The 81,238-nt window shown below is 43.5% G+C and carries 60 protein-coding genes and 1 pseudogene; 33 read left to right on the forward strand and 28 right to left on the reverse strand.

What is annotated here, in order from left to right:
- Nucleotides 1-40 precede the first annotated feature (40 nt).
- Together malQ and malT are read left to right on the forward strand one after the other, a co-directional pair.
- Nucleotides 41-2,056, forward strand: coding sequence for a 4-alpha-glucanotransferase (gene malQ / locus ACEYKX_RS01075; protein WP_373766894.1), 2,016 nt, complete (start codon nucleotides 41-43; stop codon nucleotides 2,054-2,056).
- A gap of 148 nt (nucleotides 2,057-2,204) precedes the next feature.
- The gene (malT, locus tag ACEYKX_RS01080; protein ID WP_373766895.1) at nucleotides 2,205-4,922 is read left to right on the forward strand and encodes an HTH-type transcriptional regulator MalT; all 2,718 of its coding nucleotides are present in this window, start codon (nucleotides 2,205-2,207) and stop codon (nucleotides 4,920-4,922) included.
- Nucleotides 4,923-5,108: 186 nt separating this feature from the next.
- Here the strand turns inward: malT and glgP are convergent, their stop codons facing one another.
- Both glgP and leuA read right to left on the reverse strand, forming a co-directional pair.
- On the reverse strand, nucleotides 5,109-7,508 hold the full coding sequence (gene glgP / locus ACEYKX_RS01085; RefSeq protein WP_373766896.1) for a glycogen/starch/alpha-glucan family phosphorylase: 2,400 nt from the start codon (nucleotides 7,506-7,508) through the stop codon (nucleotides 5,109-5,111).
- Nucleotides 7,509-7,731: 223 nt separating this feature from the next.
- Nucleotides 7,732-9,279 carry a 2-isopropylmalate synthase gene (gene leuA / locus ACEYKX_RS01090; protein ID WP_373766897.1) on the reverse strand — a complete coding sequence of 516 codons (1,548 nt, stop codon included), beginning with the start codon at nucleotides 9,277-9,279 and terminating at the stop codon, nucleotides 7,732-7,734.
- A 538-nt stretch (nucleotides 9,280-9,817) separates the two neighbouring features.
- On the opposite strand from leuA, the gene ACEYKX_RS01095 reads away from it, so the two are divergent.
- The 5 genes from ACEYKX_RS01095 to ACEYKX_RS01115 all read left to right on the forward strand — a co-directional run bounded on the left by ACEYKX_RS01095 (nucleotide 9,818) and on the right by ACEYKX_RS01115 (nucleotide 14,892).
- On the forward strand, nucleotides 9,818-10,636 hold the full coding sequence (locus ACEYKX_RS01095) for a Cof-type HAD-IIB family hydrolase (RefSeq protein ID WP_373766898.1): 819 nt from the start codon (nucleotides 9,818-9,820) through the stop codon (nucleotides 10,634-10,636).
- Between the two features lie 95 nt (nucleotides 10,637-10,731).
- Nucleotides 10,732-11,901 carry an efflux RND transporter periplasmic adaptor subunit gene (locus ACEYKX_RS01100; protein ID WP_373766899.1) on the forward strand — a complete coding sequence of 390 codons (1,170 nt, stop codon included), beginning with the start codon at nucleotides 10,732-10,734 and terminating at the stop codon, nucleotides 11,899-11,901.
- Between the two features lie 105 nt (nucleotides 11,902-12,006).
- Entirely contained in the window at nucleotides 12,007-12,894 is an 888-nt protein-coding gene (locus ACEYKX_RS01105) for a hypothetical protein (RefSeq protein WP_373766900.1), read from the forward strand.
- A gap of 112 nt (nucleotides 12,895-13,006) precedes the next feature.
- A complete protein-coding gene (gene pepB / locus ACEYKX_RS01110; RefSeq protein ID WP_373766969.1) occupies nucleotides 13,007-14,290 on the forward strand; it encodes an aminopeptidase PepB in 1,284 nt (427 codons plus the stop codon).
- 167 nt (nucleotides 14,291-14,457) lie between these two features.
- Entirely contained in the window at nucleotides 14,458-14,892 is a 435-nt protein-coding gene (locus tag ACEYKX_RS01115; RefSeq protein WP_373766901.1) for a LexA family protein, read from the forward strand.
- A gap of 16 nt (nucleotides 14,893-14,908) precedes the next feature.
- On the opposite strand, the gene ACEYKX_RS01120 is transcribed toward ACEYKX_RS01115, so the two are convergent.
- Together ACEYKX_RS01120 and nfo are read right to left on the reverse strand one after the other, a co-directional pair.
- Complete coding sequence (locus ACEYKX_RS01120; protein WP_373766902.1) at nucleotides 14,909-15,445, reverse strand: NlpC/P60 family protein; 537 nt, start codon at nucleotides 15,443-15,445, stop codon at nucleotides 14,909-14,911.
- A 122-nt stretch (nucleotides 15,446-15,567) separates the two neighbouring features.
- Nucleotides 15,568-16,413, reverse strand: coding sequence for a deoxyribonuclease IV (nfo, locus tag ACEYKX_RS01125; RefSeq protein WP_373766903.1), 846 nt, complete (start codon nucleotides 16,411-16,413; stop codon nucleotides 15,568-15,570).
- A gap of 56 nt (nucleotides 16,414-16,469) precedes the next feature.
- Between nfo and ACEYKX_RS01130 the strand changes: the two genes are divergently transcribed.
- The gene (locus ACEYKX_RS01130; protein WP_373766904.1) at nucleotides 16,470-17,030 is read left to right on the forward strand and encodes a molecular chaperone; all 561 of its coding nucleotides are present in this window, start codon (nucleotides 16,470-16,472) and stop codon (nucleotides 17,028-17,030) included.
- Between the two features lie 22 nt (nucleotides 17,031-17,052).
- Here ACEYKX_RS01130 and rlmD read toward each other — a convergent pair whose 3' ends face one another.
- On the reverse strand, nucleotides 17,053-18,369 hold the full coding sequence (gene rlmD / locus ACEYKX_RS01135; RefSeq protein ID WP_373766905.1) for a 23S rRNA (uracil(1939)-C(5))-methyltransferase RlmD: 1,317 nt from the start codon (nucleotides 18,367-18,369) through the stop codon (nucleotides 17,053-17,055).
- Between the two features lie 75 nt (nucleotides 18,370-18,444).
- Between rlmD and ACEYKX_RS01140 the strand changes: the two genes are divergently transcribed.
- The 3 genes from ACEYKX_RS01140 to rapA all read left to right on the forward strand — a co-directional run bounded on the left by ACEYKX_RS01140 (nucleotide 18,445) and on the right by rapA (nucleotide 23,311).
- On the forward strand, nucleotides 18,445-19,770 hold the full coding sequence (locus ACEYKX_RS01140; protein WP_373766906.1) for an anti-phage deoxyguanosine triphosphatase: 1,326 nt from the start codon (nucleotides 18,445-18,447) through the stop codon (nucleotides 19,768-19,770).
- Nucleotides 19,771-19,847: 77 nt separating this feature from the next.
- Nucleotides 19,848-20,207, forward strand: a complete 360-nt coding sequence (locus ACEYKX_RS01145; protein WP_373766907.1) for a hypothetical protein — start codon at nucleotides 19,848-19,850, stop codon at nucleotides 20,205-20,207.
- Nucleotides 20,208-20,395: 188 nt separating this feature from the next.
- Nucleotides 20,396-23,311, forward strand: coding sequence for an RNA polymerase-associated protein RapA (rapA, locus tag ACEYKX_RS01150; protein ID WP_373766908.1), 2,916 nt, complete (start codon nucleotides 20,396-20,398; stop codon nucleotides 23,309-23,311).
- A 68-nt stretch (nucleotides 23,312-23,379) separates the two neighbouring features.
- Here the strand turns inward: rapA and ACEYKX_RS01155 are convergent, their stop codons facing one another.
- Entirely contained in the window at nucleotides 23,380-24,459 is a 1,080-nt protein-coding gene (locus ACEYKX_RS01155) for a calcium:proton antiporter (protein ID WP_373766909.1), read from the reverse strand.
- A gap of 26 nt (nucleotides 24,460-24,485) precedes the next feature.
- Nucleotides 24,486-25,787 carry a serine dehydratase subunit alpha family protein gene (locus ACEYKX_RS01160; protein ID WP_373766910.1) on the reverse strand — a complete coding sequence of 434 codons (1,302 nt, stop codon included), beginning with the start codon at nucleotides 25,785-25,787 and terminating at the stop codon, nucleotides 24,486-24,488.
- A 269-nt stretch (nucleotides 25,788-26,056) separates the two neighbouring features.
- Between ACEYKX_RS01160 and carA the strand changes: the two genes are divergently transcribed.
- The 6 genes from carA to carB all read left to right on the forward strand — a co-directional run bounded on the left by carA (nucleotide 26,057) and on the right by carB (nucleotide 33,190).
- Entirely contained in the window at nucleotides 26,057-27,181 is a 1,125-nt protein-coding gene (gene carA / locus ACEYKX_RS01165) for a glutamine-hydrolyzing carbamoyl-phosphate synthase small subunit (protein ID WP_373766911.1), read from the forward strand.
- Between the two features lie 4 nt (nucleotides 27,182-27,185).
- Nucleotides 27,186-28,028 (forward strand): PhzF family phenazine biosynthesis protein, encoded by an 843-nt coding sequence (locus tag ACEYKX_RS01170; RefSeq protein WP_373766912.1) that lies wholly within the window; start codon nucleotides 27,186-27,188, stop codon nucleotides 28,026-28,028.
- A 91-nt stretch (nucleotides 28,029-28,119) separates the two neighbouring features.
- Nucleotides 28,120-28,929 carry a hypothetical protein gene (locus tag ACEYKX_RS01175; RefSeq protein ID WP_373766913.1) on the forward strand — a complete coding sequence of 270 codons (810 nt, stop codon included), beginning with the start codon at nucleotides 28,120-28,122 and terminating at the stop codon, nucleotides 28,927-28,929.
- A gap of 21 nt (nucleotides 28,930-28,950) precedes the next feature.
- Nucleotides 28,951-29,406: a hypothetical protein gene (locus tag ACEYKX_RS01180; RefSeq protein WP_373766914.1), complete on the forward strand. Its 456-nt coding sequence runs from the start codon at nucleotides 28,951-28,953 to the stop codon at nucleotides 29,404-29,406.
- 120 nt (nucleotides 29,407-29,526) lie between these two features.
- A complete protein-coding gene (locus ACEYKX_RS01185; RefSeq protein ID WP_373766915.1) occupies nucleotides 29,527-29,886 on the forward strand; it encodes an endonuclease domain-containing protein in 360 nt (119 codons plus the stop codon).
- Between the two features lie 94 nt (nucleotides 29,887-29,980).
- On the forward strand, nucleotides 29,981-33,190 hold the full coding sequence (gene carB / locus ACEYKX_RS01190; protein WP_373766916.1) for a carbamoyl-phosphate synthase large subunit: 3,210 nt from the start codon (nucleotides 29,981-29,983) through the stop codon (nucleotides 33,188-33,190).
- Nucleotides 33,191-33,307: 117 nt separating this feature from the next.
- On the opposite strand, the gene ACEYKX_RS01195 is transcribed toward carB, so the two are convergent.
- The 4 genes from ACEYKX_RS01195 to ACEYKX_RS01210 all read right to left on the reverse strand — a co-directional run bounded on the left by ACEYKX_RS01195 (nucleotide 33,308) and on the right by ACEYKX_RS01210 (nucleotide 38,871).
- Nucleotides 33,308-33,760 carry a pyridoxamine 5'-phosphate oxidase family protein gene (locus ACEYKX_RS01195; protein ID WP_373766917.1) on the reverse strand — a complete coding sequence of 151 codons (453 nt, stop codon included), beginning with the start codon at nucleotides 33,758-33,760 and terminating at the stop codon, nucleotides 33,308-33,310.
- A gap of 158 nt (nucleotides 33,761-33,918) precedes the next feature.
- A complete protein-coding gene (locus ACEYKX_RS01200; RefSeq protein ID WP_373766918.1) occupies nucleotides 33,919-34,845 on the reverse strand; it encodes a LysR family transcriptional regulator in 927 nt (308 codons plus the stop codon).
- Between the two features lie 59 nt (nucleotides 34,846-34,904).
- Nucleotides 34,905-36,611: an ABC transporter ATP-binding protein/permease gene (locus ACEYKX_RS01205; RefSeq protein ID WP_373766919.1), complete on the reverse strand. Its 1,707-nt coding sequence runs from the start codon at nucleotides 36,609-36,611 to the stop codon at nucleotides 34,905-34,907.
- Between the two features lie 67 nt (nucleotides 36,612-36,678).
- Nucleotides 36,679-38,871 (reverse strand): TonB-dependent siderophore receptor, encoded by a 2,193-nt coding sequence (locus ACEYKX_RS01210; protein ID WP_373766920.1) that lies wholly within the window; start codon nucleotides 38,869-38,871, stop codon nucleotides 36,679-36,681.
- 469 nt (nucleotides 38,872-39,340) lie between these two features.
- Between ACEYKX_RS01210 and metE the strand changes: the two are divergent.
- The 7 genes and pseudogenes from metE to ACEYKX_RS01245 all read left to right on the forward strand — a co-directional run bounded on the left by metE (nucleotide 39,341) and on the right by ACEYKX_RS01245 (nucleotide 51,887).
- Nucleotides 39,341-41,611: pseudogene (metE, locus tag ACEYKX_RS01215) on the forward strand (5-methyltetrahydropteroyltriglutamate--homocysteine S-methyltransferase).
- Nucleotides 41,612-41,730: 119 nt separating this feature from the next.
- The gene (locus tag ACEYKX_RS01220) at nucleotides 41,731-43,926 is read left to right on the forward strand and encodes an N-6 DNA methylase (RefSeq protein ID WP_373766922.1); all 2,196 of its coding nucleotides are present in this window, start codon (nucleotides 41,731-41,733) and stop codon (nucleotides 43,924-43,926) included.
- A gap of 9 nt (nucleotides 43,927-43,935) precedes the next feature.
- A complete protein-coding gene (locus tag ACEYKX_RS01225; protein ID WP_373766923.1) occupies nucleotides 43,936-44,955 on the forward strand; it encodes a DNA-binding protein in 1,020 nt (339 codons plus the stop codon).
- Nucleotide 44,956: 1 nt separating this feature from the next.
- Nucleotides 44,957-45,409 (forward strand): type II toxin-antitoxin system death-on-curing family toxin, encoded by a 453-nt coding sequence (locus ACEYKX_RS01230; protein WP_373780363.1) that lies wholly within the window; start codon nucleotides 44,957-44,959, stop codon nucleotides 45,407-45,409.
- 35 nt (nucleotides 45,410-45,444) lie between these two features.
- Nucleotides 45,445-46,887 (forward strand): restriction endonuclease subunit S, encoded by a 1,443-nt coding sequence (locus ACEYKX_RS01235; protein WP_373780364.1) that lies wholly within the window; start codon nucleotides 45,445-45,447, stop codon nucleotides 46,885-46,887.
- Between the two features lie 50 nt (nucleotides 46,888-46,937).
- Nucleotides 46,938-48,824 (forward strand): RNA-binding domain-containing protein, encoded by a 1,887-nt coding sequence (locus ACEYKX_RS01240; protein ID WP_373780365.1) that lies wholly within the window; start codon nucleotides 46,938-46,940, stop codon nucleotides 48,822-48,824.
- A gap of 3 nt (nucleotides 48,825-48,827) precedes the next feature.
- Nucleotides 48,828-51,887, forward strand: coding sequence for a type I restriction endonuclease subunit R (locus ACEYKX_RS01245; protein WP_373766927.1), 3,060 nt, complete (start codon nucleotides 48,828-48,830; stop codon nucleotides 51,885-51,887).
- Between the two features lie 198 nt (nucleotides 51,888-52,085).
- Here ACEYKX_RS01245 and holA read toward each other — a convergent pair whose 3' ends face one another.
- From holA to ACEYKX_RS01285, 8 genes are all read right to left on the reverse strand, one after another.
- Entirely contained in the window at nucleotides 52,086-53,114 is a 1,029-nt protein-coding gene (gene holA / locus ACEYKX_RS01250; protein WP_373766928.1) for a DNA polymerase III subunit delta, read from the reverse strand.
- Nucleotides 53,115-53,117: 3 nt separating this feature from the next.
- On the reverse strand, nucleotides 53,118-53,621 hold the full coding sequence (lptE, locus tag ACEYKX_RS01255) for an LPS assembly lipoprotein LptE (RefSeq protein ID WP_373766929.1): 504 nt from the start codon (nucleotides 53,619-53,621) through the stop codon (nucleotides 53,118-53,120).
- A gap of 101 nt (nucleotides 53,622-53,722) precedes the next feature.
- Entirely contained in the window at nucleotides 53,723-56,308 is a 2,586-nt protein-coding gene (gene leuS, locus ACEYKX_RS01260; protein WP_373766970.1) for a leucine--tRNA ligase, read from the reverse strand.
- Between the two features lie 179 nt (nucleotides 56,309-56,487).
- Nucleotides 56,488-57,177: a tellurite resistance TerB family protein gene (locus ACEYKX_RS01265; RefSeq protein WP_373766930.1), complete on the reverse strand. Its 690-nt coding sequence runs from the start codon at nucleotides 57,175-57,177 to the stop codon at nucleotides 56,488-56,490.
- A 60-nt stretch (nucleotides 57,178-57,237) separates the two neighbouring features.
- On the reverse strand, nucleotides 57,238-58,086 hold the full coding sequence (locus tag ACEYKX_RS01270) for a PhnE/PtxC family ABC transporter permease (RefSeq protein ID WP_373766931.1): 849 nt from the start codon (nucleotides 58,084-58,086) through the stop codon (nucleotides 57,238-57,240).
- A complete protein-coding gene (locus ACEYKX_RS01275) occupies nucleotides 58,083-58,868 on the reverse strand; it encodes a PhnE/PtxC family ABC transporter permease (protein ID WP_373766932.1) in 786 nt (261 codons plus the stop codon). Before ACEYKX_RS01275 ends, ACEYKX_RS01270 begins: the two co-directional genes overlap by 4 nt.
- Nucleotides 58,858-59,610: a phosphonate ABC transporter ATP-binding protein gene (locus tag ACEYKX_RS01280; RefSeq protein ID WP_373766933.1), complete on the reverse strand. Its 753-nt coding sequence runs from the start codon at nucleotides 59,608-59,610 to the stop codon at nucleotides 58,858-58,860. Before ACEYKX_RS01280 ends, ACEYKX_RS01275 begins: the two co-directional genes overlap by 11 nt.
- 265 nt (nucleotides 59,611-59,875) lie before the next feature.
- Entirely contained in the window at nucleotides 59,876-60,751 is an 876-nt protein-coding gene (locus ACEYKX_RS01285; RefSeq protein ID WP_373766934.1) for a putative selenate ABC transporter substrate-binding protein, read from the reverse strand.
- 191 nt (nucleotides 60,752-60,942) lie between these two features.
- On the opposite strand from ACEYKX_RS01285, the gene rluA reads away from it, so the two are divergent.
- Together rluA and ACEYKX_RS01295 are read left to right on the forward strand one after the other, a co-directional pair.
- Complete coding sequence (gene rluA / locus ACEYKX_RS01290; RefSeq protein ID WP_373766935.1) at nucleotides 60,943-61,611, forward strand: bifunctional tRNA pseudouridine(32) synthase/23S rRNA pseudouridine(746) synthase RluA; 669 nt, start codon at nucleotides 60,943-60,945, stop codon at nucleotides 61,609-61,611.
- A gap of 12 nt (nucleotides 61,612-61,623) precedes the next feature.
- Nucleotides 61,624-63,015, forward strand: coding sequence for an MATE family efflux transporter (locus tag ACEYKX_RS01295; RefSeq protein ID WP_373766936.1), 1,392 nt, complete (start codon nucleotides 61,624-61,626; stop codon nucleotides 63,013-63,015).
- A gap of 70 nt (nucleotides 63,016-63,085) precedes the next feature.
- On the opposite strand, the gene greB is transcribed toward ACEYKX_RS01295, so the two are convergent.
- The 9 genes from greB to nhaB form a co-directional block, all read right to left on the reverse strand.
- Nucleotides 63,086-63,565, reverse strand: coding sequence for a transcription elongation factor GreB (gene greB, locus ACEYKX_RS01300; protein ID WP_373766937.1), 480 nt, complete (start codon nucleotides 63,563-63,565; stop codon nucleotides 63,086-63,088).
- Nucleotides 63,565-64,500 carry a KpsF/GutQ family sugar-phosphate isomerase gene (locus ACEYKX_RS01305; RefSeq protein WP_373766938.1) on the reverse strand — a complete coding sequence of 312 codons (936 nt, stop codon included), beginning with the start codon at nucleotides 64,498-64,500 and terminating at the stop codon, nucleotides 63,565-63,567. The genes greB and ACEYKX_RS01305 overlap by 1 nt, the downstream gene beginning before the upstream one ends.
- Before the next feature lie 103 nt (nucleotides 64,501-64,603).
- Entirely contained in the window at nucleotides 64,604-66,259 is a 1,656-nt protein-coding gene (locus ACEYKX_RS01310; RefSeq protein WP_373766939.1) for a fructose-specific PTS transporter subunit EIIC, read from the reverse strand.
- Nucleotides 66,260-66,418: 159 nt separating this feature from the next.
- Nucleotides 66,419-67,363, reverse strand: coding sequence for a 1-phosphofructokinase (gene fruK, locus ACEYKX_RS01315; RefSeq protein ID WP_373766940.1), 945 nt, complete (start codon nucleotides 67,361-67,363; stop codon nucleotides 66,419-66,421).
- 15 nt (nucleotides 67,364-67,378) lie between these two features.
- The gene (gene fruB / locus ACEYKX_RS01320; protein WP_373766941.1) at nucleotides 67,379-68,935 is read right to left on the reverse strand and encodes a fused PTS fructose transporter subunit IIA/HPr protein; all 1,557 of its coding nucleotides are present in this window, start codon (nucleotides 68,933-68,935) and stop codon (nucleotides 67,379-67,381) included.
- 167 nt (nucleotides 68,936-69,102) lie between these two features.
- Nucleotides 69,103-69,522, reverse strand: coding sequence for a nucleoside-diphosphate kinase (gene ndk, locus ACEYKX_RS01325; protein ID WP_373766942.1), 420 nt, complete (start codon nucleotides 69,520-69,522; stop codon nucleotides 69,103-69,105).
- A 93-nt stretch (nucleotides 69,523-69,615) separates the two neighbouring features.
- Nucleotides 69,616-71,670 carry a methionine--tRNA ligase gene (gene metG, locus ACEYKX_RS01330; protein WP_373766943.1) on the reverse strand — a complete coding sequence of 685 codons (2,055 nt, stop codon included), beginning with the start codon at nucleotides 71,668-71,670 and terminating at the stop codon, nucleotides 69,616-69,618.
- A 140-nt stretch (nucleotides 71,671-71,810) separates the two neighbouring features.
- Nucleotides 71,811-72,347, reverse strand: coding sequence for a disulfide bond formation protein DsbB (gene dsbB / locus ACEYKX_RS01335; protein WP_373766944.1), 537 nt, complete (start codon nucleotides 72,345-72,347; stop codon nucleotides 71,811-71,813).
- A gap of 14 nt (nucleotides 72,348-72,361) precedes the next feature.
- Nucleotides 72,362-73,903 (reverse strand): sodium/proton antiporter NhaB, encoded by a 1,542-nt coding sequence (gene nhaB, locus ACEYKX_RS01340; RefSeq protein WP_373766945.1) that lies wholly within the window; start codon nucleotides 73,901-73,903, stop codon nucleotides 72,362-72,364.
- A 168-nt stretch (nucleotides 73,904-74,071) separates the two neighbouring features.
- Here nhaB and fadR point away from each other — a divergent pair, with 168 nt between their 5' ends.
- The 7 genes from fadR to ACEYKX_RS01375 all read left to right on the forward strand — a co-directional run bounded on the left by fadR (nucleotide 74,072) and on the right by ACEYKX_RS01375 (nucleotide 81,201).
- On the forward strand, nucleotides 74,072-74,794 hold the full coding sequence (gene fadR, locus ACEYKX_RS01345; protein WP_373766946.1) for a fatty acid metabolism transcriptional regulator FadR: 723 nt from the start codon (nucleotides 74,072-74,074) through the stop codon (nucleotides 74,792-74,794).
- A gap of 384 nt (nucleotides 74,795-75,178) precedes the next feature.
- A complete protein-coding gene (gene mraZ, locus ACEYKX_RS01350) occupies nucleotides 75,179-75,637 on the forward strand; it encodes a division/cell wall cluster transcriptional repressor MraZ (RefSeq protein WP_373766947.1) in 459 nt (152 codons plus the stop codon).
- A 13-nt stretch (nucleotides 75,638-75,650) separates the two neighbouring features.
- Nucleotides 75,651-76,589: a 16S rRNA (cytosine(1402)-N(4))-methyltransferase RsmH gene (gene rsmH, locus ACEYKX_RS01355; protein ID WP_373766948.1), complete on the forward strand. Its 939-nt coding sequence runs from the start codon at nucleotides 75,651-75,653 to the stop codon at nucleotides 76,587-76,589.
- On the forward strand, nucleotides 76,586-76,900 hold the full coding sequence (gene ftsL / locus ACEYKX_RS01360; protein WP_373766971.1) for a cell division protein FtsL: 315 nt from the start codon (nucleotides 76,586-76,588) through the stop codon (nucleotides 76,898-76,900). Before rsmH ends, ftsL begins: the two co-directional genes overlap by 4 nt.
- 1 nt (nucleotide 76,901) lies before the next feature.
- Complete coding sequence (locus ACEYKX_RS01365; RefSeq protein WP_373766949.1) at nucleotides 76,902-78,947, forward strand: penicillin-binding transpeptidase domain-containing protein; 2,046 nt, start codon at nucleotides 76,902-76,904, stop codon at nucleotides 78,945-78,947.
- Nucleotides 78,948-78,998: 51 nt separating this feature from the next.
- Complete coding sequence (gene murE, locus ACEYKX_RS01370; RefSeq protein WP_373766950.1) at nucleotides 78,999-80,489, forward strand: UDP-N-acetylmuramoyl-L-alanyl-D-glutamate--2,6-diaminopimelate ligase; 1,491 nt, start codon at nucleotides 78,999-79,001, stop codon at nucleotides 80,487-80,489.
- Between the two features lie 58 nt (nucleotides 80,490-80,547).
- A complete protein-coding gene (locus tag ACEYKX_RS01375; protein ID WP_373766951.1) occupies nucleotides 80,548-81,201 on the forward strand; it encodes a DNA alkylation repair protein in 654 nt (217 codons plus the stop codon).
- Nucleotides 81,202-81,238: the final 37 nt, after the last annotated feature.

Raw genomic sequence — 81,238 nt, forward strand, 5'->3', positions numbered from 1 at the left:
AGGAAATATCCAATTAACGACAAATTAGAGAACAATAACAATGAAACAAAACCACCCATTTTTAAATCGTTACTTCGTGGACGAACACGGTTGCCGTGTTTACGCCCAACCGTCCGTTTACGGCAAAGTGGCCAAATTACTCGGTTTGCAAAAAAGTCGCAAAATCCTACCGCTTGTTAAAGTGGTCAGGCAAGGCGAGAAAGTCTTTATTCCGCTTTTTGTGGCGGATAAAACCCGAACCGTTCACGCAAACTGGACATTAACCCTTGAAAGCGGTGAGATTTTAACGGGAAAATGCAAACGTAATAGCATTGATCTGCCTCGTGATTTACCCCTTGGTTATCATCAATTAAGTCTAAACGGCACAACCGCAGAATGTCGCATTATCATTACCCCTGAGCGGGCATACCAACCGAAAGAACTGGCAGAGCATAAAAAATTATGGGGGGCGATTTTACAGCTTTATACCCTACGTTCAGAGCAAAACTGGGGGATTGGCGATTTCGGCGATTTAGCGGAATTTTTAACGAAATTAGCGGAAAAAGGCGGTGATTTTGTCGGTTTAAATCCAATTCATTCGTTATTTCCTGCCAATCCTGAAGGCGCAAGCCCTTACAGCCCGTCTTCTCGTTTATGGCAAAACATTGCTTATATCAATGTTGGGGCGATTGACGCTTTCCAACAAAGCCGTGAAGCACAAGCGTGGTTTAACTCGGCGGATATTCAACGCCAATTAAACGAAGCTCGCCAAAAAGATTATGTCGATTATTCGCAGGTGATACAGTTAAAACTGCAAGGTTTGCATTTGGCATTCGATCAATTTAAACAACAAGATCAAACTGAGTTCGAGCAATTTATCGCCGAAAACGGCGAAGCCTTAAAAGTTCAAGGTACTTTTGACGCTTTACACCAATGGCTGTCTTCTCAATTTAGTGAGCAATGGGGCTGGAACTGCTGGGATGAAAAATATCAAGATTATCACACCGCTGCGGTACAACAATTCCAACAAGAACAGAGTGATTTAGTCCGTTTCTATATGTGGTTGCAATTTGTGGCACAAAAACAGCTCAAAGCCTGTAACGAATTGGCAAAACAGCTAGGTATGCCGATCGGTTTCTACCGTGACTTAGCCGTTGGTGTGGCGGATAACGGAGCGGAAACTTGGGCGGATAAAGATCTGTTTGTGTTAGGGGCATCTGTGGGCGCACCACCGGATATTATGGCACCGCAAGGGCAAAACTGGGGATTATCGCCAATGCACCCTGAAGTGTTGCAAGAACGTGGCTATCAGCCGTTTGTCGATTTATTGCGTGCCAATATGAAAGATTGTGGTGCATTGCGTATCGACCACATTCTCGGCTTTGCCCGTTTATGGTGGGTGTCGAAAGGCGACTCGGCGAAAAACGGCGCTTATGTGAAATATCCGTTGGAAGATTTACTTTCAATCTTAGCTCTTGAAAGCCAACGTCACCAATGTTTAATTATTGCCGAGGCGTTAGGAACAGTGCCGAAAGGCATGTTAGAAACCCTTGAGAACAAAGGCATTTTAGCCTATAACATTTTCTATTTTGAGTACGATCATCAAGGTAGCAAACCGTTGGCGAACTACCCGTATCAAGCAATGACCACCCTCAGTACCCACGATTTACCAACGGTAAAAGGGTATTGGCAAAGCTATGATTTTGATTTAGGGCAACAATTCGGGGTGTACCCGAATCCGCAAGTATTGGATATGCTAAAACGTACTCGCCTACGCAATAAAGCAGAAATCCGTAAAGCGGTAGAAAATAGCGGACAAGTGTTAGATGCCGACAGCGATAATGTCAGCCAACGTTTCAATCATCAATTACAAAGTTATGTGGCGGATACGAACAGTGTACTATTCGGCTCCCAACCGGAAGATTGGTTGAATATGTTAGAACCGGTGAATATTCCCGGTACCAGTACCGAATATCCGAACTGGCGTCGCAAGCTGAGTACGACAATAGACAATATCTTCGCCGATCCGGCCATTCAAGCGTTATTAGGCGCTATTCAAGCGAAGCGGAAACCGTAACTACTATTCTTTTATTCTTCCCTCCCTTGGTGACAAGGGAGGGATTTTTTTATGATATTCCTCAAGTATTCCTCCGTACGGCATTTTATTTATCCCCTTTTCCCGCCCAAATTTGTTAAAATCGCTCACCTATGGATACGGAGGCAAAATGCAAGTTGTTACAAAACTGATTCCAACCAAACTGATTTCGAGTAAGTCGGCGCAAACATCCAAATTGACGAACCAAAGTGTTGAACGAAGCGAATTGCTGGAGCGTTTATCACTGGCAAAGTCTTATCCGCTGACATTAATTACCGCACCGGCAGGTTACGGCAAAACAACATTGGTTTCGCAATGGAAAGAGCGTTTGCTTGCCGGACACGAACAAGTCGCTTGGTTTGCACTGGATGAAGGCGATAACAATGCGGAACAGTTCGCCCGTTATTTTTCCTCGGCGTTGGCAAAGGCTACCGGTATTTCATTGAAAGAACTCAGCTATAAAAATAATTTGATTGATTATTTGGGGCAATTATTGGTATTGCTGGATGACATCGATCGTCATTTTTATTTGATCATCGATGATTACCATCTGATTGAAAACAATGAAATTCATGATGCCTTGCGTTTTTGGCTGAAACATCAACCTCATTGTATGAGTTTGGTGCTGCTTTCCCGTTTAACGCCGCCGCTCAGTATTACCAATTTACGTATTCATGAAAGATTATTGGAAATCGACGTCCATCAACTTGCCTTTACACCGGATGAAACACGTCGGTTTTTTGAACAAAAACTCAATAAAACGTTAAGCGATGAAGTTGTGTTTGCACTGTGTGATCGGGTTGAAGGTTGGGCGACGGCATTACAGTTGATGATATTTGCGATTAAACAGAATGAAGAGTTGTTACTCTTTCCGGAAAAATTATTGGCGAAGCTGAATCAACAACATATTGCCGATTATTTAAACGAAGAGGTGTTTCATTATGTTGATCCGTCGGTGAAACAGTTTATGCAACGTTGTGCCATTCTACGTTCGATGAATGAAAAATTGGTGGTGGCGATTTCCCAAGATGAAAATGGGGTGAAGAAGCTGGACGAACTGGAAAAAATGGGATTGTTCGTTACCCGGATCGTGCATGACGATGGGGAAACCTGGTGGAAATTCCACCCGATTTTGGCATCCTATTTGGCGCAAAGCTGTCGGTTGGAGTTACCGAATGAATGGCAACAATTACACCAAACCGCATCGATGATGTGGTTAAAACTGGGCTACGGTTCGGAAGCGTTATATCACGCTCGGATGTTGGATAATCCGCAAACGCTCTCGTATATTTTGCAGGAACACGGCTGGGATTTATTTCATCAAGGACAATTAAAATTATTGGAAGAAAGTTTAAGCGGTTTGCCGGCAGAGCAGATTTGGCAAGATGAAAATTTAGTGCTACTCAAAGCGTGGTTGGCGCAGAGCCAGCACCGTCATCAAGAAGTCAGCGGCATTTTGCAAAAATTTCAGCCGAAGTCACCGCTTGCAGAGAGTTTGCAAGGACACTTTGATGCATTAAGAGCACAAGCGGCAATCAATGCCGGCGATGAAGAGCGGGCGTATTTACTGGCAACGCAAGCCTTGGCGAATTTATCTTCCGAATTCGGTTATGCTCAAATTGTCGCCACATCCGTGATCGGTGAAGCGCAACATTGTCGTGGTTATTTGAAAGAGGGTTTGTCGTTGATGCAACAAGTCGAAAAAATGGCGACAACCCAACACACTTACCACTATTGGCTTTGGTCAAAATTACAGCAGGCAGAAATTTTATCCGCCCAAGGTTTTTGGCAATCCGCCTATGATTTATTGAAAGAAACCACGCAGCAAACCAAAGCGTTTCACCAAATTCCGATGAATGAATTTTTATTACGCCTGAGAGGGCAAATTCTGTGGGAATGGCATCATTTGGACCAAGCGGAAGCGATGGCAAATGCCGGTATTGATGTGTTGGAAAAACGGGAAGAGCAAATTTATTGCGTGGCATTATTGGCAAAAATTTCATTGACGAAAGGGGATTTGGCGAATGCGTCGCGTTTGATTGAGCAATGTCAGGAGCTGTTGTCACGCAGTTCGCCCCATCAGGATTGGATCACTGCATTGGATGAAGTGCTGTTAATATATTGGCAGATGAGCGGAGACAGTACGCATTTAGAAGGCTGGTTGGCTCAAGCGCACTTCCCGCATCAAGAACATAATCACTTTACGCAACGGCAGTGGCGTAATATCGCCCGTTGTTACATCTTGCAGGAAGACTATGAGCAAGCCTTGCGGATTCTGAACAGTTTATTGAAAACGACGGCGACCTTTAATTTAGTCAGTGACAGTCAGAGAGCATTGATTTTGCGCAATCGGCTTTATTCTTTACAGGGAAAGAAAGATCTTGCCCAGCGTGATTTGATTCAAGCATTGAATTTAAGCCAGCAGACGAATTTTATTAGTGCATTTGTCATCGAAGGGGATTTGATGGCGCAGCAAATCCGACAATTATTGCAGTTAAACGTGTTGGAAGATTTGTCCACCCACAAGGCGCAATTTATTTTACGCAGTATTAATCAGCATAATCGACATAAAACGGCGCATTTTGATGAGCAATTTGTCAAAAACCTGTTGGAAAACCCGCATGTGCCGGAGTTATTGAAAATCAGCCCGTTGACACAACGTGAATGGCAAGTGTTAGGGTTGATTTATTCCGGTTACAGTAATGAACAAATTTCACAAGAACTGGTGGTGGCGATGACCACGATTAAAACGCATATCCGCAATCTGTATCAGAAAATCGGTGTGGCGAATCGGAGCGAAGCTATCGAATATACGCGTGAACTGCTGAGAATGATGGGATACAATTAATGAAGAAATCGGGGAGCGGATAACCGCTCCCCGATTTTAGATAGCTGACAAACCTTGATATTTTTGAAATAGCGGGGTTGCCAAAACGCCAAATAATAAAGTGATTGTAGGGGCAAATTACATTTGCCCTTATATTCCTTAGATTGTTTGGGGCAAATATGATTTGCCCCTACAATGAAAACAACATTATTTTTTCCAAATACGTGTTTGATAATCACGAATAGAGCGGTCTGAACTGAACACACCTAAACGGGCGGTATTCAGAATTGCCGATGTTGTCCAAGCGGTCTGATCTTGGTAACGTTTTGCAATTTCTTTCTGTGCTTGACGGTAGGCGGCAAAATCGGCTAACGCACAGAAATAATCATGGTGAATCATATCGTACACCAATGGTTCGAAGCGATCTTTATCCCCGTCGGAGAAGGTTCCGTCGGCTAAGGCATCTATGGCTTGTTTTAAGATCGGATCCTGCTCGTAATAGCTTTTCGGCGTATAGCCTTTCGCTCGTAATTCCCGAACCGATTCAACCGTGTGTCCGAAAATCACCACGTTTTCTTTACCGGCATATTCGGCAATTTCAACGTTTGCCCCGTCTAGCGTACCTAATGTGATGGCACCGTTTAATGCTAATTTCATGTTCCCCGTACCGGACGCTTCTTTACCGGCAAGTGAAATTTGCTCGGAGACATCCGCCGCCGGAATGATTTTTTCGGCAAGGCTCACGCGGTAGTCCGGTAAAAAGACAACCTGCAATTTGCCTTGCATGTCAGGATCATGATTCACCACACGGGCAACCGCATTGATGGCTTGAATAATTTGTTTCGCCATGAAATACCCCGGTGCGGCTTTACCTGCAAAAATAAAGACGCGCGGCACCGCATCTTGTTGCGGATTGGCTTTTAACTCTTGATAGGTGGCAATGATATTCAGCAAATTTAAATGTTGACGTTTATATTCGTGGAAACGTTTGATCTGTACATCAAATATGGCATTGCAGTTCACGTTTAAGCCGAGGCTTTGCTCGATTTCTTTCGCTAAGAGCTGTTTGTTATGTTGTTTGATTGTACGATAATCGGCTTGAAATTGCGGATCTTCGGCAAATTTTTCAATTTGTGACAGTAAATCCAGATCTTTCGTCCAGTCACCTTTTACGTATTGATCCAATAGCATTGCCAATGACGGATTCGCCTGACGGATCCAACGACGAGGCGTGATACCGTTGGTGACGTTATGGAAACGCCCTTTAAATAAACGCGCATAGGCCGGGAAGAGATCGCTGATAACCAAGTCGGAATGAATTTGTGCTACGCCGTTAACGGCAAATGAACCGACCACACAAAGATTAGCCATTCGGACTCGGAAATTCATCAAGACGGCGGTTTCGTGCCATACGTCGGCAAATTCTTCTTCACTGAATTCCGCCTGTACTTGGTGGTAAAGTTCGTTATTGATGCGTTCGATGATCATCAAGTGGCGCGGCAGCAGTTTGGCAACCAAATGCTGATCCCATTGTTCCAACGCTTCAGGTAACAAGGTATGATTTGTATAGGCAAAGGTTTTGGAACATACCGCCCATGCGTCTTCCCAGGTAAAATCATGCAAGTCGATTAATACCCGCATTAATTCAGGAATGGCGATTGCCGGATGGGTATCATTCAGTTGAATCACTTCAAATTCGGCAAGTTGCGCCAAACTTCTGCCTTGTGCCAAATGGTTGCGCAGAATATCGGCAACGGAACAGGCACAATGGAAATATTGCTGCATTAAGCGGAGCATTTTACCTTCTTGGTGATTATCGTTCGGGTATAAGACTTTAGTCAGCTTCGACGCATCGATCACCTTTGATTCGGCACTTAAAAATTCGCCGTCATTAAATTGCGCAAGATTGAAGGCGGTTTCACTGTAACCTTGCCATAAGCGTAACGGCTGCTGTACGCCTTTATAGCCGACAACCGGCAAATCAAAGGCTTCACCGGTTACCGTCCATGCCGGTTTCCATTCATATTTGTCATCATGCAGATGACACACTTCACCGCCGAATCCGACGGTTTGTCGGAAATCCGGACGATGGTGCTGTTGTAAGTAAAAATCACGGTTCCATGCGTCGCCGGTTTCAAGTTGTTCACCCATGTCGCCGACATGTTGTTTAAACAAACCGTATTGATAATGCAAGCCGTAGCCGACAGCCGGTTGTTTCAAACTTGCCATCGAATCCAAATAGCATGCCGCCAAACGGCCTAAACCTCCATTGCCGAGAGACGGGTCGCGTTCTTCTTCTAAAATATCGACTAAATTTTTACCGTACTGTGCCAAAATCAAATCGACGGAATGATAGACGCCGAGGCTCATTAAATTATTGCCCAGCAGGCGACCGATGAGAAATTCCATCGAGAGATAATTGACTTTACGGGTTTCTGCAAGCGGTGCGTTCGTCGGAAAATTTTGCAATACCGCTTGTTGGCTGACCGTGGCGATGAATTGATACCATTGGGTATCGGACAGATCTTCCGGTTTCAGGAAGCGTTCTGCACAGTAATGTTGCAGCGATTGTTCGAACATCGCTTGAAATTGTTGGGTTGTAGACATTTGGGTTCTCCGTTTAAAAAAGAGTGATAATGGCGTTATTATTCCTAAAACGAAAAGTAGGAAATCATCCTTAAAATAATCAATTCAGGTATGAAAGGAAGGGAGAGGAAAAATGAGGCGGGGGAGGATAGTATCTTGTGCGATTCGGTAAAGGTACGAAGAACGGTTGAATTTAAAACGATATTCCCCTCCTCCGTACACGGAGGAGGGAGACGGTTTGTGATTATTTTTTCGCTTTTAATCCGGCAACTTTTTGTGAACGGTAGATGGCATTAATGGCATGGATTAATGCACGGGCGGAGGATTCGACGATATCGGTGGCAAGACCGACACCGTGGAATTTACGTCCTTCAAATTCGACGACAATATCCACCTGCCCCAATGCTTCGGCACCTTCACCTTTCGCGGTTAAGTTATAGTGCGACATTTTTAATTCCATGCCGACAATATCCATAATCGCATTATAAGTGGCATCTACCGGTCCGTTACCGCCTTGAGACACGGCACTTAAACGTTCACCGTCCAGTTCGACTTGGACGAATGCCGAAGCAGGCAAACCGCTGATAAGTTGGGTGGTGATCACGTCCAATTTCAAGCGTTCTTCATCTTCTTGTTGCATGTCGATAAACGCAAGAGCTTCCAAATCGTAGTCAAACACTTGACCTTTTTTATCGGCAAGGCGTAAGAAGGCTTCGTAAAGTTTATCCAAGTCGTAATCGCTTTCTTTATACCCCATGTCGTCCATATGATTTTTCACCGCGGCACGACCGGAACGGGCAGTCAGGTTTAATTTCTCTTTTTTCAAGCCGATGGTTTCCGGTGACATAATTTCGTAGGTGTTTTTATGTTTGACCATGCCGTCTTGGTGAATGCCCGACGAGTGAGCGAAGGCATTTGAGCCGACAATCGCTTTATTCGGTTGGATCGGCATATTGCAAAGCTGGCTGACCATTTGACTGACTCGGTGGATTTCTTGCGTATTGATGCGGGTATCCAAACCGTTGAACATGTCTTGGCGGGTTTTAATTGCCATGACCACTTCTTCCAAGGCGGTGTTACCGGCACGTTCACCAATACCGTTGACGGTACACTCGATTTGGCGGGCGCCGTTTAATACGGCGGTTAACGAGTTGGCGGTCGCCATGCCCAAGTCATTATGGCAGTGTACGGAAATGACGGCTTTATCGATATTCGGTACGCGATTCATCACATTGGCGATAATCTCGCCGTATTGGGTCGGCAAACAGTAACCGACGGTATCCGGAATGTTAATTGTCGTTGCGCCCGCATTGATTGCCGCTTCAACGATACGGCAGATATTATCAACACCGGTACGTCCGGCATCTTCACACGAAAACTCTACATCATCCGTATAACGACGGGCGCGTTTTACCGCATTGATCGCCATCTCAACGACATCGTCAAAAGTACGGCGCAATTTGGCTTCAACGTGCAACGCGGATGTGGCAATGAACGTATGAATACGGAAAGCTTCCGCCACTTTTAAGGCTTCCGCCGCCACGTCAATGTCTTTATCCACCGCTCGGGAAAGCGCACAAACACGACTGTTTTTAATATGGCGGGCAATGGTTTGAACGGATTCAAAATCACCCGATGAAGATACCGGAAACCCGACTTCCATCACATCGACACCCAAACGCTCTAACGCTAAGGCGATTTGTAATTTTTCTTTGACGGTTAAGCTTGCTTTTAATGCTTGTTCGCCGTCGCGTAACGTCGTATCAAAAATAATAATATTATTGTTGTTCATAAAAATCCCCTCAATGTCGGTGTTGATATATTATCGTGTTTTTGAATCAAAAAAAAACCCGCAGTTGATGTGCGGGTAAGTGTGGATAGTGAACTTTTTCTCTCACCGAGCCTTATCCTCGCACGGAATGCGTGAGAAGCAGGAGGAGGTTAAGAGAAAAGAGTTTTACCATTGTTGTGTGTTTATGTTTGCATAGTTATTCAAAAATTAGGCGATATATTAACTTCAAACGGAGCGATGTCAATAGCATTTTATACTTTGCGCAAACGATTACCTGTTGTTTTTTTCATTTGTTTTTAGCATTTTATTCTGAATTTTCGGTTTGTTTTGGCGGATAAACGGAAATATACTCCTTTTTTCCATATAAACATCATGCATTTTAGTAAAAAGTCCGTTTTTGTATGTTTGAGCCGTTTAATTGTTTTTTAATCGATTTTTTGACCGAAAATAAGGGAAGCCGGCGATTTTCTTTGATGTTCTTGATTAAATTTGTTAGCCTTTTGTCACTTATCATGCATAGCCCTTCTAAGGAATTTTTATGTCCCAACCCTTTCGCGCCATCATTTCCGACTTGGATGGCACTCTGTTAAACGCACATCACCGTATCGGTCATTTTACTGTTGAAACGCTCAGTAAACTCGCTGAAAAAGGCGTGGATATTTTTTTTGCGACAGGACGGAATTTGCCCGACGTGAAGCACATCATTAGTAAAGTCAAGGTGAAAGAAGCTATGCTCGTTACCTCAAACGGTGCGCGGGGAAATAATTTGGCGGGTGATGTGTTAGCCAGTCACTATATTCCTCACGATATTGCTTTTGAGCTGATGAATGACATTCCTTTTGATCCGAAACGGGTATGTTTAAATACGTATCAAGGCGATGAGTGGTTTATTAATGTCGACATTGAAAATTTAAGAAAATACCATCAAGACTCCGGTTTTATGTACCAAGTCGTTGATTTCAGAAAACATCACGGCAAGCAAACGGAAAAAGTGTTTTTCATCGGAAAAAGTGCGGAGGACGTATCGCCGATAGAGCAGTTGGTTAAACAGCGTTTCGGTGACGCATTGCAAGTGACCTATTCGGGACCGCAATGTTTGGAAATCATGAACCAAGGCGTGTGTAAAGCCAATACACTGAAGCAGCTTATTCAATTACGGGGATATAATTTAAGTGATTGCATTGCGTTCGGTGACGGTATGAATGATATTGAAATGCTGTCACAGGCGGGAAAAGGGTGCATGATGGAAAATGCTGATCCGCGTTTAAAACAGGCATTGCCGACGCTTGAAACCATCGGTCATCATAAAGACGAGTCGGTGGCGAGCTATATTCGCGCCACCTTTGGTATTATTTGATGCGTGAATGCTGACAAGCGGTCGGTTATCGGAACGAATTTGCAAAATATCAGTCTGAACCTACCGCTTGTCACCCGTCAAAACATGAGAACAACATGAAAAACATAAAAACGTTAGTGGTATTAGCCGTCTTGCTTGGCGGCGGATTTATCGGATACCGTTATTTTTTTGCGGCTAACGATAGCCAACAAATTCATTACATCACTGAATCGGTCAAATTAGGGAATTTGGATAAAAGCGTATTGGCAACGGGATCGGTACGTGCGAACCAGCGAACCGAAGTCGGTGCGCAAGTGTCGGGTAAAATTTTAAAGTTATATGTGGAATTGGGGCAGTCGGTCAAAAAAGGCGATAAAATTGCCGACATTGATTCGGAAACGCAACAAAATAATTTGGATACGGCGCAGGCGGAGTTGTCTGCATATAAAACGCAGTTGAATGCAAAGCAAGTTGCGTTGAATGTAGCGGAGTCCAATTATCAGCGCTTAAGTAAATTATACGCGCAAAAAAGCGCTTCGCTGAATGATTTTGAAACGGCGAAAAATGAGTTGGCAACGGCAAAAGCCAATTTAGACGATGCCAAAGCGCAGATTAAAGTGGCCGAAATTGCCGTACGAACCGCAGAGACGAATTTAGGTTATACCCAAATCGTTTCACCGATTGACGGCATTATTATTTCCGTCCCGGTTTCTGAAGGGCAAACGGTCAACTCCAATCAAACCTCTCCGGTTATCGTCCAAGTGGCAGATATGTCAAAGGCATTGATCAAATTGGAAGTGGCGGAAGGCGATATCGCTCAAGTGAAAACGGCACAAGCCGTCAGTTTTACGACATTGGCGGAACCGCAGCGCACTTATCGGGCTAAAGTGGATTCGATTGATCCGGCATTAACGACTCTCACGGATAACAGTTATACCGAAGCATCAGGCAATAGCGAAGCGGTATATTATTATGCGAATGTCGTTGTGGACAACTCGGACGGTAGCTTACGTATCGGTATGACAACGCAAGGGCGAATCGTCATTGCCGAAAAGAATGATGTGTTGTTGGTTCCGACAACGGCGTTAAAACGTCGCGGGCAAGAGACCTACGTGCAAGTGTTGGAAAACGGTAAGGCGGTTGAAAAGGTCGTGCAAACCGGTTTGGCGGACAGCTTAAATACCGAGATTTTATCGGGCTTGAAAGAAGGTGAGAATGTGATCACCGCTCAACGCGCATCGACCGAGCAAGTCGGCAACACCAATATGAGAATGCCACGGTTTTAACCGTGGGTGTTGTCTGTTATCGGGCAAATTGCCGAATTTCATTACCTGCATGCGTTCTTTTGTGGTAGGCAATCGACCTCGATTAACAACGATAGGAGATGAACAATGCGTAATATCGTTACCGATAAGGTTTTTGACGACTATCACTTGGGGTTTGAGGTACAGTCGCCCGAAAAAGTGTTTATTTCATGGGATACGACTTATGAGGAAATGACGGCGTTCCCCTTCGTTTTAGATGATTTCTCGCTCAATACGAAGTATGAGGGGGATTATCGCTGTTTCTCTTTCACATATCCCGTGCGGGTGGGGAATGTATTGATTCCCCGTTTGCGGATCAGACAGGATTGCGATTGTCGTACCGATATTGCCGTCCAAAGCTATTGGAGTGATTTTAGTACGGATACGGCATCTGTTTTTACCGTGCTCAAACAACGCCTGCAAACCGATTTAAAGCAGGATGATCCCAACATAATGCACCACTCGGATACCCAACTTTGGTTTAAAGCCAAGCATGAAATACATTTCGGATTATGTTATTTTGAAAATCATTCCGTGCTGTTTGAAATCATCAACGCCCGCGAATATCCCGAATTGTTGGTAGACAGCGAATATGAGAACAATATGCGGATAGACGGATTTTTACTGATTGAAGAAAAAATGTGGTGTTCGGGCAGTTATAAAAAAGATGAAAGCATACAACGCCGACCGCCTCTTTTGACCGAGCGTTTCGGCGCAAAACCGGTGTGCTGGCGTGATGATAAAAACGGCGTTTTCGGTATGGCGGATGAGCAATTTGCAAGAATTTATCCGCTGAACGCGTTTAAAGATAACGAAGAAATAGCAATCGAACGGGTGTTTCCCGCCAAAGGCGGTGGCGGAGATTTTGTAATGGGGTTTGGTATGGAATGCTATGCCTTTGACGGGATCGACAAAGATTTTGAAACCTTAATCGGTAGAAGAATCAGAATTCTGTCCGGTATATATAATTGCTGAAATGCAAACCGAAGATGATACTTTGCCGTGTGCAGGGCATTTTTGCAAAATTTTGCTAAAATCAGACCGCTTGTAACTTACTATAAAAAAGGAAAACAGCATGACAACAACAATGAATATTACGCTTTCTCCGCAACCTGCGGCGGAAATATGGGGAAAAAATGCGCTGCTTTCGGCAAATGATGCCGGAATGGTGATCCATCTACAAAAAGATCAATTAAATACGATTCAAAAAGCAGCCCGAAAGATCAAAAATCAAGGTATTTTAAATGTGACGCCTGTCGGTAGCGGTTGGGGATTAGAGGAATGCTGGGCGTTTCATCAAGGGTTTACCAGCGTCAAAAATGCCGGCAATGTCGTGTTTCCGAATTTGGCGGGGGAGCAGGCGGAATTTGATGCGCGGGTAGCCTGTTCAACCTTTACCCGAGATGTGATTAATGCACCGTCCGATCAATTGACACCGGAGGTATTGGCGCATAAAGCGGCGGAATTTATTTTGCACCAAGCGGATAAATATGCCGGTAAAGGTAAAGTTGCTTTTGAAATTATTGCACGTGAGGCGTTGAATGAACGCGGTTATCACGGAATTTGGACGGTCGGTAAAGGCTCGGCGCATTTACCGGCGATGCTGCAATTGGATTTTAATCCGACGGGCAATCCGGATGCACCGGTATTGGCTTGTTTGGTCGGTAAGGGGATTACATTCGATACGGGCGGCTACAGCATCAAACCGTCTGACGGGATGTCGACCATGCGGACGGATATGGGCGGAGCCGCGTTGGTAACGGGCGCACTGGGTTTGGCAATTGCGCGTGGGCTGAACCAACGTGTAAAACTGTATTTATGCTGCGCGGAAAATATGATCAGCAGTCGTGCATTTAAGCTGGGGGATATTATCACGTATCGCAACGGCGTGACGGCGGAAGTGAATAATACCGATGCGGAAGGGCGTTTGGTTTTGGCGGACGGTTTAATTGAAGCCGATAAGCAACACCCCGCCTTTATTATTGATTGTGCAACCTTGACCGGGGCGGCAAAAGTGGCAGTGGGCAACGACTACCATTCGGTACTTTCTATGGATGATGAATTAGTTGCCGATCTGTTGGCTGCCGCGAAAGCGGAAAAAGAACCTTTTTGGCGGTTACCGTTTGAAGAATTCCATCGTTCGCAAATTTCTTCCGCTTTTGCCGATATCAGCAATACCGGTTCGGTTCCCATCGGAGCGGGAGCCAGTACGGCAACGGCATTTTTATCTTACTTTGTTAAAGCATATCAAAAGCATTGGTTACATATCGATTGCTCGGCAACTTATCGTAAAACCGCAAGTGACTTGTGGGCGGTGGGAGCAACGGGTATCGGCGTAAAAACCTTAGCAAATTTGTTATTGGCTAAATAATATTCGAATTGTATCGATACGCTAAAGAAAGCATACGGATTTCTCCGTATGCTTTTTTGCTTTTGGTAAGATCTTTTTAAGAAAAAATAAGATCTTTATTATTGACACTGTGTGTTTAACCAGTAAAATAACCTGTATAAACACACAGTTTTTTATTGGAGGCCGTTATGGCACATTTAAGAAGTTTAACCCGTGAATTCTCTTATCAGCCGATGCCGCTTTATCGTGATTTTAACAGTGAGCGTTCGATCAAATTGGATCTGAATTCGCTTTGTATCCGACGCCCGACCGAAACTTTTTTTATTCATGTCAAAAACCCGAATTTAATCGCTTGGGGAATTGAAATGAACGATGTGCTGATTGTCGATGCAAGTGAATTTCCGTTGGTTAATGATTTATTTGTACTTGAGAAAGACGGGGAGTATAAGTTTTACCAATTTTTTAATGAAATCGGGGAGGAAAAAATCTTATTTTCCTTGGATGTACGCGAACCGAATTTACGGATTAAACACTGGGAAGATATTCGGATTGCCGGGGTGATTACCAATGTCGTTCATCAAATGCGACACCGTACATCCCAACCGGTGAGATATACGGCTTAGCGGAATGCATTTCGTATTAAAGTACGCGGCGGGATTGCGTATAATTTCTTGCCCAGTAGCTTTCGGACATTGAGCTGGTCGTTACGCCGCGACTGGAACTGGAATGAACGAATTTACCGCCTCCGATATATACACCGACGTGCTTATTCTTGCGGAAGAAAACAAGATCACCGGCTTTTAGAGCCGATTTTGAAATGGATTTGCCGACATGTTTTTGCTCTGCCGTGGTGCGGGGAAGATCAATATTAAAAGCACTGTTCATCGTAGCTTTAACAAACGCGGAGCAGTCTATACCGGCTTTGGTGGTACCGCCCAAACGGTAACGTGTTCCTGCCCAATAACGGTAAGCGGCTAACACTTTTTGGTTGGCGTTTGTCTGCTTGCTTTTGGTAATGGATTTTTCAGCCGATTTTTTGACTTTATTAATGAGTTGGCTTGGTGTTGCCGGTTTTGTACTTAAACTCGCCGAAGCCGTGGAAGAATAGCTGCCGAAAACGGCGACCATTACAGTCAGAAAGAGTGGTGTTGTTAAAGATAACAGTGATTTTTGCATAATTGACCCGTCTCGCCAGAACAGAAAAAGCGAAGTGCTCCTAGTAGGTAATCCCTAAAACGATAAAAAAATAAATAGGCTCTGTATTGCTACAGAGCCATCCCATATGCGACAAGTATACTTTAATTTTGTTCCAATGCACGTAAAAATTTTATTTCGTCAGCCCAAATTTCGGGTTGAATGGTTTCCAGAATAAGCGGAATATCATCAAACCGGTTGTTTTTCATAATAAATTCGAACACAGCAGTACCCATCGTTCCTTCTCTTAATGTGTGGTGTCTGTCGACACGACTACCTAATGCCGTTTTGGAACCGTTAAGGTGCATTCCGCGTAAATAGTGAAAACCGACGATGCGATCAAATTCGGTAAAGGTTTGCTCGCAAGATTCAGTTGAGCCGATATCATAGCCGGCGGAAAATAGGTGGCAGGTATCCAAGCAAACACCGACACGGTGTTTATTATCGGCTTGTTCAATAATTTCCCTTAAATGTTCAAAACGCCAGCCGAGATTCGAACCTTGCCCCGCCGTATTTTCAATTACGGCGATGACGTTGGGAACGGCATCAATTGCGAGATTGATCGATTCGGCAATACGGGCCAAACAGTCGCTTTCCGTGATTTTATTTAAATGACTGCCGGGATGGAAATTTAATAATTTTAAGCCGAGTTGATCGCAGCGTCGCATTTCATCAATAAAAGCCGCACGGGATTTGGTTAAATTTTCCGCATCAGGATTGCCGAGATTAATTAAATAACTGTCATGCGGCAGAATATGATTGGCTGAAAAACCGTGTACTTGACAGAATCGTTTAAACTTTTCGATAGTGTCGGCTTTTAACGGTGGAGCTTGCCATTGGCGCTGGTTTTTCGTGAATAAGGCGAAAGCGTTCGCACCGATTTCCACCGAACGTAAAACGGCATTTTCAACTCCACCGGAAACACTCACGTGTGCACCAATATATTTCATCTTATCTTCCTCTCGTTATTCGTGTAACATGGTTTTTATTTTTCAGGTTATCTTATATGAGCGAAACAACCATCAACGATTTTTCATTATTGTGCCGATTGTTCGGCAATTTGTTTTACCGTAATCCGACGGATCCGGTTCTGGCGGGGATTTTTTCTTGGTTACAGCAGGGAAACCTGCGCCAAAATTGGGCGCTGTCCATTGATAGCCAAAGCGAGCAGGCTTTAAGCATTGTGGAAAGCAAGGCGAATCCCGCGGAACTTGAAGCGCATTATAAAACGCTTTTTGCCGAAAACGGTGCTATTGCTACAACAATTTCCGCCTATGGATTATCCGTGAATGAGTTCGTTTGCTTTCGTCAACAGCGAGGTATGCCGCCGGTAGACAATGCCGATCATGTGGCGTTGTTGTTACTCAGTGCGTCTTGGATTGAAGATCATTTAAACTCTACCGACGCACAAAAAGCCCTTTTCGAAGCATTTTTATTGCCTTGTTTTGGGAAATTCCTCGGTAAAGTCGAAGCCTTTGACAGTGGTTTTTACAAAGCCTTGGCGCAGTTAACCCGCGACGCATTGGCGGCAATGGCGGACGAGTTGGAAGAAGAAACCGAGGAGTAACGTGAATTTGTTTCCGAATCGGCTACTTTGTAAATAGTGAAATAGATTCCAAATGCCCCGTGTGCGGAAACATGTCAATCATGGCGCATTTTTCCAAACAATATCCCGCTTGTATTAATTTTTCGGCATCACGCACTAAGGTTGCCGGGTTACACGACACATAGAGAATTTTGTCGGGGGACAAGCGACAAAGGTGATCGAGAGCGAAATGGGCGCCGTTTCGAGCGGGATCCAGCAATACTTTATTGAAATGCTCGGTCGTCCAAGGTTGATCGGCAAACGATTCATCAAGATTCGCCCGATAAAATTCAGCGTTGGAAATCGCGTTAAGCTCGGCATTACGCCGCGCTTGTTCAACCATAGGTTCAACCCCTTCAATCCCGACAATGCGTTGAACTAACGGCGCAAGCGGCAGAGTAAAATTTCCCATCCCGCAAAACAGATCCAGAATACGGTCTTGTTTGTCGGGTTCAAGCCATGTGATTGCCGTGTCGACCATCCGTTGATTCAATTCGTCGTTAACTTGAATAAAATCCCGAATGGAAAAATGCAAGGTGAGCCCGTGCAATCGGTAATAAGGTTGTTCTCCCAGCCATTGTTCTATTTGTTGTTTATCCGTCATGACAAACAGCATTAACTGTTCGGCTTGTGCAAAATTAAGTAGAAGATCGCGATCTTGCGGATGTACTTGTCCGATATGGCGGAGCAATAACGCAATGCCGTTATCGGCACGAACCAATTCGAGATGACCGAGGTTTTTCTTTTGCTTCCAGGCGCTCAAGCAATTTTGTAACTTAGGCAACAGATCCGAAAGCGCGGGTTCCAACACGTCACATTGCGTTAGAGAGATAATCTCTTGCGAATCCGCTTGGCGAAAGCCGATAACAAATTTGTTCTTTTGTAACGCCATGCTGAGCTTCGCCCGACGACGATAGCCTTTATCATTACCGACAATCATCGGTTGAAATGCAATTGGCGCGGGTTGTAATTTTTGTAAGCGTTGAAACAGGGCTTTTTGCTTGGTTTCACGCTGTAAGGTTAGCGGAATGTGTTGCATTTGACAGCCGCCGCATTGCCCGTAAATCGCACAGCTTGGTATTTGACGATTTGCAGATTGTCGATGGAATCGGACCGCTTGCGCGCGTCCGTATTGGCGTTTTTCTTCCTGCACGCGGGCATCAACTTCTTCCGTCGGTAACGCGTTTTCAATAAACCAGGTTTTGCCGTTGAGTTTTGCGACGCCCAACCCTTGATAATCCAAATCTTGAATGCGTACATGATGTAATGTGGTGGTTTTTGCGGTTTTTTTTACGTTGTTATCGGAATAGAAAAGCGCCATGTTGGATAATGTTTAAACAGAAATCATATTCGGGTATTATAGCGGAAAAGATAAACAGACCCTAGGGCAGGCGCTATGATTTTACCTATTTGGACCGAACGTTATTTAACCGATAAACAACGCGAACAGGATCACCGTTCGCCCTTTCAGCGTGATCGCGGGCGTATTTTACATTCGGAAGCGTTCCGATGCTTGCAGGCAAAAACCCAAATTCATGCAGTGGGGGAAGATGATTTTTATCGTACCCGTTTGACGCACTCGTTGGAGGTCGCACAAATCGGCAGTAGCTTACGGGCTAAGCTGGAAGAAGACAAAGAAGGATTTCAAGCGGTCTGTTCCGCTCAACATTTTGCAAATTTTGCCGATGATTTGAGTCGCTTATTACCTTCCCGCAGTTTGACCGAATCACTCTGTTTTGCCCATGATATCGGTCATCCGCCGTTCGGTCACGGCGGAGAGATGGCGCTAAATTATAAAATGCAGAAACACGGCGGATTTGAAGGAAACGCGCAATCGTTCCGTATCGTAACGCAATTGGAACCGTACACCGAACATGCGGGGATGAATTTAACCCGTCGTACGCTGTTGGGGATTATCAAATATCCGTCCATGATTGATGAAACTTTGCCGGCACAACCAAAACCGATTCCGGCGGGACGTTTTATTAATTTGCATGATCTTAAAACCAGTAAAGGTATTTTCCGCGATGACGAACATTTTTTTGATTGGGTGCTTGCCCCGTTGTCTGAGGAAGATCGCAGGTTATTCAGACGTGTAGAAGTCAATCCGGATCCGCAATTGCCGAATACGCCGCTGTATAAATCGTTGGACTGTAGCATCATGGAATTGGCGGATGACATTGCTTACGGTGTACACGATTTGGAAGATGCCATTGTCGGCGGTATGGTCACACCGCAATCATGGAAAAAGGCGGAGGCAGAATTGGAAACATGTTCATCGCCGTGGATCCAAAAAATGTTGCCGGAAATCAGCCAAAAGTTGTTCTCCTATCACCGCTATGAGCGAAAAGACGTGATCGGCGCATTGGTCAACTATTTTGTGACCAATGTAAAATGGTATGAAACGGCGGATTTTCACGAACCGCTGTTACGTTTTAATGCCGTGTTACCCGAAGAAGTCCGGGCGGTGTTGGATGTGTTGAAAGAGTTTGTATACCGCTATGTCATTTGCGATGTCGTTACGCAACGGGTGGAGTATAAAGGGCAACGGATTTTAATGGATCTGTTTGATATGCTGAGCTGTGATCCGGCACGATTATTGCCGAAAGTGGTTGCCGAACGTTGGTTAAACGCGGAAGAAATCAAACAGCCGAGAGTGATTTGTGATTATTTGGCAAGCATGTCGGACGGTCAGGCGTTTAAACTTTATCAAAGCTTGTAAGCCTTGTGCAGGGAATGAACTAAACGGAAGCGGATAAGTCTTATCGTCAGATATTATGTCATCTGTAAGGAAATCACATGAAAACCTTCACAAAAGTGAGCTTGCTTGTTTTAAGTTTTATGTCGACCCCGGCATTTGCCGATGCGATTCCGATCGAAATTTATGATCCGATTGACGCCGAGATCGTGAAAGCCGACCGCAAAGGCAGAGGGGAATTTGAAGCGGAATTTCGTTTGAGAGGCGATGATGTCAGACCATTAGCGGAAAGTGTCATTGATCATGCCTATGACGAAGGCTTTCGTTTGGAGGAGTCCGAGATTGATCGGGAAGATGCTGATCTCAAATTCCGTCGCGGCGATCAGCGTTTGGATGTGCAAATCGAGTTAAAAGATCGTTATCGTATTGAATATAAAGCCGATTTGGATTTAGACCGATAACGGGATCCGCTTACGATATTCGCTCGTAAGCGGTTTTTTATGTCCCTTCCATTGTGCGGAATACGGCGCTGATGCCAGTTCGTAGTTTAAATGCCGTATAATTTTGCAAAACTTCTCAGTAATCCTACCGCTTGTTAAGACAAAATCAGGTAAAATATCCCCCTTCGCAAAAACAGAAAGAGGTTGTGATGAGCTTTGTCGTCGGTCAGCGTTGGATCAGTGAATCAGAAAATAATTTAGGTTTGGGGATTGTTGAAGCGGTAGATAATCGTACCGTTCGTCTTGCCTTTCCCGCGGCTCAAGAACAGCGTGTCTATGCGGTATCGGTCGCGCCGTTAACCCGAGTGCAGTTCCAAAAAGGGGATCGTGTCTCCAGTCAAGAAGGTTGGCAACTTGAGATTGAGGAAGTCGTCGAAAATCAAGGGGTGGCGATCTATTTAGGAAAACGCACGGATACGTTGGAAGAAGCGGTCTTGCCCGAGATGCAATTGGAACATAAAGTCAGTTTCAGTAAACCGCAAGATCGTTTGTTTTCGGCACAAATTGACCGCAGCGATCGCTTTGCCTTGCGTTATCGAGCCTTAAAACATCAACAGGCACAGTATCAGTCGCCGCTGCGTGGATTACGCGGTATTCGTGCCAGCCTAATTCCCCATCAACTCCATATTGCGAAAGAAGTTGGACAACGTCTGGCACCGAGAGTATTATTGGCGGATGAAGTCGGATTGGGTAAAACCATTGAGGCCGGGATGATTTTGCAGCAACAACTGTTCGCAGGTCGGGCTGAACGCGTATTAATTCTTGTACCGGAAAGTCTGCAACATCAATGGTTGGTCGAAATGTTGCGCCGTTTCAGCCTCAACTTTTCGTTATTTGATGAAGAGCGGTGCGCCGATTTTTCAAAACAGGACGATAACGGCGAAGATATCAGCGAAAATCCGTTTGAAACGGAATCTCTAGTCATCGCATCGATTGATTGGTTGGCAAACAACCCTCAACGGGCGCAGCAGGTTGTTGAAAGTGAATGGGATATGCTGATTGTCGATGAAGCGCACCATTTGGAATGGCATGAGCAGCAGCCTAGTGAGGCTTATCGTTTTGTCGCGAGATTGGCTAAAACGATTCCGTCAGTATTATTGTTAACGGCAACACCGGAGCAGCTCGGACAGGAAAGCCACTTTGCCCGTTTGGCATTGTTAGACAGTGACCGCTTCTATGATTATCAAGACTTTGTGGCGGAGCAGGCGCAATACCGACCGGTTGCCGATGCCGTCAACACATTATTAAGCGATAAACCGTTAAGTATTCAAGAACAGAACAGTATTAGCGAGTTATTGGCGGAAGAAGATGTGGAACCGATGCTGCGCATTATTAATGTCGATACGTTCAACCAAGAACAGCGTTCGGAGGTACGTCAAGAGTTAATCGACGAATTGATTGACCGGCACGGTACCAGCCGTGTGCTCTTTCGTAACACCCGACAAGGTGTCAAAGGTTTTCCGCACCGTATTTTTAACCAAATTACCTTAGAAATGCCGAAGCAGTATATCAATGCACTCAATGTATTAGGTATGGCGGGCGAAGCTAAAATTGAGGAGCTGCTTTATCCGGAACAGTTATTTCAACGAATGAACCCGGATGCCAAGTGGTTTGAGTTTGATCCGCGAATCGAATGGCTTATCACTTTCTTGAAAAATCACCGTGATGAAAAAATGTTGGTGATTTGTAAACAAGCAACAATTACCATTCAGTTGGAACAAATTTTACGCGAAAGAGAAGGTATTCGTTCAGCCGTATTTCATGAAAAGATGTCGATTGTCGAGCGAGATAAAGCGTCGGCATATTTTGCCCAACAAGAAGACGGCGCGCAGGTGCTGATCAGTTCAGGTATCGGTTCGGAAGGTCGTAACTTCCAGTTTGCCCGTCATTTGGTTCTGTTTAACCTGCCGGCTAATCCGGATTTGTTGGAACAAAGTATCGGGCGTTTGGATCGTATCGGACAAAAATACGATATTCAAATTTATGTGCCGTGTTTTGAGCATTCCGCACAGATGATGTTAACCGAGTGGTATCACCGAGGATTAAATGCGTTTGAAGAAACCTGCCCGATGGGCGCCAACCTCTTTCGGGAATTGGAGGCAAGACTATATGAGTTTTTACTCAAGCCGTTACGTTCGGATGATTTTGAACGCTTTATTGAACAAACTTTTAAACGTCAACAGCAGCTTAAAACCGAATTGGAACAAGGGCGGGATCGTTTACTGGAACTGAATTCAAACGGCGGAGAATCCGCCCAGCAGCTCGCCGACGCGATTGCTCGACAAGATGAGGACGCGAAGTTAATCAATTTTACGCTCAATTTATTTGATGTGATTGGCTTGGAACAGGAAGATTTGGGCGAAAAGAGTATTGTCATTACCCCGACCGGACATATGTTGGTACCGGATTTCCCGGGACTGTCGGAAGACGGAAACACGGTCACTTTTGATCGCGAATTGGCACTTATGCGCGAGGACGTACTATTTTTAACTTGGGATCATCCGATGATTCGGCATGGTATTGATCTGATTACGTCAGGTGATATCGGTAAAAGTGCCGTTTCATTACTGATTAACAAGAATCTACCGGCCGGTACATTATTGTTGGAGGCGATCTATATCGTAGAAGCACAAGCACCGAAGTCTCTTCAGTTAACCCGCTTTTTACCGCCGACACCGGTACGCATTTTGTTGGATACTAAAGGTAATGATTTGGCGACTCAAGTGTCCTTCAGTGGTTTGGAAAAGCAATTGAAGCCGGTCAATAAGCAGATGGCGAATAAAATTGTCAAAATGGCACGGACGGATATCGAAGCATTGATTGCGATGGCAGAACGTAAAATTGCTCCGCAGGCTGAGGTATTAATTACGCAAGCGAAGCAGAATGCCGATCACACCTTAAGTGCCGAATTGCATCGTTTAACCTCATTACAAGCGGTGAATAAAAATATTCGTGCCGATGAAGTCCTTGCACTTGAACGGCTACGCACAGAATCATTAAAACAGCTTGAACAAGCTAATTGGCGTTTGGACAGTTTGAGGGTTATTGTCAGCAACAAAGAGTAATGAATCGCGGTAATACGTTACTAACCATTATGTTGTCATGATCAGTAACGTTTTCTTTTTTAGTACGTTTAAGGCACAATCACGGTAAATACATACGCCGCCATATTTACTAACAATACAACGCCGTAAAGCATGTTGGATTTACCGTGATTCAGTGAAACCATTACCACAAAGGCGGAAAGTGCCAATAACACCATCGACTTCCAATCCAATCCCAGTACCATGTTGATGTCAAACATCAGGCACACGAGAACGACGGACGGAATAGTCAATCCAATACTTGCCAAAGCGGAACCGAGAGCCAAATTGACACTGGTTTGTAAGCGGTTGCGACTGGCTGCAGTTAACGCAGCCAAACCTTCCGGCATTAAAACGACAGCGGCAATAATCACCCCGACTAACGCTAACGGCGCTCCGGCGGCGACAACCATGGTCTCAATCGCAGGAGAAAGTCCTTTAGCAAGCATCACGACAATACCTAAGCATACGATCAACAGCAGTAAACTCATCAGGGCAACTTTGGTCGACGGCGGTTCGGCATGATGATTCGGGTTGTCATCATCGGCTAAAAAATAATCGCGATGGCGAACGGTTTGCATCATAATAAATGAAAAATAAAGGACTAAAGAGGCTAACGCTACAAAAATCAGTTGTGAGTCGGTATACGTTCCGCCTTCTGAGCTTGTGGTAAAATTAGGTAAAATCATGGTGAGAACTAGGATAGAAACTAATGTCACTAACGCAGTGCTGACCGATTTTTTATGGAAAAATTGAACGTGGTGTTTCAGCCCGCCAATCAACAAACAGCCGCCTAAAATACCGTTTAAGATCAACATAATGGCGGCAAAAACCGTATCTCTTGCCAAATAAGCGGCATTGTCGCCGCCGGCAATCATTAAAGAGATGATCAAGGCAACTTCGATAATCGTAATCGCCAACGCTAAAATGATCGTGCCGAACGGTTCGCCGACTTTGTGTGCGACAACTTCGGCGTGGTGAACGGCAGAAAGTACGCTGCCGATTAACAATGCTCCTCCAGTGAGCTGAAGCCAAATATTGTCCTTCATCCCAATAAAATAGATTGCCCACGCTGCAAGCGGTAAGATGACCGACCAAACGGGTAATCGGGCGTGAGAGTTTGTTGCCATATTTAATCTCCTTTTTTTATAATAATTTAACAGTCTTGTTCTTTGGCTCTCATAATCTCAATAATTTGTCTGTCCATGTAGACCATGCTTTTTGTCGCAATGGCGCATAAATTATTGATTGATTTGTCAACGCAATGTTCCACAATGCCTTCATTGCCGGTGACTCTGCTGTTATCCAATGCCATTAACACTGCTTTATAGGCGGCGGAAACACCGGTGGACACTTTCATGGCGCAGCTGTTTGAGGCGCCGTCACACAGCACCCCGCTGATATCGCCGATCATACTGCAAATCGCCATACTGATGGCATTAAAATCCCCTTTAAGTAAATAAGCCATACCGGCGGCACTACCCATCGCCGCCGTGGTGACGGCACAGAGGGCGGAAAGTTTTGGTAATTTGCTGTGAATATAAATTGCAATGGTATGGGATAAAAATAAGGCTCGGATCAACTGTTCATCCGTAGCACGAACAAAGCGGGCAACCACCACGGAAGGCATGGTCGCCGTAATACCTTGATTGCCCGATCCCGAGTTACTCATCGCCGGTAGTAATGCACCGCCCATTCTGGCATCGGAAGCGGCAGTGGTTTCAATCACAATTCGACTTAACAGGTCATCCGATAATAAACCGAGTGAGATCTGCTTTTTCAAGGTTTTTCCGATGTGTAAACCGTATTGATGCGTCAGCCCCTCTTCAGACAATGCGGAATTCAGCGTTGCTGCCTCAGCAATAAAGGCTAACTTATCTAAAGGCGCTTGCATGGCAAAGTGATAAATTTGCTGTGCGGAAAGCGTATTGAAAAATTGACCATCGTCCGTGACATCGGCATTAACCGTTTCCTGTTTAAATAGAACCTCACCGTTTTTTTCAACCAGCACGACATTGGTGTGCGAATCCTGAATGCAGACTTTCACCCAACCGCATTCGCCCAACACAAGCGCTTCGGAATACAACGGACAGTCGACATTGGCAATATCGACACTGACTTGATGCTTTTCCAGCATAGCTTTGGCTTTTCGTACGTCGGACGGTTGAATTTTTTTCAGCACTTCCAGTCCGGCAGCAGGATCACCGGCTATCGCCCCGACGGCAGCGGCGATCGGCAAGCCGACCATACCCGTGCCGGGAACGGTAACGCCCATACCGTTTTTCATCAAATTGGGCGAAACCTTGGCTTGAATGCTCAGTAAAGGAGAATTAAGATAGGAAGCCGCGATTGCCGATGCTAATGCTAACGAAATCGGCTCCGTACAACCCAACGCCGGTGCGACGTCTCGCTTTACAATGGCAATCAGTTGATCGCCGAATTCTAATGTATCATTCATACTATTCTCTATTTTTGTAAAATTTTGTCTATTTTAACCGCTTGTCGCGTGTGACAAAATAAATTTTAAAATTGCTTGCCTTAATTTGAATAAAAATGCAGAATTACTGCATAATTTCTCAGTTTTTTGCATTATTACCTTATGCTGTCAAAGTTTAGCTTGAATGCAAACGTTTGCTTTAGTACACTTAGCCGCCTATTCCTGACTAAAGAAGATTAGGCGGCTTTCAAAGTGAAAGCGAACAATTTCAACGATTAGGAGTATATATCATGTTTGAACCTGCCATTTTAGTTCTTGCCGACGGTTCTGTTTTTCATGGAAAATCTATTGGTTATCACGGACATACCATTGGCGAAGTGGTATTCAATACCGCAATGACGGGCTACCAAGAAATTCTCACCGATCCTTCATACACGAATCAAATTGTCACATTAACTTATCCGCACATCGGCAATACCGGCACAAATAACGAAGACGAAGAAGCCGATAAAGTGTATGCCGCAGGTTTAATTATTCGTGATCTTCCCCTTATTCATAGCAATTTCCGTGCGAACTCTTCGCTTTCTGATTATCTTGTTAAACATAAAATCGTCGCAATCGCCGACATTGACACACGCCGTTTAACCCGTATTTTGCGTGATAAAGGCGCACAAGCAGGCTGTATTTATGTCGGTGATGATGCGGCTAAAGCCCTTGAACTTGCCAACAGTTTCGGCTCAATGGCTGGGCAAGATTTAGCCAAAGAAGTGACCTGTAAAGAGCTGTATCAATGGACGGAAGGCGAATGGCAACTCGGCAAAGGTTATGTGCAACAAACTAATCCTGAATTTCACGTTGTCGCTTACGATTTTGGCGTAAAACGTAATATTTTAAGAATGCTTGCTGAGCGTGGTTGTCGTATTACCGTTGTGCCGGCAACGACTTCCGCAGAAGCCGTATTAGCCTTAAATCCGGACGGTATTTTCTTATCTAACGGCCCGGGCGACCCAGAGCCTTGTACCTATGCGATTACCGCTATTCAAAAATTATTGGCAACCAAAAAACCGATTTTCGGTATCTGTTTAGGACATCAATTACTCGGATTAGCCGCTGGTGGCAAAACGAAGAAAATGGCATTCGGACACCACGGTGCAAACCACCCTGTACAAGATTTAGATACACAAAACGTACTGATCACCAGCCAAAACCACGGTTTTGAAGTTGATGAAGCCAGCTTGCCGGCTAACGTTCGTGTCACCCACCGCTCACTCTTTGACGGCACAGTACAAGGCATTGAACTCACCGATCAATCGGCATTCTCGTTCCAAGGACACCCAGAAGCCAGCCCAGGTCCACACGATGTGGCATACCTGTTTGACCGCTTTATTAATGAATTGAGAAAAGCGAAAGGGTAAACAAATGTTTCGCACATACCCTTTCAAACTCGTCAATGTCTTTGCCGAACAACACTTTGGTGGAAATCCGTTAGCCGTATTTCCCCAAGCTGATGGGCTGAGCGATGAAGAAATGCAACAGATCGCCAAACAGTTCAATTTGAGCGAAACGGTCTTTGCTTTTAGCTCACAAACGGCAGAGGCGGATTTACGTATTTTCACACCTGCTTATGAACTGCCATTAGCAGGGCACCCGACCTTAGGTTGTGCTTATGTGTTACAGCAACAACGCCATTTGCCCGAACGCTTTACGCTCAACACAAAATCGAAAGCGGTAAGATTATTCGGAAAAAATACGAAGATGGAGCTTGCGATTGACGGCTACGCTATACAGCCAAGCAAAGCCACACATCAGCAACTATCCAAAGCGACAGGGTTAAGTGAAACAGCGATTGCCGATACAGCCTACTGGCTCAATAGCGGATCGCCACAACTTTTGTTACAAGCCTTTGATCGTAAAGCGATTGAGCAGGTTCGTATTGATTACGCTGAATTAGCAACCATTTGCCAAGCGGATCAAGAGCATACAGTGATCTATTTGTGGTGTGAAGAAGGCGAACAAATCTATGCCCGTTTCTTCTATGCCGACAATGGTGTCATTTTAGAAGACAGTGGAACAGGTTCTGCCTGTGCAAATTTGGGGGCTTATTTCCTTTCACAAGGCAAATTTCCCCTTGCTCGCCACATTCACCAAGGCGACCAAATGGGCAGACCAAACCGTCTAACGCTAAGATTGGATGATAACCAAACAATCTATGTCGGCGGACAAGTGATTGAAGTCGGAGAAGGGGTATTTAAATTACCGTAACAAGCGGTGAGATCTTGCGGAAAATTTGTAAAATTTTGTGAAAAAGTGACCGCTTGTAAAAAATAAATACTAGATAATAGTAGGTAAATATATGAATAAAGATATAGAAAATTTTTCTCCAGAGGTTTGCCAAGAACTGAAATTTTATGTTTATCGCTTAGTTGATCCAAGAAACGGGGAAACCTTTTACGTAGGAAAAGGTAAAAACAATCGAGTTTTCCAACATGTAAAAACAGAGGTCAAATACGATCAAGAGCTTGATGGCGATGAAGAACAGGATGATATTTCTTTGAAGTATTCTCGAATCAGAGAAATTCGCCGTGCAGGGTTGCGTGTTATTCATATAATTCATCGCCATAACATGACACATGCAATTGCTCATGAAGTCGAAGGTGCTCTTATTGATGCTTATCCAGGATTATCAAATATTCAGGGCGGGCATGGTAATAATGAATGTGGTGCAATGAACGCATTTCAAATTGAAGAAAAATATAACGCTCCTTTTGCTGAAATTGATGAAAATGATAGATGTCTCATTATTAGTATTAATCGTTCGATTTCACAAGGCTCTATCTATGATGCGGTACGGCTAGCGTGGAGACTCGATGTAGAAAGAGCAAAGCAGGCTAAATATGTACTTGCTGTAGAAAAAGGGCTTATTATTGGTGTACTCATTCCCAAAGAATGGCGCGCTGCCACAAAAGAAAACTTTCCAGAATTACCTCATGATCGAGCTGAACGCTATGGATTCACTGGCGAATTAATAGCAGAAGATAACCAGCTCTATCAAAATATTATTAAAAAGTATTTACGTAAACGTTTACCAGATAAGTATCGTAAACGCGGAGCGAGCAATCCGATAAAATACGCCTATAAAAAAGAAAATATAAAATCTGAATAATCGTACAAGCGGTAAGATTTGATGAAAAATTTGCAAAATGAAACAATAGTGTTATATACGGGAATAAATCTAGATATGCTGGAAACAGAAGGCGGTTCTGGTTATTGGGATATTAATAAAAGTCGAATTAAAAACATTGATTATTTGCTCGCAGTAAAAAATCATAATCCAGTGTATGCAACAGATACGCATAAAGTACCAAAAGGGACAGCATTTTTAATTGCCAAAGTATCAGGAATGTTTACAGAACAATGTGATAAATATAAAGGTAAAAAAGTTATTACACTTTCAGAATATGCAGAGATTTGTATTCCAAATGCTTGGCTGAGTTTGACTGAAACAGGTGGTTTACCTGCTCGACGATATTTTGATACACAAAAGGTCTTAGATACGTTGGAGATTAATTTGAATACACTTGAGTGGAAGCCTTTTATACCTAAAATGCCTTGTAAACCACATTCAAGAAGATATTTATAAAAAGACAAGCGGTGAGATCTGATAAAAAATTTGCAAAATTTTGTGAAGAAGTGACCGCTTGTATTCAAGTCCCCTCCCCCGCTTGCGGGGGAGGGTTAGGGTGGGGGGGAGCTAACTAAAATGAGAGAGCGAGAGCCACAGCAACTAAAAATATATTCAAAACAATTAAAAGCTGAGATGACCGATGCAGAAAAACTGCTATGGTCCAAAATTCGAAGAAAGCAACTTAATGGCGTGAAATTTTGTCGGCAGAAAATTGTAGGAAATTATATTGTTGATTTTCTCTCTTTCGACAAGAAATTGATCATTGAGCTTGATGGCGGACAACACGCTGATCAAGTTGAATATGATAAAAAGAGAACCGCATTTTTAGAACAGCAAGGATTTACCATTATTCGTTTTTGGAATTCGGAAGTATTACGAGAAACTGATAGCGTATTAGAACAATTATGGACATTAACAAAGTCCGATGAACGTTAGTCCCCCCACCCTAGCCCTCCCCCGCAAGCGGGGGAGGGGATTAAATAGTGGCGGATATTAAAAGACAACCAAATTCAACAACAGAGAAAAAACTATGCCAAAACGTACAGATATAAACACGATTTTAATTATTGGTGCTGGTCCGATTGTCATTGGGCAAGCGTGTGAATTTGACTACTCAGGGGCGCAGGCGTGTAAGGCGTTGCGTGAAGAAGGCTATAAAGTGGTGTTGGTGAACTCAAACCCAGCGACCATTATGACCGATCCGAATATGGCGGACGTGACCTATATTGAACCGATTGAGTGGCGAACGGTGGCGAAAATCATCGAAAAAGAGCGTCCTGATGCGATTTTGCCGACAATGGGCGGTCAAACGGCATTAAACTGTGCTTTAGATTTATCTCGTAATGGAGTGTTAAAACAGTTCAATGTTGAGCTGATCGGGGCGAGTGAAGATGCGATTGATAAGGCGGAAGACCGTGGTCGTTTCAAACAAGCGATGGAGAAAATCGGTTTGTCTTGCCCGAAATCTTTTATTGCTCACACCCTTGAAGAAGCCTTGAAAGCACAGGAAGCGGTCGGTTTCCCAACATTAATTCGTCCATCATTTACAATGGGCGGTTCAGGTGGCGGTATTGCTTATAACCGTGATGAATTTTTAGCGATTTGCGAACGGGGATTTGAAGCGTCACCAACCCACGAGTTGTTGATTGAACAATCTGTACTCGGTTGGAAAGAGTATGAAATGGAAGTGGTGCGTGATAAGGCGGACAACTGCATTATCGTCTGTTCGATTGAGAACTTTGACCCGATGGGCGTGCATACGGGCGACAGCATTACCGTTGCGCCTGCACAAACTTTGACCGACAAAGAATATCAAATTATGCGTAACGCTTCTTTAGCCGTGTTACGTGAAATCGGCGTGGATACGGGCGGCTCAAACGTGCAATTTGCGATCAACCCTGAAAACGGCGAAATGATCGTAATTGAAATGAACCCTCGTGTGAGCCGTTCTTCTGCCCTTGCGTCTAAAGCGACGGGCTTCCCAATTGCGAAAGTGGCGGCAAAATTAGCAGTAGGTTATACCTTAAATGAACTGCGTAACGATATTACGGGCGGTTTAATTCCAGCGTCTTTCGAGCCAACCCTTGACTATGTCGTGACCAAAATTCCACGCTTTGCCTTTGAAAAATTTGCGAATGCAGACGACCGTTTAACCACACAAATGAAGTCTGTCGGCGAAGTGATGGCAATGGGAAGAACTTTCCAAGAGAGCTTACAAAAAGCGTTGCGTGGCTTAGAAACGGGGATTTGTGGTTTTAACTTGCTATCGGAAGAACCTGAAAAAATCCGTCGTGAACTGGCAAACCCAGGTCCGAACCGTATTCTTTATGTTGCCGATGCCTTTGGTGCAGGTTTTAGCTTAGATGAAGTTCATCACTATTCAAAAATCGATCCGTGGTTCTTAATTCAAATTCAAGATCTGGTGCAAGAAGAGCTTTCTCTTGAGAAAAAACAGTTAAGCGATTTGGAGCGTGAAGAATTGCGTCGTTTAAAACGCAAAGGTTTCTCGGATAAACGTATCGCCCAGCTCACCAAAGTCAGCGAAAAAGCGGTGCGTGACTATCGTCATACCCTTGGTATTCTGCCAGTTTACAAACGTGTCGATACCTGTGCGGCGGAGTTTGCTTCTGATACGGCTTACCTCTATTCTACTTACGAAGAAGAGTGCGAAGCGAACCCGTCTGATCGTAAAAAAGTGATGATTTTAGGCGGTGGTCCAAACCGTATCGGACAAGGGATCGAGTTCGATTACTGCTGTGTTCACGCTTCCCTTGCCTTGCGTGAAGCCGGCTATGAAACCATTATGGTGAACTGCAACCCTGAAACCGTTTCGACGGATTTTGATACTTCTGACCGCTTGTACTTCGAGCCATTAACGCTGGAAGATGTGTTGGAAGTGGTGCGTGTAGAACAGCCGTGGGGCGTGATTGTTCACTATGGCGGTCAAACACCGTTAAAACTGGCAAATGCTTTACACGAAAACGGCGTGAACATTATCGGCACATCAGCAGACAGCATTGATGCAGCGGAAGACCGTGAACGCTTCCAAAAAATCCTACACGATTTGAACCTAAAACAACCAGCTAACCGCACGGCTCGCAATGCACAAGAAGCGGTGGCGTTGGCAAATGAAGTGGGTTATCCGTTGGTGGTTCGCCCGTCTTATGTACTTGGCGGACGAGCAATGCAAATCGTCTATAATGATGAAGAATTGAACAAATATATGCGTGAAGCGGTGTCTGTGTCTAACGACAGCCCGATCTTGCTCGACCACTTCTTGAACAATGCGATTGAAGTCGATGTGGACTGTATCTGTGACGGCGAAAACGTGGTGATCGGCGGTATTATGCAACACGTTGAACAAGCCGGGATCCACAGTGGCGACTCGGCGTGTTCTCTACCTGCTTACTCGTTAAGCGGTGAGATCCTCGATGAAATTCGCAGACAGACCAAAGAAATGGCGTTTGCCCTTGGGGTGAAAGGCTTAATGAATGTGCAGTTTGCTGTGCAAAATGATGTGGTATATGTTCTTGAAGTAAACCCTCGTGCCAGCCGTACCGTGCCGTTTGTGAGCAAAGCGACAGGTCAGCCGTTAGCCAAAATTGCGGCTCGTGTAATGGCTGGAGAAAGCCTAGCGGAACTTAATGCCCTTGAAGAAGTGATCCCACAAAAATACTTCGTGAAAGAAGCGGTTTTCCCATTTATCAAATTCCCGGGCGTAGATACGATTTTAGGCCCTGAAATGCGTTCGACAGGTGAAGTCATGGGCGTGGGCGAAACCTTTGCCGAAGCCTTCTTTAAAGCACAATTAGGTGCAGGTGAGCGTATTCCAAGAACCGGAAAAGTGTTCTTATCGGTGGATAACAACGACAAACCACGCTTATTGGATGTCGCAAAACGCTTACAAGAGCAAGGCTACGGCTTATGTGCAACCTTAGGCACGGCAAAATTCTTACGCGAAAACGGTATTGCGACCCAAATCGTGAATAAAGTGCGTGAAGGCAGACCGCATATCGTGGATGCGATTAAAAACAACGAAATTGCGATGGTCATCAACACCGTAAACGGTGAGCCTGAAGTCATTGCCGACAGCCACTCAATCCGTCGCACAGCTCTGCAACAACGTGTACCGGTGTATACCACGATTGCGGGTGCTGATGCGATTTCTGAAGCGGTAAAACATATTAATGAATTTGATGTGTATTCGGTGCAGGAGTTGCATCAAGGGCTGAGCTACTAAACAAATAGCGCAACGTCAAAAAATGGCACAATATGTGCCATTTTTGTTGACATAGCAGACAAAATAACTACTGGGGGAAGTTTGTAGTGTAAGTCGCTCATAAAGAGGTGTCAGTAATCAATCGATACCATCAAAAGCGCCTTTCTCAGGCTCGCCCAATCGCCATTCGACGGTACCGAACATGCCTAAAGAGTGGTCGATCATTCTCACATAATCCAGTGATACTTCCCAAACAGGTAATTGATCGATTAATTCGTGTTGATACTCTTTTTTATAGAGATCTTTGGCAATCGTTGCTTTTTCTCCCTCAAGCAGGCGAACTATTCCGGTAAATTGAATACCTTGAAGAGAAGGATTGAAACGTGTCGGACAAAAAATCGTGCCGGCAACATAAGGATTTTTTAACATGACTTGGGCATGGTGAGTTTCACTACTGCTGATATAAATTAAACGGTGGTTCTCTTCATCAAAAACATAGTAAAACGCATTTGCCCAAGGGCGATCATGTTGAGAGCAACAAATCGTGCATAAATATTTTTTTTGAATAAAAGACGTGATCCGTTTTTGCATAGTCGCATCCTTATTATAAATGAAGTTGAGGTAAGCCTAAAATGCAATCCATGACAGAGAAAATATACCGCTAACCCATCAAAGATACAATAGTTTTCTTAAATTTCTGTGTGTTTTGTCAATGATTGAGTGAGACTGCCTTCAAGCCTATTTTCATACTATTCCAATACCAATAAATCCGGTAGTGTTGCAAAACTTTCCGATTTAACGGTATGGTGAAAATCATCGATATAAGCTTTATTCAAATCAGTCTCTCGAATAGCGCTGTAAAGGTTGCTGTATAAGCCGTGTTGTGTAATTTTTCGGGCAACGACATAGCCTCGTTCAAGGTAAGGTTTTACCGCCCAATAAGGCAGAGCAGCCACTCCCCGCTTACTGGCAACCAATTGAATAATGGCAATGGTCAGTTCACTTGTTCGGCGGGCAGGATTAATCCCGGCCGGATGTAACACTTTGCGCAATAAATCCAACATATCGTCAGGGACCGGATAATGAATCAAGGTTTCTTCACGAAAATCTTCGGGTTCCCAAATGTCTTTTTGCGCCAACGGATGATCTTTCGAACAAATGGCGACCATTTCATAGGAAAAGAGCGGTTTATACACGATACCGGCGGTTTCTTCCGCTTCGGAAACTACCGCCCAGTCCGCACGACGACTCAATAATAACCCGACGGTATCGGTATGAAAGCCCGACACGATATCCAATTCAACCAGTCCCCAACGTTGTCGAAAGGTATCCATTGCCGGCATTAACCAATCAAAGCAAGTATGGCATTCGACCGCAATACGCAATTCCCCCGCTTCGCCTTGTTTAATCCGCACTAAGTCCAATTCAGCTTCAATAACTTTAGGCAAAATATCATTGGCTAACTGAATTAAACGTTCGCCGGCGGCAGTAAAATGAATCGGCTGCGTTTTGCGCTCAAACAGGGTTAATTCATATTGATCTTCAAGCAGTTTGATTTGATGGGAAAGCGCCGATTGGGTTAAATGCACCCGTTTGGCGGCCAAAGAGACGCTGCCGCTTTCTTTCAATGCTTGCAATGTTTTCAAGTGACGAAGTTCAAGGAAGATTGGTTTCATGATGAGAGATATTCATTAAACAGAACGGTAAGATGAATATTATCTGTGATCCTGCTTGATTACAAGTTTTGCAAAATGTTCTCAACATCCGACCGCTTGTTATGGTGTACTGGTATGCTGATTTGATGTGGAAACAGGGATTTCACTTTCAATTGATGGCTGATGGCAATACATAGGCTCTCTTTTAATTCGCGTTGTAATAATGCCATTAATAACATAGCGGAGTCCTCATCCAGCTGATTTGTCGCTTCATCTAAAAAAAGTATATCAGGGCGATGTAATAAGGCTCTTGCAATGCCGATTCGTTGTTGTTCACCGCCTGAAAGCCGTTTTTGCCATTCTTGTACTTCATTGAGCGAAGCTGCTAAATGCGGTAAGCCAGCTTGTTTTAAAAGGCATTGCAATCTGACATCATCATTAAGCGGTTCATCGGGGTAGCTTAACACGGCTCGTAAGCTGTCTTCCGCTAAATAAGGCTTTTGTGGTAAAAATAAGAAAGAACGAGCTTGAAGACGAATATCGCCTTGATAATACTGCCATAAACCCGCTAAGGTTCTGAGTAGTGTAGATTTACCAATACCGCTTTTTCCTTCTAGTAAAACCCAATCGCAAGCGGTCAGTTTGAGTGAAAAATTTGCAAACAGCGGTTTGCCTTGTGGTGTTTGAACGGTGAGATGATCTACTTCAAGGCGACAATCAGCATCTGAAATAATGTGTGATGTGCTTTGTTGCTCCAATTGGGTTAAACGTTCCTGAAAATCGGCTAAACGTTTAATTACTGCCGACCATTCAATCAAACGTTTATAGTAATCCATAAACCAACCGAAACCGTCTTGCACATTGGAAAATGCACTGCGAGCCTGCATCATATCGCCAAATGTCATTGTTCTGGCAAGATACATCGGCAAGGTTGCTAAAATTGGAATAAACAGGCTTAAACGTAGGTAAGTGGCGGAGAAGGTTTCGACTTTCATTTCTCGTTTAATTAAGTCAAACCAATTCTGTTTGATCCCCTGAAAACGAGCAGATAATCGTGAAATTTCCTGTTTTTCACCGTGATAAAAGGCGATTTGCTCCGAATTGTCGCGAATATGCAATAAAGTTGCTCGATAGTCTGCTTCTTTATGCTGACGCTCAACATTTAAACCTTGTAATTTATGTCCGATAAAATGCATAAAAAGCGTACAAATTAGAGAGTAAAGCAATGCAATCCAAACTAAATAGCCGTGAATAGTCCAATCCACTCCCGCAAAAGAAAACTGTTGTACGCCAGACATTTGCCATAAAATCGTGATAAAAGCCCCTAATTTGGCTACATTCATCACAAAATATTTGAATAAGTCGATACTTTGCTCAGCTAATAAAAAACAGTCTTCAGCAATCCGTTGATCAGGGTTATCAATATCGTTTGAAAAAGTTAAACGGTAGTGATTGTGTTGGTTTAGCCATTGTTGCTGAAATTGCTTGGTCAAATGTTCTCGCCAACGGAAAATCAGAATTTTTCGCAGCCAGTTGCCAAACACAATAAAAGCAACAATCAACGTAATATAACTCAAATAATTTAGCACTAGTTGAGGAATCACTTTGCCGTTGAAATCGGCTAGGGCATCGTAGAAAAGCTTATTCCATTCAGTAATCCATACGCTTACCCTAATAATCAAAAGGGCAAATCCAAGCATTGCTACAAGTAATAGCCACTCAAACCATTGCTGGCGGCGAAACCAAAATGGCGTAGCAAGTTGTTTGAAATGTCGAAGTGTTTTCATCGTTTTGCAAAAAAGAGAAAAGAACAGACCGCTTGTAAGCGGTCTGTTCCGAGTGAAAATTTACCGATTAAAATTTCCAGTCTAAGTTAAAGACAACGGTGCGTTCCTGACCGTAGAAATTATTAATGCCCAAAGTTCTGACACGGTTATTTTCATAGTATTTGCGGTTAGTTAAATTCTTTCCGACAATCCCTAACGCAATATGTTTGCTGACTTGATAACGGATATTGGCATCCCAAATCGCATAACCGCCTTGTTTGACCGAGTATAAACTATCCGTTTCGCTTTGCATCATCACCCCTGCACCAATCGACCATTTTTTGCTATCAAACGGTAAGTTATAGTCGGTATAAAAGCGGAACATATGCTTCGGTGTATGTTTACTATAATTTGTTCCAGCTAAATAGCGAGAACTTTCCGTTTCTAAGTATTTGTTTTGGTTAAATGTATAACCTGCAAAGAGTTGCCAATCGTCTGTGATTTTTCCTGAAATTTCGACATCAACACCACGGCTGCGTACTTCACCTAATGTGCCGTAATATCCCCCATTTTTATGGGTGGCATCATCAATATAGACAGGGCGGTTTTTTTGGTTAATTTGGAATAACGCCACAGTTGCATTAAGCTGTCCATTATACCATTCGCCTTTCCAGCCGATTTCTTGGTTGTTGCCTAATACCGGTTTTAGCACATTACCGTCGCGATCCGTTGAGCTGTTCGGTTTGAAAATACTGGTATAACTTAAATATAAGCTATTGTTTTCATTAAGATCATAGGTTAAACCGAAGTAAGGCACAAAACGACTGCGTTTTAAATGTGAATGTTCATCCGCATCGGTATCAAGTGCATTATTCCACCAGTCGTAATTGGTATTACCGATACGTTTCCATTGAGTATAGCGAGTACCTGCTAATAGATGGAGATTGTCTAAAATATTAAAACGTGTCCCGAACGAAACTGAGTTAGAGTAAATCGTACGATCGTAGAAGGTTTGATCGTTATAGTCTGTACTCCAATTCGGTTCGGCAATTTCTGTTCCTGTAAAGGTAAATGGATCATAGGCAGAGCTACTACGAACACGACGCCAACGAGAGTCGTTATATTCACGATTATAGGTATAACCTAGGAAAATATCGTGTTTGCGTCCTAATAATTGATATTTACCGGTTAAGTTACTTTGAAAGACAAATTGATTTCCTTCGTTATCGTAACGTTGTAAATTATTTGTGTTTATTGTATTACCACGAACTAAACCCGTATAAGCGGTACTGGTTGCGGCTAAGTAGCCGAATTGGTTGGTGTTATTGTTTTGGGTGTAACTGATTTTATTATTCAATTTCCAATCTTCATTAAAGAAGGTTTCAAGTTCCGCAAATAAATTAAGTTTACGGCTCTTATCTCTATTCCAGTTATAGCCTAAATAAGTATCACGAGCTAATCCGCTTTCACTACCGTTTACTCCCATCGGAATGCCGAATACATCCGGGGTCGTATGGGTATTTTGATATAAACCGCCAAGCGTGAATTGGCTGTTTGAACCGACTTCCATATCAATAACACCATAAACAAGGCGTTTATTGTTATCGGATAGTAGATTTTTATCCGTTGGATCATTTTCTAAGACCGACACTAAACGTCCACGCACTCCAGCTCCAATCGTGCCTGAAATGTCCGTCATAGTACGAGCCTTGTTGTTAGTATCAAAACTGAAATTGCCGTTTGCTTGAAATTCGGAAGTCGGACGTTTACGTACCGCATTAATGGTTCCGCCCGGTTCGCCATTAGCTTGCGTAAGCCCTGTTGCACCGCGCACGACTTCAATATGATCGTAAACGGCTAAATCCGTCATACTTTGCGGATCGCGGAACGTATTTGCATTTGATCCTCGTACTGTGCTTGAAATACCATCTTCTTCAATTTGGTCAATATAAAACCCACGGGATTGGAAGCGATAGTAACCAGCATCAGTAATCACATTCACACCAGTTGTCGTTTTTAAAGCATCTTGCATATTATCAATAGCACGTTGATCTAAATGTGCTTTAGTCACGACGCTGACGGACTGTGGTGTTTCTTTTGGAGAAAGAACTAAACCTGTTGTTGTGGACATTGCCGAAGCCGTTAGCGATTTGCTGTGTTCGCTTAAGGTATTGCCGCTGGCGGCGGTGACTTCAACGGTGCTTAAATCGGTGGTTTCAGCCATGACAGAAGAGACAATAAATGTTGCAATGAGTGAAAGCTTAAAAGAGGTTGTGTTCATAATAGTTACAAATAGTTATAAAAAAATCGAACTTTGATTCTAGGGATTTTGATAATTATTTTCAATTTTAAGAAAAGTGCTATTTCAATTATTTACCGTTCTTTTAAAAGCTGAATTTTATCTCGTGTTTTATCATTCTCCGTTGAGTTGTTCCTTTTTTATAAGGAAAAATCTTTCCGACTATTTGCAAATTTTCGTGATGATCGTACCGCTTGTTTACGTCGGTGCATCAGAGAGTATCAGCGGTGATATTGCTATTGTGTCGCTAAGTATTGTCCGTCATTAACTACGTAAAGGTTTCAACACGTTAGCCATTTTCAACGATATTTCTTTAGTTTATTAATAATTTTCATAATAAAAATGAAAATTATGAAGTTGATTAATCATCTTGTTTTATAGATGATGTTCTCAGACATTTAGACGGCTAAACGTCTAAATACGGTTTTACAAAATATCACAGGAGAACATCATGACAACATTCCACATTCTAGGCTTTCCACGCGTTGGGGCGAAACGTGAATTAAAATTTGCACAAGAACGTTACTGGCGTGGTGAAATTGCAGAACAAGATTTATTAGATTTAGCTAAAGCTTTGCGTGAAAAAAATTGGAAACACCAAGCAGAAGCCAATGCTGATTTCGTGGCGGTGGGCGATTTTACTTTTTACGATCATATTTTAGATCTGCAAGTGGCAACGGGAGCAATTCCTGCTCGTTTTGGGTTTGACAGCCAAAATTTAACGCTTTCTCAATACTTCCAACTCGCTCGTGGTAACAAAGATCAATTTGCCATTGAGATGACCAAATGGTTCGATACCAACTACCACTATCTCGTGCCAGAGTTCCACAAAAACACCGAATTTAAAGCCAACCCTGCTCACTACGTCAATCAAATCCGTGAAGCGAAAGCCTTAGGCTTGAATGTCAAACCGGTGATTGTCGGGCCATTAACTTTCCTTTGGTTAGGCAAAGAGAAAGGTGAAGCCTTCAATCGCTTTGAATTATTAAACAAACTTGTGCCTGTTTACCGTGAAATTTTAACCGCACTTACAACAGAAGGTGCGGAATGGATCCAAATTGACGAGCCTGCTTTAGCCTTAGATTTACCGGCAGAATGGCTGGCGGCTTATTAAGCGGTCTATGCGGAATTAAGCCAAGTGAATGCGAAATTGTTATTAGCGACCTATTTCGGTTCGGTGGCAGAACACGCAGAGTTGCTCAAAGGCTTGGCGGTTGATGGCTTGCACTTAGATTTAATCCGTTCGCCTGAACAGCTTGCCGCCTTTGAAGATTACAGCAAAGTGCTTTCTGCCGGGGTGATTGACGGGCGTAACATTTGGCGTGCGAACTTAAATCAAGTGTTAGATCTGCTTGAGCCGTTAAAGGCGAAATTAGGTGAACGTTTATGGATTGCCCCAAGCTGTTCATTGTTGCATACGCCCTATGATTTAGCGGTGGAAACGCAACTACAAGCGAATAAACCTGAACTTTATCAATGGCTTGCCTTTACGCTACAAAAAATCGAAGAATTGTCGGTAATTAAGACCGCACTTGAGCAAGGTCGTGCAGCGGTACAAGCACAATTAGACGCAAGCCAAGCGGCGGCTGATGCCCGAGCAACATCAAAAGAGATCCACCGTGTAGAAGTGGCAGCACGTTTAGCCAACTTGCCTGAAGGGGCGGATCGCCGTCAATCGCCATTTGCAGAACGTATTGCGAAGCAAAATGCGTGGCTAAACTTACCGCTGTTACCAACGACAAATATCGGTTCATTCCCACAAACCAGCGAAATCCGCCACGCCCGTGCGAGCTTTAAGAAAGGCGATTTAAACCTTGCGGATTACGAAGCGGCGATGAAAAAAGAGATTGAATATGTGGTTCGCCGCCAAGAAGAGTTAGACTTAGATGTGCTGGTTCACGGCGAAGCGGAACGTAACGATATGGTGGAATATTTCGGCGAATTACTTGACGGCTTTGCCTTTACCAAATTCGGCTGGGTGCAAAGTTACGGTTCACGCTGTGTCAAACCGCCTGTGATTTATGGTGATGTGGCTCGCCCTGAACCGATGACGGTGCGTTGGTCGCAATATGCCCAAAGCCTCACCAACAAAGTGATGAAAGGAATGCTGACAGGTCCTGTGACGATTTTACAATGGTCGTTCGTGCGTAACGATATTCCACGCTCAACGGTCTGCAAACAGATCGGCGTGGCGTTATCGGACGAAGTGTTGGATTTAGAAGCGGCAGGGATCAAAGTGATCCAAATTGATGAACCTGCTATTCGTGAAGGCTTACCACTCAAGCGGTCAGATTGGGACGCTTATTTGCAATGGGCAGGCGAAGCTTTCCGTTTAAGCTATATGGGCGTACAAGATGACACCCAAATCCATACCCATATGTGTTATTCCGAGTTCAACGACATTTTACCTGCGATTGCTGGCTTAGATGCAGACGTGATTACCATTGAAACCTCACGCTCCGATATGGAATTACTCACCGCTTTTGCCGACTTCAAATACCCTAACGACATCGGACCTGGTGTGTACGACATCCACAGCCCACGCGTACCCAAAGCAGAAGAGATCGAACATCTGTTGCGTAAAGCCTTGAAAGTGGTGCCAAAAGAACGTTTATGGGTCAACCCGGACTGCGGCTTAAAAACCCGTGGCTGGAAAGAAACCATCGAACAGTTGCAAGTGATGGTGGACGTCACGAAGAAATTGAGGGCGGAATTAACGTAATTTTCAACATTCATTCAAAGGGCATCGAATTGATGCCCTTGTTTTTTAAGGGGTTGATGGTATTAATGTCCTCATTTCGTTAGAATGGTGTCAATTTTATGATTAAATCAGGATATCTAATGACCAACGCTCTTCACACCAAACAATCGACTATTTCATCTGTTATCTGGAACATGGCAAATATGTTGCGTGGCACTTATCGCCCGCCACAATACCGTCGTGTGATGTTGCCGCTTATCGTCTTAGCGCGTTTTGATGCGATTTTATCGCCTTATACTGCGGTAATGAAAGCCAAAGCAGACGAATTGGCGAAGATGGGGGATAAAGCACCTAAAGGTGCATTGTATGAAAAGGCACTGACTGAAGTTGCCGATGCCAACCGTGAGCAACCGCTTTACAATACCAGCGGTTTTGATTTGCAAAAATTACTGGCAGACCCTGACCACATCGCAGCTAATTTAGTGAAATACCTACAAGGTTTTTCTGCCAAAGCCAAAGATATTTTCGACAAATTTGAATTTGAAAATGAAATCGAAAAACTCGATAGCAGTAACCGTCTATATGCCGTCATTTCACAATTTCAAAAAGATTTGAAAGAAAACGGCATCAATCTTTCGCCTACACATATTTCCAACTTGCAAATGGGTTATATCTTTGAAGAGTTGGTACGTAAATTCAACGAACAAGCTAATGAAGAAGCCGGTGATCACTTCACACCACGCGAAGTCATTAACCTGATGGTAAACCTGATTTTTGAAGAAGACCAAAAGCGTTTAAGCCAGCCTCACGTCATTGCCAGCATTTACGATCCGACTGCAGGCACGGGCGGAATGCTTTCCGAATCAGAAAAATACCTAAAAAACTACAACGATACCATCAAGCTGAAACTGTTCGGACAAGAGTACAATGCGGAATCTTACGCCATTTGCTGTGCCGACCTACTTATTAAAGATGAGCCTATTGGTAATTTGGTTTATGGCGACACCCTCGGTGTAAAAAATAATAAAAACACCAATACAGGTTTTGTGCCATATGATGGACATAGTAGTAAGACATTTGATTATATGTTCTCCAATCCCCCTTTTGGCGTGGATTGGAAAAACGAGCAAGATTTTATTAATGACGAAGCCAAAAGCGGCTTTGCCGGGCGTTTTGGTGCAGGCTTACCACGTATCAATGATGGCTCGTTATTGTTCTTACAACATATGATTTCCAAAATGCAACCTACTGAGCAAGGCGGTAGCCGAATTGCGGTAGTGTTTAACGGCTCGCCGCTATTTACCGGCGATGCAGGCAGTGGCGAGAGCAATATCCGCCGTTGGATTATTGAAAATGACTGGCTGGAAGCCATTATCGCCTTACCCGACCAACTGTTTTACAACACAGGGATTTATACCTACGTTTGGATTGTCAGCAACAAAAAATCCGCACAACGCCAAGGCAAAGTGCAGCTTATTGACGGCACACAACATTATCAAAAAATGGCGAAATCTTTAGGCGATAAACGCAATGAGCTTTCAGCCGAGCAAATCGCCGATTTAACCCGGCTTTACGCCGATTTTAAAGACGGTGCAAGCGGTAAGATTTCCACAAAAGTTTGCAGTAAAATTTTCAACAACCCAGATTTCGGTTATTTAAAACTCACGGTTGAACGCCCGTTACGTTTGAATTTCCAAGTCAATCAAGAACGCATTGAACGAGTAAAACTTCAGTCTGCATTTGCAAATTTAGCGGTAAGTAAAAAACGCAAAGATGAAGCCGAAATTCAAGCAGAGGAAGCCGAAGGCAAGCGACAACAACAGCAAATTTTGACCGCACTTTCAACCATCGGCGATACGCTTTACATCAGCCGCAATGAGTTTCTCAAAGTCTTTGATAAGGCAATGAAAACCCTTGATTTCAAACTTGCCGCACCGCTCAGAAAGGCAATTTTAGATGCATTAAGTGAACGTGATCAAACTGCCGAAATTTGTAAAGACAGCAAAGGCAATATGGAGCCGGATACACAACTTCGAGATACCGAGCTTGTGCCATTGCCGTCTAACATCCGTTTGCCGCTGCCTGTGGATTACAGCGACAACAAACCGACAGAATTGGTCAAACTTGTGAAAGACCACTGTGAAGCCTACTTAAAAGCCGAAGTGTTGCCACACGTTGAACACGCTTGGATTGATTACGACAAAACCAAAGTGGGCTATGAAATCCCTATTAACCGCCATTTCTACCAATACCAACCGCCAAGGGCTTTAAGTGAAATCAAAGCGGATATTGATGCGTTAGAAAAAGAGATTATGGAAATGTTGGGGAATGTGTAAGGAGTAAAAATGAATAAAGATTTAACCACATCATTAGTTGCACGCAGTAACGTGCTAAACAACAAATATGCTTTGGCTGAATTGGAAAACAATTTACAGCTTGGTGGTTTGGTTTGGGAAAATGAAACCGTTTTTACCAAGCAGCAAGCAGCCCAGATTTTAGATGTTACCGAGAGGACGATTGATAACTACATTGCCAATTCAGGGGAAGAATTAACAAAAAACGGTTATCGAATATTAAAAGGAAAAGCCTTGAAAAACATAAGGTTAGCCTATGTCGACGAAATCAATTTCGTCGACATCAGCCCAAAAGCACCATCACTCGGTATTTTCACTTTTCGAGCTTTGCTCAACCTTGCAATGCTGGTCACAGAAAGTGAACGTGCTAAATTTATCCGCAGCCGAATGCTGGATATTGTGATTGATGTAATTGCTCAAAAAACAGGCGGAAAAACCAAGTTTATCAATCAGAGAGATACAGATTATTTACCTGCCGCCTATTTAGAAGAAAGCTACCGCAAACAGTTTACTAACGCTTTGCGAGATTATTTAGAAATGGGTAATAGCAAATATGGCTTATACACTGACAAAATCTACCAAGTCATTTTTTGTGAAAACACTAAAGAATACCGCCAAATTTTGAGATTAGTAGAAAAAGAGCAAACCCGAGAAACAATGTATGCCGAAGTGTTAAAAGCCATTGGCAGTTTTGAAAACGGTTTGGCAGTGGAAATGCAAAAAAAATCTGAAACTTTGGGTAGAAAATTGTTACCTGTGGAATTAGATCAACTCATTAAAGATGCAGCAGAAAATCCTTATTTGCAGCCGTTTATTTTAGACGCACGCATCAAAATGTCGAGTCGAGACTTAGGTTTTCGGGAAGTATTGCACGAAAAGTTGGAACAATATATCCAAGCCGTGCCTGAAAATGATTTTGACCGCTTCCTTGGCGAACGTAGCAGATCGCTGCAAGAACAATTAAACGATGCTGAAACACTCGCCGTATTGCAACGTTTAAAGGATCGTTAAAATGAAACTTACAACCCTTTATTTTGACGTTGCCCACAGCGTAAAAATGCACGATTGGATTATTGAAAAATCAGGTGGATTAGCTGGCACATACCCCGACGGTGAAGGAAAATTGCACAGCGTGTTGGAGCATATTCAAAATGATGACTACTATCCGACCTTTGAAGATAAACTGGTACATCTGATTTATTCCATCAATAAACTACACGTATTTCTTGACGGCAATAAACGCGCTAGCCTTGTGTTAGGCGCATATTTTTTAGAGCTCAACGGCTATGATTATTGTGTGAAAGAATTTACGCTGAAAATGGAAAATATCGTAGTTTGGTTGGCAGAGAGCAAAATTCCCAAAGATTTGCTACATAAATTGATTTGTTCCATTTTAAATAACGAAGAAGATTATGATGAAGCTTTAAAATACGAATTATGGTGTGCCATCAGTCAAGAAATGTAGCCTACAAGCGGTCAAAAACAGGAAAAAATTTGCAAATGAACAAATACGAACAATACAAACCCAGTGGTGTGGAATGGTTGGGGGAAGTGCCGGAGCATTGGGGTATATGCCGTCTGAAAAATACTTGCACCATTTATAATGGCGCAACACCGAGTTCAGCCAACCCCGATTATTGGGATGGTGAAATTATTTGGGTTACACCTAAAGATATTAATAACCAAAAATTTATCGCCACATCAGAACGAAAAATTACCGAAGAAGGTTTTCAAAATTGCGGTACAAATATTGTACCGAAAGGCTCCGTTATTTTGACCACGCGTGCGCCCATTGGCAAAGTGGCAGTTGCAGAACAAGAATTGTGTACCAATCAAGGTTGTAAATCATTGGTTATCAATGAAAAAATCAAAAGCCATTTTTTATATTATTTATTAGCTTCAAGCAATGAAAGATTGAATACGCTTGGAACAGGCACGACATTTATGGAGCTTGGCGCAGCGGCATTAGGAAGTATAAAAATAGCCCTTCCCCCTATTGAAGAACAAACCACCATCGCTGCCTATCTCGATGAACGCACGGCATATATCGACCGCTTGATCGCTAAGCAACAAGCGTTGTCGGAAAAATTAAGCGAAAAACGTACCGCACTTATTACCGAAGCGGTGTGCGGGCGGGTAAAAATCTCCCCTAGCCCCTCTTTACAAAAAAGGGGAACAAGCCCGAGCGAAAATAATGCTCAGAGCGAAAATAATGCTCAGAGCTCAAAACACCACGAAACAGCCCCCCTCTTTAGCAAAGAGGGGCTGGGGGAGATTTGTTTCAAAGACAGCGGCATTCAATGGCTGGGGGAAATTTCGGAGCATTGGGAGGTTGAGAAAACCAAATTTCATTTTGATTTTTCAAAAGGTTTAACCATCACTAAAGAAAGTTTAGTTGATGACGGTATTCCTTGCGTCAATTATGGCGAAATTCATTCAAAATTTGGCTTTGAAGTAAAACCTGAAATTCACGATTTGAAATGTGTGCCGTCTGAATATTTGGAACATTCTCAATTTGCTTTATTGAAGAAAGGTGATTTTGTTTTTGCGGATACGTCCGAAGATGTAAAAGGTTCGGGAAATTTTACGTATTTGAATAGTAATATTCCAACATTTGCAGGTTATCACACCATTATCGCTCGATTAATCCAAAATCATAATTCAAGATTTTTAGCATACGTTTTTAATTCCGAACCATTCAGAAATCAAATTCGTACACAAATTAAAGGCGTAAAAGTATTTAGTATTACGCAAGCAATTTTAAAAAATACATTCGTTTGGCTTCCCCCCATTGAAGAACAAACAGCTATCACCACCTACCTCGACACTGAAACCGCCAAAATCGACCGCTTGCAGGCAAAAATCGGTGAGTCGGTGGAACGTTTGAAAGAATACCGAGCGGCGTTGATTACACAGGTGGTGACGGGGAAGGTAAAGGTGTAGCAGCCGGTGAAATTTTGTTAAAATAGCGAAAAAGATAAACGAGAAAAGAAATGCAAAGTTGGACTGAAATTGAGCAAATGTTGGCTTCTGGCAATTTACAAGAAGAACGTACTTATTTGGAATACAAAGAAGCAAAAAACGATTTACCTAAATCGTTTTGGGAGAGTTATTCGGCATTCGCCAATCAGTCCGGTGGCTTTATTTTATTGGGAATATCTGAAAATGGTGGTTTGCATATTTCAGGTGTGCAAAATGCTGAGCAAATTCAGGAACTTGTTTTCTCTCAATCTCGTAGCCGTGAAAAAGTGAGCGCAGCCTTGTTAAGGGATGATGATGTACGATTGTTTAATATACAAGGTAAACAAATTGTCGTTGTTTATGTGCCAAAAGCAGAAGCTACTCAACGTCCTGTCCATTTAAACCAAGATTTCCGCCGCTCTTATGTACGATTAAAAACAGGCGATCATAAATTAAATGAAAGTGAATTACGCTCTTTTCTCTCAAGCTATACCCATAAAGATTTTGATGGACACATTTTGCCTTATGCCACACTTGACCATTTAAATTTAGGTACGCTGAACAAATACCGAAATTACCTCAAATCGCATAACCCAACATCATCCTTATTAACACTCTCCGATGAAAAATTTATTGAGGAAATTGGAGCATTGTCCCACGATATTATTCAAAATAAACAAGGTATTACCTATGCCGGTCTATTGCTGTTTGGTAAAGGAAATATCATTAAATCAGTATTTAAATCTTTCTTTTTTGAATACTATGAGAAAAGTGATGAAAACCATCGCTATGATTTACGTATTACTGATTTTGATTTAGATGATGGCAATTTATTTGAATTTTATCTCAAAATTGCCCCCCTCATTACGGCGTTAGGTAAAGACAATCATTTCAAATTAGATAATCTCACCCGTACCGAAGAAAATGAAATTACCGACTCCTTGCGAGAAGCCTTAGTAAACGCGATTGCTCATGCGGATTATTTTAATGATGCACGCCATCTGAAAATTATAAAAACTAAAAATCAGATTAGTTTTGAAAATGCAGGAGTAATGCTTATTGATGTTCATCAGGCAATTATCGGCAATCGTTCGGAATGTCGAAATGGTACTATTCATAACATTCTGAGACGGATTGGTTTGTGTGAACGACAAGGACAAGGTGTGCGAGATATTTTTACTCATTGGCAAAGCCGTTACTTCAACACACCTGTTTTAGAAAGTGAAATCGATTACACCAAATTAACACTTACTTTTCACGACGGTAAAATTGCAAATTGGGAAGAAAAACTTACCGCTTGTTATGGCTTGCGATTTAGCAAATTAAAGCCAATCCCGAAAGATTGCTTACTTTATATCGCTATAAATGGACAACAAGCAACACACAAAGATTTAGTTCAGGGTATTCCACAATATACAGGGCGAGCAATTACACTTGCTTTGGCTCATTTAAAAGAAAAAGGTTTTGTGAAAACATCAGGCGAGAAGCGTAGCGAGTTGATTTATCATCTTGTTGGGATTGAAGAGGAAATCGAAAATGAGTCAGAAAATGATTATATTGAGATTAAGGACAAACAAGAGTCAGTAAACTCCTTACTTAACAATGCATTAGAAAATCCAGCTCAACCAGAAAACAATATAACACTTCAAAAAAGTGACCATAATAAGCAAGAAACACCCCTAGCTACACCCCTAGTTAGAGAAGAAACGCCCTTAGCTATACCCCTAGCTAAATTGTTAGCGGCGTTGGGAAATGAAGAAAAAGGGATTGTGCAATTAGGTATTGATTTGGCAGTAATGGATAAGAAAAATATCCGAAAAACTTATATCTCTCCTGCATTAAAATTGGGGTTAATTGAAATGACATTGCCGGAAAAACCAACAAGTCCAAATCAAAAATACCGTCGTAAAAAGGGATAAAAAATGATTACCGAAAAAGACTTTGAAAACGAAATCGAACGCTTTTTGTTGGAAAGCGGCGGTTATGTGCAGGGCAAAAACAGTGAGTACAACAAAGACACGGCGCTGTTTGAAGTGGACGTGATCGCCTTTATTCAAGCTACGCAGCCGCAAAAATGGGTGAGATTGGAAGCGGGGCAAAAAGCGAATGCAGGTTCGGTGCTGATTAAAGCGTTATGTCAGGAGTTGGAAGCGAAAGGTTCGCTAGATGTGTTGCGTCACGGTTTTCGTTGCTATGGTAAAACCTTTCAAATGGCATATTTTGCCCCGAATACGTCTCTCAATGAAAAAAGTGCGGTGAATTATGCGGCAAATATTTTAAAGGTGACGCGTCAGGTGGTGACGGAAGATGGTGAACGTCCTGATGTGGTGTTGTCGCTCAATGGTATTCCGCTGGTAACGGTGGAGTTAAAAAATGTGTTGTCGGCAACCCATTGGACAGTCGAAGATGCCATTGAGCAATATCGCCAAGATCGTAACCCCAAAGGCAGATTATTCGCCTTCAAAAGGCGTACCTTGGTGCATTTTGCGGTGGACACTGAAGAAGTGTATATGACTACCAAACTTGATGGCGAAAATACCTATTTCTTGCCGTTTAACCGTGGCAATCAAGGCGGTAAAGGGAATCCGCCCGTTGAAGGTAATGTGAAAACAGCATATTTGTGGGAAGACATTTTAACTCGGCACAGTTTTTTGGAAATTATTGCCCGCTTTTTGCATTTGAATGTGGAAGAAAAGAAAGTGCGTACCGAAAGCGGTTTACGTTTGCTGCAAAAAGAAACGATGATTTTTCCTCGTTTTCATCAGCTGGATGCCGTACGTAAGTTGATTGCCCACAGCCGTGAATATGGAGCAGGTAAAAACTACTTAATTCAGCATTCTGCAGGTTCGGGCAAGTCAAATACCATTGCATGGCTGGCGCATCAGTTAAGCTCGTTGCACGATGTCGATGATAAAAAGATTTTTAACTCGGTCATTGTGGTTACCGATCGTGTCGTGTTAGATCGCCAGTTACAAGCCACTATCAGTCAATTTGAACATAAAGATGGCGTGGTACAGAAAATTGAACAGGATTCTAAACAGCTTGCCTTGGCGATTGCCTCCGATGTGCCGATTATTATTACCACCATTCAAAAATTTCCATTTGTGATGACCGCACTTTCTCGCCAGCAGGAAAAGGGGGTGAATGTAGAGATTTCTACTGTTGGCAAACAATTTGCCGTCATCGTGGATGAAGCTCACAGTTCTCAAAGTGGCGAAGCGGCAATGGAGCTGCGTAAAGTGCTAAACAAAGACGGTATCGAAGCGGCGGTAATGGCGGAGTTTTTAGACGACGATGATGAAGATGGTTTAAGCGACACAGCAAAAAAACAACTTTTCATCGAAGCCGCCAAACGCCAACGCCAACCGAATTTGAGCTTTTTTGCTTTTACGGCGACACCAAAATGGAAAACCAAAGCCTTGTTTGATGAAATCGGTGAAGACGGCAAACCCCCATTTCATTATTACACTATGCGTCAAGCCATTGAAGAGGGTTTTATTTTGGACGTGTTGGCAAATTACGCCACTTGGGGGCAATATTTCAAGCTACTGAAAATCAGTGAGAGCGATAAAGAATTAAGCAAAACTAAAGCGAAAAAAGCGATGATGCGTTTTGTGGAACTCCATCCGAGTGTGATTGCACAAAAAGTAGAAATCATTGTTGAGCATTTCCGTACGACGACTATGCACAAAATCGGAGGGCGTGCCAAAGCGATGGTAGTCACAAGCGGTCGAGAAGCGGCGGTTCGTTACAAATTGGCGTTTGATGAATATATCAAAGAGAAAGGCTATACAGGGATTAAATCTTTAGTCGCCTTTTCAGGTGGCATTACGTTAAAAGAAGCGCCTGAAAAAGAATATACCGAGGCACTCATGAACGGCATGCGTGAAGTGGATTTACCCGAACAGTTTGCATCTGACAATTACCAAGTGTTATTGGTGGCAGAGAAATATCAAACCGGGTTTGATCAACCTTTGTTGCATACGATGTTTGTGGATAAAAAATTGAGCGGTATCCAAGCGGTGCAAACGCTTTCTCGTTTAAACCGTTGTGCAAATGGCAAATCGGATACCTTTGTTTTGGATTTTGTGAATAAACCCGAAGAGATTTATAAGGCATTTAAGCCGTTTTATGAAGTCACTGAATTAGGCGATATTCCTAGCAGTGAAAAACTAGATGAGCTGGCGGGAACCTTAGATCAGTGGAAAATCTATTTTCAAAATGAACTACGACAATTTGCTGAAATTTGGTTTAACGCTAAGCAGCCAACGGGGGCAGAACATAAACAGCTCAATAGTATTTTAGATAAAGCCGTGGCAAGATTTTTAGCTATTGGCGGCGACATTCAGCAAGGATTTGAAGATTTGAGTGAGCTGAAAACCGAACAGCAAAACCTGTTTAAAAGCCAACTGAAAAGTTATTTGAGTCTGTATCAATTTGTGTCACAGATAATGGATTATAGTGATGATTTGCACGAACAACGCTATATTTATCTGCAAGCCCTGCAAAGCAAACTGCCTTTCGATGCCGACCGCAACAAGGTTGATTTAAGCAAAGACGTGGTGTTGCATTACTATAAATTGCAAAAACGCAGTGAAGGTAAAATCCTGTTGGGAGAAGGTGATGCTGAACCACTGAAAGGCGCAACGGATGTTGGCACAGGGCGTGCCGATGCCACGGATGAACTCAGCAATATGGTTCAAGAAATCAACGGTGTTTACGGTACGCAATTTACTATTGCCGACCAACTTTTCTTTGAGCAAATTATTGAGGATGCATTGGCGAACGATGAGATTATTGGGGCGGCTCAAAACAATACCTTAGAAAGTTTCACGGTTTATTTCGCCGATAAGTTGCTGGATTTATTGTTCAAGCGTATGCAAGGCAATGAAGACATCAGCAACCAAGTGATGAGTGATGACAGTTTGCGAAATCGTGTGGTCAAACGTTTGGCCAAACAGATTTATCAACGTAAAGCATAAAAATGCCGTCTCAAATGCTATTAATAAAAAGTATCATCGTGTGATGTAATAATTGAATATTTATTATATAAAGCGTTAAACCCGGTATCTCAGTTAGATGTGATGGTGGAAGTGACTAAGAAATTGCGTGCCGAGTTGGTATAGGAAGGGTAGAGTAGGGATGCTCACGAGAGAAGCGCACTCAGGTGCGCTTTTTATTTAGTGAAAAAGCGTGCCGAATCTTTCCAGTTCAGCCCAAATTTCTTCACTAAATTCTTGTTTTACTTTTTTTTCTAATTCGGCAAGAGATTGTATCAGTTTGTAGAGTTTTTTATACGTGAAACGTTGAACGATATGTTGATAAAGCCCACGGCGGTTCTGCCAAATTTTCAAGCGGTCAAATTCGGCTCGTAAATTACCGGTAAACAGTGGTCGGTTTGAGTGTAGTATCGGTTGCGGTGAACGGGTGATCTCAAGAATTACGGTGAGTTCTTTTTGAATAATACGTAAAAGCACCACAGGCTGAACATCTTCATTCTGCAAATGATGTAAAATGCGGGACGCACGGCTAATTTTGCCTTCCAATAACGCATCAATCCATTGAAACGGGGTAAATTGTGCCGATTGTTCAATGATTTCTTTGACACGGTTAAGCCCGATAGTGTCATCATGGAAGCGTAATTGCAACATCTGCAACGCTTGTTTCAGTGCCAGTAAATTCCCTTCATAACTAAAACAAAGGAGTTGAACCGCTTCTTGATCGAGATGAAGTTTCATCGATTTTGCCCGATGTTGTAACCATACGGGCATTTTAGTGATATCCGGCGTTTGGCAGTTGACGATAACGGCTGATGATTCTATTTGATTGAACCACGACTGCTTTTCCATCGGCTTGGTAAATTTCGGTAAGTGTAAAATAAAAAGCAAGTCCGAATGAGATAAAGCGAGTAGGTCGGCAAGCTGTTTTTGCTGTGCTACAGTGATATTCTCCGGCAAATTGAGTATAAGAATTTGTCGATTAAAAAACAAACCGTTGGATTGGGCTTGTTCAAACAGCTCTTCCCATTTCGTCTCGTGAGTAATCGTGACTTCAACTTTTTCGTCAAACTCTTGCGAACGGGCAATGTGATAAATCTCGTCTTTCGCCTCGCCGACTAATAGCAGATCCTGCCCGGTTAACAAATAATAAGGTTGTAAGCCTTTTTCTAGGGCAAGCGGCAAACCTTCCGGAAAAATACGTTGAGCCATGGTTTATTGTGCCGGTTTGGCTTGTGACAATTCTTTTTGCAAGCCGGCGACTTTGATTAACAGTTGATGTGACGCTTGCTCATACATTTGGCGGATAATCGATTCTTGTTCGGCGGATTTCGCTAATGCGGCACGCGAATCGTCAAAGAAAGTTCGATGTACCGAAACTTCAAGCGGATATGAGCCTTTATTCGGCACGGTAACCGTTGCTTTCACTTTTAGGCTCAGGATTTTTTCCGCTTCACGGGCTTGTTTAAACACCGAGGCAACATGGGACGTGCTTTCCGTTGAATTCAAACGTAAGTTTGCGACGTTTTCCGCTTTCGGAACGATGTTGATATCACTGAGTAACATTCGATGACGTAAAATACGAGACATATCACTGTATTGATCGGCACTCTCAAAACTGAGTGTACGTAATTCAGCCGGGAACATTTCATTATTTTTAAAATGCCAACCGCAAGCGGTCAAAAACAGCACAAAAACGAGAGAGAGTTTTTTAAACATAATTTCTCCTTATGCTTTATAGCTAGCGCGAGCGTCTCGCTCGTGCTTTCCATATCTTATTTGGTACGAGCGAGACGCTCGCACCAACATTAAATAACGCGTTAGCCTTTCACCGCAAAACTCAACATCTTAAACGGTACATAGATTTCTTTCACGATTTCTACCCCTTCAAGATATTTCGCCACATTTTCATCGGCTTTCGCAATGGCTTTGACTTCATCTTCTGTCGCAGTTGCAGAGACGGTAATTTTGCCACGCACTTTACCGTTTACTTGCACTACAACGAGTTTTTCATCTTCTACCATTGCTTTTTCATCTGCCACAACCCAAGGTGCAAAGTCGATTGAACCTTCATTGCCTAAGGCTTGCCATAGTTCAAAGCAGATGTGCGGAGTGATTGGGTAGAGCATACGGATCACCGCATTTAATGCTTCTGCCATTATCGCTTTGTCTTGATCATTAACAAGCGGTGCTTTAGTGAGCTTATTCATCAATTCCATAATTGCGGCAATTGCGGTATTGAATGTTTGACGGCGACCAATGTCATCACTTACTTTCGCAATGGTTTTGTGTACATCACGACGTAAATCTTTTTGCTCTTTGTTTAATGCCGCAGGATCTAATGCAACTGTGGCTGGCGATTGTGCATATTCATAGGCTAAATTCCAAAGACGACCTAAGAAACGTTTCGCCCCTTCTACGCCAGACTCTTGCCATTCTAATGTCATTTCAGCAGGGGAAGCGAACATCATAAATAGACGCACGGTATCCGCACCATATTTTTCCACCATCTCTTGTGGGTCAATACCGTTGTTTTTTGATTTTGACATTTTGGTCATACCGCTGTGTACCAACGCACGCCCTTCTTTGTCAAAGGCTTTCAAAATACGCCCTTTTTCATCACGTTCAACGGTCACTTCTGTTGGCGACACCCAAATACGTTCATTGGTCGGGCTGGTGTAGTAATAAGCATCCGCTAACACCATACCTTGACAGAGTAATTTTTCTGTCGGTTCATCGCTGGTAACAAAGCCTGCGTCACGCAGTAATTTGTGGAAGAAGCGGAAGTAGAGCAAGTGCATTGTCGCGTGTTCAATACCGCCGATATACTGATCCACAGGTAGCCAGTAATTCGCTTCTTCTTTGTCTAACATACCTTGTTGGTATTGTGGCGACGCATAACGTGCGTAATACCAAGAAGATTCCATAAAGGTGTCGAAAGTATCTGTTTCTCTTAATGCCGGCTGACCGTTATAAGTGGTTTTCGCCCATTCCGGATCTGCTTTGATCGGGCTTTTCACACCGTCCATCACCACATCTTCAGGTAATACCACAGGAAGATCTTGCATTGGTACGGTGACGGTTTCGCCATTTTCAAGGGTAAGCATTGGAATTGGCGCCCCCCAGTAACGTTGGCGAGAAACGCCCCAGTCACGCAAGCGGTAATTAACTTGACGTTTACCGATCCCCATTCCTTCTAATTTATCGGCAATGCCTTTGAAAGCACCATCAAAATCTAATCCGTCAAATTCCGCAGAGTTAATCAATGTACCGTGTTCGGTCATTGCCGCTTTGCTGAAATCCCATTCAGAACCATCAAGCGGTGCGATCACCTGTTTAATTTGCAAATTGTATTTTTGAGCAAATTCAAAATCACGCTCATCGTGCGCAGGCACAGCCATTACCGCCCCAGTGCCGTAGTGCATTAACACAAAGTTGGCGACCCACACCGGTAACTCTTCGCCTGTTAATGGGTGAATAGCAAATAATCCCGTCGCCATACCTTTTTTCTCCATGGTGGCAATATCCGCTTCCGCCACTTTGGTATTTTTCGCTTCTTGAATGAAGGCGGCTAATGCAGGATTGCTTTCTGCCGCAAGGGTTGCCAACGGATGAGCCGCTGCGACTGCCACATAGCTTACGCCAAAGAACGTATCCGGGCGAGTCGTATAGACAGGTAAAGTTTGATCAGTGCCTTTCACTTTAAAAGTGATTTCAACCCCTTCAGAACGACCGATCCAGTTACGTTGCATCGTTTTGACTTGATCAGGCCATTGCGGAAGGTTGTCTAAACTGGTTAATAGCTGCTCGGCATAATCGGTGATTTTAATAAACCATTGTGGAATTTCTTTTTGTTCCACCGGGGTATCACAACGCCAGCAACAGCCTTCGTGAACTTGCTCGTTCGCTAATACTGTTTCATCATTCGGGCACCAGTTTACCGTTGAGGTTTTCTTATATACCAAGCCTTTTTTATATAATTCGGTGAAGAACCACTGCTCCCATTTATAATATTCAGGACGGCAAGTGGTCACTTCACGATCCCAGTCAAAGCCAAAGCCTAATGCCTTGAGCTGATTTTTCATATATTCAATATTTTCATACGTCCATTTTGCCGGTGCAGTTTTATTTTTTACCGCCGCCCCTTCCGCCGGCAAACCGAATGCGTCCCAACCCATCGGTTGTAACACATTTTTGCCGTTCATACGTTGATAGCGGGAAACCACATCGCCGATCGTATAGTTACGCACATGCCCCATATGCAGACGACCTGACGGGTATGGGAACATCGATAAACAGTAATATTTTGGTTTGCTTTCGTCTTTAATTGCTTTGAAAACTTTATTTTCCGCCCAGTACTGCTGTACTTTAGGCTCAATCGCACTCGGATTGTATTGTTGTTGCATCATTTTTGACCTTTAAATTTCATCGAAAAAATTGTGCTATAGAATAGCGTAAAAATGGGATTTTTTGAAATGAAAGCGGTGAGATCGAGGGGATTTTTTGCAAAATCAAATAGACGAAAGGGATGGTACAGATCACAGTCACCATCCCTTTATGAAATTAACGCTTTTTAATATTGCTATTAGAAGCCGGCTTGTTTTTCCAATTGTTCAACTAGCGCTTCGTCTAATTTTAACGCTTCGGCAAGTTGAGACAAGAAGACAATTTCTTTACGGGATAAATCTTGGCAAACCAAGCGGGCTGCAAGGTAAACTTGGCTGGCTAAAGCCGTGTCGTTCCCGACGACTTGAGCAATTTCTTCAACGCTTGCCGGCTCGTGCATTTCGTTCAGTAACCATTGTTGTAATTCAGGGTCGTTACCGCCCTCTTTTAAGATTAATGCTTCTTCATTTTCATCCAATGCACCGTCGGAAACCGCCGCAGCAAGCATAGTACGTAAAATAATCGCCCCTTTTTCTTCCGAACTATCGTCTTCAAACGCATTTGCCGCAATATCGGTTGCTTCGTTCGGTTTATTTTTTTGATAGTCTTGATAGGCTTTGTAAGCAAGGCTGCCAAGTGCGGCGAGTGAACCTAATTTGGTCAGGTTGGCACCGCCGTTTCTACCTAACACCATTGATAAAATACCGACTAATGCGGCACCGCCGCCTACTTTGGCAATGGTATCCGTATTGCCTTGTTTGATTTCTTGTGCGGATGATTTTGCCGTGTTAAGTACAGAACCCAACAGGCTGCCTAAATCCGATTTGCTTTGATTCGCGGTGTTACCGACCGATTTTAATACACCGTTAAGAATATCATTAAAGTTCATTTTGTTTCCTTTTTGTTTATGTAAGACGTTGCGTAATAGACACTATTTTTATGAAATAATTCAATGTTTTTCCGCAATAAATTTCTTTGCCAGAGCCGAAAGTATATCAGTAAGATACACCAGTAATAAATAACAAATTAAATAAAGGGTAATTTCAGAGTAATGGAAAAAACTCATCGCCAGTTTAAACTGCATACCTAAGCCGCTTGCCCCAACAAAACCGACAATCAGCGTTGCCCGAATAATGTTTTCCATACGATAAAGAATGTAATTGAGAAAAGCACGCATCACCGCAGGATAAATCCCGTAAAACAGAATTTGATTTTGCGAAGCCCCGTTTTGCATTAAATGGCGGATCGGTTTTTCGTCCATATCCTCAACTACTTCGCCGCACAGTTTGCCTAATACGCCGAAGTTGTGAATGGCTAATGCCAAGGCTCCCGGAATGATCCCCGGTTTGAAGATAAAGACTAAAATCATCGCCCACATCAATTCCGGTACAGATCGGCTAAACAGAAATAGCCCCCGACTGAGATAATAGGCGGCATGGTGATACCAATGTGTTCTGTGGCGAAAATTCCCTTGCGCTACGTTGCGAGCGGACGGCAGAACCAAAAGGAACATCGCCATGCCTGCAATGCCCGTTGCCAGAATACTCATCACAAAGGTTTCCCACGAGAGCCATAGGGCTTTTTGCCACATTTCAGGGTCAAGATAGGCAGGTAGCTCTTCACCCACACCTGCCATTCCAGCTAAAAATTCCGTGAGATAATCCCAATTTTCCGCTCGAAACAGTTCACTCAGTGCGGTGGGTTGGTCTTTAAGAATATAGCCCCACGACAGCCCGATAAGCCCTAACACCACCCAAAAAGAATAGCGGATAAAATAGCGGTCAAGATGTTTTCTCATTTTACTCGGCTCCTGACAGCGTAGCTCCAGCGATCAACCAAAACAATTAACCCGACAAGGAAGATCAAGAATGTCCAAACCTGATCGTATTTCAGATCTTGTAGGGAAAGCTGAATTTGCATGCCGATCCCTCCCAATCCGACAAAAGATAGTACAGATGAAGAACGGATTGCACATTCAAGGCGATACATGGTATAGCTCAACATTGTTGGCAAGGCCTGGGGCAGATAACCATAAATCAAACATTGTAGTGGCGTTGCTCCTGCTTCTTTTAATGCAAAAATTGGCTTAGATGGCACCGCTTGTAACGTATCTGCATAGATTTTGCCTAAGTAGCCGGAATAAGGAATGGCAAGGGCAAACACCGCACCTATCGGATTTAACCCAACAGCAGCCACAAAGAACCACGCCCAAATCAATTCGTGAATGGCACGTAGAAAACCCAATATCGCCCGGGCAGTCCCCTGCAAAAAGAGTGAACGAAACAGCACACCGGAAGCAAAAATGCTTAAGCAAAATCCGCCAAGCATAGACAAAGAGAGGGTAATCAAGGCATAGGCAAAGGTGAGCCAAGTGGATTGCAAGGCGAGTATCAATAAATCGGCAGAAAAGTCGGGGGATAATAAGCTGGAAAAGAGTCGGGTAAGCGTCGCCCAACCGCCGGAGTGCATCAGCCCTTTGTCGTTATCCACGGCAAATAGGCTCAACAAAAATGCAAGCAATAATATGCCCGTCAGCAAATTTCGCCGTTCATTGAGTCCAAGCGGTCGGTTATGTTTCATTTTTTACCAATCCGTATAACGCATTAAGTTGCTCTTGGGTGACTTGCTCTGTTTGCAAATCAAACACTATTTTTCCCTGCTTAATGCCGATCATGCGATCAAAATAGGTTTTGGCATATTCCACCGAATGCATACTGGCAATCAGCGTTTTCCCCTGCTCTCTCACCAGCCCGGTCAATAATGCCAAGACATTTTGAGCATTGACCGGATCGAGTGCGGACACCGGTTCATCGGCTAAAATCAATTTGGGGCTTTGAACTAACAGACGAGCTATTGCCACACGCTGCTGCTCACCGCCCGACAGTTCAGCAGTCGGCTGATTGATTTTATCCAATAGCCCAACGGCAGCAAGTGCTTGCTCTGCAATGTGCTTTTCTTGCGGTTTAACCAAAGAGAACAGAGATCGCCAAAAGCCCCACCGGTTCAGCCTGCCAGCCAAGACATTGTGGATAACTTCCAGTTGTTTGACTAAATCATACTGTTGATGCAGCATACCGACCTGTTGGGCAAACTGTTTGTTATCTTGGTAGTCTTGAATATTGCAATTTTCCAGCCAAATCTCACCGCTTGTTAAAGGCACGGCACGCATAATGCTATTCATTAATGTCGATTTCCCCGATCCGCTCGGCCCGACTAACGCCACGATTTCACCTGAGCGAATGGTTAAACAGATGTCGTCTAAAACGGCTTGCTTGCCGAAATGTTTGGTGGTGTGGTGGAATTGAAGAAGTGGGGTTTTCATATTTTATCAATATCAATTCAGTGTTAAAAAATTGTCTTCTATATTACGTTCTCACTTCGCTATTTTAGTCTGCCAAATCTCCCCTAGCCCCTCTTTGCTAAAGAGGGGGATCAGATCGAAGGAAATATACATTCATCTGAAAAATCAAATACTTTACGTTTATGAAGTACTTCGATCTTAAAATTTACGATAAACAAATTCCCCTCTTTAGCAAAGAGGGGCTAGGGGAGATTTGGCAGAAGATTTTCACGAAGAAAATAAGCGATTACTTAATCAACTTCAGCTCTTTCGCCACTTTCTCAATATCTTGATAGTTGCCGTTTTGCGTTGGGATAAACTTCTCGGCAGAGAGTAAATTCATCACCTGTGAGCTTGATGCATCGGCTTTTAATAATGCCGCTTTCACTTTCTCTTTGGTTCCGTCACCAAATTTTTTATCAACAAGATTAATGGTCCAGTTGTAATCATAGTAATCCGGTGTGGTGTAGAAAAGCTCGACTTTATCGTGATTAACTTTGCCTTCTTTCACCATTTTATCCCAGTACTGCTTATTCACCGCACCGATTTGCACAGAACCTGCTTCTACTAAGCCGTAGGTTTTATCATGCGAACCGCTGTAAGTTGGTTGAGCGTCTAAGTCTTTTTCAGGGTTAACTCCGGCTTCCGTTAAGAAAAAGCGTGGCATTAAGTGACCCGATGTCGAACTTTCGCTACCAAAAGCAAGGGTGTGACCTTTGACATCTTTAATCTCTTTCACATTATCTAAGCCTTTTTGCTTGATAAAGACAGACTTAAATTTTTCATCTTGCGGACGTTGTGCGATAGCTTCAGCACCTTGCACTTTGGCACGTGCTTGTACCCCCGTTAAACCACCGAACCAGACTAAATCAATTTCGCCACGACGGAATGCGGTGACTACGGCAGCATAATCGGTGACAGGCACATATTGCACCTTTAACCCCGTTTCTTTGCCTAAATACTCTGCAAAACTGTCAAACGAACGGGTCATTTCGGCAGCGTTATAGTCAGGAATAGCACTGATTTTAAAGGTTTGATCGGAAGGTGATGCGAAAGCAACCGGGCTAAACAGCACGCTGAGAGCGGTGAAAGCAGTTGCAAAACTTGCAAAAAGCGTTTTCATGGTGTTCTCCAAAAGAAATGTAAACAAATTGTAATGTTCAATATGAACGAGCGAAAGATACGCGATTTTTTATAAAAAACAAGCGATTTCTGCGATTCATTTGGGAAATCGGTTTATCTTTGATAATATCACTCGCCTTACCGAATCTCTTTTTAGAATTAAGCGACATATCCGCTCTATATAATAAAACCATGGCATTAATCGAATACAATCCCCCTGTTGAACCTTGGCTTGACGAAGTTTATCGTGATAATCATATTTTAATCATTAATAAACCAAGCGGCTTACTTTCAGTACCCGGAAATCGCCCTGAATATCAAGACAGTGCAATGGTGCGCGTACAGCAAAAATACGGTTTTACCGAACCGGCTCACCGTTTAGATATGGCGACAAGCGGTATTTTGTTGTTTGCATTAAGCAAACAGGCGGAAAAAGAACTCAAACGTCAATTTCGTGAACGTGAACCGAAAAAGCATTATCAAGCGTTAGTTTGGGGCAAATTAGGCGAAAAAGTGGGCGATACGGGGACAATGAATTTTCCGCTCATCTGTGACTGGGAAAACCGTCCGCGCCAAAAAATTTGCTACGAACGGGGCAAACAAGCGGTCACTTTCTACGAAATTCTTGCACATTATCCCAATAATACGACAAGGGTGAAATTAACCCCTTATACCGGGCGTTCGCACCAATTACGCGTACACTGTTTAGCTTTAGGTCACCCAATTGTGGGAGATAAATTTTATGCAAATCCGTTGGCAAAAAGTTTATCACCAAGACTTTGTTTACACGCAGAAGCATTAACCATTACGCACCCTATTACGCACGAACTGATGACATTTGAAGCGAAACCCGAATTTTAAAAGGCAAATAAAATGAACTTTCAATGGCAGAAATATCCTGAAAATACTAAAAAGCTGTTTAGGCTCTCTACACCGATTTTTATTTCGCAATTAGCCACATCCGGCATGGGCTTGGCGGATATTATTATGGCAGGATTGGTGAGTGATGCGGATGTTTCTGCGATTGCGGTCAGTCACTCGATTTATTTCCCGCTATTCCTCTTGGTTTTAGGCATTTTAAACGCGATTACCCCGACGGTTTCTTACTTAAACGGTGCCAATCAACGTAATTTAATTGCCCATCAGGTGCGACAAGGTGTTTGGATCGTATTTATGTTGAGTCTTCCGCTGATAGTTATTTATCTTAATGCGCATTTGCTCTTCACCTTGATGGGTACGCCGGCTGAATTTGCCGATAAAGCACAGCACTATTTGATTGCACTCTGTTTTGGACTGATTCCCTCCTTACTGGCAGTCAATCTACGCTGTTTTAACGATGGCTTATCCAACCCTAAACCGGCGATGTACATTACCTTTTTCGGCTTAATTTTGAATATTCCGCTCAACTATATTTTTATTTTCGGCAAACTCGGTATGCCTGAATTAGGGGCGGTTGGCTGTGGTGTGGCAACGGCAATCGTAAACTGGGTTATGTTTGGGCTGATTTTACATTATTGTTATACCAACCCAGCCCAAAAGGATATTCGTCTGTTTGAAAAATGGATCGAAAAACCGTGTAAAGCGACGTTAAGCAAACTGTTCAAACTCGGCACACCGATTGGTTTTGCATTGTTTACCGAAGTCATGCTGTTTGCCGCATCTTCTCTCATTATTTCGCCGTTGGGTTCACAGGTGGTGGCAAGTCATCAGGTTGCCTTACAAACCAGTTCGCTGTTTTTTATGATCCCGCTGTCATTTAGCATTGCGACGACCATTTTAGTCGGTCAAACCTTGGGAGAGAAGAGAATCGAAGAAACCAAATACCTGACCTATCATGCCATTTTTACGGGAACGGTTGTCGCATTGTGTATCGGTATGGTGATTTTACTGCTAAAAGACCTGATCCCTTATGCCTTTACCGGCGATCCGATGTCTATTACGATTGCTTCCGGGTTATTGATTTTTGCAGCAATTTACCAGATCCCCGACTCAATTCAAGCGGTATGTAACGGTATTTTACGCGGTTATAAAAATACCAAGCCTATTTTACTGACGACATTCATTTGTTATTGGCTCGTCGGAATGCCATTAGGCACTATTTTGGCTCGTACCGATTGGATCGTTCAGCCAATGGCTGCAGCAGGATTTTGGCTGACCTTCTGTGTTTGTTTAAGTTTGGCGGCAGGGCTGTTTTTCTATTTTATGCGGAAGATTCAGGCTGTGCCTGAAGAGATGTTAATTAAAAGATTGGAGTCAATGAAGTAGTTTACAAGCGGTCTGTTTCGTGATGTTTTTTGCAAAAAAGTCACGCCAACCGACCGCTTGTTCATGGGGTTTAGCCTTTCTCATACCAAATTTTATTGATGTATAAAAGCACTTTACCGAGCGGGGTGTCGACGAGGATCTCATCATCAACCTGTTTTCCGATTAAGGCTCTTGCCACCGGTGAGTCAATCGAAATCCACTGTTTTGCCGGATCGAACTCGTCACAGCCGACGATGCGATACTGCTTGATTTCACCTTCTTCGTTTTCGAGTTCGACCCAAGCGCCAAAAAAGACTTTTCCTTCCTGAGTCGGGTGATAATCGACAATTTTCAAGACTTCTAACCGTTTAGACAAAAAACGTACTCGGCGGTCAATTTCACGCAGGCGGCGTTTACCGTAAATATATTCCGCATTTTCACTGCGATCGCCAAGGGCGGCGGCATCGGATACGGCTTGGGTGACTTTGGGGCGTTCATCTTTCCAAAGGTATTTAAGCTCTTGATCTAACGCTTGCCAGCCGGCACGAGTAATATGGTTTGATTTTGCCATTAGCTTGCAAACTCCACGATACCCGAGACTTTACCTTCTTCCGTTACGGCAATAAGGGAGTGAATATGGTTTTCCTTCATATATTCTTCCGCATGGGCAAGGAAGGTACCGTCCGAAATAGTGCGCGGGTTTCGAGTCATGATTTGCTCGGCGGTTTTGTTCAAACTATCGGCACCGAATTTTGCTAAGGTACGACGAATATCGCCGTCGGTGATGATGCCGAGCAGGTTATCGTTTTCCATAATCACGGCAACGCCCATTCTGCCTTCGTTAATCACATTAAGAATATCGCTAAAGAGTTGAGTCGGCGTACAGATCGGCAGTTTCGTTTGCATCACGTCACGCACGCGGCAAAGCAATTTACGCCCCAAGCTGCCGCCGGGATGATAGCGCGCAAAGTCCTCCGCTTTAAAATCACGGGCTTTAATTAAGGCAATGGCTAAAGCGTCACCGAGCGCCATGGTAATCAGGCTGGATGTCGTCGGCGCGAGATTATTCGGGCAGGCTTCACGTTCAATGCTGATATCTAAGGTAATATCGGCATGGCGGCCTAATGTGGATTGCGGGTTTCCCGTCATAGCGATAATTTTATTACCGAAATTTTTCAAACTCGGAATTAACTTATTCACATCATCCGTTTCGCCGCTGTAAGAAATCAAGATCACCACGTCAATGGGTTTCAACATTCCCAAATCACCGTGGAATGCTTCCGTCGGATGTAAAAAAAAGCTTGGCGTACCGGTGGAAGCAAAGGTTGCCACCATTTTTTTTCCCACTAAGCCGGATTTTCCGATACCGGCAACAACAATGCGTCCTTCGCAATGTAAGATCATCTCAACGGCTTGGTTAAAATTATCCGAAAGATTTTGATTCAGTCGAGTGATGGCTTGGGCATAAAGGTGTAATGTGTCATTGGCACTTGAAAGATGATTCATAGCATATCCTGGTGTAAGCGGTATATCGGCGGAATTATACGCTAGTTTACCTAAATAAAAAAACACGGAAGTGCTTCGCGCTTCCGTGTTTTCTCAGATAAGATTATTCCGCTTTCGGTTTGATAATAGCGTAGGTTATGCCGGTTACCGCAGAACCGATGGCAATTGCCGCTAAATACATCAAGGGTTGTGAAACAAATGGGATCACGAATAGACCGCCGTGAGGGGCTTGTAATGTGATACCTAAACCGAGTGAAATCGCCCCAGCCGTTGCACCGCCTAAGATAGAGGTGGCAATCACACGCACAGGATCAGCTGCCACGAACGGTAACGCACCTTCAGAGATAAAGCATAAGCCCAGTACGAAAGAGGCTTTACCTGCATCACGTTGGTTTACGGTAAATTTGTTGCGTGCAATCCAAGTCGCAATCGCCATACCGATAGGTGGCACCATACCTGCCGCCATTGCCGCCGCCATCGGGGTGTTTACGTCAGAAGCCAACATACCGACGGAGAAGGTATAAGCTGCCTTGTTTACCGGACCGCCCATATCGGTACACATCATCGTACCCAGCACGATACCTAATACGATAGCGTTCACTTCGCCCATGGATTTTAACCAATTGGATAAGGCTTCCATAATGCCGGCAACAGGAGGGTTAATCACATAAACCATGGCTAAACCGACAATCGCAGAGCCTAATAGCGGTAGGATTAAAATTGGTTTTAGCGACGTTAAACTTGCCGGTAACTTGATGCTGTCATTTAAGAATTTCACCACATAACCTGCAAGGAAACCGGCAATAATACCGCCTAAAATCCCTGCGCCCGCCGTTGTCGCTAACATACCGCCGACAAAACCTGCAGTTAAACCCGGGCGGTCAGCAATCGAATAGGCAACATAACCGGCAAAGACTGCGATCATCAAGTGGAATGCCGCACCTCCACCAATATCCATTAACGCTTTCGGTAAACCGCCTGCGATATTCGGATCTTTAAAGGCTTCAATACCGAACATAAAGGAAATGGCGATTAACAAGCCACCTGCAACCACGAACGGTAGCATATGTGATACACCTGTCATTAAGTGTTTATAAATCCCTTTCTTCTCGCTAGTCGCTTCTTCGCCTTTCGCCGTTGCCGCAGAACCGCCTTGATAAACGGTCGCTTGTTGGAACGCTTTTTCAAACTCCTGAGCCGTTTTCTTCAAAGCTAAACCTGTTGAAGTGCGGTACATCGGCTTGCCTTGGAATTTGCTTAAATCCACATCGATATCCGCCGCGACAAAGACTAAATCTGCCGCCGCAACTTCTTCTGCTGAAATCGGGTTGCCTGCCCCCACTTGTCCACGGGTTTCTACTTTCACATTCCAGCCTTGTGCTTTGGCATAGTTTTCAATCGCTTCAGCAGACATAAAGGTATGTGCAACCCCTGTCGGACAAGCGGTTACTGCCACGATATTTTTTACGCCCGTGCTTGAAACCGCTGCTTGCGTTGCATTTGCAAAAGTTTGAGCAGAATTAACCGCTTGTGTGAGTGTCGCTTCAGGTTGAATAAAGGCTTGCTCAAGACTAACCACCGCCCCTTGTTTACCGACGACGTTCGCAGGCACTTGCTCATCAAATAACACCACAAAATCCGCTTGTTCTGCATTGACCACAGAATGCCCTTGCTGTTTTGCCGCTGCCGTTAGCACTTCATTTACAAGGAATGCTCTTGCTTTACCGAGTTGTGCCGGGAAAATAAATGAAATATTCATATGTTATTCCTATCAATGTTTAAGAAATCTATTTCCCTCCCCCGTTTACGGGGGAGGGTTAGGGTGGGGGGATTTGCCCGAAGGGCAAACTACGTCTGCAATCCCCCCTTCCTCCTTCGGCACCTTCCCCCGTAAACGGGGGAAGGGAATGTTCAAAGGTTATAAATTCGTTAGCGTTACTCTCGCCAAAATCCCTTCCAACGCCGTTTTATCACTCACGCCCACGTTACTTTGGGATACCGCTAGGGCAGATGTCGCACTGGCAAAGGCAAGGGTTTTCGCTTTATCCCAACCTTGAGAGAAACCGTAGATCAGCCCTGCAACCATTGAGTCACCAGCCCCTACGGTACTTACCACATTTTCACAACGTGGCGGTTGGGCTTGAAGTACCCCTTCGTTATTGATCCAAACGGAGCCTTTTTCACCCATTGAGATAATCACGTTTTCAATACCTTGTGACCGTAGCTCTTGTGCTGCATCAATCACCGCCTCTAAGGTTTCAAGCGGTCGGTTTGCCCAGACTTCCAATTCACGGCGGTTCGGTTTCACCAACCACGGATGGGCTTTTAAGCCGGCGGTGAGCGCTTTATTACTGGTATCCAACACGACTTTTAAACCTTGATCGTGTAAGGACTGCAGCCAATCGGCAAATTGTTCTGGTGAGACACCGCGCGGTAAAGATCCGCAAACGGCAACCAAATCAAATTGTTCGTGCCATTGCTGTGAAAGGGCGGTAAATGTTTGCCAATCTTCCGCTTGGATTTCAAATCCTAAGAAATTGAGATCGGTTACATCCGCTTCCGTTTCGGTAATTTTCACGTTGATACGGGTTTTACCGGCAATGCGGTAGAACTGATCTTTCAATCCGTTCACTTCAAACGCATGTAAAAAATCCCCTTGGTTTTCATCGCCTAAAAAACCGGTAACGGCTAAATCCGTCCCCAAGTCGGCAAGTACTTTCGCCACGTTAATGCCTTTACCGGCAGGGTAAAGACCGAGGGTTTCGACGGTATTCACTTCGCCGATTTCAATCCGTTTTAAACGCCCGACCAAGTCAAAAGCAGGGTTGAGGGTGACGGTTGCAATACGTAATTGTTGAGTCATAACTTCACCTACTGATTATTCGCCTAAGCCGGCTTCAATTGCCGCACCAATTCCGTCAAGCGCTTTTTGGGCATCTTCGCCCGTAGCGACAAAGCGTAAGCGGTTACCTTTTGTCACACCTAATGCCACGACTTTCATTAAGCTTTTTGCACTGACGAGCGCGCCTTCACGATCTAAATTTTGAACTTGAATGGTCGCGTTGTATTTTTTCACTTCGTTAACCAGTATCGCAGCAGGACGAGCGTGCAGACCGTGTTCGTTTTTTACGATAAAGATCGCCTCAAGTTCACCTTTATCGGCATTTGCAGAATTTTCGGCGGAACTGACCGCTTGTACTTGTTCACTTACCGCTTGAGCTGCGGCAACGGCTGTAGCGGCAATACCTGCCACGCCGCGGACTTCAATACTGTCTTTTTCCGTCGGGGTGAAGCTCGGTTCTTCTCCCAATCCTGCGGCAAAGGCTTTTCCAAGCGCTTCGATGGCTTGCTGTGCATCGTCACCTTCCGCCACAAAGCGTAGACGGTGACCTTTGGTCGCACCTAACGCTACAACGCGCATGGTGCTTTTTGCATTGACCGGAGCGGTTGCTCGCTCAAGGTTCTCAACGGTGACTTTGGCGCCGAACGGTTTTAACGTTTGTACCAATACCGCAGCAGGGCGGGCATGCAGCCCGTGTTCGTTACGTAACGTAAAGGTGCCGATAACTTGGTTTGCTCCGCCTGTCGAGTCGCTTGGTGTTGCCTCTACAGTCGCTTGGGTTGTCGGTGAACTCGGTGCGGTTTGTCCGAAAATGGTTAAGATTTGTTCGATAGGTGCTACGGTCAGTTGTTGACGGGTAGCGATTTTGAGTAGTTTTGTCAGATACGTTTGCAGGCTGTCGTCAATGGCGGCAACGGTCAGTAAGGTTTTTCCGTCTTTCGCTCGGGTAACGGCAATACCGTTGAGTTGGTTGCCTTTCGCACTGTCGGCGAGAAACACATTGTGGCCTAAGGCTAATGGAGGTGTTGAAATGACTTCACTGACAAAGGTTTGATTCACATAGCCTTTTTCTTGAAGTTTGGCGGCATTAATGGCTGAAAGCGTAATTAAGCTGGAAGAGTCGATATTTAAAGAGATAAGTTCTGAAGATGTCAGCGGTTCGTTACGTTTACCGCTTAATACGGTGATAAATTCATCCAAATTTTGCGTTTTTGCTAAGGTTTCCGCCGCAGCCTCATCGCTGAGTATTGTGGTTAATTGGCGTAGTAAGGTTAAATGTTCATCCGATTTTGCAGCAATACCGATGACGACATAGGCAATGTTGCCTTCGCCCCATTCAATCCCTTGCGGAAATTGGTAAACCTGTACGCCGGTATTTTTGACAAGGTTTCGGGTTTCTAATGTACCGTGCGGAATTGCAATGCCGTTGCCTAAGAAGGTGGACGTTTGGGTTTCACGAGCAAGCATCCCTGCTTCGTAGTTTTCGGCAACATTCCCATTGGCGACTAACTCTTTGGCAACAAGATGAATGGCTTCTTCTTTGCTACCGGCGGCGCCGTTTAAGCGGATATTTTGTGCTGATAAATTTAGCATTGAAACTCCTTATGGATTTAATTTAAAAAATAAAATAATTTGCTTCGATTGTACTCTATTTTTGGCTAAATCGATCTAGCGAAATAAAATTTAATCACAGAAAAAATCCCTTTTTGTGATCTGGCTCACAATAAAGGGATCAGAATGGAGGGATGTTTAAAAAACAGTTAACTTACAATTTCATTTGGAGTAAAAAAATAAGCGATTTCCCGTTGTGCGGAGAGTTCGGAATCGGATCCGTGAACGCTGTTTTTAGTCGTATCAAAGCCGTACATTTTGCGGATCGTCCCGGCTTTACGTTGTTCCGGATTGGTGGCACCCATCAATTCACGGTAATGGGCAACGGCATTTTCGCCTTCCAGCACTGCAACGACAATCGGTGCCGACACCATAAATTCAATAAGCGGTTCAAAAAAGGCTTTCCCTTGATGCTCGGCATAAAAGCCTTCGGCTTGCTCTTTGGTTAAGTGAAGCATTTTTAACGCTTTTATACTTAATCCGTTTTTTTCCATGTGACTTAAAATTTCACCGATAAGATGACGCTTAGTCGCATCGGGTTTAATGATGGCAAGGGTTTGTTGAATCATTTGCTTATCCTTATAGAGTTGTAGGGAGAGGATTATCCTCGCCCAAAAGATAAATTCAAAGTGGGATATAACCCCACCCTTATGCATTTACTTCTACTTCACCTGCATACCAGCCGTCACGCCGCTATCGGCGGAGAGTAAATAGAGATCCGACCCGCCTGTACCGGCAGATAAAATCATCCCTTCCGACATACCAAACGACATTTTGCGTGGGGCAAGGTTGGCAATCATAATCACAAATCTGCCTTCAAGCTCTTCAGGTTGATTGTACGCCGCTTTGATACCGGAGAAGACTTGGCGAGTGTGGTCGCCTAAATCGAGTTCAAAACGTAATAATTTATCCGATTTCGGCACGGCTTCACATTTCAATACTTTTGCCACACGCAGATCGAGTTTGGCAAAGTCGTCAATGGTGATTTCAGGGGCAATCGGTTCCACTTTGGTTTCACAAGCGGTCACTTCTTTGCCTTTTTTTGCAGTTTCTGCTTTTACGCTTTCGGCGAAAAGTGCTTTGGTTTCTTCAATCACAGCGTCAATCTGTTTTTTCTCTAAGCGAGAGAAGAGCGATTTAAACGGTGCAATGTTGTGGGCAAACAGTGGTGAACCGATATTGTCCCAACGTAGTTCCGTTTGTAAAAAGGCTTCGGCACGTTCCGCTAGTTTTGGTAATACCGGTTTGAGATAGCTCATTAATACACGGAATAGCTCTAAGCCCATTGAACAGACCGCTTGTAATTCAGCGTCTTTGCCTTCTTCTTTGGCAATCACCCACGGGGCTTTGTCGTCAATGTATTTATTGGCTTTATCCGTTAATGCCATAATTTCACGGATCGCTTTGTTGTATTCACGAGTTTCAAAATAAGTGGCGATCTGTTCCGATTGTGCAACAAATTCATCAAAAAGTGCTTGATTTTCTAATGTTGAAGCGAGTTTGCCTTCAAAACGTTTTGTGATGAAACCAGCGGTACGAGAAGCCAAATTGACTAATTTATTGACGATGTCGCTGTTTACCCGTTGTACGAAATCTTCTAAATTGAAATCGAGATCTTCAATGCGGTCGTTCAGTTTCGCCGCATAGTAATAACGCAAACACTCAGGATCGATATGTTTTAAATAAGTGCTGGCTTGAATGAATGTACCACGAGATTTTGACATTTTTTGTCCGTCCACCGTCACATAACCGTGTGCAAAGACGTTTGTCGGTTTGCGGTATTCGCTTCCTTCTAACATCGCAGGCCAAAACAGACTGTGGAAGTAAACAATGTCTTTACCGATAAAGTGATACAACTCGGCATCACTCTCTTTTTTCCAGAAATCATCAAAGTTCAAGCCCGTGCGGTCACAGAGATTTTTGAACGAAGCCATATAGCCGATAGGGGCATCAAGCCAAACATAGAAGAATTTGTTTTCGCTATCCGGAATTTCAAAGCCAAAGTAAGGCGCGTCACGGCTAATGTCCCATTGCTGTAAACCGCTCTCAAACCACTCTTGCATTTTATTGGCAATTTCAGGTTGAAGCGAGCCGGAACGTGTCCACGCTTTCAACATTCCTTCAAAGCTTGGTAAATCAAAGAAAAAGTGTTCCGACTCTTTTACCACAGGGGTAGAGCCTGATACTACCGAACGTGGATTGATTAAATCCATCGGGCTATAAGTAGAAGCACAGACTTCACAGTTATCGCCGTACTGATCTTCCGCTTTACATTTCGGGCAAGTACCTTTCACAAAGCGATCAGGTAAGAACATATTTTTTTCAGGGTCAAATAACTGCGAGATCACCTTGCTTTTGATAAAACCGTTCGCTTTTAATTTTTTATAGATGGCGGAAGTGTATTTACGGTTTTCTTCGCTGTGGGTGGAATGATAGTTATCAAAACTGATATTAAAACCGGCAAAATCCGCAATGTGATCGGCTTTGGCTTTTTCGATTAACTGTTCAGGGGTAATGCCGAGTTTATCCGCATTCAACATAATCGGCGTGCCGTGAGCGTCATCAGCACAGACGAAGTGAATTTCGTTGCCGCGCATACGCTGAAAACGTACCCAAATATCCGCTTGAATATGTTCAAGCATATGCCCTAAGTGAATTGCGCCGTTCGCGTAAGGCAGGGCACAAGTAACTAAAATTTTACGTTGTTGATTCGACATGCTGTTCTCGCTGTTTTAATTCAATAAATCGGGGGGATTGTAACGGAAATCAGAAAAGTTGTGTAGAAAAAGCAATAATAAGCGGTCGGATTCACGGAATATTTTGCAAAATATGACGCAAATCCGACCGCTTGTCTGAATCAATGAAAGAGATCTCGCCCTTGGTGAGGGATGCGTTTGAATTGGCTGAGTGCGACTAACAGCAAAACAACCAAATAGGCAGCGAAAATACCGATGAGCCATTGCGGCATACTTAATCCCCACATTTGCCATGTAATTTCGTTACAGTTGCCTGTCGCTTCGAACAGATTCGGGAACCATTCGTTCAAGGGCAACGTACTCGGAAATTCTACAAATGGAGAACATTGATTCCACGGAGCCGAGTTGAGTTGATAGTCAACGTGTTTGACGGCAAGACGTAACCCTTTGAATGCGCCTAATATTCCGATAAGCAAGGCTAGCCAACGGAATACGGCAAATTTAGGTGCAATCAACGCAATTAAGCCGGCAACTAACACGGCGAGAAGTGCTAAGCGCTCATAAATACACATAACGCAGGGATTGAGCCCCATGCCGTGTTGGAAATAAAGGGCTGTCCCTTCTAAAATCAGGCAGCTGACAACCAGCAGCAGCCAAGCTCCTCGAGTCAGGGAAAGCACTTTAAGATAACGAAGCATATAAGATCCTTAATTTAACGGGTAATTAACCAACCCCATTGCGTCATGAGGTTAGTGAGCGGTGGGAGTAGAAACTCCACGGCAAGGAAGCCGACGCCGGAAAGTACAATAGTATACGGTAGTGCCATGTAAACCATTCTGCCGTAAGATAATTTGACTAACGGTGCAAGCGATGATGTCAGTAGAAACAAGAATGCGGCTTGACCGTTCGGCGTTGCAACAGACGGAAGATTTGTCCCGGTATTGATTGCGACAGCAATCAAGTCAAATTGTTCACGTGTAATGGTTCCTGAGGTGAGTGCATTTTTCGCTTCATTGATGTACACGGTGCCGACAAAAACGTTATCCGATATGGTAGAAAGCAATCCGTTGAAAATATAGAACAATGTCAGTTGGGACTCTTTCTCGGCGGATAACACGAATTGAATGATCGGATCGAACAGTTTTAAATCGACGATCACGGCAACAACGGAGAAGAAAACAACCAATAGTGCGGTAAACGGTAGCGAATCTTGGAAGGCTTTCCCCAATGCATGTTCGTCGGTAATACCGCAAAATGCGGTACAGATGATGATGATCGTTAAGCCGATTAAACCTACCTCAGCCAAATGTAGCGCAAGACCGATAATGAGCCATACGCCGGCAACGGCTTGAACGGCAAGTTTGAGTCTGTCTTGTTTCGTCATTTTTCGTTCTTTTTGGATATTGTAGTGGGCAAGCACGATCCATACTTTACGCGGCAGCCTGTCGCCGTATCCGAATAATTTGTATTTTTCGACAAGATAACAGGTAGTAATGCCGCAGGCTAATACGATCAGACTAACTGGTGCTACTCGGAGGAAAAATTCGCCGAATCCCCATTCGGCTTGTGCTGCGATGATTAAGTTTTGCGGTTCGCCAACCATGGTCATCACGCCGCCTAACGCACTTCCGACACCGGCATGCATTAACAGACTGCGTAAGAAACCACGGAATTGCTCTAAAATTTGCTTATTGGTGATGATTTTGTCGTCATTAGTGATGTCGGTGGAGTCTTCAAAATTGTTACCGGAGGCAACTTTGTGATAAACGCCGTAAAAACCGATACCGACACTGATGATCACGGCAATCACGGTTAATGCATCTAAGAAGGCGGATAAAAATGCGGCACTTAAACAAAAGGCGAGAGATAAGGCTTTTTTAGAATGAATGGCAATAATTAATTTGGTAAAGACATAAAGTAGCAATTGTTTCATAAAATAGATGCCGGCAACCATAAACATCAGCAGCAAAACAACTTCAAAGTTTGCCATAATTTCTTGCTTGATATGATTGGCTTTCGTCATGCCGATGATCACGGCTTCAATTGCCAATAAACCGCCCGGTTGCAGCGGATAACACTTTAGTGCCATGGCTAGGGTAAAAATAAATTCGGCAACCAATGCCCAACCGGCAACAAAAGGACTGATAAAGAAATAAAGCAACGGGTTAATCGCTAAAAACGCAATAATACAAATTTTGTACCATTCGGGCGTTTTTCCTAGGAAATTTTTGAAAAAAGCGTCAACATTACTCATAAGGATATTTTCAGATAAGATAAGAATATACGGATTGTAATATAGTTTAGTTTAAAGGATAATACCGTTTGTTAGCTATTTGGTATAACAATTTCATTTTTGATAACTAGGTCACATTTTTATTATTACAACGGAGTTTTTCTCCAATTTTAATTGGGAATACTTACCATGGATAAGTCTGAAATTTTAAAAGCACAAAGCCCTGCTGCATTGGCAGAGGAATATATCGTAAAAAGTATTTGGAATAACCATTTTCCAGCGGGATCAGACTTGCCGGCAGAACGTGAGCTTGCAGAAATCATCGGAGTAACCCGAACGACATTGCGTGAAGTGTTACAGCGTTTAGCCCGGGACGGTTGGTTAAATATTCAACACGGTAAGCCGACAAGAGTGAATAATGTTTGGGAAACGGCGGGACCGAATATTATCGGCACATTGATAAAATTAGACGCTTCTACGGTGCCCATAATTATTGCCAATGTTGTTTCATTGCGCACCAGAATGGGTGAATCTTATATACCCGAAGCCATTCGTTTAAATTCTAAAGCTTCTCTCGAACTGTTCAAATCACTCGATACTTTACCGGATACCGCAAAAGATTATGCGGAGTTTGATTATGCGTTGTACCGCAGTTTTACTTTCATTGCCAATAAACCTGTTTACGGATTAATTTTAAACAGTTTTAAAGAACTGTATTTTCAAATTGCCCACCTGTTTTTTAGCGATCCGAAATCCCGCCAATTAACGCTAACGTTTTATCAGGGATTGAAAGCGGCATGTGAAGCCGGTGATGAAGAAAACGCAATTAAATGTATGGCGTTAGGCCGCCAAATGAGTACACCGATTTGGTCTGAAATGCTTAAAAACCTGCCGGCGGATTTTGGTGTGTAATTTACTGTCTTTTTAAGCATTTATCGTTATTTAGGTTTTGTATAACAGCTATTCGGTTGGTGAGAGATTGCCTACCGAATAGTTTTTTTACAATGAATAAATTTTCTTCTTTTGTGTTTTTTCTCCCTATTTCTCCTTTTCTTAAAAAGCCTGCAGCACGAATTTTCTTCATTCAAAACGTAATTATTTTCCTTTTTAGCTCTTCGACGGATTTCAAACACTTTATTTTTCATTTTACTTATTTATTGAAAACCGCTTGCCCCTTTAATGTGAAATCGATAAAATTTGCCAAAAAGTGGTAAAAAGTGGTGTTTTGTGGAGAACTTTTTCCGGAGTTGAACATCAATACTAAAGTTAAAACGTTTGTTTTCAGGTTGGGCAATCATGTTTCGCGGTGCAACTTCAATCAATTTAGACAGTAAAGGGCGGTTGGCTATTCCGACGCGCTATCGTACCGAATTGCTTGAAAAACATCATGGCGCATTAGTCTGTACCGTCGATATCCGTCAACCTTGCTTATTACTTTACCCTCTACATGAATGGGAAATTGTTGAGCAAAAGTTATTGGCTCTGTCTAATTTCGATCCGATGCAACGCCGAATTCAGCGTGTTATGCAGGGATTCGCGACAGAATGTGAGATGGATTCGGCGGGGCGCATTTTACTCAGTCCGACATTACGTCAGCATGCCGAATTGGAACAACATATCATGTTAGTCGGACAATTAAATAAATTTGAGATTTGGCAAGACAAACAGTGGCAGGCGCAAATTGCCGAAGACCTCGCTCTAGGCAGTTCGGCGGAAATGCTGCATTGCGATGCATTAAAAAACCTTTCTTTATAATCGGATAAATAGGATGAACGATACCCAAGAACATATCACCGTGTTGTTACATGAAGCGGTGAATGGTTTAGCGATCAAGCCGAACGGCATTTATATTGACGGCACCTTCGGTCGCGGCGGGCATTCTCGTCTTATTTTAAGTCAATTGGGTGAACAAGGGCGGCTGATTGCGATTGATCGCGACCCCCGGGCAATTGCGGAAGCAAAGACGATCTCCGACCCTCGTTTTCAGATTATCCACAGTCCGTTTTCTGCCATTTCCGAAATTTGTGAAACGCTTGGTTTAGTCGGCAAAATTGACGGCATCCTACTTGATTTAGGTGTGTCTTCCCCGCAACTCGACGACGCGGAGCGAGGCTTTAGTTTCATGCGTGACGGTCCGCTTGATATGCGAATGGACACCACCAAAGGTCAGTCGGCTATGGAATGGCTTGCTACTGTTTCTGCGGAAGATTTAGCATGGGTATTGAAAGAATTCGGCGAAGAGCGTTTTGCCAAACGTATTGCACAAGCGGTTGTTTCTTACAATAAATTTGCAAATGAGAAAATTTCACGGACGTTACAACTCGCTCACCTCATTGCCGATGCCGTGCCGTTTAAAGATAAACATAAACATCCTGCAACCCGTTCGTTTCAAGCGATTCGCATCTACATCAATAGCGAATTGGATGAATTGGAAAAAGCGTTAAATTCCGCTTTAAATGTACTTGCACCGAAAGGGCGCTTGTCGATCATCAGCTTTCATTCGTTGGAGGATCGCATGGTCAAGCAATTTATGAGAAAGCAAAGTAGAGGTGAATCCGTGCCGAAAGGTTTGCCGGTTTTAGAAAGCGAATTGAATAAAAATATTCCGTTAAATCTTGTCGGCAAAGCCGTTATGCCGACGGATGCGGAGATTGAAGCGAATCCCCGTTCGCGTAGTGCCGTATTAAGAGTAGCGGAGAAAAGATAATGTCGAATGAACGTTACCCGTTACGCCAAGTGATTTTAGATGATTTAACCAGTCACAATAAAGTAGCGTTGATTTTGTTAATCGGTGTGGTTGCCAGTGCAATCGCGACGATTTGGATTACCCATCAAACCCGTTTGCTGACGGCTGAGCAGGGTAAATTGGTTCAAATGCATCAAAAATTAGAAAGCCAATATATCCATTTACAATTGGAAGAAAATTCAAAAAGCCAAAAATCCCGCATTGAAGCCATTGCGGAAAAATTCGGTTTACAACCTGTTAAAAGAGAGCAAGAAATTATCTTGGTAGAATAAAATGAGAAAGCCAGCAGTTAAATTTAAACCTAAAAAAGAAGCGCAAATACCGGAGTCGGCAAGTTTAAAACGCGAGCCAAGTTTTCTGCCTATGCGCTTTTGGATGGTTTACGTATTGGTTGCCATCATGGCCGTTGCACTTATCGGCCAAAGTTTTTATTTACAAGTTTCCGATTCGGATCGCTTAATTAAGGAAGCGAATAACCGATCTTTACGAACCAAAGAGCTTCCGTTTACCCGTGGTAAAATCTTAGACCGTAACGGTCGGGTCTTGTCTATCAGCGTGCCAATGTATTCGATTACGCTCGACCCGAAAGAATATTTCGATACCAAATTACGTCGCAGCAAGGATCAATGGCGTAAATTAGCGATGGAAATAGGAGGATCGGCAGGTAAAATCGAGGCCAGCGTCAATAATTTTATTAAAAATAAGAAAAAGAGCGCAGAAAAGAAATATGATCCTCGTGCCATTTCCAATACCAAAAGTGATGACTACTGGACGTTATTGGCGCGTTCTACCTCGTTGGATTATAACGAATTGATCGATAAAGTCCGCAATAATCCGAATTCGCCGTTTATTCAATCTGAAAATATGATTGCCCAGCTTGAGCGGGAAAAAATGCAAGAGCTCGCTAAAGGGTTGGGTATGAAATACAGCACTTTAATGGATAAACTGTACAAGGCTTCCGAAGAACGGTTTATTTATATTTCCCGCCATGAATCCGAGACGATTGCCGATTATGCCAAGGCGCTAAAAATTGACGGGTTGGTGCTAAAAACCGAATCACGTCGTTTTTACCCTTTAGCCGAAGAAGTTTCTCAGCTGGTCGGCTTTACCGATGTGGATGATGAACAAGGAACGGAAGGATTAGAACGCAGTTTTGATTCATTACTTGTCGGCAAAAACGGTAAGCAGGTTATCCGTAAAGATGCTCGCGGCAATGTGATTGAGCATGTTCGGGATGAGAAAAAATACGATCCGCAAGATGTCATGTTAAGTATTGACGAAGAGCTGCAATCCATGGTGTACCGTGAAATCAAAAAAGCGGTGATTGAAAATAAAGCGGAATCAGGTACGGCAGTGTTAGTCGATATTCACACCGGTGAAGTCCTGGCAATGGCGAATGCACCGTCATTTAACCCGAATAACCGTTCCGAATTTAAATCCGAATTAGCGCGTAACCGTGCCATCACGGATACTTTCGAACCGGGTTCTACCGTAAAACCTTTAGTGGTGTTAACGGCGCTACAAAATAAAGTGACTTATTCCGATGAAGTGATTAATACCCGTCCGTTTGTAGTCAACGGACATACGATTAAAGACGTAGCACCTCGCGAAAGCCTAAGTTTGACGGGTATTTTGCAAAAATCAAGTAACATCGGCGTAAGCCGCTTGGCATTACGCATGCCTTCAACAGCGTTAGTGGATACTTACTCCAAAGTCGGTTTTGGTAAAGATACCGGATTAGGTTTAGGTGAACAGCGTGGCAGCAACGGTGATCGTAAGCGTTGGGCTGATATTGAACGTGCTACTATGGCATACGGCTATGGCTTGAATGTAACCCCGCTACAGCTTGCGCGTGCTTATGCAACATTAGGCAGTTTTGGTATTTATCGACCGCTTTCCATTACCAAGGTCGATCCGCCGGTTATCGGTGAGCGGGTGCTTCCGGAAAAAATTACCCGAGAAGTGGTACAGATGATGGAAAGTGTCGCACATAAAGGTGAGGGGGGAGCAAAAGCAGCGGTTGACGGTTTCCGCGTAGCGATTAAAACCGGGACGGCGCGTAAACTGGAAAAAGGCAAATATGTCGAAAAATACGTTGCTTACACCGCAGGACTTGCACCGGCAAGTGATCCCCGTTTTGCCTTAGTTGTACTGATTAACGAACCGAAAGCCGGTAATTACTACGGTGGTGCGGTATCTGCTCCGCTGTTTTCAAGCATCATGGGCTATACCTTAAAAGCCAGAAACGTGAAGCCTGATAATATCACCGAAGATACGAAAAGTGCGGTAAGAGCCATAAAGATGAATTCAACGAATTAAATTTTTTTATCTCCCTGTTTTCACAGGGAAATTAAACAGAGAGACAATATAATGAACCGTTTACTTCCTTTTTTTCCTGAACTTGAACGTTGGACAGCTTTAATCACATTAAATCAAATGACTCTAGATAGTCGCCAAGTCGGACAAGGTGATCTGTTTGTGGCATTAAAAGGGCATCAGGTAGACGGTCGTCAGTTTATTGAAAAAGCGATTGAACAAGGTGCTTCTTTAGTTTTAGCTGAAGCGGATGACGATGTACAAGCGGTCTCATTTGCAGAAAATTTTGCAAATGAGACCGCTTGTATACTGGAAGTGCCGAATTTACCGAAACAACTTTCAGCGATTGCAGGTGCATTTTATGGCAATCCGTCAGAAAAATTAACCCTTGTCGGCATTACAGGTACCAACGGCAAAACCACTACCGCACAGCTTTTTGCGCAATGGCAAAACTTGCTTGGCGGTAAATCAGCGGTGATGGGCACAATCGGCAACGGACTATACGGGCAAGTACAAGAAGCGGTAAACACCACCGGTTCTGCCGTTGAAATTCAACGTAACCTGGCGAACTTTGTCGAATTAGGTGCAGATTTCTGTGCCATGGAAGTGTCTTCTCACGGCTTAGCACAATATCGAGCTGAAGCCTTATCCTTTGACTTGGCGATTTTCACTAACTTAAGCCGTGATCACCTTGATTATCACAACACAATGGAAGAGTACACCCAAGCGAAATTCCGCTTATTTGGCGAGCTTTCATCAAAACAACAAGTGATCAACGCTGATGATGAGATCGGGCGTGAATGGCTGGCAAAATTGCCTGACGCTGTTGCTGTGAGTACCGACAACCAGTTCCAACCACAACAAACCCGTTGGGTTAAAGCGAAAGCGGTACAATTTACCCTACAAGGTGCGACCATTGAATTTGAAAGTAGCTGGGGCAACGGCGAAATAAAAAGCCGTTTAATCGGGGCATTTAATGTCAGCAACTTATTAATCGCTTTCGCCGGTTTGTTGGATCTGGGCTACGATTTACAAAAATTAGTGGAAACTGCACCGCTCTTAAACGGCGTATGTGGACGTATGGAATGTTTAATTAGCGAAGAAAACCCTGAAGAGAGCCCGATGGTGATTGTCGATTATGCTCATACGCCTGATGCCTTAGAAAAAGCCTTAGATGCCGCTCGTTTGCATTGCGAAGGTGAATTATGGTGTGTCTTTGGTTGCGGTGGTGACCGTGATGCGGGTAAACGCCCGTTAATGGCACGCATTGCCGAACAGCTAGCGGACAGAGTGATTGTAACGGATGACAACCCACGCACCGAAGATCCTGATGTGATTTTTAACGATATTATGAAAGGTTTCCGCAAGCCAAAAGCGGTGCAATCTATGCATATTCGTCAATATGCGATTGAACAAGCGATTGCCCAAGCCGAACCAAAGGATGTGATTTTGATTGCCGGTAAAGGACACGAAGATTACCAAATTATCGGCACGAAGAAATATCACTTTTCGGATCAAGAGTGGGCGAAGAAGTTTTTGGGGTGATTATTTTATCTATAACTGAAATTCCACTTACTTAGTAAATTATTTAGGCTTTTGCAAAATGAACTTTCAATTGATTTTTGAAGAATTAAAACAACATCAAAATGTTGAGTTAGCTAAAAAAATGTCTGCATATATGAAAGACAAGTTTATTTTCTTAGGTGTTCAGAAGCCATTAAGAGATAGAATTTGTAAACCTCATTTTAACGCAGCCAAGTCATTGCCTATTGATTGGCAATTTATAGCACACTGTTGGAAAGCTGATTATAGAGAAATGCAATATGTTGCAGCCGATTACTTACGATTTAATAAGAAAAAATTATGTCCTGAAGATATCCCTCAACTATGTTCACTGATTGAATGCAAGTCTTGGTGGGATAGTGTAGATAGTCTAGATCAAACAATAGGTGAGATTTCATTTAATTATCCAGCGACGAAATCTATTTTATTAGAGTGGAGTAAATCGGAAAATTTTTGGTTAAGAAGAATCGCAATTGATCACCAGTTATCGCGTAAAGAAAAAACAGATATTCCATTATTGGAAGAAATTTTGATTAACAATTTAGAACAAACAGAGTTTTTCATAAATAAAGCAATGGGGTGGGCATTAAGAGATTTTTCTAAAACTAATCCTGATTGGGTAAGAGGCTTTATTGATAGATACAAACATAGAATGTCTAGATTGGCTATTCGTGAGGCGAGTAAATATTTATAACTTGCAAAAAATTGAAAAAATGTGACCGCTTGCAAAG

This window comes from Glaesserella sp. (genome assembly GCF_041817755.1).
Taxonomy (GTDB): domain Bacteria; phylum Pseudomonadota; class Gammaproteobacteria; order Enterobacterales; family Pasteurellaceae; genus Glaesserella.

What these genes read in the sequence shown, in the direction of transcription:
- malQ (WP_373766894.1), top strand. Translation starts at nt 41, where the DNA reads ATGAAACAAAACCACCCATTTTTAAATCGTTACTTCGTGGACGAACAC.
- malT (WP_373766895.1), top strand. Translation starts at nt 2,205, where the DNA reads ATGCAAGTTGTTACAAAACTGATTCCAACCAAACTGATTTCGAGTAAG.
- glgP (WP_373766896.1), bottom strand. Translation starts at nt 7,508, where the DNA reads ATGTCTACAACCCAACAATTTCAAGCGATGTTCGAACAATCGCTGCAA.
- leuA (WP_373766897.1), bottom strand. Translation starts at nt 9,279, where the DNA reads ATGAACAACAATAATATTATTATTTTTGATACGACGTTACGCGACGGC.
- ACEYKX_RS01095 (WP_373766898.1), top strand. Translation starts at nt 9,818, where the DNA reads ATGTCCCAACCCTTTCGCGCCATCATTTCCGACTTGGATGGCACTCTG.
- ACEYKX_RS01100 (WP_373766899.1), top strand. Translation starts at nt 10,732, where the DNA reads ATGAAAAACATAAAAACGTTAGTGGTATTAGCCGTCTTGCTTGGCGGC.
- ACEYKX_RS01105 (WP_373766900.1), top strand. Translation starts at nt 12,007, where the DNA reads ATGCGTAATATCGTTACCGATAAGGTTTTTGACGACTATCACTTGGGG.
- pepB (WP_373766969.1), top strand. Translation starts at nt 13,007, where the DNA reads ATGAATATTACGCTTTCTCCGCAACCTGCGGCGGAAATATGGGGAAAA.
- ACEYKX_RS01115 (WP_373766901.1), top strand. Translation starts at nt 14,458, where the DNA reads ATGGCACATTTAAGAAGTTTAACCCGTGAATTCTCTTATCAGCCGATG.
- ACEYKX_RS01120 (WP_373766902.1), bottom strand. Translation starts at nt 15,445, where the DNA reads ATGCAAAAATCACTGTTATCTTTAACAACACCACTCTTTCTGACTGTA.
- nfo (WP_373766903.1), bottom strand. Translation starts at nt 16,413, where the DNA reads ATGAAATATATTGGTGCACACGTGAGTGTTTCCGGTGGAGTTGAAAAT.
- ACEYKX_RS01130 (WP_373766904.1), top strand. Translation starts at nt 16,470, where the DNA reads ATGAGCGAAACAACCATCAACGATTTTTCATTATTGTGCCGATTGTTC.
- rlmD (WP_373766905.1), bottom strand. Translation starts at nt 18,369, where the DNA reads ATGGCGCTTTTCTATTCCGATAACAACGTAAAAAAAACCGCAAAAACC.
- ACEYKX_RS01140 (WP_373766906.1), top strand. Translation starts at nt 18,445, where the DNA reads ATGATTTTACCTATTTGGACCGAACGTTATTTAACCGATAAACAACGC.
- ACEYKX_RS01145 (WP_373766907.1), top strand. Translation starts at nt 19,848, where the DNA reads ATGAAAACCTTCACAAAAGTGAGCTTGCTTGTTTTAAGTTTTATGTCG.
- rapA (WP_373766908.1), top strand. Translation starts at nt 20,396, where the DNA reads ATGAGCTTTGTCGTCGGTCAGCGTTGGATCAGTGAATCAGAAAATAAT.
- ACEYKX_RS01155 (WP_373766909.1), bottom strand. Translation starts at nt 24,459, where the DNA reads ATGGCAACAAACTCTCACGCCCGATTACCCGTTTGGTCGGTCATCTTA.
- ACEYKX_RS01160 (WP_373766910.1), bottom strand. Translation starts at nt 25,787, where the DNA reads ATGAATGATACATTAGAATTCGGCGATCAACTGATTGCCATTGTAAAG.
- carA (WP_373766911.1), top strand. Translation starts at nt 26,057, where the DNA reads ATGTTTGAACCTGCCATTTTAGTTCTTGCCGACGGTTCTGTTTTTCAT.
- ACEYKX_RS01170 (WP_373766912.1), top strand. Translation starts at nt 27,186, where the DNA reads ATGTTTCGCACATACCCTTTCAAACTCGTCAATGTCTTTGCCGAACAA.
- ACEYKX_RS01175 (WP_373766913.1), top strand. Translation starts at nt 28,120, where the DNA reads ATGAATAAAGATATAGAAAATTTTTCTCCAGAGGTTTGCCAAGAACTG.
- ACEYKX_RS01180 (WP_373766914.1), top strand. Translation starts at nt 28,951, where the DNA reads ATGAAAAATTTGCAAAATGAAACAATAGTGTTATATACGGGAATAAAT.
- ACEYKX_RS01185 (WP_373766915.1), top strand. Translation starts at nt 29,527, where the DNA reads ATGAGAGAGCGAGAGCCACAGCAACTAAAAATATATTCAAAACAATTA.
- carB (WP_373766916.1), top strand. Translation starts at nt 29,981, where the DNA reads ATGCCAAAACGTACAGATATAAACACGATTTTAATTATTGGTGCTGGT.
- ACEYKX_RS01195 (WP_373766917.1), bottom strand. Translation starts at nt 33,760, where the DNA reads ATGCAAAAACGGATCACGTCTTTTATTCAAAAAAAATATTTATGCACG.
- ACEYKX_RS01200 (WP_373766918.1), bottom strand. Translation starts at nt 34,845, where the DNA reads ATGAAACCAATCTTCCTTGAACTTCGTCACTTGAAAACATTGCAAGCA.
- ACEYKX_RS01205 (WP_373766919.1), bottom strand. Translation starts at nt 36,611, where the DNA reads ATGAAAACACTTCGACATTTCAAACAACTTGCTACGCCATTTTGGTTT.
- ACEYKX_RS01210 (WP_373766920.1), bottom strand. Translation starts at nt 38,871, where the DNA reads ATGAACACAACCTCTTTTAAGCTTTCACTCATTGCAACATTTATTGTC.
- ACEYKX_RS01220 (WP_373766922.1), top strand. Translation starts at nt 41,731, where the DNA reads ATGACCAACGCTCTTCACACCAAACAATCGACTATTTCATCTGTTATC.
- ACEYKX_RS01225 (WP_373766923.1), top strand. Translation starts at nt 43,936, where the DNA reads ATGAATAAAGATTTAACCACATCATTAGTTGCACGCAGTAACGTGCTA.
- ACEYKX_RS01230 (WP_373780363.1), top strand. Translation starts at nt 44,957, where the DNA reads ATGAAACTTACAACCCTTTATTTTGACGTTGCCCACAGCGTAAAAATG.
- ACEYKX_RS01235 (WP_373780364.1), top strand. Translation starts at nt 45,445, where the DNA reads ATGAACAAATACGAACAATACAAACCCAGTGGTGTGGAATGGTTGGGG.
- ACEYKX_RS01240 (WP_373780365.1), top strand. Translation starts at nt 46,938, where the DNA reads ATGCAAAGTTGGACTGAAATTGAGCAAATGTTGGCTTCTGGCAATTTA.
- ACEYKX_RS01245 (WP_373766927.1), top strand. Translation starts at nt 48,828, where the DNA reads ATGATTACCGAAAAAGACTTTGAAAACGAAATCGAACGCTTTTTGTTG.
- holA (WP_373766928.1), bottom strand. Translation starts at nt 53,114, where the DNA reads ATGGCTCAACGTATTTTTCCGGAAGGTTTGCCGCTTGCCCTAGAAAAA.
- lptE (WP_373766929.1), bottom strand. Translation starts at nt 53,621, where the DNA reads ATGTTTAAAAAACTCTCTCTCGTTTTTGTGCTGTTTTTGACCGCTTGC.
- leuS (WP_373766970.1), bottom strand. Translation starts at nt 56,308, where the DNA reads ATGCAACAACAATACAATCCGAGTGCGATTGAGCCTAAAGTACAGCAG.
- ACEYKX_RS01265 (WP_373766930.1), bottom strand. Translation starts at nt 57,177, where the DNA reads ATGAACTTTAATGATATTCTTAACGGTGTATTAAAATCGGTCGGTAAC.
- ACEYKX_RS01270 (WP_373766931.1), bottom strand. Translation starts at nt 58,086, where the DNA reads ATGAGAAAACATCTTGACCGCTATTTTATCCGCTATTCTTTTTGGGTG.
- ACEYKX_RS01275 (WP_373766932.1), bottom strand. Translation starts at nt 58,868, where the DNA reads ATGAAACATAACCGACCGCTTGGACTCAATGAACGGCGAAATTTGCTG.
- ACEYKX_RS01280 (WP_373766933.1), bottom strand. Translation starts at nt 59,610, where the DNA reads ATGAAAACCCCACTTCTTCAATTCCACCACACCACCAAACATTTCGGC.
- ACEYKX_RS01285 (WP_373766934.1), bottom strand. Translation starts at nt 60,751, where the DNA reads ATGAAAACGCTTTTTGCAAGTTTTGCAACTGCTTTCACCGCTCTCAGC.
- rluA (WP_373766935.1), top strand. Translation starts at nt 60,943, where the DNA reads ATGGCATTAATCGAATACAATCCCCCTGTTGAACCTTGGCTTGACGAA.
- ACEYKX_RS01295 (WP_373766936.1), top strand. Translation starts at nt 61,624, where the DNA reads ATGAACTTTCAATGGCAGAAATATCCTGAAAATACTAAAAAGCTGTTT.
- greB (WP_373766937.1), bottom strand. Translation starts at nt 63,565, where the DNA reads ATGGCAAAATCAAACCATATTACTCGTGCCGGCTGGCAAGCGTTAGAT.
- ACEYKX_RS01305 (WP_373766938.1), bottom strand. Translation starts at nt 64,500, where the DNA reads ATGAATCATCTTTCAAGTGCCAATGACACATTACACCTTTATGCCCAA.
- ACEYKX_RS01310 (WP_373766939.1), bottom strand. Translation starts at nt 66,259, where the DNA reads ATGAATATTTCATTTATTTTCCCGGCACAACTCGGTAAAGCAAGAGCA.
- fruK (WP_373766940.1), bottom strand. Translation starts at nt 67,363, where the DNA reads ATGACTCAACAATTACGTATTGCAACCGTCACCCTCAACCCTGCTTTT.
- fruB (WP_373766941.1), bottom strand. Translation starts at nt 68,935, where the DNA reads ATGCTAAATTTATCAGCACAAAATATCCGCTTAAACGGCGCCGCCGGT.
- ndk (WP_373766942.1), bottom strand. Translation starts at nt 69,522, where the DNA reads ATGATTCAACAAACCCTTGCCATCATTAAACCCGATGCGACTAAGCGT.
- metG (WP_373766943.1), bottom strand. Translation starts at nt 71,670, where the DNA reads ATGTCGAATCAACAACGTAAAATTTTAGTTACTTGTGCCCTGCCTTAC.
- dsbB (WP_373766944.1), bottom strand. Translation starts at nt 72,347, where the DNA reads ATGCTTCGTTATCTTAAAGTGCTTTCCCTGACTCGAGGAGCTTGGCTG.
- nhaB (WP_373766945.1), bottom strand. Translation starts at nt 73,903, where the DNA reads ATGAGTAATGTTGACGCTTTTTTCAAAAATTTCCTAGGAAAAACGCCC.
- fadR (WP_373766946.1), top strand. Translation starts at nt 74,072, where the DNA reads ATGGATAAGTCTGAAATTTTAAAAGCACAAAGCCCTGCTGCATTGGCA.
- mraZ (WP_373766947.1), top strand. Translation starts at nt 75,179, where the DNA reads ATGTTTCGCGGTGCAACTTCAATCAATTTAGACAGTAAAGGGCGGTTG.
- rsmH (WP_373766948.1), top strand. Translation starts at nt 75,651, where the DNA reads ATGAACGATACCCAAGAACATATCACCGTGTTGTTACATGAAGCGGTG.
- ACEYKX_RS01365 (WP_373766949.1), top strand. Translation starts at nt 76,902, where the DNA reads ATGAGAAAGCCAGCAGTTAAATTTAAACCTAAAAAAGAAGCGCAAATA.
- murE (WP_373766950.1), top strand. Translation starts at nt 78,999, where the DNA reads ATGAACCGTTTACTTCCTTTTTTTCCTGAACTTGAACGTTGGACAGCT.
- ACEYKX_RS01375 (WP_373766951.1), top strand. Translation starts at nt 80,548, where the DNA reads ATGAACTTTCAATTGATTTTTGAAGAATTAAAACAACATCAAAATGTT.